This is a genomic window from Acidovorax sp. sif0632, assembly GCF_019218805.1.
Taxonomy (GTDB): domain Bacteria; phylum Pseudomonadota; class Gammaproteobacteria; order Burkholderiales; family Burkholderiaceae_C; genus Acidovorax; species Acidovorax facilis.
Genome location: NZ_JAHUWW010000001.1, coordinates 1 through 115,343, shown reverse-complemented (window position 1 = coordinate 115,343; position 115,343 = coordinate 1). Strand labels below are relative to the sequence as shown.

Annotated in this window: 92 protein-coding genes, 2 tRNA genes and 1 pseudogene (1 of these 95 running past the window's edge); 26 read left to right on the top strand and 69 right to left on the bottom strand. The window is 64.8% G+C overall.

What is annotated here, in order from left to right; translation table 11 throughout:
* Positions 1–222, bottom strand: partial view of a TetR/AcrR family transcriptional regulator gene (locus tag KW832_RS00475; protein WP_218299008.1) — the 5' end (the start) only. Its footprint begins 363 nt before the window's first position; the window shows 222 of its 585 coding nt (coding positions 1–222); the start codon lies at positions 220–222; the stop codon falls past the left edge of the window.
* A 99-nt stretch (positions 223–321) separates the two neighbouring features.
* Here KW832_RS00475 and KW832_RS00470 point away from each other — a divergent pair, with 99 nt between their 5' ends.
* Entirely contained in the window at positions 322–789 is a 468-nt protein-coding gene (locus KW832_RS00470) for a nuclear transport factor 2 family protein (protein WP_218299009.1), read from the top strand.
* 64 nt (positions 790–853) lie between these two features.
* Here KW832_RS00470 and KW832_RS00465 read toward each other — a convergent pair whose 3' ends face one another.
* The 4 genes from KW832_RS00465 to KW832_RS00450 form a co-directional block, all read right to left on the bottom strand.
* Positions 854–2,500 carry a tannase/feruloyl esterase family alpha/beta hydrolase gene (locus tag KW832_RS00465; protein ID WP_218299010.1) on the bottom strand — a complete coding sequence of 549 codons (1,647 nt, stop codon included), beginning with the start codon at positions 2,498–2,500 and terminating at the stop codon, positions 854–856.
* A 172-nt stretch (positions 2,501–2,672) separates the two neighbouring features.
* Positions 2,673–3,698 carry a response regulator transcription factor gene (locus KW832_RS00460; RefSeq protein WP_370633119.1) on the bottom strand — a complete coding sequence of 342 codons (1,026 nt, stop codon included), beginning with the start codon at positions 3,696–3,698 and terminating at the stop codon, positions 2,673–2,675.
* Between the two features lie 219 nt (positions 3,699–3,917).
* A complete protein-coding gene (locus KW832_RS00455) occupies positions 3,918–5,015 on the bottom strand; it encodes a M14 family metallopeptidase (protein WP_218299012.1) in 1,098 nt (365 codons plus the stop codon).
* A gap of 86 nt (positions 5,016–5,101) precedes the next feature.
* Positions 5,102–6,313, bottom strand: coding sequence for a M20 aminoacylase family protein (locus KW832_RS00450; RefSeq protein ID WP_218299013.1), 1,212 nt, complete (start codon positions 6,311–6,313; stop codon positions 5,102–5,104).
* A gap of 77 nt (positions 6,314–6,390) precedes the next feature.
* Between KW832_RS00450 and argE the strand changes: the two genes are divergently transcribed.
* The gene (gene argE, locus KW832_RS00445) at positions 6,391–7,551 is read left to right on the top strand and encodes an acetylornithine deacetylase (protein WP_218299014.1); all 1,161 of its coding nucleotides are present in this window, start codon (positions 6,391–6,393) and stop codon (positions 7,549–7,551) included.
* Between the two features lie 52 nt (positions 7,552–7,603).
* On the opposite strand, the gene KW832_RS00440 is transcribed toward argE, so the two are convergent.
* A complete protein-coding gene (locus KW832_RS00440; protein ID WP_218299015.1) occupies positions 7,604–8,752 on the bottom strand; it encodes an ABC transporter substrate-binding protein in 1,149 nt (382 codons plus the stop codon).
* 130 nt (positions 8,753–8,882) lie between these two features.
* On the opposite strand from KW832_RS00440, the gene KW832_RS00435 reads away from it, so the two are divergent.
* Entirely contained in the window at positions 8,883–10,979 is a 2,097-nt protein-coding gene (locus tag KW832_RS00435; protein ID WP_218299016.1) for a molybdopterin-dependent oxidoreductase, read from the top strand.
* Positions 10,980–11,073: 94 nt separating this feature from the next.
* Here KW832_RS00435 and KW832_RS00430 read toward each other — a convergent pair whose 3' ends face one another.
* From KW832_RS00430 to KW832_RS00410, 5 genes are all read right to left on the bottom strand, one after another.
* The gene (locus tag KW832_RS00430) at positions 11,074–12,735 is read right to left on the bottom strand and encodes an MFS transporter (RefSeq protein ID WP_218299017.1); all 1,662 of its coding nucleotides are present in this window, start codon (positions 12,733–12,735) and stop codon (positions 11,074–11,076) included.
* Entirely contained in the window at positions 12,728–13,141 is a 414-nt protein-coding gene (locus KW832_RS00425; RefSeq protein ID WP_370628616.1) for a DoxX family protein, read from the bottom strand. The genes KW832_RS00430 and KW832_RS00425 overlap by 8 nt, the downstream gene beginning before the upstream one ends.
* Positions 13,138–15,039 (bottom strand): amidohydrolase, encoded by a 1,902-nt coding sequence (locus tag KW832_RS00420; protein ID WP_218299018.1) that lies wholly within the window; start codon positions 15,037–15,039, stop codon positions 13,138–13,140. Before KW832_RS00420 ends, KW832_RS00425 begins: the two co-directional genes overlap by 4 nt.
* 162 nt (positions 15,040–15,201) lie before the next feature.
* Entirely contained in the window at positions 15,202–15,912 is a 711-nt protein-coding gene (locus KW832_RS00415) for a hydrolase (RefSeq protein WP_218299019.1), read from the bottom strand.
* A gap of 129 nt (positions 15,913–16,041) precedes the next feature.
* Positions 16,042–16,770 carry a pirin family protein gene (locus KW832_RS00410; protein ID WP_218299020.1) on the bottom strand — a complete coding sequence of 243 codons (729 nt, stop codon included), beginning with the start codon at positions 16,768–16,770 and terminating at the stop codon, positions 16,042–16,044.
* Between the two features lie 180 nt (positions 16,771–16,950).
* Here KW832_RS00410 and KW832_RS00405 point away from each other — a divergent pair, with 180 nt between their 5' ends.
* Positions 16,951–17,853 (top strand): LysR family transcriptional regulator, encoded by a 903-nt coding sequence (locus KW832_RS00405; protein ID WP_121422074.1) that lies wholly within the window; start codon positions 16,951–16,953, stop codon positions 17,851–17,853.
* Between the two features lie 178 nt (positions 17,854–18,031).
* Here the strand turns inward: KW832_RS00405 and KW832_RS00400 are convergent, their stop codons facing one another.
* The 5 genes from KW832_RS00400 to KW832_RS00380 form a co-directional block, all read right to left on the bottom strand.
* Positions 18,032–18,712 (bottom strand): type 1 glutamine amidotransferase domain-containing protein, encoded by a 681-nt coding sequence (locus KW832_RS00400; protein ID WP_056745749.1) that lies wholly within the window; start codon positions 18,710–18,712, stop codon positions 18,032–18,034.
* Positions 18,713–18,855: 143 nt separating this feature from the next.
* Complete coding sequence (locus tag KW832_RS00395; RefSeq protein WP_370628617.1) at positions 18,856–19,947, bottom strand: alpha/beta hydrolase family protein; 1,092 nt, start codon at positions 19,945–19,947, stop codon at positions 18,856–18,858.
* A gap of 164 nt (positions 19,948–20,111) precedes the next feature.
* Positions 20,112–21,275 carry an iron-containing alcohol dehydrogenase gene (locus tag KW832_RS00390; RefSeq protein ID WP_218299021.1) on the bottom strand — a complete coding sequence of 388 codons (1,164 nt, stop codon included), beginning with the start codon at positions 21,273–21,275 and terminating at the stop codon, positions 20,112–20,114.
* Positions 21,276–21,397: 122 nt separating this feature from the next.
* On the bottom strand, positions 21,398–22,123 hold the full coding sequence (locus KW832_RS00385) for an alpha/beta fold hydrolase (RefSeq protein WP_218299022.1): 726 nt from the start codon (positions 22,121–22,123) through the stop codon (positions 21,398–21,400).
* A gap of 205 nt (positions 22,124–22,328) precedes the next feature.
* The gene (locus tag KW832_RS00380) at positions 22,329–23,231 is read right to left on the bottom strand and encodes a LysR family transcriptional regulator (RefSeq protein ID WP_218299023.1); all 903 of its coding nucleotides are present in this window, start codon (positions 23,229–23,231) and stop codon (positions 22,329–22,331) included.
* 132 nt (positions 23,232–23,363) lie between these two features.
* On the opposite strand from KW832_RS00380, the gene KW832_RS00375 reads away from it, so the two are divergent.
* The 3 genes from KW832_RS00375 (at position 23,364) to KW832_RS00365 (ending at position 26,144) form a co-directional block, all read left to right on the top strand.
* Entirely contained in the window at positions 23,364–24,506 is a 1,143-nt protein-coding gene (locus tag KW832_RS00375; protein ID WP_218299024.1) for an alkene reductase, read from the top strand.
* Positions 24,507–24,564: 58 nt separating this feature from the next.
* A complete protein-coding gene (locus KW832_RS00370; protein WP_218299025.1) occupies positions 24,565–25,587 on the top strand; it encodes a zinc-binding alcohol dehydrogenase family protein in 1,023 nt (340 codons plus the stop codon).
* A gap of 143 nt (positions 25,588–25,730) precedes the next feature.
* The gene (locus KW832_RS00365; protein WP_218299026.1) at positions 25,731–26,144 is read left to right on the top strand and encodes a VOC family protein; all 414 of its coding nucleotides are present in this window, start codon (positions 25,731–25,733) and stop codon (positions 26,142–26,144) included.
* 85 nt (positions 26,145–26,229) lie between these two features.
* Here KW832_RS00365 and KW832_RS00360 read toward each other — a convergent pair whose 3' ends face one another.
* Complete coding sequence (locus tag KW832_RS00360) at positions 26,230–27,210, bottom strand: tripartite tricarboxylate transporter substrate binding protein (protein WP_218299027.1); 981 nt, start codon at positions 27,208–27,210, stop codon at positions 26,230–26,232.
* A gap of 203 nt (positions 27,211–27,413) precedes the next feature.
* Complete coding sequence (locus KW832_RS00355; protein ID WP_218299028.1) at positions 27,414–28,421, bottom strand: fumarylacetoacetate hydrolase family protein; 1,008 nt, start codon at positions 28,419–28,421, stop codon at positions 27,414–27,416.
* Between the two features lie 103 nt (positions 28,422–28,524).
* Here KW832_RS00355 and KW832_RS00350 point away from each other — a divergent pair, with 103 nt between their 5' ends.
* The 3 genes from KW832_RS00350 to KW832_RS00340 all read left to right on the top strand — a co-directional run bounded on the left by KW832_RS00350 (position 28,525) and on the right by KW832_RS00340 (position 30,988).
* On the top strand, positions 28,525–29,307 hold the full coding sequence (locus tag KW832_RS00350) for an IclR family transcriptional regulator (protein WP_055396937.1): 783 nt from the start codon (positions 28,525–28,527) through the stop codon (positions 29,305–29,307).
* 20 nt (positions 29,308–29,327) lie between these two features.
* A complete protein-coding gene (locus KW832_RS00345; RefSeq protein ID WP_218299029.1) occupies positions 29,328–30,494 on the top strand; it encodes a DUF3108 domain-containing protein in 1,167 nt (388 codons plus the stop codon).
* 194 nt (positions 30,495–30,688) lie between these two features.
* Positions 30,689–30,988: a DUF3567 domain-containing protein gene (locus KW832_RS00340; protein ID WP_055392879.1), complete on the top strand. Its 300-nt coding sequence runs from the start codon at positions 30,689–30,691 to the stop codon at positions 30,986–30,988.
* Between the two features lie 92 nt (positions 30,989–31,080).
* Here KW832_RS00340 and KW832_RS00335 read toward each other — a convergent pair whose 3' ends face one another.
* The 21 genes from KW832_RS00335 to KW832_RS00235 all read right to left on the bottom strand — a co-directional run bounded on the left by KW832_RS00335 (position 31,081) and on the right by KW832_RS00235 (position 61,328).
* On the bottom strand, positions 31,081–33,510 hold the full coding sequence (locus KW832_RS00335; protein ID WP_218299030.1) for a tetratricopeptide repeat protein: 2,430 nt from the start codon (positions 33,508–33,510) through the stop codon (positions 31,081–31,083).
* A gap of 102 nt (positions 33,511–33,612) precedes the next feature.
* Positions 33,613–34,680 (bottom strand): AbrB family transcriptional regulator, encoded by a 1,068-nt coding sequence (locus tag KW832_RS00330; RefSeq protein WP_218299031.1) that lies wholly within the window; start codon positions 34,678–34,680, stop codon positions 33,613–33,615.
* Positions 34,681–34,812: 132 nt separating this feature from the next.
* Positions 34,813–35,763 carry a UDP-glucuronic acid decarboxylase family protein gene (locus KW832_RS00325; RefSeq protein WP_218299032.1) on the bottom strand — a complete coding sequence of 317 codons (951 nt, stop codon included), beginning with the start codon at positions 35,761–35,763 and terminating at the stop codon, positions 34,813–34,815.
* Entirely contained in the window at positions 35,760–37,160 is a 1,401-nt protein-coding gene (locus tag KW832_RS00320; protein WP_218299033.1) for a UDP-glucose/GDP-mannose dehydrogenase family protein, read from the bottom strand. The genes KW832_RS00325 and KW832_RS00320 overlap by 4 nt, the downstream gene beginning before the upstream one ends.
* Positions 37,161–37,230: 70 nt before the next feature.
* Entirely contained in the window at positions 37,231–39,579 is a 2,349-nt protein-coding gene (locus KW832_RS00315) for a glycosyltransferase family 41 protein (protein ID WP_255577423.1), read from the bottom strand.
* A gap of 59 nt (positions 39,580–39,638) precedes the next feature.
* A complete protein-coding gene (locus KW832_RS00310; protein ID WP_255577421.1) occupies positions 39,639–40,202 on the bottom strand; it encodes a hemerythrin domain-containing protein in 564 nt (187 codons plus the stop codon).
* A 7-nt stretch (positions 40,203–40,209) separates the two neighbouring features.
* Positions 40,210–40,623, bottom strand: a complete 414-nt coding sequence (locus KW832_RS00305; protein WP_055398435.1) for a hypothetical protein — start codon at positions 40,621–40,623, stop codon at positions 40,210–40,212.
* Between the two features lie 47 nt (positions 40,624–40,670).
* Positions 40,671–41,342 carry a nitroreductase gene (locus KW832_RS00300; protein ID WP_218299034.1) on the bottom strand — a complete coding sequence of 224 codons (672 nt, stop codon included), beginning with the start codon at positions 41,340–41,342 and terminating at the stop codon, positions 40,671–40,673.
* A gap of 24 nt (positions 41,343–41,366) precedes the next feature.
* On the bottom strand, positions 41,367–42,698 hold the full coding sequence (locus KW832_RS00295) for an NnrS family protein (protein ID WP_370628618.1): 1,332 nt from the start codon (positions 42,696–42,698) through the stop codon (positions 41,367–41,369).
* Positions 42,695–46,279 (bottom strand): LAGLIDADG family homing endonuclease, encoded by a 3,585-nt coding sequence (locus tag KW832_RS00290; RefSeq protein ID WP_218299035.1) that lies wholly within the window; start codon positions 46,277–46,279, stop codon positions 42,695–42,697. The genes KW832_RS00295 and KW832_RS00290 overlap by 4 nt, the downstream gene beginning before the upstream one ends.
* A gap of 96 nt (positions 46,280–46,375) precedes the next feature.
* The gene (locus KW832_RS00285) at positions 46,376–47,056 is read right to left on the bottom strand and encodes a carbonic anhydrase (RefSeq protein WP_121422054.1); all 681 of its coding nucleotides are present in this window, start codon (positions 47,054–47,056) and stop codon (positions 46,376–46,378) included.
* Between the two features lie 27 nt (positions 47,057–47,083).
* Entirely contained in the window at positions 47,084–47,890 is an 807-nt protein-coding gene (locus KW832_RS00280; RefSeq protein ID WP_218299112.1) for a peptidylprolyl isomerase, read from the bottom strand.
* Between the two features lie 157 nt (positions 47,891–48,047).
* The gene (narI, locus tag KW832_RS00275) at positions 48,048–48,782 is read right to left on the bottom strand and encodes a respiratory nitrate reductase subunit gamma (protein WP_218299036.1); all 735 of its coding nucleotides are present in this window, start codon (positions 48,780–48,782) and stop codon (positions 48,048–48,050) included.
* Positions 48,779–49,480, bottom strand: a complete 702-nt coding sequence (narJ, locus tag KW832_RS00270) for a nitrate reductase molybdenum cofactor assembly chaperone (protein ID WP_121507780.1) — start codon at positions 49,478–49,480, stop codon at positions 48,779–48,781. Before narJ ends, narI begins: the two co-directional genes overlap by 4 nt.
* 20 nt (positions 49,481–49,500) lie before the next feature.
* Complete coding sequence (gene narH / locus KW832_RS00265) at positions 49,501–51,024, bottom strand: nitrate reductase subunit beta (RefSeq protein WP_121422051.1); 1,524 nt, start codon at positions 51,022–51,024, stop codon at positions 49,501–49,503.
* 23 nt (positions 51,025–51,047) lie between these two features.
* A complete protein-coding gene (locus KW832_RS00260) occupies positions 51,048–54,851 on the bottom strand; it encodes a nitrate reductase subunit alpha (protein ID WP_218299037.1) in 3,804 nt (1,267 codons plus the stop codon).
* A 37-nt stretch (positions 54,852–54,888) separates the two neighbouring features.
* Complete coding sequence (locus KW832_RS00255) at positions 54,889–56,307, bottom strand: MFS transporter (RefSeq protein WP_055398426.1); 1,419 nt, start codon at positions 56,305–56,307, stop codon at positions 54,889–54,891.
* Between the two features lie 24 nt (positions 56,308–56,331).
* On the bottom strand, positions 56,332–57,624 hold the full coding sequence (locus tag KW832_RS00250; protein ID WP_218299038.1) for a nitrate/nitrite transporter: 1,293 nt from the start codon (positions 57,622–57,624) through the stop codon (positions 56,332–56,334).
* A 291-nt stretch (positions 57,625–57,915) separates the two neighbouring features.
* A complete protein-coding gene (locus KW832_RS00245) occupies positions 57,916–58,587 on the bottom strand; it encodes an IPTL-CTERM sorting domain-containing protein (protein ID WP_082437448.1) in 672 nt (223 codons plus the stop codon).
* An 88-nt stretch (positions 58,588–58,675) separates the two neighbouring features.
* Positions 58,676–59,338, bottom strand: coding sequence for a hypothetical protein (locus tag KW832_RS00240; RefSeq protein ID WP_147433780.1), 663 nt, complete (start codon positions 59,336–59,338; stop codon positions 58,676–58,678).
* A 214-nt stretch (positions 59,339–59,552) separates the two neighbouring features.
* Positions 59,553–61,328 carry an IPTL-CTERM sorting domain-containing protein gene (locus KW832_RS00235; RefSeq protein WP_218338448.1) on the bottom strand — a complete coding sequence of 592 codons (1,776 nt, stop codon included), beginning with the start codon at positions 61,326–61,328 and terminating at the stop codon, positions 59,553–59,555.
* Between the two features lie 424 nt (positions 61,329–61,752).
* Between KW832_RS00235 and KW832_RS00230 the strand changes: the two genes are divergently transcribed.
* The gene (locus KW832_RS00230; RefSeq protein WP_218299040.1) at positions 61,753–62,859 is read left to right on the top strand and encodes a helix-turn-helix transcriptional regulator; all 1,107 of its coding nucleotides are present in this window, start codon (positions 61,753–61,755) and stop codon (positions 62,857–62,859) included.
* Positions 62,860–63,150: 291 nt separating this feature from the next.
* Here the strand turns inward: KW832_RS00230 and KW832_RS00225 are convergent, their stop codons facing one another.
* From KW832_RS00225 to KW832_RS00210, 4 genes are all read right to left on the bottom strand, one after another.
* A complete protein-coding gene (locus KW832_RS00225; RefSeq protein WP_218299041.1) occupies positions 63,151–63,522 on the bottom strand; it encodes a hypothetical protein in 372 nt (123 codons plus the stop codon).
* A gap of 130 nt (positions 63,523–63,652) precedes the next feature.
* Positions 63,653–64,066, bottom strand: coding sequence for a globin family protein (locus KW832_RS00220; RefSeq protein ID WP_218299042.1), 414 nt, complete (start codon positions 64,064–64,066; stop codon positions 63,653–63,655).
* 302 nt (positions 64,067–64,368) lie between these two features.
* Positions 64,369–65,139 carry a response regulator gene (locus tag KW832_RS00215; RefSeq protein ID WP_255577416.1) on the bottom strand — a complete coding sequence of 257 codons (771 nt, stop codon included), beginning with the start codon at positions 65,137–65,139 and terminating at the stop codon, positions 64,369–64,371.
* Entirely contained in the window at positions 65,136–67,121 is a 1,986-nt protein-coding gene (locus KW832_RS00210) for a type IV pili methyl-accepting chemotaxis transducer N-terminal domain-containing protein (RefSeq protein WP_218299043.1), read from the bottom strand. The genes KW832_RS00215 and KW832_RS00210 overlap by 4 nt, the downstream gene beginning before the upstream one ends.
* A gap of 73 nt (positions 67,122–67,194) precedes the next feature.
* Here KW832_RS00210 and KW832_RS00205 point away from each other — a divergent pair, with 73 nt between their 5' ends.
* Positions 67,195–68,079 (top strand): ChaN family lipoprotein, encoded by an 885-nt coding sequence (locus tag KW832_RS00205; protein WP_218299044.1) that lies wholly within the window; start codon positions 67,195–67,197, stop codon positions 68,077–68,079.
* 1 nt (position 68,080) lies between these two features.
* Here KW832_RS00205 and KW832_RS00200 read toward each other — a convergent pair whose 3' ends face one another.
* On the bottom strand, positions 68,081–70,393 hold the full coding sequence (locus tag KW832_RS00200) for a bifunctional diguanylate cyclase/phosphodiesterase (protein ID WP_218299045.1): 2,313 nt from the start codon (positions 70,391–70,393) through the stop codon (positions 68,081–68,083).
* A 52-nt stretch (positions 70,394–70,445) separates the two neighbouring features.
* Here KW832_RS00200 and purU point away from each other — a divergent pair, with 52 nt between their 5' ends.
* From purU to KW832_RS00180, 4 genes are all read left to right on the top strand, one after another.
* Entirely contained in the window at positions 70,446–71,294 is an 849-nt protein-coding gene (gene purU / locus KW832_RS00195) for a formyltetrahydrofolate deformylase (RefSeq protein ID WP_121507789.1), read from the top strand.
* A gap of 13 nt (positions 71,295–71,307) precedes the next feature.
* Positions 71,308–72,216, top strand: coding sequence for a LysR substrate-binding domain-containing protein (locus tag KW832_RS00190; protein WP_218299046.1), 909 nt, complete (start codon positions 71,308–71,310; stop codon positions 72,214–72,216).
* A 269-nt stretch (positions 72,217–72,485) separates the two neighbouring features.
* Positions 72,486–73,991, top strand: coding sequence for an FAD-linked oxidase C-terminal domain-containing protein (locus KW832_RS00185; protein ID WP_218299047.1), 1,506 nt, complete (start codon positions 72,486–72,488; stop codon positions 73,989–73,991).
* Between the two features lie 200 nt (positions 73,992–74,191).
* On the top strand, positions 74,192–74,719 hold the full coding sequence (locus KW832_RS00180) for a hypothetical protein (RefSeq protein ID WP_218299048.1): 528 nt from the start codon (positions 74,192–74,194) through the stop codon (positions 74,717–74,719).
* Between the two features lie 508 nt (positions 74,720–75,227).
* Here the strand turns inward: KW832_RS00180 and KW832_RS00175 are convergent.
* Both KW832_RS00175 and KW832_RS00170 read right to left on the bottom strand, forming a co-directional pair.
* Positions 75,228–76,523, bottom strand: coding sequence for a DUF445 domain-containing protein (locus KW832_RS00175; RefSeq protein WP_218299049.1), 1,296 nt, complete (start codon positions 76,521–76,523; stop codon positions 75,228–75,230).
* Between the two features lie 33 nt (positions 76,524–76,556).
* Positions 76,557–77,696 carry an aminotransferase class V-fold PLP-dependent enzyme gene (locus tag KW832_RS00170; RefSeq protein ID WP_116748696.1) on the bottom strand — a complete coding sequence of 380 codons (1,140 nt, stop codon included), beginning with the start codon at positions 77,694–77,696 and terminating at the stop codon, positions 76,557–76,559.
* Positions 77,697–77,786: 90 nt separating this feature from the next.
* Between KW832_RS00170 and KW832_RS00165 the strand changes: the two genes are divergently transcribed.
* Positions 77,787–78,593, top strand: a complete 807-nt coding sequence (locus KW832_RS00165) for an AraC family transcriptional regulator (protein WP_218299050.1) — start codon at positions 77,787–77,789, stop codon at positions 78,591–78,593.
* Positions 78,594–78,676: 83 nt separating this feature from the next.
* A complete protein-coding gene (locus tag KW832_RS00160) occupies positions 78,677–79,303 on the top strand; it encodes a LysE family translocator (RefSeq protein ID WP_370628619.1) in 627 nt (208 codons plus the stop codon).
* A 28-nt stretch (positions 79,304–79,331) separates the two neighbouring features.
* On the opposite strand, the gene KW832_RS00155 is transcribed toward KW832_RS00160, so the two are convergent.
* Positions 79,332–82,604, bottom strand: coding sequence for a carboxyl transferase domain-containing protein (locus tag KW832_RS00155; protein ID WP_218299114.1), 3,273 nt, complete (start codon positions 82,602–82,604; stop codon positions 79,332–79,334).
* 87 nt (positions 82,605–82,691) lie between these two features.
* A complete protein-coding gene (locus tag KW832_RS00150; protein ID WP_218299051.1) occupies positions 82,692–84,302 on the bottom strand; it encodes an AMP-binding protein in 1,611 nt (536 codons plus the stop codon).
* A gap of 155 nt (positions 84,303–84,457) precedes the next feature.
* Here KW832_RS00150 and KW832_RS00145 point away from each other — a divergent pair, with 155 nt between their 5' ends.
* From KW832_RS00145 to ltaE, 3 genes are all read left to right on the top strand, one after another.
* Positions 84,458–85,108 (top strand): TetR/AcrR family transcriptional regulator, encoded by a 651-nt coding sequence (locus tag KW832_RS00145; RefSeq protein ID WP_121941770.1) that lies wholly within the window; start codon positions 84,458–84,460, stop codon positions 85,106–85,108.
* Between the two features lie 53 nt (positions 85,109–85,161).
* Positions 85,162–86,409 carry a branched-chain amino acid ABC transporter substrate-binding protein gene (locus KW832_RS00140; protein ID WP_121422039.1) on the top strand — a complete coding sequence of 416 codons (1,248 nt, stop codon included), beginning with the start codon at positions 85,162–85,164 and terminating at the stop codon, positions 86,407–86,409.
* Positions 86,410–86,518: 109 nt separating this feature from the next.
* A complete protein-coding gene (gene ltaE / locus KW832_RS00135; RefSeq protein WP_218299052.1) occupies positions 86,519–87,589 on the top strand; it encodes a low-specificity L-threonine aldolase in 1,071 nt (356 codons plus the stop codon).
* 6 nt (positions 87,590–87,595) lie between these two features.
* Here ltaE and KW832_RS00130 read toward each other — a convergent pair whose 3' ends face one another.
* Complete coding sequence (locus KW832_RS00130; protein ID WP_218299053.1) at positions 87,596–88,315, bottom strand: YggS family pyridoxal phosphate-dependent enzyme; 720 nt, start codon at positions 88,313–88,315, stop codon at positions 87,596–87,598.
* Between the two features lie 37 nt (positions 88,316–88,352).
* On the opposite strand from KW832_RS00130, the gene KW832_RS00125 reads away from it, so the two are divergent.
* From KW832_RS00125 to KW832_RS00110, 4 genes are all read left to right on the top strand, one after another.
* Positions 88,353–89,396, top strand: coding sequence for a type IV pilus twitching motility protein PilT (locus tag KW832_RS00125; RefSeq protein WP_055398404.1), 1,044 nt, complete (start codon positions 88,353–88,355; stop codon positions 89,394–89,396).
* A gap of 67 nt (positions 89,397–89,463) precedes the next feature.
* Entirely contained in the window at positions 89,464–90,099 is a 636-nt protein-coding gene (locus tag KW832_RS00120; RefSeq protein WP_055398403.1) for a Crp/Fnr family transcriptional regulator, read from the top strand.
* Between the two features lie 61 nt (positions 90,100–90,160).
* On the top strand, positions 90,161–91,297 hold the full coding sequence (locus KW832_RS00115; RefSeq protein WP_218299054.1) for a PilT/PilU family type 4a pilus ATPase: 1,137 nt from the start codon (positions 90,161–90,163) through the stop codon (positions 91,295–91,297).
* A gap of 141 nt (positions 91,298–91,438) precedes the next feature.
* A complete protein-coding gene (locus KW832_RS00110) occupies positions 91,439–92,353 on the top strand; it encodes an NAD(P)-dependent oxidoreductase (protein WP_218299055.1) in 915 nt (304 codons plus the stop codon).
* 225 nt (positions 92,354–92,578) lie between these two features.
* On the opposite strand, the gene KW832_RS00105 is transcribed toward KW832_RS00110, so the two are convergent.
* The 3 genes from KW832_RS00105 to KW832_RS00095 all read right to left on the bottom strand — a co-directional run bounded on the left by KW832_RS00105 (position 92,579) and on the right by KW832_RS00095 (position 94,363).
* Positions 92,579–93,253 (bottom strand): BON domain-containing protein, encoded by a 675-nt coding sequence (locus tag KW832_RS00105; RefSeq protein WP_218299056.1) that lies wholly within the window; start codon positions 93,251–93,253, stop codon positions 92,579–92,581.
* Positions 93,250–93,852 carry an SIS domain-containing protein gene (locus KW832_RS00100; protein WP_121422035.1) on the bottom strand — a complete coding sequence of 201 codons (603 nt, stop codon included), beginning with the start codon at positions 93,850–93,852 and terminating at the stop codon, positions 93,250–93,252. Before KW832_RS00100 ends, KW832_RS00105 begins: the two co-directional genes overlap by 4 nt.
* Before the next feature lie 100 nt (positions 93,853–93,952).
* A complete protein-coding gene (locus tag KW832_RS00095) occupies positions 93,953–94,363 on the bottom strand; it encodes a YraN family protein (RefSeq protein ID WP_218299057.1) in 411 nt (136 codons plus the stop codon).
* Between KW832_RS00095 and rsmI the strand changes: the two genes are divergently transcribed.
* A complete protein-coding gene (gene rsmI, locus KW832_RS00090) occupies positions 94,363–95,322 on the top strand; it encodes a 16S rRNA (cytidine(1402)-2'-O)-methyltransferase (RefSeq protein ID WP_218299058.1) in 960 nt (319 codons plus the stop codon). The genes KW832_RS00095 and rsmI overlap by 1 nt on opposite strands.
* Before the next feature lie 131 nt (positions 95,323–95,453).
* On the opposite strand, the gene KW832_RS00085 is transcribed toward rsmI, so the two are convergent.
* From KW832_RS00085 to KW832_RS00005, 17 genes and pseudogenes are all read right to left on the bottom strand, one after another.
* On the bottom strand, positions 95,454–96,710 hold the full coding sequence (locus KW832_RS00085) for an Hsp70 family protein (protein ID WP_218299059.1): 1,257 nt from the start codon (positions 96,708–96,710) through the stop codon (positions 95,454–95,456).
* A gap of 223 nt (positions 96,711–96,933) precedes the next feature.
* A tRNA-Phe gene (locus KW832_RS00080) sits at positions 96,934–97,009 on the bottom strand.
* 66 nt (positions 97,010–97,075) lie between these two features.
* Positions 97,076–97,759 (bottom strand): response regulator, encoded by a 684-nt coding sequence (locus KW832_RS00075; RefSeq protein WP_121422031.1) that lies wholly within the window; start codon positions 97,757–97,759, stop codon positions 97,076–97,078.
* 39 nt (positions 97,760–97,798) lie between these two features.
* Entirely contained in the window at positions 97,799–99,991 is a 2,193-nt protein-coding gene (locus KW832_RS00070; RefSeq protein WP_255577414.1) for an ATP-binding protein, read from the bottom strand.
* A gap of 101 nt (positions 99,992–100,092) precedes the next feature.
* A complete protein-coding gene (locus tag KW832_RS00065; protein WP_218299115.1) occupies positions 100,093–100,650 on the bottom strand; it encodes a DUF4390 domain-containing protein in 558 nt (185 codons plus the stop codon).
* Between the two features lie 61 nt (positions 100,651–100,711).
* Positions 100,712–102,022: a 16S rRNA (cytosine(967)-C(5))-methyltransferase RsmB gene (rsmB, locus tag KW832_RS00060; RefSeq protein WP_218299060.1), complete on the bottom strand. Its 1,311-nt coding sequence runs from the start codon at positions 102,020–102,022 to the stop codon at positions 100,712–100,714.
* Positions 102,023–102,212: 190 nt separating this feature from the next.
* Complete coding sequence (locus KW832_RS00055; protein WP_218299061.1) at positions 102,213–102,797, bottom strand: LemA family protein; 585 nt, start codon at positions 102,795–102,797, stop codon at positions 102,213–102,215.
* A 156-nt stretch (positions 102,798–102,953) separates the two neighbouring features.
* The gene (gene rpoC, locus KW832_RS00050) at positions 102,954–107,189 is read right to left on the bottom strand and encodes a DNA-directed RNA polymerase subunit beta' (protein WP_055398513.1); all 4,236 of its coding nucleotides are present in this window, start codon (positions 107,187–107,189) and stop codon (positions 102,954–102,956) included.
* Between the two features lie 21 nt (positions 107,190–107,210).
* A complete protein-coding gene (gene rpoB / locus KW832_RS00045) occupies positions 107,211–111,323 on the bottom strand; it encodes a DNA-directed RNA polymerase subunit beta (protein WP_218299062.1) in 4,113 nt (1,370 codons plus the stop codon).
* A gap of 267 nt (positions 111,324–111,590) precedes the next feature.
* Positions 111,591–111,968: a 50S ribosomal protein L7/L12 gene (gene rplL, locus KW832_RS00040; RefSeq protein WP_008907085.1), complete on the bottom strand. Its 378-nt coding sequence runs from the start codon at positions 111,966–111,968 to the stop codon at positions 111,591–111,593.
* Between the two features lie 40 nt (positions 111,969–112,008).
* Positions 112,009–112,533 carry a 50S ribosomal protein L10 gene (rplJ, locus tag KW832_RS00035; protein WP_055398511.1) on the bottom strand — a complete coding sequence of 175 codons (525 nt, stop codon included), beginning with the start codon at positions 112,531–112,533 and terminating at the stop codon, positions 112,009–112,011.
* A gap of 233 nt (positions 112,534–112,766) precedes the next feature.
* Positions 112,767–113,462, bottom strand: a complete 696-nt coding sequence (rplA, locus tag KW832_RS00030; protein WP_055398510.1) for a 50S ribosomal protein L1 — start codon at positions 113,460–113,462, stop codon at positions 112,767–112,769.
* A complete protein-coding gene (gene rplK / locus KW832_RS00025) occupies positions 113,463–113,894 on the bottom strand; it encodes a 50S ribosomal protein L11 (RefSeq protein ID WP_010467238.1) in 432 nt (143 codons plus the stop codon).
* Between the two features lie 163 nt (positions 113,895–114,057).
* On the bottom strand, positions 114,058–114,654 hold the full coding sequence (gene nusG, locus KW832_RS00020) for a transcription termination/antitermination protein NusG (RefSeq protein WP_082437456.1): 597 nt from the start codon (positions 114,652–114,654) through the stop codon (positions 114,058–114,060).
* Complete coding sequence (gene secE, locus KW832_RS00015; protein WP_121422025.1) at positions 114,651–115,037, bottom strand: preprotein translocase subunit SecE; 387 nt, start codon at positions 115,035–115,037, stop codon at positions 114,651–114,653. Before secE ends, nusG begins: the two co-directional genes overlap by 4 nt.
* Positions 115,038–115,128: 91 nt before the next feature.
* A tRNA-Trp gene (locus tag KW832_RS00010) sits at positions 115,129–115,204 on the bottom strand.
* A 14-nt stretch (positions 115,205–115,218) separates the two neighbouring features.
* Positions 115,219–115,343: pseudogene (locus KW832_RS00005) on the bottom strand (elongation factor Tu); the annotation flags it as partial.

Sequence of the window (115,343 nt, the reverse complement as noted above, 5' to 3'; positions counted from 1 at the left end):
TGCGATCCAGCCTGCATGGCGGTATTCAAGATAGGCGCAGATGAGATCGTTTTTGCTGGGGAAATGCCGGTAGAACGTGACCTTGGTGACGCCCGACTCGGCGATCACGCGGTCGATGCCCGTGGCACGGATACCGTCGCGGTAAAACAGCGCGTGCGCGGTCTGCAGCAGGCGGTCGCGGGCAGGCAGGTCTTTCCAGTCAGAAGGCGGCAGGGGAATCATGTGGGCATTGTAGACAAGTCTGTCTACATTTCGCTATGATGCGATGTAGACAGACTTGTCTACCAATTCCTCTTGACCCACAACCCCAAGGTGCTGCCCATGGAAACCCGTCCGCCTCTTCCCCCCTTCTCCCTGCAAACCGCCATCCAGAAAGTGCGCCTGGCCGAAGACGGCTGGAACTCGCGCGACCCGGCGCGTGTGGCCCTGGCTTACACCGAGGACACCCGCTGGCGCAACCGGGCTGAGTTTCCCGTGGGCCGCGAGGCCGCCCGGCAGCTGCTGGAGCGCAAGTGGGCGCGCGAGCTGGACTACCGCCTCATCAAAGAGCTCTGGGCGTTCAGCGGCCACCGCATCGCCGTGCGGTTCGCCTACGAATGGCATGACGATGCGGGCCAGTGGTACCGCAGCTATGGCAACGAGAACTGGGAGTTCAACGATGCGGGTCTGATGGCTGTGCGCCACGCGAGCATCAACGACCGGCCCATCCAGGCCGCAGACCGGCTGTTCTTCTGGCCGCTCGGGCGTCGGCCGGACGACCATGCGGGGCTGAGCGATCTGGGACTGTGAGCCCCAGACCGTGGGCTGCGCGCAGGACACCCGCAGCGCAGCCCGCCATCCGCCCCCTGCACCATCAGGTCACCGAGCAGGTAAAGCTCTCCGCCTTGCTGACGTCACCCGTGCCGTTGTAGCGCGGGAACTTGGGGTACTCGCACACCGGGCGCTGGGCCACTGGTGTGGTGGTGCCGGGTGCGAACTTGGTGGCCACCAGCTTGTCGGGCGCCGTGCCTTTTTCCACCCAGGCGTCCATGGCGGCCAGCAGGTCGATGGAGCGGGGCTCGGTGCCCGCGCCGTCCAGGTCATGCCCGTTGGAGGGCGAGGTGACCATGCGCGCAAAGCTCTGCACCTTGCTGGCGCCCAGGCGCTGCTTCACCGTGTCGAGGTACTCCACCGTGCGGTACATCGACACGCAGGTGTCGCCCGCGCCGTACCAGATCAGCAGCTTGCCGCCGTTGTCGGCAAAGGCAGCAATGTCCGGGTCGGTGCCGTCGATCATCTCGGCCAGGCGGCTGTACTGCGCCTGGTACTGCGTGGGGTCGTGGCTCAGGATGTTGGCGTTGGGGTTGCCCTCCACCAGGCGCGCAGCCGCCGTCACGGCCATATGGTTGAACGAATCGGGGGCATCGAAGCTGGTGCCGAACATGTACGACTGCCAATCGGACGTGGACGCGCCGCCCCGGCCAAAGCGCGGGTAGCCCACTGCGCCGCGCGACAGGGTCACGGGCGTCTTGTGGTCGCTGTAGATGAGGCGGATGGATTCGATCTGACCGGCCGTGAGGCAGCTGTCGCTGTCCGCGCCCTGGCACAGCAGCTCGGTGGGCACGTAGTTGCAGGCCTCGACGTTGCCGATGATGCCGTCCTTCAGACCGTCCAGCCCGTCGCACGCGGCCGTCTCGGCCTTGGCGTAGAGCGCGATCTTGGCGGGGCTCATCCAGTTCTCGCGGCTCTTGAAGATGTGGCGCAGCACCGTGGGGCCCAGGTTGACCTGGTGCGCCTGCTGGGCGATGGCGGGCTCCATGGCCACCACGCCGTCGTAGTCCTTGGGGTACTTCTGCGTGGAGATCAGACCTGAGCGCCCGCCGTTGGAATGGCCCATGTGGTAGCGCCGCACAGGGCGCTTGCCGTAGAACTCGGTGGCGATGGCGGTGCCCACCTCCAGCACAAAATGGTTGGCGTCGAACGCATGGTTGCGCAGCGCCACATCGCTCTTGCCCCAGGCAAAACCCTGGATCTGGTGGCCGGAGTCGGAGCTGATCTTCACATACGGATTTGCCGATGGGCCCACCAGCTGCTGGTACCACGGGTCGTCCGTGGGGATAAACCCGTCGAAGCCGCCACCGCCGATGGTCAGCGTCTTGCTGTTCCATTGCGCCAGCGTGGGCAGTTCCACCGCCCAGTTGATGGTGGAGTCGGGCGAGGACACGATCTGCCCGCGCACGATGCACACGTCGGGCAACGTGCCCTCGGCCTTGCGCAGCTCGGTGCGCGTGAGCTTGGCGCCATGGGGCAAGGTGGTTGACGTGTAGGCAGCGCAAGCTTCTGCCAGGGGCTTGCTGGCCAGGGGCGCAGGGGCATCGCCGCCACCGCCGCAGGCCGTCAGCGCCAGGGTGGCTGCGGCGCCCAGGCCGCTCAGCGCACGCGCGGGCCATCGGCCCAAGGGTGCCGCGAGTGCGGTGCGACGGGGTTGCGCCACGGCGGCGCGGGTGGGGTTCGGGAACATGCGGAAAGTCTCCTGTGGTGTGTTTTTCTCAGGAGCCCAGCTTGCGGCGGCAGCGCCACCGCAAGCTCTGGGACTCCGGTGCGGACGATAGAAAAAGAAGCTGCCGCTGCGGCCTCTGCAAATGCAGAGGGAGCGGGAAACTACCGAGCCCGCACAGCAGCGGGCCACCGCCCTACGCGTTGCGCAGCGCCGCCACCAGTTCCAGCTTGTTGCGCACACCCAGCGCTGCGTAGGCAGTGCGCAGGTAAGTTCGCACCGTGGCGGGCGTGAGGCCCAGCGTGGCCGCAATGTCTTTGTGCGACTGCCCCTGGGCGTAGAGCATGGCCACGCTCAGCTCGCGCGGGGCCAGCGCCTGCTTGTGCTGGCGCGATGCGATGCTGAGCGCCACCAGCGGGCCGCACCGCTCCAGCCGCAGGCGGCAGGCCTTGCCCAGCGCCAGGTTGCAGGGCGCGCCGGGCAGCGCCTGCACCACGGCCGGTGGCAGGCGGGTGCCCGCCCATTCGGGGTAGGCCGCGCGCAAGGCCTGGCTGATGCGCAGGCCCGCAAACAGCAGCTCGCCCGTGGGCTGGGCCAGCGCAAAGCTGTCCCACGGGCGGAGTGGCGAATCGCTTTGCAACCGCTGCAGCCGGTGGTGCCAGTGCTGCAGCAGGTGCAGCACAAACTCGCCAAACAGCACGGTTTCGGCATCGGTGAATTCGCTGCGTGTGGGCGTCCGGTAGACCGAGACAAAAAACAGCAGTCCGCTGTGCGGCAGCTCAGCCGTGAGGGCCATGCAGTGGTACAGGCCGTGCCGCTCTGCGAAGGCCATCACCTGCGGGTCTTCAGGTGGCGCGCCGACCAGGTCGCGCTCGCGGATCACCTCGCCCAGGTGGCGCATGGAATGCTTCGCAAAATCGTCCGCAGCGGACAAGGCGTTCCACTCGTCGGCAAAACCCCGGGCCAGGCCGATGCTGCCGTGCAGCCAGTTGCGCGGCGCGGCCTGCACCTCCTGCGCGCCGCCCCCTGCGCCAGACTCGCCTGCCGACACCTCGCCCCACCACGCCGAATCAAAAGGCACCAGCCCGCGCAGCGTCTGCAGCGCCTGGTGCAGCAGGTCCTGCGGCGGCGCGTGCTGGGCCTGTTCAGCCAGCTGGAGCAGGCTGCGGCTGAGCGCGCGCAGTGGATCGGCTTGCTGCGCTTGCGCTGCCACGTGTGCCACGCTGGGCGGCCTCATGGGCCAGCGTGTTCTGCTGCGTGCGGGATGGGGAGTGTGCGGGGGCGTGGCGCCATGGGGTCTCCTGGTTTTTGGGAACGATGGTAGCCGCCATGCGCCAGCGGCTCCCTCGTAAAAACCAGGCCCCACGGAGCTGAAATACTATATTTCTTATAGCTACTTGCGCTTACTGGATAAGCGCCAGGTGCCTTTTTTACCACGTATTCAAGAAACCAGCCCCTCCACCGCCTGGAACATCGACTGCCGCGCCTGGCTGATGATCTGCCCCTTCCAGGCATCGGTGTCGGTGTAGAAGGCCGCCAGCATTTGTGCCTTGATCTGGGCGGCCTTGTCGGCGGGCGTGTCGGGGTGCAGGTTGAGCCACTGCTCGGCACGGATGGCGTTCATCACGTCGAGCACGGGCACCGTGCCGTACTCCATGGCGATGCCGGTGTACTCGGCATGCGGGCATTCGTCGTAGATCGAGGTCCACATCAGGCCGGTGAGGAAGGCCGAGGTGGACGAGCCATCGTAGATCGACGTGACCGGCGTGGCGCCGCCGCCGTCCCACCAGGCGCGCGCGCGGGCCACGGCCACGTCGTCGTCATTGCCCGCATAGATGCGCTCGCCATGGCCGCTGGGGCCCAGGCCGGTGTGCAGGTCGATCCAGGCAATGTGCGACGCACCTGCACCGTGCTGGCGCAGCACCTGGCGCAGCGTGCGGTTGCTCCAGGTGGGCTCGGTGCCGCCAAAGAAGACCCCTTGCGGAAACTCGTGCTGGCCTTGCGAGATGGCGGCCTGCCATGCCGCCTCGCCCTTGGTGGCGATGTACTGCTCCACGGCGGCCACGTTGTCGGGGCCGGGTGGCCACTGCTCGGGCAGCAGCAGGGGCTGCACCTCGCGGTAGGCAGTGTTCACGGGCAAGGGCCTTGAAAAGTTCTGGAAGTTGCGGTTCAGGTCCACGTTTTCGTGGGTGAAGCGGCGCACGTGCGAAAAGCCATACGGGTTGAGCGCATGGATATAGAGCGTGGCCACACCGGCGTCGCGCGCCTTCGCACGCCACTCGGCGTCGCGCAGTGCAAACACCTGCACACCACTGCCGCAATAGCCCTCGACGCCATGGCAGGCACTGCTCACGATGAGCAGCTTCTTGGCATCGGCCGGGCCGTCGCGCACCACGTCCATGGCCAGGTCTTCACCATCGCGGCCCTTCAGGGGGTGGGCATGTGACTCGATGGGCAGGCCTGCGGTGGCGGCCGCCTCCAGAAACTTTGTGCGCGCCTTTGCGTAACTGGGCGAAAACGCGTCAACGAGACCGATCATGGACAGGGACTTTCAGACGGGGGTGGAAACAAAACACCCCGGCGCGCGCGATGGGCGCCAGGGCGGGCATGACTCGGATCTGTGCGTCAGGCGGCGTCAGCGGGCTGGGCCAGCCATTCCTCGGCCAGCTTGACCCAGTAGGTGGCGCCCAGCGGGATCAGGTCGTCGTTGAAGTCATAGCTCGGGTTGTGCAGCATGCAAGGCCCGCCGCCGTGGCCCATCTCGCGGTGCGCGCCGTCGCCGTTGGCGATGAAGCAGTACGCACCGGGCTTGGCCTGCAGCATGTAGGCGAAGTCTTCGGCGCCCATGGTGGGCTCCTGGGGCAGCACACGCTCCTCCCCCACGATGCCCGCCATCACCTTGCGGGCAAATTCGGCCTCGGCGGGCGAGTTGATGGTGGGCGGGTAGTTGCGCACAAACTCGAACTCGCAGGTGGCGTCGTGTGCGGCGCAGGTGTGCTCGGCAATCTGGCGCATGCGCTTTTCGATCAGGTCCAGCACTTCCACGGTGAAGGTGCGCACCGTGCCCTGCAGTTCGACGCTGTCGGGCACCACATTGGTGGCCTCGCCCGCATGGATCATGGTGACCGAGATCACGCCCGCGTCCACCGGCTTCTTGTTGCGGCTGATGATGGTCTGGAAGGTCTGCACCATGCCGCAGGCGATCGGCACCGGGTCGATGCCTGTGTGCGGCAGGGCCGCATGGCCGCCTTTGCCGCGCAGGGTGATCTTGAATTCGCTGGTCGATGCCATGACCGGGCCGGGGCTTACGGCAAAAGTGCCCACCGGCATGCCGGGCCAGTTGTGCATGCCGTACACGGCCTCCATGGGGAACTGCTCGAACAGGCCGTCTTCGATCATCACGCGGGCGCCGCCGCCGCCTTCTTCGGCGGGCTGGAAGATCAGGTACACAGTGCCGTCAAAGTTGCGGTGCTTGGCAAAGTGCTGGGCCGCCGCCAGCAGCATGGCCACGTGGCCGTCGTGGCCGCAGGCGTGCATCTTGCCCTGGTGTTTGCTGGCGTGGGCGAAGGTGTTGAACTCCTGCATGGGCAGGGCGTCCATGTCGGCGCGCAGGCCAATCGCCCGGCCACTGGCGCCACCGTCGCGCCCCTTGACGATACCCACCACGCCCGTCTTGCCCAGCCCCCGGTGGATGGGAATGCCCCATTCGGTGAGCTTTTGGGCCACCACGTCGGCGGTGCGCACCTCTTCAAAGCACAGCTCGGGGTGGGCGTGAATGTCCCGGCGCACCGCTGCAATACTGGCCGCCTGGGTGACGATGGAGTCAATAACGTTCATGATATGTGTCCTTACGATCTCACAGTCTAGCCCGCTGGCCGTCCCTTGCGCCACTCCGGGATTATTTGCACTGCAACATGACACTCTCCCCCCACGCCCTCGAACTCGCGCAAACCCTGGTGCGCATGAACACCGTCAGCCACCACTCCAACCTGGAGCTGATCCACTTCATCCGCGACCACCTGGCTCGGCTGGGTGTGAAAAGCCGACTGACCTTCAACGACGACAAGACCAAGGCCAACCTGTTCGCCACGCTGGGCGAGGGCAAACCCGCTGGCGTGATCCTCTCGGGCCACACCGACACGGTGCCGTGGGACGGGCAGGACTGGACCATGGACCCACTGAGCGCTCTGGTCAAGGACGGCAATCTGTACGGGCGTGGCAGTGCAGACATGAAGGCCTTCATTGGCATTGCGGTCTCGCACGCCGAGCAATTCCTGAACAGCGACGCGCCCTTCGCCATCCACCTGGCCTTCAGTTATGAGGAAGAGATCGGCTGCTTTGGCGTAAAAGAGCTCATCGCCGACCTGCGCGATGCCAACATCAAGCCCCTGGCCTGCATCGTGGGCGAGCCCACCAGCATGATCCCCGCCATCGCGCACAAGGGCGTGTACCGATACAAGTGCTGCGTGCGCGGCAAGGAGGCGCATTCCTCCCTCACGCCGCATTCGGTCAACGCCATCGAGATGGCCGCCCGCGTGGTGGGCCGGGTGCGCGACATGGCGGAAGACTTTGAAAAGAATGAGCCCCGCTTTGAGGGCTTCGACGTGCCGTTTTCGACCACCAGCGTGGGCCAGTTCCACGGCGGCATTGCCGACAACGTGGTGCCGCGCGACGCCGAGTTCCGTTACGAGTTCCGCGACCTGCCCACGGCCAATGCTGCACAGATGCAGTCCGAGGTGGTGGCCTATGCCAAGTCGCTGGAGCCTGCGATGAAGAAGGTGGCGCCCGCAGCAGGCTTTGAATTCGAGACCATCTGCGAGATTCCGAGTTTTCTGGGCAGCAAGGACGACCCGGTCACGCGCCTGGCGCAGGAGCTGAGCGGCGAAAAGAACACCACGCTGGTGGCCTTTGGCACCGAGGCGGGCCTGTTCAAGAACGCGGGCATCTCCACCGTGGTGTGTGGCCCAGGCAGCATCCAGCAGGCCCACCAGCCCGACGAATACGTGAGCCTGGAGCAGCTGGCGCGCTGCGAGGCCTTCATGCAAGGACTGGTGCGCACACGCACACTGGGCTGATCGCCGCAGATAGATGCCGCAGAGCCCTCCGCCGGGGCCTGCGGCGCTGCAGTCAGGTCCTCACGCGGCCGTCGCCCGTCAGCATGGACATCTCGACAAACTTCGAGGCCGCATGGCTCGTAGCGCTGTAGGTGACCGGAAAGCCCGAAATCACCTGGCTGCCCAGCGACTCAATGCCGGTGATCAGGCTCTCGCGGGTGGGCCTTCCGCTGCCCTGGGCCTGGCGCAGGCCTTCAGTGAAGATGCGGGCGGCCAGAAAACCCTCCATGCTGGAGTAGTTGGCCTGCACCTTGTCGCCACCCTTCTTGATGGCTTCCAGAAACTCGCGGGTAATCTGGCGCGACGGCTGATAGGGCGAAGGTACGACCTGCGACACCACCACACCGGCGCCATCCTTGCCCAGCTCGTCGGCCAGCGCCTGCGTGCCCACGAAAGACACGTTGTAGAACGTGCCGCCAAAGCCCGCCTTGCGCGCTGCGCGCACGAAGGATGCGGCCGAGGCATAGGCAGTGATCTGCACCACGGCATCCGGCTTGGCCGGCACCAGCTTGTCCACAGCCGCTTTCACGTCGGTCGAATTGCGCTCCACCGTGGCAGTGGCCACAGGCGAGAGCTTGAGTTCGGTCAGCGCCTTCGTCACGCCATCGAGCCCGGCCTTGCCGTAGGCGTCGTTCTGGTAGAACACCGCAATCTTCTTGAGGCCCAGGTTGGTAAGCTGGCGCACGATGAGTGCGGTTTCGTCGTAGTACGAGGCGCGCACATGGAAGATCAGCCGGTTGAACGGCTGGCGCAGCGCCTCGGCCCCCGTAAAGGGGCCAAAGAATGGCACTTTTTCCTTGGTGAAGATAGGCATCGCCGCCAGGCTGGTGGGCGTACCGATGTAACCAAACAGGGCGAACACGTCTTCGGCAATGAGCTTGCGGGTGTTCTCGGCGCAGCGGTCGGGCTCGTAGCCATCGTCCATCGTGCGGATTTCCACCGTGCGTTTGCCCACGCCACCCTGCGCATTGAGCTGGTCGAAAAAGAGCTTGGCACCCAGATTGAACTGCACGCCCAGCTGCGCGGCGGGGCCCGTGAAGGCAGCAGACTGGCCCAGCACAATCCGGCCTTCACTTTGCGCGTGTGCCAGCTGGAAGCCCCCCAGCGCTGCAGCGCCCAGGCCCACGGAAAACTGTCTACGACCCAATACCGGTTGGTTCATGGTGAAATCTCTGCTCTTGTGAATCGAGGGCGATCCCTCTGCGCTGCCGGTAGGCAGCCTCCTTGGAAGGGTGGCTAGATATGCACAACCGTTCCAACCCTGATTGCCAGTTTAACGATCAACCTACCAAATGCCCACGTCTTCTGCTGCAAATTCCCCTCTATCTGTACCGACTCAGGTGCGCGGCGCTTGCCCCCACGACTGCCCGGACACCTGCGCCCTGTTGACGACCATAGAGAACGGCGTGGCCACCCGCGTACAGGGCAACCCCGCTCACCCACACACCGACGGCGTGCTGTGCGCCAAGGTGAGCAAGTACACCGAGCGCAGCTACCACCCCGAGCGCGTGCTCACGCCGCTCAAGCGCACGGGCGCCAAGGGGGCCGGCCAGTTCGCGCCCGTGACCTGGGACGAGGCGCTGAGCGACATCGCCCAGCGCCTGCAGGCCATCGCCGCGCGCGCGCCCGAAGCCATCCTGCCCTACAGCTACGCGGGCACCATGGGCATGGTGCAGGGCGAGAGCATGGACCGCCGCTTCTTCCACAAGCTGGGTGCCTCGCAGCTGGACCGCACCATCTGCGCATCGGCCGGCGCCGAGGCCTTGGTGCAGACCCTGGGCGGCAAGGTGGGCATGAAGGTGGAGTTCTTTGCCGAATCGCAGCTCATCCTGATCTGGGGCAGCAACTCCATCGGCAGCAACCTGCACTTCTGGCGCTACGCCCAGCAGGCCAAGCGCAATGGCGCCAAGCTGGTGTGCATTGACCCCCGCAAGAGCGAGACGGCCGACAAATGCCACGAGCACATTGCCCTGCGCCCCGGCACCGACGCGGCGCTGGCACTGGCGCTGATGCACGAGCTGATCGCGAACGACTGGCTGGACCACGACTACATCGCCCGCCACACGCTGGGCTGGGACCAGCTGCGCGAGCGCGCACTGCAGTGGCCGCCCGAACGCGCGGCCGAGGTGTGCGGCATTCCGGTGGAGCAGATCCGCCAGCTGGCCAAGGACTACGGCACGACGAAGCCCGCCGCCATCCGCCTGAACTACGGCATGCAGCGTGTGCGTGGCGGCGGCAATGCGGTGCGCGCCGTGGCCTGCCTGCCTGCGCTCACGGGCGCCTGGCGCCACAGCGCGGGCGGCGTGCTGCTGTCCAGCTCGGGCCAGTTCCCCGCGCAGCGCGCCGTGCTGCAGCGGCCCGACCTGATGCCCGCCCAGACACCGCGCACCATCAACATGTCCACCATTGGCGACGACCTGCTGCGCGGGGCCTCGCCTGCGTTCGGACCGAAGGTGGAGGCCATCGTGGTCTACAACAGCAATCCCGTGGCCGTGGCGCCCGATTCGGGCAAGGTGGTGCAAGGCTTTGCGCGCGAAGACCTGTTCACGGTGGTGCTGGAGCACTTCCGCACCGACACGGCCGACTACGCCGACTACATCCTGCCCGCCACCACGCAGCTGGAGCACTGGGACGTGCATCTGAGCTACGGCCACACCGACGTGCTGCTCAACCGCCCCGCTATTGCGCCGCTGGGCGAGGCCCGTAGCAACGCCCAGATCTTCCGCGACCTGGCGGCGCGCATGGGCTTTGCCGAGCCCTGTTTTGCCGAGAGCGACGAGGCCCTGTGCCGCCAGGCGTTTGGCGACGCAGTGGACTACGCACTGCTCGAAAGCCAAGGCTTTGCCACGCTGGCGCTGCCCGATGCGCCGTTCGCCGAAGGCAACTTCCCATCACCCTCTGGAAAGTGCGAGTTCTACAGCGCCCGCCTGGCCGCCCAGGGCCTGGACGGCCTGCCCGACCACCTGCCCAACTACGAACTGCAGGGCACGGATGCCCGCTACCCGCTGGCCATGATCTCGCCGCCCGCGCGCAACTTCTTGAACTCCACCTTCGTGAACGTGCAGAGCCTGCGCAACATCGAGGGCCGCCCGGTGCTGGAAATGCACCCCGACGACGCCGAAGCACGCGGCATTGCCAACGACGCCGTGGTGCGCGTGTTCAACGACCGGGGCAGCTACCTGTGCCACGCCACCGTGTCGCGCCGCGCACGGCCCGGGGTTGTGAATGGCCTGGGCATCTGGTGGCGCAAGTTGGGGCTGAACGGTACCAACGTGAACGAGGTCACCAGCCAGGCCCTCACGGACTTGGGCCGCGCGCCGACGTTTTATGACTGCCTGGTCGAGGTGGAAGCCAGCACCGTGGAAACGCCGACGTTGGCATCTGTGTGATCGCATTCATCTGCGCAACCGAGTCGATATCAATTTGATAGCATTCAGCGTATATTCCACTGGCGCTACAGGCCAATCCAACTAAAAATCCCCCTCAGTGTGCGTGCGAAGCGTTCGTTGACGGGGCGGCGCCCTCTTCACCCACGCCCCCCGGCGTCAGTGCCAGAAAGTGGTGCACTACCGGCCGCTCCGGTCCGACATGGAAACGCAATGCCTCCGCTTGCAGGTCGGCATCGGCCTTGGACACGCGGTGGTGCTGGCGCAGATGCTCGGCCCACGATTCGACCAGGAACCACTCGATGACCCGGCCCGGCTCGCCCGTGTGTTCGGCCACGCCCCAGGCGTAGGCGCCGTCGCGGCGGCGCTCTTGGGACAGGTGCTGCATGGCCTGCAGGAAGGCGGGCCGGTCGGGCTTGGCGATGCGGTATTCGATCTGCACCATCACCGGGCCCCGGTCGTGCGCCACGGGCTCCGCCAGCAGGGGCTCGGGCCAGTGGTTCGAGGGCTGCAGGTCGGCCTCACCGGTGGGCAGCTTCACGCGGTGAAAGATGAGCGACGCCGCCACCAGACCGACCGCGCCCATCAGCAGCGTAACCGGCAAGCCGGCCTGCCCGGCGATGAGGCCCCAGCCCAGGCTGCCGGCGGCCATCGCGCCGTTGAAGACCATGAGGTAGATGGCCAGGCCCCGGCCGCGCACCCAGTTGGGCAGCACGGCCTGGGCCACGCCGTTGAGGGTGGTCAGCGCGATGATCCATCCCAGGCCCAGCACCAGCATCAGCGCCACGGCGGCCCACTGGGGCGGGGCCACGGTCAGCACGCCCATGACGGCGGCGGTGAGCAACGAGGCCAGCAGCACCAGGCCGTCGGTGTTGAGCCGTTTGCGCAAGCGTGGCAGCAGCACGGCGCCCAGGATGGCGCCCGCGCCCACGGCGCCCAGCATCACACCGTAAAAGCCTGCCGAGCCGCCCAGCATGCGGCGCGCCACCAGCGGCAGCAGCGCCCAGACTGAGCTGGCGAACAGGAAGAACACGGCCGCGCGCAGCAGCACCACATGCAGCTCTCGGCTGGCGCGGGCGTAGCGCACGCCGGCGCGGAAGGCGCCGAAGAACTGCTCGTTCAGGCCTGAGGCCTCGGCCTTGGGGCGCTTCCACCACAGCAGCGCGGCGATCACGAACACATAGCTCAGCACGTCCAGGCCGTAGGCCATGGCCGCGCCGAAGCTGGCCAGCAGCAGGCCGCCCGCCGCCGGGCCGACGGCGCGTGCGATGTTGATGCCCAGCGAGTTGAGCGCCACGGCGCTCCTGAGCTCGCTGCGCGGCACCAGCTCGGGCACGATGGACTGCCAGGTGGGGCCCATGAGCGCGGCACCGATACCGCCCACAAAGGTCAGGGCCACCAGCCACTCCACCGTCAGCGTGTGGGTGTTGGCCAGGATGAGCAGCGTTCCGCTGACGGCCGCCAGCAGCACCTGCACCCCGATCAGGAAGCGGCGGCGGTCCAGGATGTCCGACAGCACGCCCGCAGGGATGGCGAGCAGAAAGACGGGCAGCGTGGCGGCCGTCTGGATCAGCGCGACCGCGGTGGGGCTGGACGAGAGCTCGGTCACCATCCAGGCGCTGGCCACGTCGCGCATGAAGCTGCCGATGTTGCCCAGCACCGTGGCGATCCACAGCACCGCAAAGACGGGAATGGCCAGCGGCGCAAAGCTGCCCGGTGCGGTGGTGGTGTCGGGTTTGGTTGGGCGGTGATCAGACATGGCGGCCTCCGAGGTCGTGCCAGGCGACGAGCAGCATGCCGCCCACCAGGCCCCAGTGTTCAAAAAATGCGTTGGCGCTGCGCTGCCGCTCGGCGGGCGGCGCGGCCCAGAAGCGGTCTGCCAGCAAGGCGGCCAGCGCCGTGAAGCCCGCCAGGGCGAGCGCCCCCAGCCAGCGGTACCAGCCCGACAGGATGAGCGCCGAGGCCGAAAGCTGCAGCACCAGCGTGGCGGCAGCGATGGGCGCGGCGGGGGCCAGGCCGAGCGAGCGCACCTCGGCCACGGCGCCCGCAAAGTTGCGGGCCTTGCCGATGCCGCCCTGCAGGTACGCGGCGCACAGGCACAGCAGCGCCAGCGTCTGCACCCAGGGCGCGGTGGCGGCGTTTTGCAATGCGTGCTGCACCGTCACACCGCCCAGCAGGCGCAGCCGAGCGCACCCCAAAAGCCCTGCAGGTCGGACACGGGGAGCTTGCTGCTCCAGGCCGTGGCATGGGCGTGGCCGTGCAGGTTGCAGTTGCTCGCACAGCCGCAGTTCGCCGCCGCGTTGCGCAGCACGGCCTGCAGCGGCGCGCCGTCCGCCCCTCCCTGGGCACCCCAGGCGCCGTAGCCGCCGAAGGTGCGCACGGGCGACCAGTCGGGCATGGCGGGCGGCGGGGCCGCGTCGTCGAAGCGCGCGAAGTCGCCCACGCCATAGACCACCTTGCCGCCCACCACGGTGAGCAGGGCCGTGGTGTCGGCGATGTCGGACTCGGGGCAGGCAAAGAAGTCGCGGTCGGGCACGACGAGGTCGGCCAGCTGGCCCGCCTCGATGCGGCCCTTCTTGCCCTGCTCGTTGCTGAACCAGGTGACGTTCTCGGTCCACATGCGCAAGGCCTGGTCGCGGGTGAGGCAGTTGCGCTGCGGCGTGAGCGGCAGGCCGCCCACCGTCTTGCCAGTGACGAGCCAGGACAGCGACACCCAGGGGTTGTAGCTGGCCACGCGGGTGGCGTCGGTGCCGGCGGACACATTGACGCCCTTCTCCAGCATGCGCTTGACCGGGGGCGTGGCCTCGGCCGCAGCAGCGCCGTACCGCTCCACGAAGTATTCGCCCTGGTAGGCCATGCGGTGCTGCACGGCCACGCCGCCGCCCAGGGCAGCGATGCGGTCGATGGACTTTTCCGAGATGGTCTCGGCATGGTCGAAGAACCAGTTCAGGCCGGCCAGCGGCGTGTCCTGGTTGACCTTTTCGAACACGTTGAGCGCGCGCTCGATGGTCTCGTCGTAGGTGGCGTGCATGCGCCAGGGCCAGCGGTTCTGCGCGAGGATGCGCACCACCTCTTCCAGCTCGCCTTCCATGCCGGGCGCAAGCTCGGGCTGGGGCTGGCGGAAGTCCTCGAAGTCGGCGGCGGAGAACACCAGCATCTCGCCCGCGCCGTTGTGGCGAAAGTAGTCCGTGCCCTGCTTGTACTGCGAGGTGGCCGTCCAGTTCAGGAAGTCCTCCTTCTCGTGCTGGGGCTTTTGCGTGAACAGGTTGTAGGCCAGGCGAATGGTGAGCTGGTCGGCATCGGCCAGCTCCTGGATCACGTCGTAGTCATCCGGGTAGTTCTGCATGCCGCCGCCCGCGTCGATGGCGCCGGTCACGCCCAGGCGGTTGAGCTCGCGCATGAAGTGGCGCGTGGAGTTGACCTGGTAGTCGTGCGGCAGCTTGGGGCCCCTGGCCAGCGTGGCATACAGGATGGCCGCATTGGGCTTGGCCAGCAGCAGGCCCGTGGGGTTGCCCGCGCTGTCGCGCACGATCTCGCCGCCGGGCGGCGCGGGCGTGTCCTTGCCATAGCCCACGGCGCGCAGCGCGGCTCCGTTGAGCAACGCGCGGTCGTACAGGTGCAGGATGAACACGGGCGTGTCCGGCGCCACGGCGTTCAGCTCGGCCAGCGTGGGCAGGCGCTTTTCCGCAAACTGGTGCTCGGTGAAGCCGCCCACCACGCGCACCCACTGCGGCGCGGGCGTCACCGCTACCTGGGCTTTGAGCATGGCCATGGCGTCGGCCAGGCTCTTCACGCCGTCCCACCGCAGCTCCATGTTGAAGTTGAGGCCGCCGCGGATGATGTGCAGGTGGTTGTCGATGAGCCCCGGCAGCACGCTGCGCCCGCCCAGGTCGATGACCCGCGTACCCGCACCGGCCAGCGCCATCACTTCGCGGTCGTCACCGACCTTGGTAAAGCGCCCTTGCGCAATGGCGACCGCACTGGCCGTGGGATTGGCGCGGTCCAGCGTGGTGAAGCGGCCGTTGCGCAGGATGAGGTCGGGGGTTTGGGCTGGTTGTGTCATGGTCTTCGGACTTCGAAATTTCAGCAATGGCAGAGCGCAAAGAGTGCACCAGATTTCGTAGCGAGCGGGCCGAGGTCGCACCGAGGACCGCAGCCGTACTTGCGTACGGCGAGGACCGCAGGTGCGAGATCGGCCCGCGCAGTAGAAAGATGGTGTGCTCTTTCAGGCTTCTTGGGCGTTGAACATGGTCTTGGCGTAGGTGATGCCCAGGCCATAGCCGCCACCGAACTTCTTGGCGATGCCCGTCGTCATGTCGTACGTCTCGCCCCGCGCCCAGTCGCGCTGCAGCTCCAGCAGGTACTGCAATGCCGTGATGGGCCGCGCGCCGGCCTGCACCATGCGCTCCATGGCGCGGTTGTGCGCTTCCACGGAGATGTCGCCGCTGGCATCGGCGATCACATACACCTCGAAGCCCTGGTCCAACGCCGACAGCGCCGGGCCCACGATGCACACGCTGGTCCACAGGCCGGCCAGCACGATGCGCGGCTTGCCGATGGCGTTGACCCGTGCGATCACGGCCTCGTCCTCCCAAGTGTTCATGGAGGTGCGGTCCAGCAGCGCCTGGCCGGGGAATGGTGCAGTCACTTCCTCGAACATGGGGCCGCTAAAGCTCTTTTCGGCCACGGTGGTGAGGATGGTGTCCACGCCAAACCCGGCGGCCGCGCTGGCCACCAGGCCCGCGTTGGAGCGCAGCGTGATTGCATCGATGGAGTGCGTGGCAAAGGCCATCTGCGACTGGAAGTCGATCATGACCAGGGTGTGGTCGTCGGCGTTGAGCAGCGTGGCGCCGGGCTTGGCGTAGGCGACGGGGCGGGCGGTGGCGTTGGCTGCGGCGGTCGTGTTGGCGTTGGCGTTGGCGTTGGCGTTGGTCATGGTGAACTCCCTGGAAATTGAAGATGAAGGACGTCGAGAAAAACAAAAAATAGACAAGGCAATGCGGCGGGCCGGGGCGCAAGGGATGGGCGGCATCGCCCACCCCGCTCCTCAGAGCGCCCTATCCGCTCAGTGCGGCATCGTGGGCAGCTCGTTGGGCCGCAGGTCGAACACCAGCACCTCGGCGCCTTCGCCGTGGGCAAAACGCAGGGGCCCGGCGTCGCGGATGCGGGCGCCGTCGCCTTCGGACAGCCGCTCGCCGTTCACGTCCAGGCTGCCGCGGGCCACGTGGACATACACGTTGCGGCCCGGGCCCACGTCCAGATCGGCCGACTCCTCGCTGCCGTCGAACAAGCCGGCGTAGACCCGGGCGTCCTGGTGCACGGCCAGCGATCCGTCGGCCCCTTCGGGCGAGATGATCTGGCGCAGGCGGCCGCGCTTGTCGGACTCGCTGAAGTGCACCTGCTGGTAGCGGGGCGCGGCGCCGCGCACACCGGGCACGATCCAGATCTGCAGGAAGTGCACGGGCTCGTCGCTGGAGTGGTTGAACTCGCTGTGGCGCACGCCGGTGCCGGCGCTCATCATCTGCACGTCGCCGGGGCGGATGACCGAGCCCGTGCCCATGGAGTCCTTGTGCTCCAGCGCGCCTTCCAGCACGTACGAGAAGATTTCCATGTCGCGGTGCGGGTGGGTGCCAAAGCCCTTGCCCGGGGCCACGCGGTCGTCGTTGATGACCAGCAGGTCGGAGAAGCCTTGCTGGTTGGCGTCGTGGTAGTGGCCAAAGGAGAAGGTGTGGCGCGAATGGAGCCAGCCGTGGTTGGCGTTGCCGCGGTGTTGGGCTTTGCGGGTGTCGAGCATGGTGCAGATCCTTTCTTCGTCGATGTGATTCACACTGGGAGGTTTTTGCCTCATCGCCCTATTCATCAAGGCTTCAGTGCTGCGGTGAAGAAAGTATCTCGCGCCGTTCCGGGGCGTATGCTGAAAGGTTTTCCAACTCATCATCGATAATTTCGATGATGCAGATCAAGAAATTGGACCATGTTGAAACTCACGCTGGAAGCCATTGAAACCATCGACGCCATTGCCCGCCACGGCTCGTTTGCAGGTGCCTCCGAGCGGCTGCACAAGGTGCCGTCCACCATCTCGTACGCCGTGAGCAAGCTGGAAGACCAGCTGGGCCTGGCCCTGTTCACCCGCAACGGCCCGCGCGTCACGCTCACCCCTGCCGGCCAAGAGATGCTCAAGGAGGGGCGCTGGCTGCTGGCCGCCGCGCAGCAGCTCGAATCGCGGATGCGGCAGATCGCCACGGGCTTCGAGTCCGAGCTGCGGCTGATGCACGACTCGCTCATCCCCACGCACGCGTTCAACCAGGACATCTGCGCGTTTGAAGACCTGCACTGCGGCACCCGACTGCGCATCAGCAGCGAAGCGTTGACAGGCACCTGGGAGGCGCTGCGCGAAGGGCGCGCAGACATCGTCGTGGCCGCAGGCGAAGGCCCAGCGGGGGGTGGCTACAAGGCGGTGGCCGTGGGCAGCCTGGCCTTCGCTTTTTGCGTGACGGCCACACACCCGCTGGCCAAGCTGCAGCGGCCGCTCACGCGCAGCGACTTGCTGGAACACACGGCCGTGGTGGTGGGCGACGGGGCGCGCTCGCTGAACGACCGCACGGTGGGGTTGCTGTCAGGCCAGCGCCGTATCACCGTGCCATCGATGCAGGCCAAGATCGCTTGCCAGGCCGCAGGTCTGGGCCACGGTTTTGTGCCCCGCGCCTGTGTGCGCGTGGAGCTGGAGACCGGCATTCTGGTGGAGTTGCAGGTGGAGGAGCCCCGCCCGGACGAAACCTTCTGGCTGGCCTGGCGACCCGAGCACATGGGCGAGGCACTCAAGTGGTGGCGCCACCGGCTAGACCGCCCGCTGTTGCCAGGCATCCTGCCGTATTGAATGAAGCGAGAGCGCTGCGTGGTCTGGCGACAGGCATCACCACACGATCACTTTCAATTTGATAGCTGCTTGCGCTGATGGATAAAGCGCTGGCAGCCCTTTTTGCTTCCAATGTGGAACACGGATAACCCGGTGCGTCCACCCGGCGCAAATATGGGGCCGAAGCCCCTTTTCCTCATCAACCCAATTGCTTGAGCAAGGCATGGGCGCCCTGCTCTGACGATGCCGGGTTCTGCCCCGTGATCAGCGTGCCATCGGTCAGCACATAGGGTGCCCAGTCAGGGCCTTTGGAATACACACCACCGTTGGCCTTGAGCATGTCTTCCACCAGGAACGGCACGATCTGGGTCAGCTGCACAGCGTCTTCTTCGGTGTTGGTGAAACCCGTGACCTTCTTGCCCTTCACCAGGGGCGACCCGTCGGGCGCCTTGGTGTGGCGCAACACGCCGGGTGCGTGGCACACCAGCGCCAGCGGCTTGCCGGCCGCAAAGGTCTTTTCGATGAGTGCGATGGACTGCGCGTCTTCGGCCAAGTCCCACAGGGGGCCATGGCCGCCGGGGTAGAACACGGCGTCAAAGTCCTCGGCCTTCACGCTGGACAGGGGCACGGTGCTGGCCAGCTGCTGCTTCGCTGAAGCATCGGCCTTGAAGCGGCGCGTGGCATCGGTCTGGGCGTTTTCGTCGTCGCTTTTGGGGTCCAGGGGCGGCTGGCCACCGTGAGGCGATGCGAGCGTGATCTGCACGCCTGCATCCTTGAACACGTAGTACGGTGCCGCAAACTCTTCCAGCCAGAAGCCCGTCTTTTTGCCGGTGTCGCCCAGTTGGTCGTGGGACGTCAGAACCATGAGGATGTGTGCCATGGAGGTCGCTTTCGTTGTGGGGATTGATCGGAAAAAGCAAACCACCACCGTACCAGCCATAGGGCCCGTTGTCCCGCGATGCAGGCAGGTTTGCGGCATTGGCTTACAGGACGGTACTACCGCGCTGTAAGCCCCCCAGCATCTCAGCGCAGCTGCCTGGCCAGGAACTCCGCCACCTCGTTCTCCAGCGTGGCATGGTAAGCCACGCGGTCAAAGCCTTCGGGGTTGGCTGCGGCGTCTCCCGCCTCGGACGCCAGCGGCCAGACAGACTGGGCCATGAAGGCGAAGTGGCCTGCACCTGGCACGGTGCTCGCCTGTGCGGAGGGCAGATTGGCCGCCACATAACCGCCGTGGTAGGGGCCCAGAAGCACGGCATCGCGCTCGGCCACCATCAGCCGCACCGGCACGCCGATGGCCTTCAGGCTGTCGGGTGTGAACACCACCGCCATGGGCGCCATGGCCACCACGGCGCGGATGCGGGGGTCTGCCACCGAGACCAGCGGACCATCGAGCGCGGGGGCGCCGGCCTGTGTGGATACCGCGGTGGCGGCCGCAGGGGCCTCCTTGGTAGTCTGGGCGGTCTGGCCACGGGCGGGCAGCTTGCCCAGGCTACAAAAGCCGGGGTCGTCCGACACGCTGCGGCAGTGCTGCGCCGCACGGGCCGGTTCGGCCTGCGCACCGGCCAGGGCCAGCACGGTGTAGCCGCCTGCCGAATGGCCCACGGCGCCAATGCGCCCGGCCGGAATGCGGGAGCCCCATTCGGGGCTGGCCAGCAGTGCGTCCAGCACGCGGCTTACCTGGCGGGGGCGCTCGCTGAAATAGCGGCCCGAGGTGATCATCGACCGGTCTTCCCAGTTGTCGCCCGGATGGCGCAGCGCTGCCACCAGATAGCCGTCGGCCGCCAGGCGCGTGGCCAGGTTGTGGTGGCCCAGTTCATGGCCGCCCGTGCCGTGCGAGATGAGGATCAGGCCCTTGAGGGGCGCGGTTGCCACCGGGGCGCCCGGCGTGACCACGGGCCGCCACGGGCCCATGGGCAGGGTGCGCGCCACGGCGGGGGTGGGGTAGTACAAGGCCACGGTCACGGGCTCGGCACCCGGGACCACCAGGGTGCGCAGCCCGGCATATTGCGCCGATGCCGGGGTGGCCCAGGCCAGCATCGCTACAAAAGCAGCCAGCAGCGGGGCACGGGCAACCCGCCATGTGGTGCGGAGGGCCAGGAAGAGGATGAGGATCACGGTGCGCCTTTCGTCAATGGCCGCCCGAGGTGGCGGCTTGACGGCACTGTAGGCAGCACCCGCAGCGGGCTCCAGCGCCCTGCGACGAAACGCCGCTGCGCGGCGCGAAATGCACCACGGGAGGCGCGAGCGTCTGCCCGCCCGCCCTCCCGCTCGGCGGCGGCTTACAGCGCGGCTTCGAGGATGCGGCGGCTCACGGCGGGCGTGATCTCGCGCTGCTCGCCCAGGGTCACCATGCCATGCGCTTCCAGCTGCGCCACCACGGCGCCCACGGTGTCGGCGCCCAGGCCGTAGCCCGACAGGCGGGTGGCGATGCCCATGCTTTCAAAGAAGTCGCGCGTGCGCTCGATGGCGGCGGTGATGCGCTCGTCATCCGTGCCGGTGGTGATGCCCCATACGCGCTCGCCGTACTGCAACAGCTTGGCGCGTTTGGCGCCACGCCGCTCGTGCAGCAGCGCGGGCAGCACGATGGCCAGCGTGCGCGCGTGGTCGATGCCGTGCAGCGCGGTCAGCTCGTGGCCGATCATGTGTGTGGCCCAGTCCTGCGGCACGCCCGCGCCGATCAGGCCGTTGAGCGCCATGGTGGCGGCCCACATCAGGTTGGCACGGTCGTCGTACACAGGCTCGGGGGCGGTCAGCAGGCGCGGGCCGATCTCGATCAGCGTCTGCAGGATGCCTTCGGCAAACCGGTCCTGCACGGGTGCGTTGACGGGGTAGGTCAGGTACTGCTCGACCGTGTGCACAAACGCATCCACCACGCCATTGGCCAGTTGCTGGGGTGGCAGGGTGTAGGTCTTGGTGGGGTCGAGCACCGAGAACACCGGGTAGGTGTGCACGCTGCCAAACGACAGCTTGGCGCCCTTGGCGCGGTGGGTGATGACGCCGCCGTTGTTCATCTCCGAGCCCGTGGCGGGCAGCGTGAGCACGGAACCAAACGGCATGGCGCCCTTGACGTTGCGGCCGTGCTTTTCGAGGATGGCCCAGGGGTCATCACCTTCAAAGCGGACAGCGGCCGCGATGAACTTGGTGGCGTCGATCACCGAACCGCCACCCACGGCCAGCAAGAAGTCAAACCCGCCTTCGCGGATCTGCGCCACGGCCTTCATGGAGGTCTCGTAGCTCGGGTTGGGCTCGATGCCGCTGAAGGTGGCGTGCTGGCGCTCGCCCAGCGCGGCGCGCACCTCGGCCAGGGTGCCGGTCTTTTCGGCGCTGGCACCGCCCACCAGGATCAGCACCTTGGCTGCAGCGGGCACGAGCTTGGCCAGGTCGGCAATGCGGCCCTGGCCGAAGGCGATGTGGGTGGGGTTGTGGAAGTCGAAATTCAGCATGGGGGTCTTTCTGGGCGAGGCCGGCGCATGCGCCGTTGGGGGTCGCATTGTGCGGCGCACCCGCGCCCCGGCGGCGTCGCGTGGGCGATAGCCCTGCGGCCGCCGCGCTCATCCCGGGCCCGTCAGCGAAAACCGGCAATCTGGTGCACGGTGTCCGCCAGCCGCTGGGGTTGCGAGAAATACGCAGAGTGGCTCGCCTCGATGGATGACACCGTGGCGCAAGGCGAGGCCGCGATCATCTTGCGCTGCAGCTCGATGGTCACGGCCCGGTCCTGCGTCAGCTCGATGTAGTGCCGGGGCACGCTGCCGTAGCGCGGCGCCGTCAGCGCAAGCCGGGTGAGTGCGGGCAGCGAGGGCTCGGGCGTGAGCAGCGCCTGGGCCAGCGCCACGTCGGCGTCCGAGCAATCGGCGTACAGCGCGGGGCGGTAGGCCTCGGGCGCCAGGTGGTCGGTCAAGGTGCTGCGGCTGACATGGATGTGGCGCGCCACCAGCGAGGCCTTGTCCTGGCGGAAGAAGTCCGTCACCCGCTCGCCATGGCGCAGCATGTAGGCGGCCAGGTAGGTCACACCCACCAGCTTGTGGTGCCGCAACTCGGCCACTGTGGACGCCACAATGCCGCCCCGGCTGTGCGCCACGATGAGCGCCGGGCCGTCCAGCGCATCGAGCACCCGGCACACATGCGCCGCCATGGCCGAGAGCGTGGTGCGCCCCCGCGCCACCCGCCAATGGCGACCGTGAGCGGGCAGGTCAGGCACATGCACCTGGTGCCCCCGGGCCTGCAGCAGCGGGACCACTTTGTGCCAGCACCAGGCGCCGTGCCAGCTGCCGTGCAAAAGAACGATATTCATGAAGATGCCTTTGGGTCTTGGGGAGAAATGCCGGGCGCCAGTTGCGCCGCCAGCCGGGCGAGCGATGGCTTGGCGCCCCACTCCGACCGGAGCGTAAAACCGCTCCGCCCCAGGCACTCGCTGAATCCGGACCACCGATTGGCGGCCGGCGGCCCCCCTCTCCTCCCTCGCCCGCGACACGCAAAGATCAGGAGGCGACCTCTTGCTACTGCAGCGCCTGCAGCCGCGTGGCCATGAAGTCACGCAGCGCACGCACCAGCGGCGTGAGCTGCCTGCGGCTGGGGGCCACCAGAAACAGCGGGACCGACTCCGTGGTCCAGTCGGTGCACAGTGGCACCAGACGACCGGCAGCCAGGTCGTGCGCCACGTCAAAGTACGACTTGTAGGCAATGCCGCGCCCCAGCACGGCCCAGCGGCGCACGGCATCGCCGTCATTGGCCACGTTGTGGCTGCGCACACGCACCTGCGCCTCCTGGCCCGCCGCATCCCAGAACCGCCAGCGGTCATGCACGTCCTCGCCCAGCATGAAGCACAGGCAGTCATGGTCCACCAGCGCATGCGGGGTGGGGGGCGCGCCGTGGGCCGCCAGGTAGGCCGGGGCCGCACACAGCACGCGCCGGTGCTCGGCCGCCAGCGGCAGCGCGACCAGGCCCGAATCCTGGGGCTTGCCATAGCGAAAAGCGGCGTCCACCGGCTCGCTGTACACGTTGGCCATGCGATCTGACAGCTGCAATCGGACGGCGATGCCCGGGTGCTCGACTTGGAACTCGTCGAGCCAGGGCAACAACACATTGCGCCCCAGGTCGGACGGCGCCGCCAGCTGCAGCGTGCCGCTCAGCGCACCCGCCCGGCCGCTGGCCAGCTGCCCCTGCACCTGCTGCAGCGCGGCCAGCGCGGGGCGGCAGTGCTCCAGAAACAACGTGCCCTCGGGCGTGAGCCGCAGGCTGCGCGTGGAGCGCACGAACAGCAGCACGCCCAGCTCGACCTCCAGCCGCTTGAGTGCCGCGCTGGCCGCTGCCGGGGTCAGGTCCAGCGCCCGGGCCGTGGCCGACAGGCTGCCGCTGTCCACAGTGCGCACAAAGATGTCCAGGTCTTGCAGGCTTTTCATGTCTTGGTCGTGGCGTTGAGCTGGCCATCTTCAAATTTTCTTTGAATATTCATTCAATCGACAGGCTATTTAAAAACAAATAAGACAAAGCGAACATACAAGCCTGTCCAGCCCACTCCACAAGCTTTGACCATGACCCGCACTGCCACATCTCCTCTTTTTGCCCCTTTGGCGCTTGGCCCCCTCACCTTGCCCAACCGCATGGTGATGGCGCCCATGACCCGGGCTCGCAGCACCCAGCCCGGTGACGTGCCCAACGCGATGATGGCCACCTACTATGCCCAGCGGGCCAGCGCCGGGCTCATCGTGAGCGAGGCCACCCAGATCTCGCGCCAGGGCCAGGGCTACAGCTTTACGCCGGGCATCTACACCGAAGCCCAGGTGCAAGGCTGGCGCCGGGTGACGGATTCCGTGCACACCGCTGGCGGCCGCATGGTGCTGCAGTTGTGGCACGTGGGCCGCATGTCGCACCCCAGCTTTCACGCCGATGGCCTGCCCGTGGCGCCATCCGCCTTGTCGCCCGAGGCCAAAGTCTGGGTGGTGGGTGACGACGGCGTGGGCCGCATGGTCGATAGCCCGGTGCCGAGGGCATTGGGCACCGCCGAGATCGCGGGTGTGATCGACGACTTTCGGCGCGCTGCTGCCAACGCCATGCGGGCAGGCTTTGACGGGGTGGAAATCCACGGGGCCAACGGTTACCTCATCGACCAGTTCCTGCGCACCACGTCCAACCATCGCACAGATGCCTACGGCGGCACCATGGACAACCGCACCCGCTTCGCCCGCGAAGTGGCCGCCGCCGTGGCCAGCGAGGCGGGCGCCGAGCGCACCGGCATGCGCCTGGCCCCGTTCATCACCCAGCGCAACATGAACTGCCCCGAGATCATTCCGACCATGCTGCACCTTGCGCGCCAACTGGACACGCTGGGCCTGGCCTACATCCACCTGGCTGAGGCTGACTGGGACGACGCCCCCAGCATCCCCGATGACTTCCGCCAGGCCTTGCGCAATGCCTACAGCGGCCGCGTGATCGTGGCGGGCAAATACACGTCCGAGCGCGCGCAGCAGATCCTGTCATCCGGCATGGCAGACCTTGTGGCCTTCGGCCGCGCCTTCATTGCCAACCCCGACCTGCCGGCGCGCTACGCCGCCGGGCTGCCGCTGGCCGCATTTGACCCCGCGACTTTGTTCGGCGGCACCGAGCATGGCTACAGCGACTACAGCGCCGCCCGCACGACTGCAGCACAACAGCCCGCCGCTGAGGCCCTTGCTTGAGCTGACCACACGCAACCCTATCCCCATCACTCCCACTCCACACACCAGGACCTGCACCATGAAAGCCATCGGCTACCAAACCGCCCACCCCATCGACCACCCCGAGTCGCTGCTCGACATCACCCAACCCGACCCCATGGCCACCGGCCACGACCTGCTGGTGGAGGTGCACGCTGTTTCCGTCAACCCCGTGGACACCAAGGTGCGCAAAAGCAGCTCGCGCAGCGGCGACGGCCCCGACTACAAGGTGCTGGGCTGGGACGCCAGCGGCATCGTGCGCGCCGTGGGGCCAGAGGTGACACTGTTCCAGCCCGGCGACCGCGTCTGGTACGCAGGCTCCATCGCGCGCGCCGGCACCAACAGCGAGCTGCATCTGGTGGACGAGCGCATCGTGGGCCACGCACCGAAGTCGCTGGACTTTGCGGAAGCCGCCGCACTGCCGCTGACCACCATCACCGCGTGGGAGCTGCTGTTTGACCGCCTGCGCGTGGCGCCCGGCAAGCAGCCCACCAACAAGACCCTGCTCATCATCGGCGCGAGCGGCGGCGTGGGCTCCATCCTCACGCAGCTGGCGGCTCGGCTCACCAGCCTCACGGTGATCGGCACCGCGTCGCGCCCGGAGACACAGCAGTGGGTGCGTGAACTGGGCGCCCACCACGTCATCGACCACAGCCAGCCCCTGACGCAAGAACTGGCCCGCATCGGCCACCCCACGGTGGACATCATCGTGAGCCTCACGCAGACCGACGCGCACTTCGACCAGATCGTCGAGGCCATCGCGCCCCAAGGCCAGCTCGCGCTGATCGACGACCCGGTAGCGCTCGACGTGACGAAGTTCAAGCGCAAGTCGGTGTCGGTGCATTGGGAGCTGATGTTCACCCGCGCGCTGTTTGGCACGGACGACATGATCGGCCAGCACCGCCTGCTGACCGAGGTGGCGCAGCTGGTAGACGCCGGGCTGATCCGCACCACACTGGACCAGCGCGTTGGCAGCATCAATGCGGCGAATCTGAAACGCGCCCATGCGCTCATCGAGAGCGGCAAGGCGCGGGGCAAGCTGGTGCTGGAGGGGTGGAACTGAAGAGCGCCAGTCCGATGAGTCCCAGGCATGGGCGGGGCGGCCTTTGAGGCCGCGGTGGGTTCTGTATCCAGATGAAAAATACTGTGTTTAATATCAGTATCTCAGGTATAAAACCGCACACAACAACCCTAGGAGCCCCTCCCATGCTGGACCACATGACCTTCCGCGTCACCGACATCGCCCGCACCAAGGCGTTCTACACCGCTGCCCTCGCGCCTTTGGGCTACAACCTGTGTTTTGAAGGCAACTACGGATCCAACATGCTGGGCTATGCCTACCCGGCTCCGTCCGAGCCCGACGGCAAGAAGGCGGATGTGTGGTTCATCGACGGCCCCTCGCCCTACGGCGGCCCGCCCGCGACCACGGGCTGCCACCTGGCGTGGCGCGCCCAGAACCGGGCGCAGGTGGATGCTTTCTACGCCGCCGCCATCGCAGCAGGCGGCAAGGACAACGGCGCCCCGGGCCTCCGGCCCGACTACCACGCGCACTACTACGGCGCTTTTGTGATTGACCCGGAAGGCAACAACATCGAGGCGGTATGCCACCTGCCTGAATAGATGGGCCTGCAAGGCTGACGGGTGGCCAGGCCCGGCAAGGCGAGGCCACCCGGTGCACAGCCCTGTGCACGGAAGTGCTGCGTGATCAGTCCAGCTTCACCCCTGCCGCCTTGATGATCTCGCCCCAGCGCTTGGACTCGGCCCGCGCCATGGTGCGGAACTGCTCGGGCGTGCCGGGCAGGGCTTCCATGCCGAAGTCGTTCATGCGCTTGACCACGGCGGGGTTGAGCAGGGCCTTGTTCAGGTCGCCGTTCAGGCGCGCCGTGATCGCAGCGGGCAGACCGGCGGGCGCCAGGATGCCCTGGAACGCAAATACCTCGGTGTTGGGCACACCGGCTTCGGCCAAGGTGGGCACGTCCGGCAGCGCGGCCACGCGCTTGGCCGAGCCAATGGCCAGCGCGCGCACCTTGCCCGAGGTGATCACGGGCAGGCCGGCGGCGAGGTCCAGAAACATGCACGGCACTTGGCCGCCCATCACGTCCTGCAGCGCAGGCGCCGCGCCGCGGTAGGGGATGTGGGTGAGGAAGGTCTTGGTGCGGTTCTTGAACATCTCCATCGCCAGGTGGTGCGGCGAACCATTGCCGGGCGACGCGTAGTTGAGTTTGCCGGGGTTGGCGCGCGCGTAGGCGAGGAATTCCTTCACCGTCTTGGCTTCAAACGCCGGATGCACCACCAGCGCCAGCGGAAAGCGGCTGATGCCGCCCACGTAGGTGAAGTCCTTTTCGGGGTTGAACGGCAGCTTGGTGAACAGGTGTTCGTTGTAGGCCAGGATGGCGTTGTCGGCCGACATGAAGGTGTAGCCGTCGGGTTTGGCCGTGGCCACGGCCTGGCCGCCGATATTGGTGGAGGCGCCTGGGCGGTTGTCCACGATGATCTGCTGGCCCAGCGTCTGGCGCATGGCTTCGGCCACAGTGCGGGCCAGCACGTCGGTGCCGCCGCCTGCGGGGTAGGGCACCACCCAGCGCAGGGGCTGGTCGGGCCAAGCTGCTTGCTGGGCCAGGGCCCAAGGGGCGGCGGTGGTGGCGCCTGCGGCGGCCAGGGCGGACAAGAGGGTTCTACGCTGCATGGGGTTGTCTCCTATATGGAACTATTAAATTAATAGCTGCTAGCGCTTATCCAATAAGCGCTAGAGCCTGTTTTTCTTGTATTTCTGACTGCACATGCGCGCGCCGCTTGACGCCGGCGCGCGCTAAGGCCAGCACCACCGTGGAACTGGCTTTGCCAGGCCACGGGTGGCGTCCCCCTGAGGGGGAAGACGCCGAAGGCGGCTCAGGGGGCTGCGATGCTCTGGTCAATGGCGCCAAAGAGGCTCGCGCCATCCTTGCCCTTAACCTCGATGCGGATGGTGTCGCCGAACTTCATGAATTCGGTGCTGGGCTTGCCGTCCTGGATGGTCTCGATGCAGCGCTTTTCGGCGATGCAGCTATAGCCCTTCGGCCATTCGGTGCGGCCGTTGGCGTCGGTCACGCCCTTGTTGCTCACGGTGCCGCTGCCGATGATGGAGCCCGTGCGCAGGTTGCGCGTCTTGGCCACGTGGGCGATCAGCTGGCCGAAGTGGAAGGTCATTTCGGGGCCCGCATCGCACATGCCGACCTTGCGGCCGTTCCAGGTGGACTGCACGGTGAGGTTCACGCGGCCGTGGTCCCAGGCATCGCCCAGCTCGTCCAGCGTCACGGCCACGGGGCCGAAGGCGGTGGCGGGCTTGCTCTGGAAGAAACCGAAACCCTTGGCCAGTTCGGCCGGGATCAGGTTGCGCAGGCTTACGTCGTTGGCAATCATCACCAGACGGATGCCGTCCAGCGCCTGGTCGGCGTTGGTGCCCATCTTCACGTCGCCGGTGATGACGGCGATTTCGGCCTCGAAGTCGATGCCCATGGCTTCGCTGGGCACCACGACGTCGTCGCAGGGGCCGATGAAGTCGTCGCTGCCGCCCTGGTACATCAGGGGGTCGGTGTAGAAGCTTTCGGGTACTTCGGAGTTGCGCGCTTTTCGCACCAGTTCGACGTGGTTGATGTAGGCCGAGCCATCCGCCCACTGGTAGGCGCGGGGCAGCGGGGCCATGCACTGCTTGGGGTCAAACGGGAAGGCGTGGCGCGCGCGGCCGCTGTTGAGCTGGTCGTACAGGTCCTGCAGCTGGGGCGAGATGAAGCCCCAGTCGTCCAGCGCCTGCTGGAGCTTGCTGGCGATGCCGGTCGCATAATGGGCTGTGCCCAGGTCGCGGGAGACAACAACCAGTTGGCCGTCGCGCGAGCCGTCTTTGTAGGTAGCGAGTTTCATGGTGGCAGGACCTTTGTCTCAAGGGGTTGAAAGTCTTCACCCAACACGAATTACGCTTGGGTAAATTGATTTAACTAAACAAAACTCGCAAATTTTAGTGCACATGGACAAAGAACGTGCAGGAATTCAATCGGTCGAGGTGGGTTTTGCCCTGCTGGAGGGGCTGACACGCTCGCGCGGACCGCTCATGCTCAAGGATGTGGCGGCCTCGGCGGGCATGAGCGCGGCCAAGGCGCACCGGTATCTGGTGAGCTTTCAGCGCCTGGGCCTGGTCACACAAGACCCGCGCAACGCCCGCTACGACCTGGGCCCCGCCGCCCTCAAGCTGGGGCTGGCGTCGCTGGCCCGGCTCGATGCCGTGCGCCTAGCGCGCGAGCGCATGCCGGAGCTCATGGAAGCCATCGGTCACACGCTGGCGCTGGCCGTGTGGGGCAACCACGGCCCCACCATCGTGCACTGGGAGGAGTCGCCCCAGGCTGTCACTGCCAACCTGCGGTTGGGCGACGTAATGCCGCTGTTGTCGTCGGCCACCGGCCGCTGCTTTGCGGCGCACATGGCGCCTGATGTGGTGGCGCCGCTGCTCAAGGAGGAGCTGGCCCGCGCCGTGAAGATGCGCCGCACCGACCTGCCCTCGACCATGACCGAGGTCAATACCCTGCTCGCCGAGGTACGCGAACGCGGTGCCGCGCGGGTGGTCGATACCTTGCTGCCCGGCATCGTGGCGTTCTGCGCACCCGTGTTTGACGCGGACGGCCACCTGGAGTTGGGCATCACCACGCTGGGCTCCATTGCCACCTTCGACCCCGAGTGGGGCGGCGCCATCGACGCGCCGCTGCGCGCGGCTGCGGCCCAGCTCTCCAGTGATCTGGGCGCGGGCAGCGCCTGACGGCCCCGGCACGCAGGTAGATGCCACGGCGCGCGCTCTTTCTCATCACAGTCCTGGTGCTGGCCCTGCACTGGCTGGTGCTGAGCGGCGTGCCGCTGGCTTGGGACAGCCCCCGGTCGCCTGTCGGCAAAGTGTTCAGCACGCGCAGCATTGCGGCCCCCCCGCCACCCGCTGCCGCTGTGGCAGCTGTGGCAGCCGTTGCCCCCATTGCGGCGAAACCTGCGGTCGCGCCCAAGCCGCCCGCGCGCCCCAAACCACAGGCACGGGCAACACCCCAGCCCCCGGCCGCACAGGCGCCACCCCCTGCATCCCCCTCCACCGAGGCCACGGCCCCCAGCACCGAGGCGGGTGCAGACGTCGCGCTGGCCGCCCCCGCCGAAGCTGTCTCGACCGTTGTGGAGGAAACGCTCCCCACAACGGCAGCCTCCCCTGCATCGGCACCAGCCCAGGCATCATCAGCGCCTCTCCCCTCTGAAGCCACAACAGGCGTGGACATCGCCCCGCCCGGGGCTGGCACGGACCACACGCCCAACACGGCACCACCGCCTGTGCGCCTGCCCCCGCCTACACGGCTGGCGTTTGACGTGAGTGGGCAGGCCAAGAAATTTGCCTACAGTGCCCGCGCCGAGCTGCTGTGGCAGCACGATGGCAGCCGCTACGAGGCGCGGCAGGAGATCAGCGCGTTTTTGGTCGGCACCCGGGCGCAGCGCAGTGTGGGTGCGATCACGGCCCAGGGGCTGTTGCCCGAGAAATTTTCAGACAAGTCCCGCAGCGAGCAGGCAGCGCACTTCGACTACACCAAGGGCCGGGTCACCTTCAGCGCCAACACGCCGGACGCCACCGTGGGCCCGGGGGTGCAGGACCGGCTGAGTGTGTTCATCCAACTCGGTGCCCTGCTCGCCGCCGATCCTGCCCGGTTTGTGACCGGCACCCAGATCACGCTCACCACGGTGAGCGCGCGCAGCGCCGACCGCTGGACCTTCACCATCGAGGGTGCAGAAACACTGGACCTGCCCGCAGGCGCCACGCCCACCCTCAAGTTACAGCGCCTGCCCCGCAAGGACTACGACCAGAAGGCCGAACTGTGGGTGGCCCCCGCACTGGGTTATCTGCCAGTACGCATCAAGCTGACCCAAGCCAACGGCGACTTCGCCGACCTGCAATTGAGCCGCAGCGGCCCGCCTTGATGGTCTGGAGGGGTCTTGTTAAAAAGTGTTGCGCAGGAGCGCCATCCCACCAAAATAGACCCGCGAAACCGGAAGCACCGGGTTTTCATGAAATACTGCATCGGCAAGGAAACAAAAGCCACGGGCTTTGCCTGTGCCACTTGAACTCTGCGCACCCGCTGTCATCTGACATCTATATCGACAAGGGGAACACGATGCACATGCTCTACGACTCAGAATCCTTCGTGGTGGTCCACATGCTGCCCGATGCCGTGGAGAAAAAGAGCGCCCAGGTGCTCAACGACACCGCCCCCGCCGTTCCCCAGCTCGCGCGCCACGGCTTTGAAATCGTGGACAAGCGCTCCGGCAAAGAGGTGTACCTGGACGGCTCCTGGGCCGAGATGTTCCAGGAGCAGATCCTGGCCTGGCAGCGCGACACCCCCACACAGGAAGAAGTGGAAGACGCGCTGGACCGCTATGCGGGCCTGGCACAGAACCCGGTCGTGGTGCACTGACCGCATCCTCCACAGCAGCCATCCCTGGATGGCCGAGGAGGCCCAGATCGGTCTCCTACATTCTCGGCAGACTGGGGCAGCGCCCCCAGTTGTCACACCTCAATCACCTCGGGCGGCAGCCCCTGCAGGTGCCGTTCATGCATCGCCAGATAGGCAGCCTCGATATCGCGCGCAAACTGGTGGGTGTTGAACAAGGGGGACTGGGCTTTTTCCGCTTGGAGTTTGTCGCGCAGCGCCTTCAGGCGCGCCGGGTCCTGGGCGAGCGAGATCGCCAGGGCTTCATATTCGGCGGCGCTGTGGGTCACAAGCTCCGGCAGGCCCACAGCATGTAGCAGGCTGGCCGCCACTCGCGCCGCAAACGATTCTCCCAACCGCGTGAGCACCGGCAGACCCGCCCACAAGGCATCGCTGGCCGTGGTGTGAGCGTTGTAGGGCAAGGTATCCAGAAACAGGTCGGCCAACCGGTGGCGCGCCAGATGCTCGCTCAGAGGCAGGCGCTGTGCAAACACCAGCCTCTCGGCCGCCACGCCGCGCGCCTGCGCCTCGCGCCGCAGGTTGGTCGCGACGGCGGGGTTGTCCTCAAACAACCACAGCACGCTGCCAGGCACCGCTGCCAGGATGCGCATCCAGCTGCCAAACACGGGCGGGAGAATCTTGTGGTTGTTGTTGAAGCAGCAAAACACTACGCTGAAGGCAGGCAGTCCCAATTCTTCACGGGTGAACACTCGATCACTGATCGCACGCTGCGAGTCATTCACCTGGTAGCTGTGCGGCATGTAGACGGGCTTTTCGGTGAAATGGATCTGTGCCTCGGGCGGAATCACCACCCTGTCAGCAATCACATAGTCCATGTAGGCCGCTCCGGTCGTTCCGGGGTAGCCCATGTAGCTGACCTGAACAGGGGCGCAACGATGGGCAAAGATGTCGAAGCGGGTATCCAGCGTGAAACCCATCAAATCCACAGCAATGTCAATGCCCAACTCACGCGACCTCCGTGCAATCTCCGCCGCGCTCAGCTCTCGCACGTCGATGAAATGGTCAAAACTTTGGCGCAGCCGACGCCGCATCGCATCCTCTAGAGGAGGTCCATAGGAAAAGGCAAACCATTCAAAGCGATCACGGTCATGCACCTCGAACAGCTCCGCCATCAGATAGGCAAGGGCATGACCATGCAAGTTCGCGGAGTAGTAGCCAACTCGAATCTTGCCCCCAGTAGAGCGTGCCGGCATCAGGCCCAAGGTCGTCGACTCGGGATACTCAGACTTCACGGCAGTTTGGGCTGCCTGCTTTTGAAGCTCGGGCAAATCGAACAACGCCAAAGTGATAAACGGCTGCACACTCAGCTCGCCCGCCCGAATACTCTTCTCACACCGCTCAAGATCATCTGCCAGATGTTGCCAGTCGCAGGTTTTGACACGGCTGTTCGCTAAGTCTCCGAGTAAGTACTTGATATCAGGGTTGATGCTGTAGGCCTTCAGATAGTCTGCACTAGCAGATTCATACCGTTTGAACCGAATGTGCAGGTTGGCTCGGTTGTAGTGCAGGTCCACCTTATCGGGCGCCATGCGAATCACTTTGTTGTACAGGGCCAGGGACTCGGCATAACGCCCCGCATCCAGCAAGGAAAGCGCCCAGAGCGACTGGATTTCAACGTCCTGGGGGCTTAACTGGGCAGCCTTCTGGAAAGCATCTGCCGCTTGGGCGAACTGGAAGAGACAAACCCGTGCCGAGCCCAGGTTCTTGTGCGCCTGAATCAACGTGCCATCTGCCTGTATGGCGGCTTCAAAATGCTTGATCGCTTCGGTCCATTGTTCCCGCTGCGCCAGGATAGTGCCTTTGCCGTTGTGCGCCTCGGCATGCTGAGGCCTCCGGGCAATGACCCGGTCAAAGCACTGCAACGCCTCGTCAGATCGACCGGCATCAGCGTGCAGCATCCCCAGGTTCTGACAGGCATCCACATCCTGGTCATTCAGGGCAAACGCCTTCTCGTAGCATTTCAGCGCTTCATCCAGCCGCTCCAACTGGCGCAGGGCATTACCTTTATTGTTGTAGGCTGCCGCCAGGCTGGGTTGGAGAGCGATGGCCTGGTCGTAGCTCGCAATAGCGTCTGCGGGCCGAGACAGCTCCTTGAGCGTGATCCCCTGGTTGACATAGGCCTCCGCAAACTCCGGGCGCAGGATGATGGCTTGCTCAAAGTGCGCAAGCGCTTCGTCATGGCGCTTCAAGGCACCCAATGCCAGTCCACGATTGACATAGGGCGCGGCGTCCTCCGGGGCCTGCTTGATCGCCTGGCCAATCAGATCAACCGCCATCTGCAAATGGCCCGCCTGGTAGGCCAGCACCCCTTGCATATGCAAAGCGCCGAAGTTCTTCGGGTCATTCTTCAAAATGGTGTTGTAGAGCTGATTGGCCTGTGCAAGGCTTCCCTGCTGGTGCGCTCGCATGGCCTGGTCCAGCCACTTGGCCAACTGGGCCTTGGTTGCTTGGGGGGGACGTATGCCAAAGTTGTAATGAATGCTCATGGTCAGGGGTGTGCTTCGAAGGGGAACACGTGAAAGAGGGTGGCCAGTGCCATCCCCCAACACCAACAAGGTTCGGATTGTGCCGCGAGGGATGCCCCATGGTCAGGACACAGGGGCAAGATAGAGGAGCCGATAGAGCGGAGCGACCACCGTCAGTACGGCGATCAATCGGCACACCTGAAACGCAGTGACCAACGGGACGCCTAGCTGCAGCACTTTCGCCGTGATGGCCATCTCCGTAATACCGCCTGGTGAGGTGCCAAGCAGCAAAGTAACCCAGGGCAGCCCCGTCGCCCAGGCGAGCAGGCTTGCGAACAGCGCGCATGCAATCATCAGCACCAGTGTGCCCAACGCCACGGACACGAGCCAGCGCGGCGCTGTATGCAGGAAATCCGCACGAAAACGCACCCCCAAACTGACGCCGATCACCAGCTGCGCAGCATTCACCATGGCCTGCGGTACCGCCGACAGGCTGACACCGGCCATGGTGAGTCCCATGGACACCAGCAGAGCCCCCATAAACCAAGGGTTGGCGCGGTCGAGCCGGTCCATGAAAACCGCACCCGCCCCGGTCAACAGGGCCATCAGCGCCAACCCTGGCAGGCTTACCGCCCTGGCGGTCGCAGGCTGGACGTCCAGCCCGTGCATACCCGTCCACTGCAAGGCAAACGGTATCGTCACGGTGACGATCAGCAGGCGCAGGCTGTGGCTCGCTGCAACCAAGTCGGTGCGTGCGTTCTCGCGCTCGGACAGCAAGGTCATCTCGGACGCAGCACCAATTGCACCGGCGAAGTAACTGGTGGCGCGCAGCATGGGTGCAGGCACACCGTGCATGCGCGGTGCATGCAGCCTGTACAGCCAGGCACCAAACAGCCAGCCGAGAAAAAGCGCCCACACGATGCCCAGCACGATGGCCCACCACAGCCCGCTGATCAGCGCCGCCACCTGGGGTGTGAAATAAAGGCCCAGCGCTGCGCCAATGGTCCACTGCCCGGCATTGCGCAGTGGCCCCCAGCTCTGCGTAGGGCCGCCAGCGATCGACACGACGGAAGTCGCCAGCAACGGGCCGATCATCCAGGGCAAGGGCGTGTGCAGAGCCACGCAGCCGACTGCGGCGGCAAGGGCCAGAACCAGCGTTTCAAGAACGCGAAAAAAAGAATTCACAGGCATGGTGAAAGTGAGACGGCATCAGTCGATGACCAGTACACCCTGCAGCCACCATACCGACACTTTCGACCTGGCGACCAGTCCAAATGGGAAAGGGAGACAACGTGAAAAGCCGCATCCCTTTGCCTTTCAGGTTCAGGGGGCACCAGCGCCTCTGAAGTAAGCAATGGTCTGGCGCAATCCAGCATCAAGATCCATACGGGGCTCCCAGCCGCCCAGCAGTTGGTGCGCCAGCGCGATGTCGGGCTGCCGCTGCCGGGGGTCATCTCCCGGCAGGGGGTGGTGGGTGATCCGGGCGGCGGCCCCCGTGTGAGCAAGGACCTTCTGGGCGAGTTCCAGGATAGTGAATTCCCCAGGATTCCCCAAGTTGACAGGCCCCGCGACTTCGTCCGGCGTTGCCATCATGCGCACCAGTGCTTCCACCATGTCGTCCACGTAGCAGAAGCTGCGGGTCTGGTCACCTGAGCCGTATACGGTCAGGTCAGCGCCGCGCAACGCCTGCACGATGAAGTTGGAGACCACCCTGCCATCGTCCGGGCGCATGCGGGGGCCATAGGTATTGAACAGCCGCACCACCTTCGTGCGCACGCCATGCTGGCGCCGGTAATCGAAAAACAGGGTCTCCGCACAGCGCTTTCCCTCGTCATAGCAGGCCCGCACGCCAATGGGATTGACGTTGCCCCAGTAGGACTCCGGCTGTGGGTGCACGCTGGGGTCGCCATACACCTCGCTGGTGGAAGCCTGAAGAATGACGGCCCTGCACTGGCGGGCCAGCTCCAGCAGGTTCAGCGCCCCCATCACGCTGGTACGCAGGGTCCGCACGGGGTCGGCCTGGTAGTGCACTGGCGATGCGGGGCAGGCGAGGTTGTAGATTTCGTCCACCTCAGCGGCCAGCGGCTGGGTGACATCGTGCCGAAGCCAACGAAAACGCGGCGAAGCCTGGAGGTGGGCAATGTTCTTTTCGGAGCCCGTGGAAAAGTCATCCACGCACAGCACCCCATGACCATCTTGCAACAAACGCTCGCACAAATGAGAGCCGAGGAAGCCCGCGCCCCCGGTCACCAGGATTGACTTAGCCTTCTTCATGGTGTGGTGGCCCCAGGTGCATCCACCGCATTCCGCCCCACCGTCAGATAGTCGAACCCCAAAGCACGCATGGACCGAGGCTCGTAGAGGTTGCGCCCATCCACGACCAGCGGCTGCCGCAGGACCGCCCGCAGGGCATCGAAGTCGGGACTGCGAAACACCTGCCATTCGGTCACGATCAACAATGCGTCGGCATCGCGCGCCGCATCCATAGGACTTTGGGCATAACGGATACGCTCCAACAGGTCGGGCCGATCCTGCAAATCGTCTTGCAGGCATCGGCGAGCCTCCTGCATGGCCACCGGGTCAAACACCTGCAGCACCGCACCACGCTCCAGCAGTTCGCGCACCAGCACCCTGCTGGGAGCCTCGCGCATGTCGTCGGTATTGGGTTTGAAGGCCAGCCCCCACAACGCAAACCGTTGGCCCGAAAAATCCGGGCCGAGCCGCTGCACCAGCCTATCCACCAGCTGCCGCTTCTGTCCTTCATTGACCTGCGCCACCGCCGCCAACAACCGCAGCGGGAGCCCGACGTCATCGCCCATGCGCTGCAACGCTGTCACGTCCTTGGGAAAACAACTGCCACCGTAACCAACGCCAGGATAAAGAAAGCTGTCACCAATGCGCGGATCAGCGCCAATACCCACCCGCACAGGTTCGATATCCACCCCCAGACGATCTGCCAGATTGGCCATTTCATTCATGAAACTGATGCGCGTGGCGAGCATGGCGTTGGCGGCGTACTTTGTGAACTCTGCGCTGCGGCGGTCCATGCAGATAACGCGATCATGGCCATGCCCGAACGGGCGGTACAACGCACGCATGAGATCACCAGCGCGCTGCTCTTCAGGCGACTCACCCAATCCAACGATGATCCGGTCAGGCCGCATGAAGTCGTTGATCGCACTGCCCTCTTTGAGGAACTCCGGGTTCGAGACCACCGCAAAGCCAGGTGCTGGATGGGCACCGGGCCAGCGCTGGGCAAGCACAGTAGCGACGGCCTTGTGCACCGCTTCGCCCGCGCCCACAGGCACGGTAGATTTGTTGACGATCACCTTGAAGGTGGTCATGTGGGTCGCGATGGCACCCGCCACCTCGAACACATGACTCAGGTCCGCACTGCCATCGTCCGCAGAGGGCGTGCCCACCGCGATGAACTGCACGTCACCGTGGGCAACACCGCGCGCCATGTCGGTGGAAAACGCCAGCCTGCCGGCGCGGACATTGCCGACGATCAACTCCTGCAGCCCTGGCTCGTAGATTGGAATCTCTGCGCGCTGCAGTGTGGCAATTTTTTCGGCATCCGTGTCGATGCACAGGACATCATTGCCCAGCTCCGCAAGGCATACGCCGGTAACGAGCCCCACATAACCGGTTCCGAACAAGGTGAGATTCATGGAGGGGGCAAAAAAAACTGAAAAATACAAGACATGGGGCTCGCGCCCACGCGAAGGGCGCCGTGAAGTTTCACACCTCAATCACATCGGGAGGCAGCCCCTGGTGCGCGCGTTCGACCATTGTGGTGTATGCCGACTCGATATGCCGCGCAAAGAGCCGGGCATTGAACAAGGGCGACTGGGGCCCCTGTTCCTCCAGCTTGTCCCGAATGCTCTTGAGTTGCGCCACATCGCGGGCAAGCTCTATGGCTCGGGCCTCAAATGCAGACTGCGTCTGGGTGACAAGCTCGGGCAACCCCACGGCATGCAACAGGCTCGCCGCCACTCGGCTCGCAAACGATTGTCCTGAACACGTCAGAACCGGCAGCCCTACCCACAAGGCATCGCTCGCGGTGGTGTGCGCGTTGTAGGGCAGCGTATCAAGGAAGAGGTCGGCCATCCGCTGGCGGGCGAGATGCAGGTCCATGGGCACGCGGCTGGCAAACACGAGGCGGTCTGCAGAAATCCCCCGGGCCTGCGCCTCTCGGCACAGATTCCGCGCCGCAATCGGGTTGTCTTCCAGCAGCCACAAGACGCTGCCTTCAACGGCATGGAGGATGCGCATCCAGCCGTCAAACGTGGGTGGGAGGATCTTGAAGTTGTTGTTGAAGCAGCAAAACACAAAACCAGTGGCGGGCAAACCCAGTTCGTCGCGGGAAAATGTCCGGTCAGCTACTTTCCGCTGGGAGTCGTTGACCTGGTAGCTGTGCGGCAGATAGACCACTTTTTCAGTGAAGTCGGCCTGGGCATGGGGAGGAATCACCACCTTGTCGGCGATCACATAGTCCATGTAACTGGCGCCGATGGTGCCAGGGTACGCCAGGTAGCTGACCTGAACGGGTGCACACCGGTAGGAAAAACATCTCAAACGCGTCGCTTGCGTAAAGCCCATCAGATCCACAGCGATGTCGATACCAAGCTCTCGTGAAAGCTGTGCAATATCAAGATCGGTACGCTCACGCACATCCAGAAAATGGTCAAAGGCCACCACCAGTCGCTCGCGCATGCTGTCGTGCACCTGGGGACTGACCGAAAACGCGAACAATTCAAATCGCTCGCGGTCATGCACTTCAATCAGCTCTGCAATCAAGTACGCCGAGGGGTGATTGCGAAAATCTGCAGAGTAGTAACCGATGCGAATCTTCTCGCCCCTCGCACGAACAGGAATCGCGCCCAACGCTGCAGAGCCAGGCATATCGCGTTCTACAAGACGGCTTGCAATCTCTTTGTGAAGGGCAGGCTGGTCGAACACGGACAGGGCAGAGAATGGCTCAAGGACAGGCTGCCTAGCCCGGATGTCCTGCTGGAGCTGAAGCAGTTCTTCCTCCAGGTTTTGCCAAATACAGCCATGGACCTTGGCGGTAACGATCTCGCTTTGCAGCATCGCCAAAGGAGCGGGCAGCCGCTGGGCCAGATAGAACTGCTGCAAAGCCTCGTCGTACCGCTTCATCTCCCGCAAAAGCCGACCCATGAGGAATCTGGACTCCCCCTGCTGGGGCCGAAGCTCGATCGCGCGGCTCACGTCCGCCAGTGCGCTTTCCAGATTTCTCAGTTGCAGTTGCGCCTCGCCACGGTTGTTGTACGCCTCGGCGGACTGCGGGTTGATCTCCAGCGCCCGGCTGAAGGCAGCAACCGCTTCTGCATACCGGCCCAGCCTCAGCAAAGCCGTGCCCCGGTTGTTGTGCGGCTCCGGTATCTCGGGTGCGCGTTCGATCACCTGGTCCATGCACTCCAGGGTTTCATCAAACTGCTTCATCTGCAGGTGAATGCAGCCCAGATTGAAACGCGCCTGCACATTCGCAGGATCTATCGCCAGCACCTTGCGGTAGCTTTCCATGGCCTCCGGCAACCGATCCAAGGTTTGCAGGACCGTTCCCCGGTTGTAATGTGCGAGCCCCAACCCAGGCGAGAGTGCAATGGCCTGATCGAACGAAGCCAGCGCGTCCTGATTGCGCTGCAGGCGTAGCAGCGCGTTGCCACGATTGAAGTAGGGGTCAACGTAGGCGGGCTTGAGAGCGATGGCTCGGTCGTAGGCGCGAATAGCGTCTGCGGGCCGGTTGGCCATCATCCATTCATTGCCCCGGGTGTTGCACGCCGTCGCATCATCGGGGAGGGGCGACTCCACAGATCTAACGCCCGCAACCAAGCCCGTTCCATAGTTGATTCCGAATTTAAAACTGGGCTGGCTGGCTGGTATTGCACCAGGCTTGAAGGACTGCCCGAAATGGGGTTTCTTTGTGTCGGTCAAGGTGCTTCCCGATACAGATGAGAGATTGACATCCCGCCATGGTAAACACCTGCGCGGCACCGAACCGCCATCCAGCGCCAGCCGGGCGGCTCCAGGGACAACAGCCAAGTCCACCGCAAAGCAAACCGCCATGGAAAGCGGGTACTGTGGCCTCCTCTTTCTGGGCGCGCAGAGCGCACTGGCGGAGCTTTTCAGCGCTCAGGCGCGCCCCGCCGGTGTGCCATTTCTTGTCCCATCCTGCCCAGCACAGCGGGCTCCAAAAGATGCAGCGCCGCCGGGTAAGCCTGGCGCTCCTCGTGGTGGATATGGCTCGCATAGCGCGCCACAAATCGATCAAAAAGCGCCTCTGCCGATTCCGAGAAGCCTTCGATTTCCCCCTGCGCCAGCGCTTGTAGCGGAACTCGCGCCGCCGCCCAGTCAGCCACCATGTCGACATGGTCCTGTTGCAGCCGCTGCACCAGAGTCCTCATCTCCGGTGCAGCCTGGGCCAGCAACAGCGGGAAGACATGGAGCTCCTCATCCTCATGGTGCAATGGCGCAGCGACATCAAAGTAGCGCAACACATCGCGCGCGGCCTGGCGCGCGCTCTCATCGGCACCTTGCTGGCAGACATGTTCACGCAGGCGGTCCAGCAGTGTCAGCGTGCGCTGCACGCGCTCGTGGCAGGCCTCCAGCATGGCGAAGGGCTCTTCGAACCCGACTGCAGGTGCGCTGAAGCCAGGAACGTTGCGAGCAGGTGCAGAAGTGGACGCCATCCTCGCCTCACCCAAAGCGCACGGGCTGGCCCTGGCGGTCGAAGGGGATGTAGGCACCATGCGCACCGCCCTTGATCGCATCCACCATGCGCTGCAAAGGCGCCTCGGCATCGGCGCTGGTGGGCGCCTTGTTCAGGGTGCCCGACATGGCGGCTGCGAACACCATGGCCCAGTCGTGGCCAGGGGCCGTGAACTGGCTGGCCTCACCGACCAGCGCGTCGAACGAAGGCAGCTCCTGTGGCGTCTTGTCCACGCACATCAGTGGCACCAGCGCGCCGCCCTGCCCGGCTTCAAACCGGGCCCGCTGCGCGGGGGTGGCATCGTCGGGCAATTCAACGGCAGCAAACACGAACAGGAGCCGCTGGGGTTCAGGCTGCATGCGTGCCGCCTCAAGTAGATCGTCGAAGCTGGAAATGTTCATAAAAAATTTCGATGAATTAAAAATGCTGCGAGGGAGGCTTGGTCTTCTCAGAAGCCTGGCACCACGCCCTTTTGCGGGTCTAGCGTGCTCACATAGCTGTCTGCTACCGGTCGAGCACGCGCCGCCTTGCGCGATTGCACGGTGCCGATGCTGACAAAACACAGCGCCTGCTCCCAGGCGTCCAGCTGGAACAAGCCGCGCAATCCGGGGGACTTGAGGGCCTTGCCGCTGGTGAGGGCCGATCCGAAGCCCTGTGCAGTGGCCATGAGCAACATGTTCTGCACTGCGCAGCCAGCGGACACCAAGCGCTCTGACAGGTCGATGGCGGGGTCGCCGCACTGGCTATCTACCACCACCAGCATGAGTACCGGGGCACGGTAGGCCTTTTCGCGGGCCTGCTCGGCCTGCTCGGGCGTGGCGGCAGGATCTCGTTCGCACAGAGCCTGCGCAAACACGTCGGCCAACGCTGGCCGCGCGGCGGCGGGCACCAGCACAAAACGCCAGGGCGTCAATTGGCCGTGGTCCGGCGCGTGGGCCGCAGCGCTGAGAATCTGGGCCAGCTCCCCCGCGCTGGGTCCGGGAGCAGCCAGGCGTTTAGGCAGGATGGTCTGGCGCGAGTGGATCAGCGCGGCAGCCATGGCGGCGGTATCGTCTGGCGGGAGCGCAGCAGTTGGCACCTGCCGGGGGGCATGGTGCAAAGGCCAGGGAATGACAGCCATCACAGGTCCTTGAAAGAAGCTTCTTCAGCCCGGCCGGCCGTCGGCCCGCAGGCAACCGTACCACCGGCCCAGCCGCACACCCCATACGCCCATGGTGGCGGCCCACAGGAAAGCCGCCACCGGCAGCACCCACACCCACGCTATGCCAAAAACGCCCGGCACTTCTGCCGCAATGCGCAACACGGTAGCCACCTGCAGCAGCCAGAACAATGTCCACGCAGTGTGGTCAGCAACCAGCGCACGGCCACTGTGCCCACACGACACCCGCGTCACCATGGCCAGCATCAGCGATGCCAGGCAGCCCATGGTCAGCGCATGCAGCGCTCCCAGGCCCAGGGCTCCCATGCCATAGCCCCACGCCAGCCACCGCGAAAGCCCTCCGAGCAGAAAGGCAAGGCCGAGCCACAGGAAACCGATATGCAGCATGGCCAGCAACCTGTTCTTGAGGCTTTGTACCAGCCCCCAGACACAGGCCAGCCAGACCAGCACGCCCCCGATCACCAACTGCAGCGTGCCGTGTACCCACCCCCAGGCCCGCCCCGCAGCGCTGGCAGGCAACCCGAGCCAATCCAGCCACACCGCCAGCACCTGCAGCACGGCGGCGGCCAGCATCAGCCACAGCACCCAGAAAGGCCGCCAGGCCTGCACCATGGGCATGGCACTGGAGGTGAAAAATGGAATCATGCGGTGCGCCACCGTGACATACACCACCACTACAAACCCCCACAGGCCGGTGAAGACCCAGGCACGTGCGAGCGCATGGGTGCCCACGACCAGCCCCAGCCACAGCCCAACAAGGCTGATGCATCCCAGCGTACAAGCCCAAGCGATGGTGCGAGCATGCAACTGGTCCTCGGCCTGGCTGCGCCGCACACGCCCCCAGAACTGCGCGGTCATCCAGACGAGGCCCGCCGTCGCCACCGCCAACCCGACCAGCGCCACGCCCACCCACAGGTGCGCGCCCGCCAGCCACAACAGCCACCCCACCGCCTGCGCCACCAGCGGTGCGCGAATCGCCTCCACTGGCAAAGGCTCCACCCCGAGCCATTTAGGGCCTGCTGTGAACAGGAAGCCGGAAAAGAACAGTGGAATGAATCCGAACGCCATCACGGCCGAGTGCACCAGTGTGGGAGACACCGCGTAATAAAGCCCCCACCCACCGCTGGACCGCGCCACCTGCACCAACGCCCACCACCCCCCTGACACCACCAGCACCACCATGGCCAGGAAAAACCCCAACCGGTGCGGTGCCAGCATCAGATAGCGCCAGCGCCATTGCCTGTCCAGCGACGCCAGCATCTCCGGCGACGGTTTTCCCAACGCGGTGCGCAGGGGGATGACGGGGCGAGAGGTCACCCGCAGGTCCCCAGATGCCCGCACTGCGTGCAGTAGTCACAACCATCCTTGCGGATCACGGCATGGGCGCCACATTCGGTGCATTTCTTGCCCGCCATGGCCTGGGGCACAGCCACCGGGGGCGGTGCAGGCTCATCCAGCGGCAGCTGCTGCTGTACCGGGTCGGCCACGCGGCGCGCCAGGATGTTCTGGATGGCATAGGCCATGGCCGCCACCTCGGAGTCGTGCCACATGGGCACCAGCGTCCCATCGTCCTTGCGATGGGTGCCCAGGCGCACAGGGCCGCGGTCCCAGGCGACCTTGCGCATGTCCGACAGCGCCCGCTCCAAAAAGCCGCCACGCGCTGCGAGCGACAGCATGCGCATGCTGGACGTGATCCACTGCTGCGACTCGCCGCTCTGGCCCACCGGCATGAAGAACTCGATGGCGCGGTCCACCGTACCGTTGCCCACGCCCGTGGGCACGGGCAGGAAGGACACGATGAGGTACAGGGTCTTGTGACCTTCCTGCGTCCAGTATTCAAGCTTCTCAGCCACCGCCGAAAGGCCCCCTTGCGGACGGCTTTCGATCACGGTGCGCATGGGGTCCACCGGCGGTGTGGGTGGAGCCACAGGCGCGGCAGCGGCCGCGGGCGCAGGTTCCGCATGGGTTTCGAGCACGGAACCCAGAATGCTGTTGGGCCGGTAGGTGGCCAGGCCCTTGAGCTTGGCGCGCCAGGCCTGGAGGTACAGGTCCTTGAACCCTTCGTAGGGGTAGTCGGCAGGGATGTTGACAGTCTTGGAGATGGCCGTGTCCACAAAGGGCTGCACGGCCTCCATCATGGCGATGTGGCCTTCGGCGGGCATGGCGAGGGCCGAGACGAAGTAGTCTGGCAACGCCTCCACATCCCCGCCCAGCTCGCGGTACAGGCGCCAGGCATGGTCTTCCACCGCGTATTCGGTCGTGCTGCCGTCGGACTCGCGCTTCTTGCGCTTGTACATCCACGAAAACGGCGGCTCGATGCCGTTGGAAGCGTTGTCGGCAAAGGCCAGGCTCACGGTGCCCGTGGGTGCGATGGAGAGCAGATGGCTATTGCGGATGCCATGCTGGCGGATGGCAGCCTGGAGCGACTCCGGCAGGCGGCTGGCAAACGTGCCTTCGGCCAGATAGCCGTTGGCATCGAACTTCGGAAACACTCCTTTCTCACGCGCCATGTCCACCGATGCGGCATACGCTGCGTCGCGCATGTACTCGGCAATCCGCGCAGCCATGGTGCGGCCCTCGGGCAGGTCGTAGCGCAGGCACAGCATGGCCAGTGTGTTGCCCATGCCGGTAAAGCCCACACCAATGCGGCGCTTGGCCATGGCCTCGTCGCGCTGCTGCGGCAGCGGCCAGTAGGTCACATCGAGCACGTTGTCGAGCGCACGCACCTGCAGCGCCACGGCTTTGGTAAACGCATCGAAATCAAACGCAGCAACCCCGCCAAAACCGAAGGGGTGGCGTACAAAGCGGGTCAAGATGATGGGTCCCAAATCACAGCAGCCATACGACGGCAGCGGCTGTTCGCCACAGTTGTGCACCACGATACCGTTGGCGTCGAAGGCATGCACATCGGCCACAGTGACGTCGTAAACATCTTCCACCCCTGCATCCACCAAAGCCTGCACGGTGGCGGTGAACCGTTCGCGATTGAGTGCACGCCGGTACTGCGCCAGCCCTTCCTGCAAACGCGCCGCTTTGTCTGTGTCACAAAAGCCCACCCGCTCGGCAAATACCGCGAGGTTGTCCCCACTAATAACCAGTTCGTGCTGCGCACGCGTAGCGTAGGACTGCATCCCCCCTTTGCCATTGGGCAGGTTGCGCTCAGCCGCCGGGCGACGATTGCGGTACAGCGTGGAAGCGATACCCATGCGCAACAACATGCGCTGCACAGTTTGCAGCAAGGCCTCGTCGCTTTGCGACAAGCGCACGCTCAAGCCTTTGTCCTGCGCACCTTGTACCGATCCATCGGCGTCGAACAGCCCAGACAGCAGCCCCTGCGCAAAGGCAGACGATTGCCGCTCCATGGCAACCGTGATGGTCTTGTGGCCGGGCGCCATTCCCAGTTCATGCGCGAGTTTCAAGAGCGCCGCACTGGCCAGCCGTGTCTCACCGCGTCCTGTCACAGGGCGCTGAAAGCCTTTGAAATCTGCACGGTGCGGCAACGTAGCTGCCGCAGCCATGGCGGCCCGCATGATGCCGTCCGCCCCGGTGGCCGCGAAAGCTACCGTGCCCTGCCCCACGGCTTTCAGCTCAGGCGCCCATACCGAAATCACGGCCTTGTCGGCCTTAAGGGTTCCGTCACCAATCAACAAACCCAGCAGGTAACCTTCTGCCTGCGTGCCTGCACCGCCCCAGCCCGCAAAGGCCCGGTGGTCGTGCAGCACAACCTCATCGCCCAGCTGCAGCTGCGCCGCCTCCGTCCATTCCACCTCCAGGCAGTAACGGGTCTTGCGCGCCACGCGGCGCACACGATGGTCTGCGGTAAGGCGCAGTACATGCCCCTCTTCGGTTTGCAACTGCAGCACGGGTTTGGTGCCGGTCTTGAAGAAGCCATGACTCTCGACCCGGTAAGCGCTCCCATCCACCACCGCTACAAACGGGCGCCCTACCAGGTCAGCCACTTGCGCAGGCCCTTCAGTGGTCATGACCCAGGTGTCTTCTGTCACACAGGGATTGGTCGCCGCGATGTCTTCGCAATAGTGCAGGTTGTTGTCTTCGTTGATGCGCCCCAGGAACAGGATACCGGGCTCGGCAAAGTCGTAGGCCGACTTCATGATGGTGTCCCACAGCTCGCGTGCGGGCACGGTGGCATACACCCACTGGCCGTCTGCACGCTGGCGGGCGCCCTGGGCGAGCAACGCAGCGCCGGGGCGAGCCTTGTGCACCAGCTCCCACTGTGCGTTGTTCTGCACGGCTGCAATGAACTCGTCCGACACGCCCACCGACACATTGAAGTTATTCCAGCGCCCTGGCGTGCGCTTGGCCGTGATGAACTCGTGCACATCGGGATGGTCGATGCGCAGCACGCCCATCTGCGCCCCCCGCCGCGCACCCGCGCTCTCCACGGTGGAGCAGGACTGGTCGAACACGTTCATGTAGCTGCACGGCCCGGATGCCATGGAGGCGGTGGCCTTTACCTGTGCGCCCTTGGGACGGATGCGGGAGAAGTCATAGCCCACGCCTCCGCCACGGCGCATGGTCTCGGCCGCCTCACGCAACGCTTCGTAGATGCCCGGAAAGCCTTCGTCATCCACGCCCTGGATGCAGTCACCCACGGGCTGCACAAAGCAGTTGATAAGGGTGGCCTGCATGTCGGTGCCTGCCGCGCTCATGATGCGGCCCGCACCGATGGCGCCTGCCTTCAGGTTGGCGAGGAACAAGGCTTCGTACTTATCGCGCAGCTCCGGTTTTTCGACCGAGGCCAGAGCCCGCGCCACACGCTGGTACAGCTCGTCGGCGGTGGTTTCGCCAGGTTTGAGGTATTTCTCGCGCAGCACATCCAGGCTGATGGGCTGCAGGGACGAGGTGGGCTTGAGGGGGGGCTGAGGTTCGCGTTTCATGGGGGCCGATGATTTGGGTTTCACGCCAGTGAGGTCTTGCGTTCCATCAAGAGGGCCTCATTCCTCACGGATCTGCCGCGAGAATGCCGGACAAGGTCAAAGCTCGTCCAGAAGAACTTGTCCATCATGCTCCACGTAAGGGTGGTAGGGGCCGGTGCCGCTGTTGTCCGCCAGCGAGGCCGGCACAAAACCGCCCGTCTTGACATCAAACACATGGACTTCTCCTTCCTCGATCACGTAGTGCCAGCCGTGCAGGCTGATCTGCCCTGACTGCACACGGCTGCGCACCATCGGGTACTCCATGAGGCGTTCGAGCTGCAGCACCACGGCGCGCTGCTCAGTGCGGCGGAGCACCTCGGGGCCCGCCTGCATGGGCAGCAGGGCCTCGCGCCCCAGGTCCAGCCAGCGGTTCAGGTTGGGCGCTTCGGGCGAAACCTCACCATACATCGCCTTGATAGCCCCACAGTGACTGTGGCCGCACACCACGATGCGGCGCACCTGCAGGTTGAGCACTGCAAACTCAATGGCAGCCGTCGTGCCATGGTGGCCGTGAGATCCGTCATACGGCGGGATGAACGCACCCACGTTGCGCACCAGGAAAAGCTCCCCCGGGCCCGCGCCGGTCAACAGGTAGGGCACCAGGCGCGAGTCGGAACAGCCGATGAACAACGTGGTGGGGTGCTGCCCCTCGTCCACCAGCGTCTGGAACTGTTCGCGGTACTGGGGAAAGGCGTCGTCGTGAAAACGACGCAGGCGATCAAGCAGCTCGTCGGGCATGGTGCGATCAGATGGCGTGCAATGCACCTACTGTACAAGCGGAGAATCGGCCGCGTCCAGTGCCACGCCCTCCACCACGGCAGCGCCCGCCAGCAATTGCAGGTACTGCCTCAATGCGTTCACCCAGGCCTGCTGGCGCAGCGTGAGGGCGATGGCCTGGCGCACCTCTTCGAACGAAGGCTGCTGCCCCGGATCGCGCGCCACCACCTCCACCACATGCAGGCCAAACCGGCTGTGCACCAAGCGTGCCAGCACACCGATCTCGGCGCTGCCAAACACCTCGCGGGCGAACTCGGGGGCACAGTCGGCGCGGGTCAGCCAGCCCAGGTCGCCGCCTTGCTGGCCGCTGGGGCAGTTGGACCACTGCGCAGCCGCCTCGGCAAACTTGGCACCACCATCGTCCGCACAGCGCAAGTCAATCAACATGGCCTCGGCACGCAGGCGCAGCTGCTTCACATCCACGCCCGGCGTCACGGCAAACAGCACGTGGCGCAGCTGGGCGCGCTCGCCCTGAGCGTGTGCCGCAGGGTGGGCGTCGTGGTAGCGACGGCAGGCTTCTTCCGATGGGTCGGGGATGGGTAGCTCACGCTCCAGCAGCTGCTCGATGGCGTTGGAGGCCTCAGTGCTGATGGCTCCCCCGACGCCGGGCACATCGTCTGCTGAGAGCAAACCCGCCTGCTGGGCCGCTTGGCGCAGCAGTTCGGTGCAGGCACGCTGGCGCAAGGCTTCGTCATCCAGCCAGTCGGCCGTTGAGTTCAACGCCACGCCGTTAATGCGCGCCACCGGGGCCAGCCCCGTGGGCTGAGGGGCCGCCATGGCGGGCGTGTCTGCCATGACAGTCGCCCCTACCGTGGCAGACAGCGCCTCGTAAGCGGCCGTTTGCTCGGGGGAAAGCACGCTTTGGGGGGCGCTCTGACTGGTTGCACTGGTGCTGCAACCGCAGCTACCGGTTCCACATCCGCTCATGGTGTGCTCCTTATGCGGTACGAACTCAAACACCACGGCGGTCTTGCGACTGCGTGTGGCCGGGTGGCAGGTTCAGGCGGCGCGCACGCACCACCTGGTAGGGGCGCAGCACATAGGCCAGCGCGCCAAAGCCGCTCCACACATGCACCAGGCGGGTGAACGGGAAGACCAGGAAGATCGTCATGCCCAGGAACATGTGGGCCTTGAAGATCCAACCCGCTTCGGCCAGCAGCTCGACGCCGCCGCTGCGGAAGGTCACCACGCGCTGACCCCACTCGGCCAGCTTCATCATCATGGAGCCATCCAGATGCTGCGCCGACAGCGGAATGGTGGCCAAGCCCAGCGCCAGTTGCAGCCACAGCAGCACCAGGATCAGGATGTCGCTGGTCTTGGACGTGGCGCGGATGCGGTCATCCGACAGGCGCCGGTGCAGCAGGATGGACAGGCCAATGAAGCCCAGCACGCCCGCGATACCGCCCGTCACCATCGCCATGATCTGCTTGGCACCTGCAGTGATAAAGCCTTCGTACAGGAAGTGCGGCGTGAGCATGCCCACGGTATGGCCAAAGAACAGGAACAGCACACCGATATGGAACAGGTTGCTGCCCCAGCGCAGGCTGCCGGTGCGCAGCAGCTGCGACGAATCGCTTTTCCAGGTGTACTGGTCGCGGTCGAACCGCGCCCAGCTGCCAATGAAAAAGACAGCGAGGCAAATATACGGATAGATGCCAAACAAGAGGGTGTCAAGCCAGGCGGTCATACGGAGACTCCTTCTGGTGCCCGCTCGGTGCGGGGGGTACGAACAAAATGCAGAGGCTGCGGCTGGTCAGGCTTGGCCTGGCCCTGGGTGCTGCAACCGCCAAACGCTTCGGGCTCGGCCCAGACCTCGTCCATGGGCGGCTCGGGAGTGAGCGCCACCGACTGCACGCGCTGGCCCGACACTTCGAGCACCGCAGCAATCACGCTGGCATAGGGGCTGCTTCTTGCCACCAGCGCACTGAACAGCGCGTTCAGGATGTGGGCCATTTCGCCCAGGAACTCCTTGGCCACTTCGGGCGGCTGGGTGGAGGCGAACTCCAGCACCACCGGCAGGTGATCGGGCAGCTCTTCGGCTTCAAACTTCAGGCCTGCTTTGTCGTAGGTCTGCAGCAGATCGATGAGCGCAGGCCCCCGGTCGCGCGAGTCGCCGTGCACATGCTCGAACAGGTGCAGCGAGGTCTGGCGGCCCCGGTCGAAGTTGTCCACGTAGCGGGCTTCGGCTTCCAGCGGGTCGAGTGCAGCCAGGTGCTCGCACACTGCCTTCAGCTCATCCATGCGATCAGCCGTCAGGGCTTGCTCGGCCTGCAGCGCGTCGATCAGCTGCGGCATCACGCTGCGCAACTGCGCATCGGGGTAGCTCAGCAGGTAGCCCAGAGCGCGCAAGGTCAGGCGCACGGAGGTCGGGTTCTTCTTGAACATGGTGATTCCTTCCGTTGCACTCAAACAGTGGCTTTGATGGGGATCGTGCGGGGCTTCTTGCCGCCGAACATGCTGGTCTCGGTGGCGCCGTCGGAGCACCCGTTGCCAAACGAGAAGCCGCAGCCGCCCCGGATGTCGAACGCGTTTTCGGCGTATTCGCGGTGGGCCGACGGGATGACGAAGCGGTCCTCGTAATTGGCAATTGCCATCACGTGGTACATCTCCTCGACCTCGGCCATCGACAGGCCGGCCTGCTTGAGCACGGCCAGGTTCTGGCGCTGCTCCACGTGCTTGTCGCGCTGGTAGGTGCGCATGGCCAGCATGCGCTCCAGCGCCCGCACCACAGGGCCGGTATCGCCAGCGGTGAGCAGGTTGGCCAGGTACTGCACGGGGATGCGCAGCTGCGACACATCGGGGATATCGCCATTCACGCCCACATGGCCCGCGTTGGCAGCGGCCGTGATGGGCGAGAGCGGTGGCACATACCAGACCATGGGCAGCGTGCGGTACTCGGGGTGCAGTGGCAGGGCCACCTTCCACTGCACGGCCATCTTGTAGACGGGGCTGTTGCGCGCGGCGTCCATCCAGCTGTCCGGGATGCCGTCGATGCGGGCTTGCTTGATCACGTCCGGGTCGTTCGGGTCCAGGAAGATGTCGAGCTGCGCCTGGTACAGGTCGCGGTCGCGTTCCACGCTGGCAGCTTCCTGGATGCGGTCTGCGTCATACAGCAGCACGCCCAGGTACCGGATGCGGCCCACGCAGGTCTCGGAGCACACGGTGGGCTGGCCCGCTTCGATGCGGGGGTAGCAGAAGATGCACTTCTCAGCCTTGCCCGATTGCCAGTTGTAATAAATCTTCTTGTAGGGGCAGCCCGAGACGCACATGCGCCAGCCACGGCACTTGTCCTGGTCGATCAGCACGATGCCGTCTTCCTCGCGCTTGTAGATCGAGCCCGAGGGGCACGATGCCACGCACGCCGGGTTCAGGCAGTGCTCGCACAGGCGCGGCAGATACATCATGAAGGTGTTTTCGAACTGGCCGTAGATGTCCTTTTGCACATCGTCGAAGTTCTTGTCCTTGCTGCGCTTGCTGAACTCGCCGCCCAGGATTTCTTCCCAGTTCGGGCCCCACTCGATCTTCTCCATGCGCTTGCCGGTGATCAGGCTGCGCGGGCGGGCCGTGGGTGCGGCCTTCGTTTCAGGCGCCGACTGCAGGTGGTCGTAGTCGAACGTGAAGGGCTCGTAGTAGTCGTCGATCTGGGGCAGGTTGGGGTTGGCGAAGATGCGCATGAGCAGCTTCCACTTGCCGCCCTGACGGGGGGCGATGGAGCCGTCAGGGTTGCGCACCCAGCCGCCGTTCCACTTGTCCTGGTTTTCCCATTCCTTGGGGTAGCCGATGCCAGGCTTGGTTTCGACGTTGTTGAACCAGGCGTATTCCACCCCGGGACGGCTCGTCCAGACGTTCTTGCAGGTGACGGAACAGGTGTGGCAACCAATGCACTTGTCCAGGTTCAGCACCATGCCGATTTGTGCGCGAATTTTCATCGTGTTTCTCCTTGTCTTCGGCTTCAGGCGTGGGCTGCCGTGCTGGACACGGGCTCATCGTCGAGCCAGTCCACGCGGTCCATCTTGCGCACCAGCACGAACTCGTCGCGGTTGGTACCAATGGTTCCGTAGTAATTGAAGCCGTAGCTCAACTGCGCATAGCCGCCAATCATGTGGGTGGGCTTGAGCACAATGCGCGTGACCGAGTTGTGGATGCCGCCGCGCGTTCCGGTGATCTCGGAGCCGGGCGTGTTGATGATCTTCTCTTGCGAGTGGTACATCATCACCATGCCGGGGTTTACACGCTGGCTCACCACCGCACGGGCTGCAATGGCACCGTTGGCGTTGAAGAGTTCGACCCAGTCGTTGTCCACGATGCCAGCGACCTTCGCGTCGTCCTCGCTCAGCCACACCACGGAGCCGCCCCGGTTCAGCGTCAGCATCATCAGGTTGTCGCTGTACGTGCTGTGGATGCCCCACTTCTGGTGCGGCGTGATGAAATTGAGCGCGATCTCGCGGTTGCCGTTGGGCTTCTTGCCTTCCACTTCTTCCAGCGTCTTGAGGTGCACGGGTGGGCGGTAGCTCACGAAGCCTTCGCCAAAGTCACGCATCCACGGGTGATCTTGGTAGAACTGCTGGCGGCCCGTGAGGGTGCGCCATGGGATGTACTCGTGCACGTTGGTGTAGCCGGCGTTGTAGCTGACCTTTTCGCTTTCCAGGCCAGACCAGGTGGGCGAGCTGATGATCTTGCGCGGCTGCGCCTGGATATCGCGGAAGCGGATCTTCTCGTCTTCGCGGTGCAGCGCGAGGTGCACGTGGTCGCGCCCAGTCTGCTTGCCCAGGGCCTCCCAGGCCTTGCAGGCCACGTGGCCGTTGGTTTCGGGGGCCAGCATCATCACCACTTCGGTGGCGTCGATGTCGGACACGATGCGGGGCATGCCCTGCGTCACGCCCTCTTCCTTCACCCGGCCGTTCAGGTCGCCCAATTGGCCGACTTCGGTCTGCGTGTTCCAGCCGATACCCTTGCCGCCGTTGCCTGCCTTGTCCATCAAGGGGCCCAGGGCGGTGAAGCGCTTGTAGAGGTTGGGGTAGTCGCGCTCGACCACGGTGACCTGCGGCGCCGTCTTGCCGGGGATGAGTTCGCACTCGCCCCGCTTCCAGTCGCGCACGCCGTAGGGCTGGGCCATTTCGCCTGCCGTGTCGTGCATGATGGGCGTGAGTACCACGTCCTTTTCCACGCCCAGGTGGCCCACGCTGACCTCGCTCACGGCCTTGGCGAAGCCCTTGTAGATCTCCCAGTCGCTCTTGGCCTGCCAGGCAGGGTCCACTGCGGTGGACAGCGGGTGGATGAAGGGGTGCATGTCGCTGGTGTTGAGGTCGTTCTTCTCATACCAGGTGGCCGTGGGCAGCACGATGTCGGAGTACAGGCAGGTCGTGCTCATGCGGAAGTCGAGCGTGACCAGCAGGTCCAGCTTGCCTTCGGGTGCGTTGGTGTGCCACTGCACTTCCTCGGGCTTGGCTTCGTCTTTGCCCAGGTCCTTGCCCTGCACGCCGTGGGTGGTGCCCAGCAGGTGCTTGAGGAAGTATTCATGCCCCTTGCCCGACGAGCCCAGGATGTTGGAGCGCCACACGAACATGTTGCGCGGCCAGTTGGACGGATGGTCCGGGTCCTCGCAGCTCATCGTGAGCGTGCCGTCCTTCAGAGACTTGACGACGTAATCCTTCGCGTCCATACCCGCTGCAGCGGCATCCTTGGCCACCTGCATGGGGTTGGTCTTGAGCTGGGGCGCTGATGGCAGCCAGCCCATGCGCTCGGCGCGCACGTTGTAGTCAATCTGCGCGCCGTGGTAGGCCTTCTTGTCAGCCAAGGGCGAGAGGATTTCCTCCATGCCCAGCTTCTCGTAGCGCCACTGGTCGGTGTGGGCGTAGAAGAAGCTGGTGCTGTTCATCTGGCGCGGTGGGCGGATCCAGTCCAGCGCAAAGGCCAGCGCAGTCCAGCCCGTTTGGGGCCGTAGCTTTTCCTGGCCCACATAGTGCGCCCAGCCGCCACCGCTTTGGCCAATACAGCCGCACAGCATCAGCATGTTGATGATGCCCCGGTAGTTCATGTCACTGTGGTACCAGTGGTTCATGGCCGCGCCGATGATCACCATGGACTTGCCATGCGTCTTGTCGGCGTTGTCGGCAAACTGGCGCGCCACGGTGATGATCTGCTCACGCGGCACGCCGGTGATGGCCTCTTGCCAGGCAGGGGTGTAGGGGCGGTCGGCGTCGTAACCGCCACCGGGCTCTTCGCCCGGTAGGCCTCGGTCAATGCCGTAGTTGCCCGCCAGCAGGTCGAACACGGTGGCCACCATCACGCGGCCCTGGGCTTCGTGACCGGCCAGCTCCAGGTGGGACACCGGCACGCGGCGCACCATCACGTCGCCACCTTGTTCGTTGGCCGTGAAGTTGGGCGTTGCCACGCCGCCAAAGTACGGGAAGGCGACATCGGCAATGTCGTGGGCCTGCTCGCCATCTTCGATTACCGACAGCTTGAGCTTGACGGTGTTGCCGGTGCGTGCTTCCTTGTTCTCCAGGTTCCACAGGCCCTGGTCGGGGCGGCCGTCCGCCCCCCAGCGAAAGCCGATGGAACCATTGGGCAGCGTGACCTGGCCCAGTTCGTCGTAGCCCACAGTCTTCCAGTCGGGGTTGTTGGACTGGTCAAGCTGGCCTGGGAAATCGCTGGCGCGCACATAACGGTCGGGCACCATCACCGTGCGGCCATCGGGCAGCGTTTTTTCCTTGAGCACCACCAGCAGCGGCAGGTCGGTGTAGCGGCGCGCGTAGTCGTCAAAGTACGCACTGCGGCCCTTGCCACCTTCCTTGAAGTAGAACTCGTTGAGGATCACATGACCCATGGCCATGGCTACGGCGGCGTCGGTGCCCTGCTTGGGGTGCATCCACAGATCGCCCAGCTTGGCGACTTCGGAGTAGTCGGGCGTTATGGACACCACCTTGGTGCCCTTGTAGCGCACCTCGGTCAAAAAGTGCGCATCGGGCGTGCGCGTCTGGGGCACATTGGAGCCCCAGGCAATGATGTACGAGCTGTTGTACCAGTCGGCCGACTCGGGCACGTCGGTCTGCTCGCCCCAGGTCTGCGGGCTGCTGGGAGGCAGGTCGCAGTACCAGTCGTAAAAACTCATGCACACGCCGCCGATCAGGCTCAGGTAGCGGCTGCCAGCGGCGTACGAAATCATCGACATCGCCGGGATGGGCGAGAAGCCGATGATGCGGTCAGGACCGTGCTTCTTGATCGTGTAGACATTGGCCGCAGCGATCATCTGGTTGACTTCATCCCAGGTGCTGCGCACAAAGCCGCCCAGGCCGCGCTGCTTTTGCCATTCGCGCTTGGAGGCATCGTTCTCGACGATGCTGGCCCAGGCGTCCACCGGGCTCTTGGCCAGGGCGATGGCGGCGCGCCAGTGCTTGAGCAGGCGGCCACGCACCATGGGGTACTTCACGCGGTTGGCGCTGTACAGGTACCAGCTGTAGCTGGCGCCGCGTGCGCAGCCACGGGGCTCATGGTTGGGCAGATCAGGGCGGGTGCGGGGGTAGTCGGTTTGCTGGGTTTCCCAGGTCACGATGCCGCCCTTGACGTAGATCTTCCACGAACAGGAGCCCGTGCAGTTCACGCCGTGGGTGCTGCGCACGATCTTGTCGTGCGCCCAGCGGTCGCGGTAGGCGTCTTCCCAGGTGCGGTCTTCACCGTTGGTTTCGCCATGGCCTTGGGCAAAGGTCTCGCGGGGCTGCGAGAAGTACGAAAGGCGATCGAGGAAATGGCTCATCGAAGGGCTCCTTTTCTGATTTCTGTTCTGGGGTTGACTAGCAAGGCATCTCGGCGTGCTTGCGTGCGTAGGTCCACCAGGTGATCACGATGCAAACGAGATAGAAGGCGAAGAACGTCCACAGTGCAGCGTGGGGGCTGCCGGTCAGCGCGATGGAGCTGCCATAGCTCTTGGGGATAAAGAACCCGCCGTAGGCGGCCATGGCGGCGGTGAAGCCCAGCGTAGCCGCGCCCAGGGTGTTGCCCTCCTTATTGGCGCTGGCCACAGCGGCGGCGTTGTGCTTGTCCACGCCGCGCATGGCTTCGGTCAGGAAGATCACGGGGATCATGCGGAAGGTCGAGCCGTTGCCGATGCCGGTGGTGAGGAACAGCACCAGGAAGCACACGAAGAAACCTGCAAACTGGCCTTCGTTGCCGCCAGGGCCACCGGAGGGCAGGAAGAACGTCACACCCATCACGGCCACGGCCATGACGATGAAATTCCACAGCGTGACGCGCGCACCACCGAGCTTGTCGGCCAGCCAGCCACCGAAGGGGCGGATCACGGCGCCCACCAGCGGGCCCAGCCAGGCGTAGGCCAGCGGGTTGATGCCAGGGAACTGGCTCTTGATGAGCAGCGGAAAGCCCGCTGCATAGCCGATGAACGAGCCGAAGGTGCCGAGGTACAACACGCACATCAGCCAGTTGTGCTTGCGCTTGAAGATGGCGGCCTGCGCGGCAAAGGAGGCCTTGGCATCGGCAATGTCGTTCATGCCGAACCAGGCGGCCAGCGCCGTCAGCGCAATCCATGGCACCCAGATGAATGCGGCGTTCTGCGTCCACACCTGCACGGTCTGGCCGTTCTTGACGATGGTCTGGCCTTCGCCACCAAAGATGCCGAAGATGCCTGCCGTGACGACCAGCGGGCTCAGAAACTGCACCACCGAAACGCCCAAGTTACCCAGGCCTGCATTCACGCCCAACGCTGAGCCCTTGCGCTCCTTCGGAAAGAAGAAACTGATGTTGGCCATGCTGGAGCTGAAGTTGCCGCCGCCCAGGCCGCACAGCAGCGCCAGGATGAGCATGGTGGGATAGGTCGTGGTGTTGTCTTGCACCGCAAAGCCGATGCCAATCGCAGGGATCAGCAAGCTGGCGGTGGAGATCGCCGTCCAGCGGCGCCCACCCACCAGCGGCACCATGAACGAATAGAAGATACGCAGCGTGGCGCCGCTGAGCGCGGGCGCTGCGGCCAGCCAGAACAGCTGGTTGGTCGAATACTTGAAGCCCAGGCCCGGCAGGCTCACGGCAACCACGCTCCAGACCTGCCAGATGGCAAAGGCCAGGAACAGCGCGGGCACTGAGATCCACAGGTTGAGCTTGGCGATGGCTTCGCCTTCGCGCTCCCAGAACGATTTGTCCTCAGGAGCCCAGAGGGTGAGCAGACGCCCCTGGCGCCTGCTGGCGGGTGTGGCAGACATGGTGTTTCCTTGGAAAGTGAAAGTTCAGCGGCCAGCCGCAGCAGCCGGTGCTGCCTGCGTGGCCATCAGATCGGTGCGGCGCACTTCGGTGAAGTACATCCAGATGAGCGAGACCCACACCACGCCGTACATCAGCATGAAAGCGCTGGAGCGGATGCCGGTGAGGTCCATCAGCGCGCCGAACAGGATGGGCAGGATGAAGCCGCCCATGCCACCGGCCAGGCCCACGATGCCGCTGATGGCACCGATGTTCTGGGGGTAGTCGTCGCTGATGTACTTGAAGACACTGGCCTTGCCAAAGGCCCAGGCAATGCCCAGCAGAAACATGAGGCCCGTGAACAGGTAGACATTCAGGCCGATGTGAAAGGTCTTGGGACCGTTGACGGTGAGGATGGTGAAGTCGGTCTGCGGGTAGCTCAGCAAAAACAGGCAGATCCAGCTCACCCACATCACCCACCAGGTCACGCTGTGGGCGCCGTACTTGTCAGACAGCATGCCGCCGATGGCGCGCAGCACACCGCCGGGCAGCGAGAAGCACGCGGCCAGCAGTGCCGCCACGCGGATGTCCAGGCCAAATTCGCCCACGTAGTACTGCACCATCCACAGCGACAGCGCCACATAGCCGCCAAACACAATGCTGTAGTACTGGCAGTACTTGAGCACCTTGGGGTCCTTGAGCGCCTTGAGCTGGTCGGTGAACTTGACGTTGCTGGGCACCAGGTGGGCCGGGTCGCTGTAGCTGAACAACCAGAACAGCACCAGCGTGCCGAGCATGATGGCCGCATACACCTGCGGCACCATGGTCCAGCCAAACGCCACCAGCAACACCGGGGCCACGAACTTGTTCACCGCCGCGCCCGAGTTGCCAGCGCCATACACACCCATGGCCGTACCCTGGCGGTGCTTGGGGAACCAGCGCGCCACATAGGGCGTGCCCACCGAGAACGAGCCCCCCGCCAAGCCCACAAACAGGCCGATGGTGAGGAAGTGCCAGTACTCCGTGGCGTAGCCCATCATCCAGATGGCGGGCACGGTGGTGGCCATCACGGCGGCCATCACAATGCGGCCGCCGAACTTGTCGGTCCAGATACCGAGCGGCACCCGCACCAGCGAGCCCGTGAGCACAGGCATGGACATGAGCAGCCCGAACTGCGTGGAGTTCAGGTTGAGCATCTTCTTGATGGGAATGCCGATAACGCCGAACATCATCCACACCATGAAACAGACCGTGAAAGCGAAGGTGCTGACGATCAGCACCGACCAGGCCTGGCGGGTGCGCTGTGGGCTGTCGCCCGGGGGCAAGGGGGTATGTGCCATTGCGCGGTTCCTCTCTTTTTGCATGAGAGGAATGGTCGCGTTTGTAGCGGCCTTTGCACATCCTTCGCTCGACCAGCACGGTGTGCGGCAGAAGGACTAGTGCGCGGCTTGGGGCCATCGTTCGAAAGAACTATGCCACCCGGGCAGACCCTGCAGCCCCGGGATGGCGCTGGGATGCCCACCCCATCTGACCAGGCTGCGCTTGCCCGCCACGGAGCGGCCCCAGGGCCGACGATCCGTAGGAAATCTGAGAAAGGCGCTGACTCCGCCCAGCGCCTAATAACGTTGCACTCACATGCGGCGGTGGCCCATCGTCATCCAGCCCACGCTGATCATCAACAAGGCCAACAGCAGCAGACCCCATTCGCCCAGAGTGGGAACTGCGTTGGTGGCCACGGGCGGAAGGCCGGTGACGGTCCAGGAGCCGACAGTAGAACTCGCATCTGTCCAACTGGAAAACACCCCTCCCGCATTGGAGGTGCCACATGAGTCGCCCTGTGGATTCACCTGAATATTGCCGCACACCGCGTTATGCTGGCCGCTTTCAGTCACCAAAACTTGGTCAAGATGATCTCCGATCACGTGCGGAGCGGGCGTTTGCCAGCGCACCAAGTGCACGGAGAAATCAAGCACCCCTCCTGTGGTTGTAGCCGACACGCTCACAAGCGTCACCTGGGGGTCACCACTGGAATAAGTGGTCAATCCGTCGGAAAAGGAATACGAGGTGAGTTGCGCCGTGATGTCCTGACTGTTGAGGTTGGAGGGCAAAGGGGCGGCCGTAGTGAAAGAGCCCGTCTGCGCCATTGCGGTTGTATAGGCACCGCAATTGCCCGTGCCCGGCGGGCAAGACGTGAAATTGTGCAGATCTGGAGCGCTATAGGCTGGTCCGGTATAGGTGTAAGTGGCAGCCCAGGCGCCCGCCTGCAGAAGGGCCGCAGCCAGGAATACAAGATATTTTTTCATGGTGATTTGTCGCCCACTGCGCAAAGTGGAAGGGTTGAGGGGCGGATCAAAAACTTGCCTTCAGCGTTTATCCGCAAAGCGGAAATAGCTATTTTTTTAGGAGCAATTTCTGCCGACCACGCAAGGCCAGACCCAGCAAGCCGACGGCTGTCAGCACCAGGGCAAACGGGTTGTCCACGGATACGGACTGCGCCCCACCCGGCCCCACCACGGGGACGTCGCTCGTCCAGCCACCGCTGCCATGGGCAAAGCCGTGGCTGGTGGCGCCGTCGTCAGCGTAGCTATGGCAGATGTCGGGGCTGCTCAGGGAAACGCAGGGGCGGTTGAAGTAGCTGGCAAAGTTGACCGACATGTAGCTCAATCGGTCGCCCACGCCATGGCTGCCGGTTTGCCACCACAGAAAAACCATGTCGTTATCAACAATCTCGCCTGCTGCGTTGGTAGAAACATGGGCTTTGACCAACCGAGTGTTGAGGCCGTTCATGCTGTAGCTGGTCACTCCATCGTTGAAGTCGTACCAGGTGATGAGGGGTGCAATGTCGAGACTGACCTGGTTGGCGGGCAGCGGCTGGTTGGTGGTGAAGTGGCCTGTTTGCCGCATGACCGTGCTGAAGTTGACGCAGGTACCGGCGGCGCAGGGTGCTGTGTAGTCCAGCAGGTTGACGTAGGTGGGGCCGGTAAAAGTGTAAGTGGCCGCCCAGGCGCTGGTTTGGAGAAAGGCCGCAGCCAGGAGTGCAAGGTATTTCTTCATGGTGTTGGCAGCAACGTAGACGGAGTGGGTGCGGCGGCGCACTCAAAATTTCAATAAAAAGAGGCTCTAGCGCTTACTCAGCAAGCGCATATAGCTATGTTTTGTATAGCAATTCGCAAATACTGCGCGGCGGCAGAGCGGTAACGCACCTGGCACCACCGATGCAGCAGAGGCCTGGCAGGCGCGCGCCCCCGCTGCAAAAGTGTTTGCACGCTCATGGCGCGGGCCAGCGCGATGTGCTGCGGCGCCGCACCTGCCACCAGCCCGTGCCTCCCACCAGGCAGGCCATTAGCAGCAGGCCCCATTCGCCCAGCGTGGGCACTGCCGTCACGCTGCCAACAGGGGCGAGCGCAATGTCCATGGTGAATGCCTGCGCACCGTTGGGCAGAATTCCGTTGGCGGCCGCGAGGGTGACGTTGTAGCTGCCAGCTGCAGACGGCGTGCCGGTGATGGCGCCTGTGCTGGGATTGATGGTCAGCCCGGGCGGTAGCGTGCCAGCGTCGGAGAAAGTGAATGCCGTCGTGCCCGTGGCGGTGACGATGAAGTTGTAGGGTGCGCCTGCCGTGCCGCCGGGCGGTGGGGCGCTGGTGATGACCGGGGCGATAAGGGACTGCCCAGCGTTGATGCCGATGCCCGAAACGCTAAAGGTGTAACTGACACCATTGACCTGAATCGCGGCACCGTCGGTTTGCAACCCTGTCGCAATGGGACTGAAGGAAAAGTTGCGCAGCGTGCAAGTCGATCCCGCCGCCAAGCTCGCGCCACAGTCGCCCTGAAAAGTGTTGAACGGCGCAGCGCCTGTACCGCCTCCGCTTAGGTTCAGTGAAATAGCCGCACCCGTAGGGTTGGTCACGGTTATGGCTCGCGGCGGGCTGACCGCGCCGACCAGAACCGGGCCGAAATCCAGATTGGCAGGACCTACCGTAACGCCAGATACGCCACGACCCGAAACGCCAAAGGTGTAACTGACACCATTGACCTGAATCGCGGCACCGTCGGTTTGCGACCCTGTCGCAATGGGACTGAAGGAGAAGTTGCGCAGCGTGCAAGTCGATCCCGCCGCCAAGCTCGCGCCACAGTCGCCCTGAAAAGTGTTGAACGGCGCAGCGCCTGTACCGCCTCCGCTCAGGTTCAGTGCAATAGCCGCGCCAGTGGGGTTGGTGACGGTGACGGCTTGCGGCACGCTAGTGGACCCGATAGGAACATCACCAAAATCAAATGCCGAAGGAGTGACCAGCAGTGACCCCGGGGGGATAGATGCAACCCCCGTGCCTTGAAGGGAGATCGGCGTTGCTTGGCCATTGACGACAAATTCGGTTCCCGCAGGGGTAGCTCTTGCTCCAAGGGTCGCAGGGAGAAAGGTGTAGGTGTAGGTACAACTGGCGCCCGAGGCCAGGGTGATGCCAGGGCAGTTGCCGCTGTAGGCAAAAGGCGCCATTGCCCCAGCGCTGCTGCTTGCAATAGTGACGGGGGCAGAGGTGATGTTGGTCACCGTCAACACTTGGCCGGGACTGGTCGTGTTCACAATCACGTCACCAAAATTAAAGCTGGTGGGGGTGACCCGCAAACCCTGCACACCAGTGCCGACGAAGCTCATTGGCACCTTCACGCCATTGATCGTGATGCCCTCTCCGGAGCTCACCTGTGGACCGAGCGCCGTCGGCGTAAACGTGTACGTGCTGGAGCAACTCGTACCGGCCGCGAGCGTGACGCCACTGCAACCTGTACCGGAACCCCAAGGAGCACTAACTCCACTGCCCACACTCAGCGGCCCGATCGGCGCGGAGGTAGTGTTGGTTACCGTGACCTGCTGACTGGCGCTGGTGGCGCCCAGCGCAACACTTCCAAAGTTCAGCGACGTGGGCGACACCAGCAGCCCCCCCGCCATGTCCGCACACGCCGCCCCTGACAGCAGCAACGCAGCAACCGCTGTGGCCACCTGGGGCCAAAACGAACGTGGGGGGTGCCCAAAGCGGGTTATTGACGGCATAGATTTCCTCGGGTGCAGACGGGCAAGAGACAAGACACTGGTCAGTGAAATTTGCATAAAAAGTGGCTCCAGCGCTTATCTAACAAGCGCCAGCAGCTATCTTTTGATGAGCAAATGGGGCCCGCCGCGCCAGGTGGTGCATGGCCACCCCCACGCAACCCGCAGCACAGATCGGGTGGTAGGCCGGGGCGGGGAAAACATCGGTTCTTTTCATGGCATGGTCTGGGCGGATTGGCTTTTCAGGCGCGCTATCTCATCGAGAGCATGAAAGCCTCAATGGAAGGGGGTTGGGCTGAAAAGAAGTTTATGGAGCCCCCCTGCGCTGCGCCCCACCCCCAGGGGTTGGGCAACGACACATTCGATGTGCTACGTTGCAGCACGCGCATTGCGTTGATGCGCCGCAGCAAACCTTTCAGCCCCTTCCATGCCCCTCACCCGCATCCAGCAGCGGGCCATTGCGCGCCTGCAGCAGATGGCTTGCCTTGATTTCAACGGGCCTCAGCTCATCGAGCCCGTGTTGCACGAGTTGCACCAAGTCATCGGGTTTGACTCGGGCGCCTACTTCTATCCAGGCGGCCAGGGGGGGATGGATGCGTATCTGGAGCCATCCGTCGGAAGCGCCACGATCCACACATACTTCGAGCCAGAAGTGATGGCCAGCGAGCGCCAAGTAATGCGCCGCAGCGGCCACCAATTTGCGGAGGCTGTGCGCTTTGACCATGGACCACAAGTGCTGGAGCAACTTTTGGCCGTGCCCGTCAGCGAGCTTCTGCGCAGCGATTTCTACAACCTGACGCTTCTGCCTGCGGAAGTGTTTGATTGCTTGAGCCTGGTGCTGCGCACGCCGCAGGGCGAGGGCCTGGGCACGATCAAGCTGTACCGCAGCATGGCTGCGTCGCGCTTTGGGGTGCGGGACCTGGCCACGCTGGGGCGGCTGGAGCCGTGGCTGGCGCGGATTCTGCAGCCGGGGGAGCTGGACACGCAGGACAGCGTGGTGCACGACAGTGCCATGCTGGTGACCACGCCCCAGGGACGGTTGCTGTGGACGTCACAAAAATCCAATCAGCTGCTGGCGCACGCCTTTGGTCCCAGTTGGCACCGCCGCTCTGAGCTGCCCCCCGCGCTGCAGGCTCTGCTGCAGCGCCTGCATTTTGCGGGGCGGCATGGTGACAGCCGCAATGGCCCTGCGGCGGCGTTGCCCCAGCTGGACCTGCACAACGCCAGCGGCTGGTTCAGCCTGCGCGCCACGCAGATGGCCGCCGCAGCGGGCGAAGGCCAGGCGGTGGGCATTCAGATCACCCACCGGGTGCCGCGCGTGGCGCACCTGCTGCCCGCACTGCGCGCGTTGAGGCTGCCGCAGCGCCAGCACGAGCTGGCCTATTGGCTGGCGCGGGGCCTGCCCGAAGCGCAGATTGCCGAACGCATGGGGATCAGTGCCAACACCGCCACCTACCACCGCCGCCAGATTTACACGCGGCTGGGGGTGCAAAACCGGCTGGAGCTGCAAGCCCGTCTGCTGGCGCCCCGTTGAGGAGCCTCCGGTGGGGCGAGGGTAAGAGCCCGGTCAAAAGGGGCTTCATGAAGAAACACCCGGGCTTCGCTCCCATCGGCTTTTCAGCCCGATCAGGGCAGGTCCAGCTAGGAGTGTGGGCAGCAGAAGGCATCGAAGCGAAACGTGCGAAAACAGAGGATCGCGTGGTGCTGCCGACAAGCCCAGGGCGGGCTCCTAGGTGCAGGAGGCAGTACCGCGCGAGACCGGTTTGTCGCGCGTTGCAGCCGGGGCTCCTTCTGCTGCCCACACTCCTAGGCCAGGCCAGCGCCACTACGGCAATGGCACAACCCGCACCGCTGGTGTGTAGGGCTCCACGCGCAGGCTGTCGTGCGCCAGCACGCTGATCTTGGCCCGGGGGGCCATTTCCAGTGCGCCGTCGGCTGCCTTGCGTGTCGCGTATTGCCAGAAGGTGAGCGCGCCTTTGGCGGCCAGGGCCTGGCCAATGGCGGCGGCCTCGGGACGCGGGGCACCGGCCTCGTCCGGCGGCACGGCAACGATGACATCGTCCTTGACCGTAACGATCTTGAACAGCAGCGGCTTGGTGGTGTCGGCCACGGCAGTGACAGAGGCGAAGACGGTAGCAAGGGAGACTGCTGCCAGGGTTACGGCTGCGCCGAAGCGGCGCAAGGAGGTGGTTTTCATGCGTTGTTGCTCCTGTATCGATGGGGGCCAGCGCCCCGGCACCGGGTGCTGACAAAAGCATCATGCCCCGGGGCGTGCAACCAGACAAGGATCGGTCACCAGGGCAAACAAACCGCCCGCCGCTGCAACGCTACGCCCCTGCGGCCCCCGCACGCATGGTGGTGCCCACGTGGGCATACAAGGCGCCCCATGCCTCGCGCGTGTCGGGGTTGAAGGCGCCGCCAAGTGCTTCGTCCAGTGTGTCGAGCAGCGCCGCACCCACCGTGTCGTAGTGCGCGGCCTCTACGCCATAGCCCGCGTGCCGTTTGCCAAGTGCGCGCAGTGCGGCGTCCAGCTGCTCGGGTTGGCCCAGCATGCGCACGGCGCTGCCGATCATGTCCAGCAGCTTGCGCGCCTGTTCGTTCATGTCGGACGAGGCGAACAGCCCGCTGATGGCGGGATCGCGCGCGAACAGTTTGGCGTAGAACAGCGCACTCGCCTTCGCGGCGACAGGAGCAACCTGCGCAAAGCTCTGGCGAACCAGATGGATTTGTTCGGGGGACATCAAAGGCTTCCTCAGCAATGCGGCCGTTGGCCAGTGGCAGGTAGAACACTGGAAAGAAGTCTATGAAGTTCCCCCGCGCTGCGCCCCACCCCCAGGGGTTGCATGACGACAGGCCCTATGCGCTATGGGCGACGCGCTATGTGCGATTGGCGATGTAGCGGGCGTGACGGCTTCATGCGCCGGGCCTCGCGCAGGGCGCGCTTGTGCAGGTGCACCGGCTCGCGCGCAGGGTGGTCAGCGACAAATCCCTGGCCGACCACGGCGGTTGCACTGCCGCGCTACTCCTAGTGTGGTGTTGCACACTAGCGCTGGCGGTCCGATGCGTAGACCGCCGCCTGCACGCGCGAACTCAGGCCCAGCTTGCGCAGGATGTGCTGCACATGGATCTTGACCGTGGTCTCGGCGATGTCGAGTGTGCGCGCGATTTCCTTGTTGCTGGCACCGCGCGCGATCTCGCGCAGCACGTCTTCCTCACGAGGGGACAGGGGCGCAGCGCCGTTGTTGGCAGCCTCGGGCGGCTGCGTGGACGCACCCGCCCCGGCAGGCCCAGCTGGGGCGATGAGCGCTGCCGCTTCAGCCACCCCTTGCGACTGGAACGCGGCCACCAGTTTGCCCATGAGTTCGGGGCTCACCACGGGCTCGCCCCGGGCCGCGCGGCGGATGGCCTGGGCCAAAAGATCGCCGTCGATGGTCTTGAGCAGGTAGCCCTGCGCGCCGTTGCGCAGTGCGGCGGCCAGGTCCTGCCCGTCTTCGCTGACGGTAAGCATGAGCACGCGCGAGGCGGGCGAGACTTCGCGCAGGCCCCGGATGGCGTCCACGCCCATCACGCCGGGCAGGTGGTTGTCCAGCAGGATCACCTGGGGCAACAGCTGCGGCGCCAGGCGCAGGGCCTCGGCGGCATCGCCCGCCTCGCCCACCACCAGCAGGCCCGCGTCCTGCCCCAACAGTGCAATCAGCCCCCGGCGGAAGAGCGTGTGGTCGTCCACCACCAGCAGCGTCACAGGCGGCTCTGCGGGGGGTTGGGGGCCCGCACCGGCGGGGGGGCCCAAGGGGATGGCGGTGGTAGGGGTCATGCGGTGGTGGCCACCCGGCCTGCGGCCACGGCGGGTGTGAGTTCTTCGCCAGAAGCCGCGCCTTGGGGGGCTATGGCCGCTGCGGACGGAGGTGCAGACTGGGAGGGCATGGTGGTGGCAGCAGTCACCGTGGGCAGCTCGATGCACACGCGGGTGCCCTGGCCCGGGGTGGATTCAACCTGCAGCACGGCACCCACGCGGTGGGCACGCTCGCGCATGATGCCCAGGCCCACATGCAGCGAATCGGGCGGCACGGTGGCCACGTCGAAGCCCTTGCCGTTGTCCTGCACCTCAAAGCGCCAGCGCGGATGCCGGTGCACGAGCAGGTCCACCCGCGTGGCGCCCGAATGCTTGCGCACGTTCGACAACGCTTCCTGCACCATGTGCAGCACCTGGATCTGCAAATCGGGCGCCAGCGGCAGGCCATGGCCCACCATGCCCAGCGTGGTGGCCATGCCGGTCTGGTGCTCGAACTTGGACAACGTGGCGCGCAGGGCCGATTCAATATCCTCGTCGTTGGTGCGGGTGCGAAAGTGCACAAGCAGCTCGCGCACGTCGGAATAACACTCGCGCACGCCGACATCCAGCTCGCTGATGCTGCGGTCGCGTTTGGCCTCGTCGCCACGGTTCACGGCGTCGCGCAGCAGCTGCGTCTGGATCTTGAGGAAGGCCAGCGACTGGGCGATGGAGTCGTGCAGCTCGCGCGCCAGCATGCTGCGCTCTTCGGCCACGGCGGCTTCGCGCTCCAGGGCGGTGGCGCGCAGGCCTTCCATGGCGCTGGCCAGGTGGCGCGTCATGGCTTCTAGCAAATCGCGCAGTTCGTCGGTCAGCTCAATGGGCGAGCGGAAGAACAGGTCCACCTCACCCAGCAAGCGCTGCTGCATCTGCACCGGGATGGTCACCATGGTTTCAAAACCCGCCTCGCGGCAATGGGGCAAGGCGACGGTAGTTGATGGCGTGATGGGAATCACCCGCGTGCGCGCCTGGGCCTGGGGCTGGCCGCACAGGCAGGTGCCGGTGTGCAGGCAGTGCTCGCCCTCGGCCATGGTGCGGGGCAGGCCGTCACCAGCCAGCAGCACATACCGCTCGTTGGCCTCGTTGGACCAGCGCACCGCCGCCGCATCGGCCCCGGCCACACGGCGGATCTGCTGCACAAAGCCCTGGGCCAGCAGCTCCAGGCTGCTGGCGGTGGAAGCCAGCGCGCTCACCTCATACAACGCGGCGAGGCGCTGGTTCTGCACGGCGATGCTGGCGGTTTTCTCCACCACCTTGTGTTCCAGGTCGTCGTGCGATGCCTGCAATGCGTGCGCCATGAGGTTGAAGCCCGCCGACAGCTGGCCGAACTCGTCATCCGTATCCACCGGCAGGCGGGTGCCGAGCTCGCCCTGGCGCAGCCGGGCCTGGGCCTGCTGCAGGCGCGCCACGGGGTTGATGACCAGCAGATAGCTTGCGGCCATGAAGGTCACGGCGGCAACAATGGCCAGCGCCATCATGAACAGCTGGAACAGGTGCAGCGCCGCCGTCCAGCCCGCAATCTGGATCTCGATGGCATCCACAAAACCATCGACCTGCTGCACAAACGCATCGGCTTGCGCCAAGGTCTGCGCGCGATCGGGGGGCAACGTGGTCACCCAGCCGCTGCGCGCCTGGGCCCACTGGGTGCGTATGGCCTCGAAGCGCGAGCGGGTCTCGTCGCTCCAGGGCACAAACAGCGGGCGTGAGGGGTCGCCCGTGCGCAGCAGGTCCAGGCTGGCATCGAACAGGCGGGCACGCTCTTGCACCGCCTCGGCGGGCTCGGTCTGCAGCACCAGCACCATGCGCAGCATGTTCATGCGCAGGCGGCCGGCCTCGTTGACTGCGGCGGCGCCGCCTTCGAGCTTCCAGGTCACCCACAGCGTGAGGCTGATGGAGGCCAGCGCCACCAGCAAAAAACCCGCGCCCATGGCCAGGAGCTTGGTGGACAGGGTGGGCTTGGTGCGCATGCAGGGCAGTGTAGGCACCGAGCTTGCGCCGACTCTTGACCTGGGTCAAGTCTCACCCGCGTAGCATGGCGCCATGCAACGACCACCCGACACCCACCTCTGTGCCCGCCTGCTGCTGGCCGGAGCCCTGATAGCCACGGGAGCACTGGCAGGCTGTGCCAGCACGGGCACCACGCCCCCCAGCACCCCACTCGCTGCGTGGCCCGACCGCCTGCAGGCCCTGCTCCCCACCGATGTGCTGTTGCTCGGCGAACAGCACGATGCGCCCGACCACCAGCGCCTGCAGCGCGAGACCGTGTTGTGGCTGGCCGCAAAAGGCCAGTTGGCGGCCGTGGTGATGGAGATGGCCGAGAGCGGCCACAGCACGCAGGCCCTGCCGCGCGACGCCACCGACGCCCAGGCCCAGGCTGCACTGCAATGGAACGACGCCGCCTGGCCGTGGAAAGCCTATGGCCCCGTGGTGATGGCCGCCGTGGCTGCTGGCGTGCCGGTGCTGGGTGGCAACCTGCCGCGCGCCCAGATGCGCGCCGCGATGGGCGAGGCCCGCTGGGACCAGCACCTGCCCGCCCCCGCACTGGCACAGCAACACCAGGCGCTGCGCGAGGGCCACTGCGGCCTGCTGCCGGAATCGCAAATTGCCCCCATGGCCCGCATCCAGATCGCCCGCGACGCGAGCATGGCGCGCACCGCCCAGCAGGCCCTGCGCCCCGGGCAGACGGTGCTGCTGGTGGCCGGGGGCGGCCATGCGCTGCGCAGCCTGGGAGTGCCCACCCACTGGCCAGCCGGTTTGGTGTCAAAAGTGGCCCTGGCGCAATCTGGGCAATCGCAAACAGCTATCAAAAATGGAGCAAACAAACCAGGCGACGCGGAAGCGGTGATTGAAACCCCTGCCCTGCCACCCCGCGATGCCTGTGCAGAACTGCGTGAGAAGTGGCGCCCGGCGCGCCCAGCACCGTGACCTACGGTGCCACAGTCACGGGCTGTGCCCGCAGCAGCGCTGCGAAGTCATCGGCAGGCACGGGCCGGCTGCACAGATAGCCCTGGTACGCATCACAGCCCCGCTCTCGCAAGAAGGCCAACTGGCCGTCGGTCTCCACCCCTTCGGCCAGCACCGACAGCCCCATGCTGTGCCCCATGGCAATAATGGCGGCGCTGATGGCCATGTCGTCCTCGCTTTGCGGAATGTCGCGGATGAAGCCCTGGTCGATCTTGAGCACATCAATCGGAAAGCGCTTGAGCTGCGCGAGCGACGAATACCCTGTGCCAAAGTCATCCACCGCAATGCGCAGGCCCAGCGCGCGCAGGCGCATAAGCACCTGGCGCGCCTCTTCGGTGCGCTCGGCCAGGGCGGTTTCGGTGATCTCCAGCTCCAGCAGCTCGGGCGGGAAGCCCGAATCGGCCAGCGCGCTCGATGCGCAACCGGCCAGGTCCGTCAGGTGGAACTGGCGCGGCGACACGTTCACGGCGAGCGTGAGGTCGGGCAAGCCCGCCTGGCGCCAGGCCTGGCCCTGGCGGCAAACCTCGCGCAGCACCCATTCGCCCAGCGGGCCAATGACGCCCGAGGTTTCGGCCACGGGGATAAAGCGCGCGGGCGAGATCAGGCCCTCCACCGGGTCGTTCCAGCGCACCAGCGCCTCGGCGCCCTGGATGCGGCCGGTGGCAATGTCCACCTGCGGCTGGTAATACATCTGCAGGTGGCCCTGCGCCAGCGCCAGGCGCAGGCGCGACTCCAGCGCCAGCCGCTCGCGCGCAGCCTGGGTCATCGCCTCGTGGAAGAAACACCACGCCCCCCGGCCGCGCGCCTTGGCGCCATAGACCGCCGCATGGGCGCCCTGCAGCAGAAGCTCGGTGGTGTTCGCGTGCTCAGGGAACATGCAGATGCCCACGCTCACACCCGCCACCACTTCAAAGCCATCGGGCGAACGCCAGGGCTCGGCCACGGCTGTGATCAGGTGCCGCGCCACGGCAGCGGCGCCGTCGGCATGGCGCAGGTGGCGCGCCACCACGGCCAGCTCGTCGCCCGCCAGCCGCCCCATCACGTCGCCCGGCCGCAGGGCCGACTGCACCTGCCGCGCGATGTGCTTGAGCACCTCGTCACCGGTGGCATGGCCGTAGCTGTCGTTCACGTCCTTGAAACGGTCGAGGTTGAGCAGCAACACAGCAATGTGCTCGCCACTGGCTCGCGCCTCCAACACGGCCTGCTCCAGCTGGTGGCCGAACCACGCGCGGTTGGAAAGCCCCGTGAGCGCATCGTTGTGCGCCAGGAACTCCAGCCGCTGCTGCTGCACCTTTTCTTCAGAAATGTCGGTGAACATGCACACGTAGTGCGTGATCTGACCCGCAGGGTCGCGCACGGCCGACAGGGACATGTGCTCTGGAAACACCTCGCCGTTCTTGCGGCGGTTCCAGATCTCGCCCTGCCAGTGGCCCGTCTGGCGCAATGTGCCCCACATGGCCTCGTAAAACGCCTTGTCATGCCGCCCCGACTTGAAGACGCGCGGCGTCTGGCCCAGCAGTTCCTCCTCGGTATAGCCCAGCAGGCGGGTGACGGCGGCGTTGGCCGACAGGATGCGGCTTTGCGCATCGGTCACCACCACGCCCTCCATGGTGTTGTCCACCACCGTGGCGGCCAGCCGCTGGCGGGCCTCGCTGTTCTTGAGCGCGGCGCGGGCGGCCTTGATCTCGTCCAGGTCCTGCAGAACGCAGACCATATGGGCGGGCTCGGCATCCGCCTCGGGGACCAGCGCTACCGTGCACAGCACGGCCACCTTGCGCCCATCGCCCGGACGCAGGCATTCGTGCTCACCCACATAGTGGTCGATCTCGCCCGCCAGCAGGCGCGACAACTGGGCAGCCACCCGGTCACGGTCGGGCGCCATCAGCACATCGCGAACATTCAGGCTGCAGACCCGCTCCAGCGGCGCGCCGAGCAGATCACACAGGCGGGTGTTGGCCCACAGGAACCGCCCGTCTGGCGCCGCGCGCGCGATACCTGCCGGCACGTGGCGCACGATCTGCGACAGCTCCCTGGCCATGGCCAGGCGCACCTTTTCGGCGTGGCGCATGCTGCGCAGCAGGCACCAGGCCAGCCCACTGGTCAGCAGCACGTAGCCCCAGCCCTTCCAGGTCTGAAAGCGCGTGAGCAGCACCGGGTCGCTCACCCACCGGGCCAGCAGCGCGTCGCCCACGAACACCCAGGCCACCCCCAGCACCAGGTACAGCAGCATTCCCCGCCAGGGGACAATACGCGACGCATCGCCCGGATTGGTCATTGATTTCCCTGTTCGACAAGCGCTCAGGCCATGCTGCGACAATCGCACCGCTATGACCAACGCCTACATCCTTACCCTGTCCTGCCCCGACCGCCTGGGGCTGGTGCATGCCGTTTCGGGCTTTTTGCTGGAGCACAGCGGCAACATCGAAGAAGCCGCGCAGTACAACGACCACGCCACCGGCCTGTTCTTCATGCGCGTTCAGTTTGCCTGCGACCAGCACGATCACGCAACGCTCAAGGCCCGTCTGGCCACGTTTGCAGAACCCTACAACATGCATTGGCGCCTGCACGCAACAGCTGCGCCCATGAAAACCGTGCTCATGGTCAGCAAGGAGGGCCACTGCCTCAACGACCTGCTGTTCCGCTGGAAGAGTGGCCTGCTGCCCATCGACATCCGCGCCATCATCAGCAACCACCGCGACTTCTACCAGCTGGCGGCCAGCTACAACGTGCCGTTCCACCATATCCCGCTGACGGGCAGCACCAAAGCCCAGGCCGAAGCCAAGCAGCTTGAGATTATCGAGGGCGAAGGTGCCGAGTTGGTGGTATTGGCACGTTACATGCAGATACTTTCTCTTGACCTATGTCAAAAGTTGGCCGGACGGGCGATCAACATCCACCACAGCTTCCTGCCCAGCTTCAAGGGCGCCAAGCCCTATTACCAGGCGCATGACCGGGGCGTGAAGCTGATTGGCGCCACCGCCCACTATGTGACGGCCGACCTGGACGAAGGCCCGATCATCGAACAGGACGTGGCCCGCGCCGACCACACCGACACCGTGGAAGACCTCACGGCCCGGGGCCGCGACACCGAAAGCCAGGTGCTGGCCCGCGCCGTGAAGTGGCACAGCGAGCACCGCGTGCTGCTCAACGGCCACAAGACCGTCGTCTTCCGCTAACCCGTTCTGCCCCATGGCCACGGCAGCCCCGTCCTCCTCCTTCCTCAGCAGCGCAGCCCGGCGCATCCCGCCCATCCAGTGCCTGCTGACGTTTGAGGCCCTGGCCCGCCTGCGCAGCGTGACGCAGACGGCTGACGAGCTTTGCGTGACGCCCAGCGCCGTGAGCCACCGCGTCAAGCAGCTGGAGCAGATCCTGGGCGTGCGGCTGTTTGGCCGGGCCGATTTTTCGCTGACCACCGAGGGCAGCGCCTACCTGGCCCATGTGCGCGAGGGGCTGGGTGCGCTGCAGCGCTTTCCGGGCCAGGCGGCCGCGCCCGGGCGGCGGCGGCTCAAGCTGGCTGTGACGCCCACGTTTGCGCGCACCATCCTGATCCCGCGCCTGCGCCAGTTCACCGAGGCCTACCCCGAGATCGACCTGGCCCTGCAAGTCTCCATCCCGCTGCTGGACGTGGTGGCCGAGGACGCCGACCTGATGGTGCGCTTTGGCCCCGGCCACTATGCCGACGTGGAGCATGTGGAATTGGCCCGCGACGTGGTCACGCCCCTGGCCTCGCCCGCGTTCGTGCGCGAGCACGGGCCCTTTGACCGCCCCGAAGACCTGGAGGGCGTGCCCCTGCTGCGCAGCCCGCTGGAGCCCTGGCGCACCTGGTTTGCTGCCACGGGCCTCGACTGGGCCGAGCCCAGCGAGGGCTCGCAGTTCAACGACATCGGCCTGATGTGCGACGGCGCCGCAGCCGGCATGGGCGTGGCCCTGGTGCGCCTGAAGCTGGGCGCACCGTGGCTGGAGAACGGCACGCTGGTGCGCCTGTTTGAGACCGACACTGCCAGCCCCCACGCCCACTACCTGTGCTGGCGCACCGGCACCATGGACCGGTGGGAGTGTGCGGCGTTTGCCGAGTGGCTGCGCAAAACCATGGCGTAGTCGAGGCATCCCCCAGAGTCGCCTTTGGCGCCTTCCCCTTTCTCTCGGCTGCGCCGGGAAGGGGGACGCAGCCCTCGCTGCAGGGAGGCCCTTGCTCGGCTGCCCTAGCCCGACCCGCGCCCTCCTCCACCAAGTTCAGGCAAAAATCAGCCCCAGCGCTTGTCCATCAAGCGCTAAAAGCTATCAATTTGTGAGCATTTCGGTGTTTTTCACAAACACCTGCAGAAAACCTCACACCCCGCCCGTCCCCATCCCCTACAGTGGCGGCCATGATCACCGCCACTTCTTCCGCCCCGCTCCCGACACCCGCCGAACGCGCCGCGCGCCAGGCCGAGGTTGTCCAGGCCCTGGGCCGCGTGCTGCCCGCCCACGCACTGCTCTGGCACACCGAAGACACCACGCCCTACGAATGCGACGGCCTCACCGCCTACCGCCAGCGCCCGCTGGTGGTGTGCCTGCCCGAAACGTATGACGAGGTGCAGGCCGTGCTGCAGGCGTGCCACCGGCTGCAGGTGCCGGTGGTGGCGCGCGGTGCGGGCACGGGCTTGTCGGGCGGGGCCATGCCCCACGCCCAGGGCGTGACGATGTCGCTGGCCAAGTTCAACCGCATCCTCGACATCAACCCCGAAAGCCGCACGGCCGTGGTGCAGTGTGGCGTGCGCAACCTGGCGATCAGCGAAGCGGCGGCACCCTACAACCTCTACTACGCCCCCGACCCCAGCAGCCAGATCGCCTGCACCATCGGCGGCAACGTGGCCGAGAACTCGGGCGGCGTGCACTGCCTCAAATACGGCCTCACCGTGCACAACGTGCTCAAGGTGAAAGGCTTCACGGTGGAAGGCGAACCGGTGGAGTTCGGCAGCGAGGCACTCGACGCCCCCGGCTACGACCTGCTGGCCGCCGTGATCGGCAGCGAAGGCATGCTGGCCGTGACCACCGAAGTGACGGTCAAGCTCATCCCCAAGCCCCAGCTGGCGCGCTGCATCATGGCCAGCTTTGACGACGTGCGCAAAGCGGGCGACGCGGTGGCCGCGGTCATCGCGGCTGGCATCATCCCCGCCGGCCTGGAGATGATGGACAAGCCCATGACCGCCGCCGTCGAAGACTTTGTGCACGCGGGCTACGACCTGACAGCCGAAGCCATCCTGCTGTGCGAAAGCGATGGCACGCCCGAAGAAGTAGAGGAAGAAATCGGCCGCATGAGCGAAGTGCTGCGCGCTGCCGGCGCCACCGCCATTTCGGTCAGCAACGACGAAGCCGAGCGCCTGCGCTTCTGGAGCGGCCGCAAGAACGCATTCCCCGCCAGCGGCCGCATCAGCCCCGACTACATGTGCATGGACTCGACCATCCCGCGCAAGCGCCTGGCCGACATCCTGCTGGCCATCCAGGAGATGGAAAAGAAATACCAGCTGCGCTGTGCCAACGTGTTCCACGCGGGCGACGGCAACCTGCATCCACTGATCCTGTTCGATGCGAACGACGCCGACCAGCTGCACCGCTGCGAACTGTTTGGCGCGGAGATCCTGGAAACCAGCGTGGCCATGGGCGGCACCGTGACGGGCGAGCATGGCGTGGGTGTGGAGAAGCTCAACAGCATGTGTGTGCAGTTTTCTGCGGAGGAGAACGTGCAGATGTTCGGGCTCAAGCATGCGTTTGACCCGGCGGGGTTGCTGAACCCGGGGAAGGTGATTCCGACGCTGAACCGGTGTGCGGAGTACGGGAAGATGCTGGTGCGCGGAGGGGCGATCAAGCATCCGGATTTGCCGAGGTTTTGAAGGGTGGCCGCCTTTGGCTCTGAGAAAGTGCAAAACGGGCGTGTGGGGCTTGCTGTAAATTTGTGCCAGTGTCTTTGCAAATTTTTGAGGCACTAGCTCAGGCTCAAGCTACGTTCAAGAGAAGGCATGCGAAGAGCATCTCGCAACACCGTAGGACGCATTGCGCTAAGCCTTATTCATCTCACGACCAACTTCCTCGTATGACCAATCCACAAGTTCAAAACGTGCCACCAGAAGTGCTGCGCTATCTTCAAGGCCCGGCACCCGAAGCAAAGGAGTTTGATTTCCTCATTGGCCATTGGAATGTCGAGGCGACGCGATACAAGGAGGATGGAACTCCTGCGCTCAACTACTCGGCCTTGTGGAATGCCGTTCATCTGAATGAGGGCAGGATGATCATGGACGATTTCAAGGCGCTTGGTCCGACTGGCGCGCCAGTCTCATCATTCGTCACCCTGCGAACATATTCTGAAACTACAAAGCGTTGGGAGATCGTCGGACTACAGGCACTTCAACCAGCAGTACCTACTGAGTGGCATGGGATATGGAGGGACGGCGAAATGCTCCTTGATGCCATCGCCACCCTACCTAACGGGCACCGTGTGCTCACAAAAATCCGCTTCTTCGAGATCACTCCAGACTCCTTCTCCTGGGAAAGCTCCATGAGTCTTGATCAGGGTGACACCTGGCGCAAAACGGCGTCTCTCAAAGCAAAGCGCAAGAGCTGAGATTCAGATCGATCACTGGAGGTGCCCTGGTAAGGGGTTCCTCCACGTAGTGGTTGCTTTTCTCAATTGCGCCAGCTGCCCTTGGTCGGTAGCAGTCAGAACAAACACGGGCGCTTCGCGCCGCGACCGCGAGGCCGAGCGAAGCAATGGCCAGTGTGGCTGTTCGCCCCCTGCTGGCTGCGCCTGCGGCGGGGCGGTTGCGGGGTGGGCGTGCGCGTCGGAGCGCGCATGCCTCGTGAACTGACTCGCCGTGGTTGTCCGAGCGGCGCTGCGCAGCAGCAAAGCGAGTTCCACGGCGCACCCCGCAGCCGCCCCGACGCAGGTTTGCCCCTTCGCACAGCGAAGGGGTCGCAGACTGGGGGTCGCCTTTCTTTTGGGTACTTTTCTTTGGCGAAGCAAAGAACAAGTACCTCGCCCGCCGGGGCGAGTCCCGGCTTCCGCACTCAACACAAGCATGCTTTTCTAACCAGCACGCCCTGGCTTCGACAGGCTCAGCCCGAACGAGTGGTCAGCTGCCCACCACCGCCCTCCAAATCTCCCCCGCGTGCGACACCACAAACAGCACCAGCCCGATCAACCCACCCACCACGGTCCCGTTGATGCGGATGTACTGCAAATCCTTCCCAATGTTCAGCTCGACCAGCTGCGTCATCTCTTCGGTATCCCATCGCCGCACGGTGTCCTCAATGTGCTGCGCAATGAACGCCGACACATCCGGCGCCAGCCCCTCCACCCACCGCTCCAGCCGGTCATTGAACGACTGCCGCAGCGCCGCATCCCCCGCCAGCGACTCGCCCAGCCATAGCCCCAGCTTGCCCACCTGCCGCGCCACCACCGAATCGGCATCGGCCAAATCACGCTGCAGCGCTCCGCGCAGATCCAGCCACAACGCCTGCACATAGCCGCCCACGGTGGCATCGGTCTGCAGCCAGGTACGGACTTCTTCGCCCTTGCGCGACCATTCCGGGTCGCTGCGCAGGCGCTCGATAAAGCGCTGCACCGCCGCATCAAACTGCGCACGCAGTGCGTGCTGCGGGTTGGCTGCCACATCGGCCATCAGGCTCTCGAGCGCGCGGGCCAGCAGGGCCGAGCCCTTGTCGCCCAGCCAGTCGCTGGGCAGCAACTTCTCGGTGCGCGGGTGGTCCTTCTTGAGCCAGGCCACGATGGACTGCGCGACCCAAGTGCGGGTTTGCTCGTTCTGCAGCAGTTCGATGAGCTTGGCCAGCACGTCGTCCAGCAGTGCCTGGTGGCGGCCGTTGTGCGTGAGGGTGTCGAGCACTGCCGCCAGGGCACGCGACATATCCACCTGCCCGATCAAGGCACGCACGGCCTTGTGGATGAAGCGCTCCACCTGCGCGTCTTGCACCGTCTCCAGCGCAGCCGATGCCAGGCGCGTGGCCTGGTGCCCCAGCAGCGCGGCGTTGCCGGGGGCAGTCAGCCACTGCGCCAGACGCTCGGCCGGGTCGTGCCGGCGGATCAGCGACACGAGCGAAGGCACATCCAGGAACTTGTCGCGCACAAAGGTGGCCAGGTTGCGACCGATGCGCGCCTGGTTGCGCGCGATGACTGCGGTGTGCGGAATGGGCAGGCCCAGCGGGCGCCGGAACAGCGCCACCACCGCAAACCAGTCCGCCAGCGCACCCACCATGGCGGCCTCGGCCATGGCCTTCACACCGTTGAGCCACAGTCCGCGTTCGACCACGCTGGTGGCGATGAACACCGCCGTCACCAGCAGCAACAGTCCCAGCGCCTGCCGTTTGGCACGCCGCAGGGCTACGGTTGCGCTGTCAGTCTCTGGCTTCATCCGGGCCAGCCCGCCGACCTCGACCCCAATGCGTCAGGCAGCCGCCGCAATCTGGTCCAGCGCCTTCGACAAGTGGCCCACCGTGCGGTCCACGTTGTGCCACTTCTCCAGGCCAAACAGGCCAATGCGGAAGGTCTTGAAGTCCGGCCCCTCATCGCACTGCAGCGGCACACCCGCAGCCGTCTGCAGGCCCACTTCCATGAACTTCTTGCCGTTCTGGATGCCGGGGTCGGTGGTGTAGCTCACCACCACGCCGGGCGCCTTGAAGCCGTCGGCCGCCACGCTCGGGAAGCCTCGTGATTCGAGCAGCGCGCGCACCTTGGCGCCCAATTCGATCTGCTCGTCACGCACCTTGGAAAATCCATATTCACGCGTCTCGGCCATCACCTCGCGCAGGCGTACCAGCGCATCCGTGGGCATGGTGGTGTGGTACGCGTGCTGGCCCTTTTCGTAGCCCTCGGCAATCTGCATCCACTTCTTGAGGTCGCACGAGAAGCTGCTGCTCGTGGTGCCCTCGATGGCTTCGCGCGCACGCTCGGACAGCATCACCATGGCGCAGCAAGGCGATCCGCTCCAGCCCTTTTGCGGCGCGCTGATGAGCACATCCACGCCCGTGGCCTGCATGTCCACCCACATCGCGCCCGACGCCACGCAGTCCAGCACAAACAGCGCGCCCACCTCATGCGCAGCTGCCGTCAGCGTGCGGATGTAGTCGTCCGAAAGGATGATGCCGCTGGCCGTTTCCACATGGGGCGCAAACACCACCTTGGGCTTTTCTGCGCGGATGGTGGCGGCGACTTCTTCAGCGGGGCATGGTGCCCAGGGCGCCTGCGGGCCACTGCCCTGCTGGCGCGCCTTGCACACCACGGAGCCACCCCCCAGGCCCTTGTCGGCATCAAAGATCTGCGTCCAGCGGTAGCTGAACCAACCGTTACGCACGATGAGCACCTTTTCCTTGTTGGCAAACTGGCGCGCCACGGCCTCCATGCCGAAGGTGCCACTGCCGGGCACCAGCACGGCGGTGTGGGCGTGGTAGACCTCTTTGAGCGTGCCCAGGATGTCCTGCACCACGCCGGTGAAGCGCTTGGACATGTGGTTGAGCGCGCGGTCGGTGTAGACCACCGAAAATTCGAGCAAACCATCGGGGTCGATATCGGGCAAAAGGCCAGGCATAGAGGAGTCTCCGCGTGTGAAACTGAGGGAGGAAAAAGGGACGATCAGGTCAGCTTATCATGGCCCCGCGCCACCCCAAGGCCGCGCGCCATGCAGCAAAAACCCTTCCGATTCCTGCCCACCGCACTGCCCGGCATCGAAGCGATGCAGGCCGACTCCCGCCTCGTCTTCGGCAGGCACATGCACTTGCAGTTCGGCCTCGGCGTGATCGAGCGGGGTGCGCAGAAATCGGCCAGCGGCCGGGGGATTGTGGAATCGGGCCCAGGCGACACCATCACGGTCAACCCCGGCGAAGTCCACGATGGCATGCCGCTGGACGAGCGTGGACGCGCCTGGCGCATGCTCTACCTGGAGCCCGCCCTGGTGGCGCCATTGGCGGCAGAGGTGCATCCGGGCCCGCTCGGCTCCGCCTTCGAATTCCATGCTCCGACGATGCGCGATGCGCGGCTGGCGGCCCAGGTACTGGCACTGTTCGACGCGGCCACCCACCGCCCCAACCACTCGGCCGCAGCGCTGCATGTGGAGGAATGCCTGTTGCGGGTGCTGAGCGGCCTGCTGCGACCGAAGGGCCACCAACAATCCGCCGCGTCCATCACCAGGGCTCGCACCATGATGGACGACGATCCCACCGCACCCTGGAGCCTCGCGCAACTGGCCGATGCAGCAAGTTTGAGCCGCTACCAGCTCGTGCGCCAATTTGCCCAGGCCACGGGCCTCACGCCACACGCCTACCTGCTGCAGCGCCGACTGCAGCTTGCGCGCCATCTGATGGGTGAGGGCACGCCCCTGGCCGATGTCGCCGCAGCCAGTGGCTTTGCCGACCAAAGCCACCTGACGCGCCTCTTCACGCGCAGTTTTGGCATCACACCCGGCGCCTACGTTCGCGCACGCGGCTGACAGCCCGGTCCCTGCAATTTCGTTCAAGACCGTTGTGCGGGGGTTGGCGGATGCTGCGGGCATCGCCACTTCACACCGCCGCCGTGCGGCCTCTCGCCATGGGCATCGAATTTCTCATCACCTCTCTCATCGTGGTCGTCTCGCCGGGGCCAGGAACCCTGCTGACCGTGGCGGCCGGGCTCTCGGGCGGTGCGCGGGCCGCCGCCGTGACGGCGCTGGGCTGCACGCTCGGCATCGTGCCGCACCTGCTGGCGGCGATCACCGGGCTGGCCGCGCTCCTCAACGCCAGCGCCACGGCATTTGAAGTCCTGCGCTACGCGGGGGTCGCCTACCTGGTCTACATGGGCTGGGCCACGTGGCGCTCGCCCGCCACGCTGGAGGTTCGCACTGACGCACCCGCACGCGCAGCCGGTGGGCGTATCGCGGAAGCCATGCTGATCAACCTGCTCAACCCCAAGCTGTCGCTGTTCTTCCTCACCTTTCTGCCGCAGTTCATCGCACCGGGTGAAGCGCAGCCCGCGTGGCGCATGGTCCAGCTCTCGCTAGTCTTCATGGCCATGACCTTTGTGGTGTTCTTGGGCTATGGCGTCTTTGCCGCCCGGTTTCGTGACCAGGTGCTGCAGCGCCCCGGCGCGCTGGCGTGGCTGCGCCGCGGCTTTGCGGCCGCGTTTGTCGGGCTCGGCGCAAAGCTCGCCCTGATGCACCGATAGGCACCACCGTGTCAGGTGCCGTGCTGCTTCACCAGGTATCGATGCAACGTGGACCCAGCGGCGCCACCTGCGCCGATGCCAACCCCCGCGCCAGCCAGGCCCGCGTGTCGGCCGGGTCTATCACAGCGTCGATCTCCAGCGTGGCGGCCATGTGCATCGCCTCGCCGTTGGCGTACGACTTGGCCAGCAGCTTGGCAAACAGCGCGTCGCGCTCGGCGCCCTCGGGCAGCGCCTCCAGCTCCTTGCGAAAGCCCAGGCGCACGGCGCCTTCGAGCCCCATGGCGCCGAACTCGCCCGTGGGCCAGGCGACAGTGAAAACGGGCGCATGGAAGCCCCCGGCCGTCATGCCCATGGCGCCCAGGCCGTAACCCTTGCGCAGCACCACGCTGAAGGTGGGTACGCGCAGACTGGCGGCGGTGACGAAAAGGCGGCTCACGTGGCGCACCTGGGCCGTGGCTTCGACCTCGGGGCCGACCATGAAGCCGGGCGTGTCCACCAGGCTCACGATGGGCAGGCCATGCGCGTTGCACAGCTGCATGAAGCGCGCGCCCTTGTCGGCCGCATCGGCGTCGATGGCGCCGCCCAGGTGTTGCGGGTTGTTGGCCAGCAGGCCCACGGGGCGGCCTTCGATGCGCGCCAATGCGGTGTGGATGCCCGCGCCAAAGCCGGTGCGCAGCAGCAGCAGGCTGCCGTCGTCCACCAGGCCCGCCATCGCCGTGCGGGTGTCGTACACGCGCAGGCGGTTTTCGGGCACCACGGCGCGCAGCAGGCGCTGGTCGGGCGCGGACCATTGCGATGTGCGGCCCTGGAAGAACGCCAGGTAGTGGCGCGCGGCCTGCACCGCCCCGGCCTGGTCATCGACCAGCACGTCAATCACGCCGTTGGCATGCTGCACGCGGCTCGGTCCGATCTGCTCGGGCTTGAAGACGCCCAGCCCACCGCCTTCGATCATGGCCGGGCCGCCCATGCCGATGTTGCTGGCGCGCGTGGCAATGATCACGTCGCTGCAACCCAGCAGCGCCGCGTTGCCCGCAAAGCAGCGCCCGGCCGCGATGCCGATGACCGGCACCTGGCCCGACAGCGCCGCGTAGCTGGCGAAGGTGTGCACATGCAGCCCCGCCACCACGGGCATGTCGGTGTCGCCCGGGCGCCCGCCGCCGCCCTCGGCGAACAGCACCACCGGCAGCTTCTGCGCCAGCGCGATGCCGAGCATGCGGTCGGTCTTGGCGTGGTTGCGTGCGCCCTGGGTGCCCGCGAGCACGGTGGCGTCGTACGACATGACGACGGCGCGGGACTTCTCGTCGCCAAACAGTGCGCCATTGATGCCGCCAATGCCCGTGACCATGCCGTCGGCGGGCGTGTTGGCAATCAGGTCTTCCTTGCTGCGGCGGCGCGCCTGCGCGGCGATGGCGAGGGCACCATATTCGATGAAGCTGCCGTCGTCGCACAGGTCGGCAATGTTCTCGCGCGCGGAGCGGCCACCTTGCGCGTGGCGCTTGGCCATGGCGTCGGGGCGCGCCGCGTCGAGCGTGAAGGCGTGGCGGTCGATCACGCGTTGCAGGTCGGCGCGGATGTGGTCCGGGTCATGTACCGTACCGCCCTGCACTTCGACATCGGCCCCCTCATCCACCGCGTCCAGCACCAGCAGCGGCTGCCCCTGCGCGACGTAGCCACCGGCCACGGCCAGCAGCGCGCCCACGCGGCCCGCGTGTGGGGCCAGCAGCGCATGCTCCATCTTCATGGCTTCAAGCACGGCCAGCTCGGCGCCGGCGGCGACCACGTCGCCCTCGGCCACGCTCAGCTGCACCAGGCGGGCGGGCATGGGGGCCAGCACGGCTCCTTCAGGGGCTTCAGAGGCGATATGCGGGTCTTTTTGCCCTGTAGTGCTAGTCGAATATGCCTCGATAGCTATATTTTTGATATCAATCAGAAGATCTGGCAGCACTGACTCCAGCCAGCGCGTGTGCACCTGCTGGCTCTCCATTTCGGGCCGCGTTGCCAGCGCCTGCAGCAGCGCGAGGTTGGTGGCTACACCGTCGATGCGGCACTCGGCCAGCGCGCGCTGCGAGCGGCGCAGCGCATCGGCAAAACGCGGGCTGCGCGTGTGCACGATGAGCTTGGCCAGCAGCGTGTCGTAGTGCGGCGACGGCGTGGCGCCCGCTGCGCCGTGCGTGTCCACGCGCACTCCAGGGCCTGCGGGCAGGTCAAAACGGCGGAGCGTGCCGCTGCCGGGCGTGGCGTTGCCCTGCGCGTCCAGGGTTTCGGCGTTGATGCGCCACTGCACGGCAAAGCCCAACACGGCAGGCGGTGCGGCGGGGTTGAGGCCAATGTTCTGCAGCGTGCGGCCTGCGGCCAGCGCGATCTGCGCCTGCACCAGGTCCACGCCGGTGACCTCTTCGGTGATGGTGTGCTCCACCTGCAGGCGCGGGTTGCATTCGATGAATACAAACGGCAGGTCGTTCGAGGCCAGGTCCACCAGAAACTCGAACGTGCCCAGGCCCTCGTAGGCCACGGCGCGCGCCATGGACAGTGCGGCGGTGGTGATCCGCTCGCGCAGCACTGCGGGCAGCGAAGGGCTGGGCGCGATCTCCACCACCTTCTGAAAGCGCCGCTGCAGCGTGCACTCGCGCTCGCCCAGCGCGATCACCTCGCGCCCGTCGCCCAGCACCTGCACCTCGATGTGGCGGGCGTTGCCCATCAGGCGCTCCACGTACACGCCGTCCACACCAAAGGCGGCCTGCGCCTCGCTGCGACAGCGCGCGTAGGCAGCGGGCAAGTCATCGGCCGACGCCACCGCGCGCATGCCGCGCCCGCCGCCGCCACCGATGGCCTTGATGACGATGCCAGCATGGGCGTGCTGCGCGAAGAAGGCCTGCGCCTCCAGCAGCGTCACCGCCGCCTGCGTACCGGGCATGAGCGGCACGCCCTGCTGCTGCGCCAGCGCACGGGCCTGCGCCTTGTCGCCGAACAGCGCGAGCTGCGCAGGCGTGGGGCCGATGAAGCGCAGCCCAGCGTCGGCACAGGCGCGGGCGAAGTCGGCGCGCTCGCTCAAGAAGCCATAGCCCGGGTGCACGGCATCGCAGCCCTGCGCCTGGGCAATCGCGATGAGGCGCGCACCGTCCAGGTACGCCGCCGGGCCGGTGGCGCCCAGTGCCACGGCCGCAATGGCTGCGTGCACATGGGGGCTGGCGGCGTCATCGTCGGCATACACGGCCACGCTGGCAATGCCCAGGTCGTGCAGGGCGCGCACGGTGCGCAGTGCGATTTCGCCCCGATTGGCAACCAGCACTTTGGTGAACAGAACAGAAGATGGCATGGGGCAGTCGCTCTATTTTTTATAGCTGCCAGCGCATATTCAACTGGCGCCAGCAGCCAATTTTTCACTCATTCAAGCAATATCACGCAGCAGGCGGCGCAGCACTTTGCCAGCGCCCGTGGCGGGCAGTGCGTCGATGAAACGCACCTCGCGCGGGGCTTTGTAGGGCGCCATGTTCTCGCGGCACCAGGCCACCAGGCCGGCGGCGTCCACCTCCTGGCCGGACTTCTTGACGATGAAGGCGCGCACCACCTCGCCCTTTTCTGCATCGGGCACGCCAATAACCGCGGCCTGTGCCACGGCAGGGTGTTTGATGAGCAGGGTCTCGACCTCTTCGGGGAACACGCTGTAGCCCGACACCTTGATCATTTCCTTGAAACGGCCGATGAAGGTGACATAGCCGTCCGCATCGATCTTGCCCATGTCGCCGGTGTAGACCCAGCCATCCCGCAGCGTCTTGGCCGTGGCCTCGGGCTTGTTCCAGTAGCCCTTGAAGTTGCCGGGGCCGTGGATGGTGATCTCGCCCACCTCGCCAACGGACAGCGGCGCACCGGTGTCGGGGTCGACGATGCGCAGGGTGTTGCCCGGCACGGGCTTGCCCTGGGTGCCCCAGCGGATCGCGTCCACCGGCATGGCGGTGTCCACGGTGTGGGTTTCCGACAGGCCATAGGCCGCCTCGTGCGCAATGCAGTTCGGCGCGAACTGCTGCCACTGCAGGGCCAGCGCCTCGGTGAAGGTGATGCCGAAGCTGGTGACTGGGTTGCGGCGCAGCGCGCTCCAGTCCATCTCGCGTGCGCCGGGCACCTGCATGAGCGCGCCGTTCATGGGCGCGATGCTGTACCACCAGGTCACGCGGTGGCGCTCCAGCGCCTGGGCCACGCCCAATGGATCAAAACGGTACAGCAGCACGGCGGTGGCGCCGGTGTAGACCGGCAGGTTCACGCCCATCACCATGCCGGCGATGTGGTACAGCGGCGCCACTGCCAGCAGCGTTTCGTGCGGTGTCATGCCATTGCAGTCCGCCGATGCAGCGGTCTTGAACGTGGCGTTGCCGTAGCTCAGCATCGCGCCCTTCGGTAACCCGGTGGTGCCCGAGGTGTAGGTCATGAGCGAGATGTCATCCATCGACAGCGCCACGGGCGCAGGCCGCGCACCGGTGCGGGTGGCGGCCAGGAAGTCTTCGCAGCCCGCAGGCACCGGCGCCATGGCGGCGCGCATGGCCAGCAGCTCGGCGGGTACGTCGATGCTGGGCGCGCCCTCGGGCAGCAGCTCGGCATAGCGCACCACAAACACCTGCTGCAGCGCGGTCTTGGCGCGCACCTTGTCCACCACGGGCAGCAGCACATCGGCCGCGACGATCACGCGCGCCTGCAGGTCGGTGAGCTGGTATTCCAGCTCATGCTCCTTGTTCAGCGGCCCGCAAGGACAGACGATGGCGCCGATCTTCTGGATGCCGTAGTGCGCCATCACGTACTGCGGGCAGTTGTTCATGAACAGCGCCACGGGCTCGCCCTTGGCCACACCCAGCGCCTGCAGGCGCGCGGCAAATGCATCACTGGCCGCATCAAGCTGCGCCCACGTGAGGGGCTGGCCGTACCAGAGGTAGGCGATGCGGTCGGGCGTTTCGCGCGCGTGGCGGCGCAGGTGTTCGTGCAGCGGCAGCTGCGGTGCGGCAGAAGGCATGGCGTTGTCTCCGAGGTGTCTGGAATCGCTGGTTCTTGGCGGCCACTCAGGGTTTTCTCTGAGCGCCCTCACCCGCCAGCGTCTTGCCAATATATACCGCTCGGTAGAACAATGCTACCCATGGGTATAACTCCAACGTCGCGCAAAGGACACCGATGAACCAGCAGCCCCCCGTGCAGGCCAGCGGCCGCCAGAAGGCCGCCACGGCCGGGTCGGACGAAAAGCGCGAACGCATCCTGCGCGCAGCCGAGGCGCTGTTCGATGCGCAGGGCTACGCCAACACCACCATCGAGCAGATCGTGCAGCAGCTGGGCGTGACCAAGCCCTTTGTGTACTACTACTTTCGCAACAAGCAGGAGATCTTCGAGACGCTGTCGTGGGCGCCTGCCGTGGCGTGTTTCACTGCGATGGACTTTGCGGCGGACGATGACCGGCCTGCCCATGTGAAGGTGACGGAAGGCATCGAGCGGCTGATCCGCGCCACGCTGGAGCACCACCCCTCGGCCTTCTTCCCGTACCGCGAGCCGCAGGTGTACCGGCCCGAGTACCTGGCGGCGCAGAAGGATCTGGCGAACCACTTCTACGACCGGCTGTGCGCGCTGCTCGAACAGGGCCGCCAGGACGGCATGTTCGAGTTCAACGACACCAAGATCACCGCCCTGGCCGCCTGCAGCCTGCCCGGCTTTCTCTACAACTGGTACCGCCCTGACGGCCGCCTGTCGCAAGACGAGGTGGCGCAGGAGCTGGCGCAGCTGGCCTGGCGTGTGCTGGGGCTGCGGCGAACCCGCAAGCGCAACCCAGCCTGACGCGCACCGCAGCCCCCCTACACCAAGCACAACAACCACCGGAGACAAAACCCATGAAAACCGTGTTCCTCACCCCCCTGGCCGCTGCGGCGGCCCTGCTGATCGGTACAGCCGCCAGCGCGCAGGAGACCTTCAAGGTCGCCTACATCGATCCGCTGTCGGGCCCGTTCGCCAATGTGGGCGAGCTGATGCTCACCCACACGCAGTACGCCATCGAGGACATCAACGCCAAGGGCGGCGTGCTCAAGGGCACCAAGCTGCAGCTGCTGCAGTTCGACAGCAAGCTTTCGGCGCAGGAAAGCCAGAGTGCGCTGCAGGCCGCCATCGACCAGGGGGCCAAGGCCATCGTGACGGGCGGCTCGGGTTCGTCTGTGGTCACGGCACTGGTGCAGGCGGCAGCGCGCCACAACCAGCGCAACCCGGGCAAGGAGATCCTGGTGCTGAACCACTCCTCCATCGACCCCGAGCTGACGGGCAAGGCGTGCAACTTCTGGCACTTCCAGTTCGAGGCCAACACGGCCATGAAGATGAAGGCCATTGCCAACTACATCAAGAAGCAGCCGGACATCAAGAAGGTGTACCTGCTGAACCAGGACTACGCGCATGGCAAGCAGTGGGCGCACTATGGCCGCGAGATGGTGGGCCTGGCGCGGCCCGACATCCAGTTTGTGGGCGAGGCGCTGCACCCCATCGGCCGCGTGAAGGACTTTGCGCCCTACCTCGCCAAGGTCAAGAGCACGGAGGCCGACTCGGTCATCACCGGCAACTGGGGGCAGGACATGACGCTGCTGCTCAAGGCGGCGGGTGACGCGGGCTACAACCTGCGCTACTTCAACCACAGCGCGGGCTCCATCCCCGGCACGGTGCTGGCGGTGTCGCAGGCCAAGCAGGGCCAGCTGACCTGGGTGGCCGAATGGCACCCCGGCCAAGCCGACACCCCCAAGGTGGACGCGCTGGCCAAGACCTACAAGGCCAAGACGGGCAAGGACTTTCTCGCGCCGCGCATTGAGATGACGCCGCGCTTCCTCGCCGCCGCCATCAACAAGGCCCAGTCCACCGACCCGGTGAAGGTGGCCCGCGCGCTGGAAGACCTGACCATCGATTCGGTGGTGGGCCCGGTGCGCATGCGCGGGGAAGACCACCAGCTGCTGCTGCCCCAGGTGGTCAACACCATCGCGCCGGTGGACGGCAAGGCCGTGAAGGTGGGCTGGGAAGGCACGAACTATGGCTTTCGCACCGATGCCGCCTACACCGGCAATGAAATAGCCCAAGGCACCGAGTGCAAGATGACGCGGCCTTGATGCCACGGCGCCGAAGGGCGCCGAAATCCCCACAGCGGCAACCGCCACAGGCCGCCGCTACCATGGCCGGTCATTGCATTCATTGACCCGACCCACAAGGACCGCGCCCATGCCCGACTTTCGCAGCGACACCGTCACCCAGCCCACGCCCGCCATGCGCGAGGCCATGTTCAAGGCCCCGCTGGGCGACGATGTGTTTGCCGACGACCCTTCAGTGAACGCACTGCAGGAACATGCCGCCGAGCTGCTGGGTTTCGAGGCTGCGCTGTTCGCCCCCTCGGGCACGCAGACCAACCTGATCGCACTGTGGGGCCACTGCCAGCGCGGCGACGAGGCCATCGTGGGCCAGAGCTGGCACACCTACCGCTGGGAGGCGGGTGGCATGGCGGTGCTGGGCTCCATCCAGCCCCAGCCCGTGGAAACGCAGCCTGACGGCACCCTGCGTCTGGCCGACATCGCCGCCGCGATCAAGCCCGACGACCCGCACTTTGCCCGCACCCGCCTGGTGGTGCTGGAGAACACGACCGGCGGCCAGGTGTTGCCCCCCGCCTACATCGCCGAGGTGGCACAGCTGGCGCGCAGCCGGGGGCTGGCAATGCACCTGGACGGCGCACGCATGTTCAACGCTGCCACGGCCAATGCCGCGCGCAACGGCACCGATGTGTATGCGGAAGCGCGCGCGCTGTGCAGCCACTTTGATTCCACATCGCTGTGCCTGAGCAAGGGCCTGGGCGCGCCCGTGGGCTCGCTGGTGCTGGGCTCGCGCGACTTCATCCGGCAGGCGCGCCGCACCCGCAAGATTTTGGGCGGCGGCATGCGGCAGGCGGGTGTGCTGGCGGCTGCCGGCCACTACGCGCTGCAGCACCATGTGCGGCGCCTGGCGGAAGACCACGCCCGCCTGGACCGGCTGGCCCAAGGGCTGTCCGAAGCCAACCGCAGCCACCCCGTGCTGCAGGGCAAGCTCACCGTGCTGCCGTGGCAAACCAACATCCTCTTCACCGACCTGCACGCAGAGGTGGCCCCAGCCTTCACCGCCTGGCTGGCGCAGCACGGCGTGCGCGTCACCAGCAGCCTGTATGGCGGCGCCACCCGGCTGCGCTGGGTGACGCACCTGGATGTGAGTGAGGCGGATGTGACAGCGGCGCTGGACTGCGTGGCGCGCTTCACGCTGCCGGGCTGAGCCCGCTCAGGCGGCGGGGTAGGTCCGTCCACCAAACACGCCGGTGCCCACGCGCACCAGCGTGCTGCCTGCCTGAATGGCGGCCTCCAGGTCGGCCGTCATGCCCAGGGACAGGGTGTCGAACTTCCCCAGGCCCGGTCCGCCCAAGGCAGATATTTGGTCAAAAAGCCTCTTGGCGCTGGTGTGGATTGCCAGTTGCGCTTCAAATTCAGGAGCATGGTCCGGAATGCTCATGAGCCCCCGCACCACCAGCCGTGGCAGTTTTGCGACAGCCCGCACCAACTCCAGCGTTTCAGCAGGAGCCACACCTGACTTGGTGGGGCCTCCATCGATATTGACCTGGATACATATCTGCAGCGGCGGCAGGTGATCGGGCCGCTGGGCCGACAGGCGCTCGGCGATCTTGAGCCGGTCCACCGTATGCACCCAGCCAAAGTGCTCGGCCACCAGGCGGGTCTTGTTGCTCTGAATGGGGCCTATGCAGTGCCACTGCAGCGCCACATCGGGCAAGGCGGCGCGCACAGCCGCAATCTTGTCCACGCCTTCCTGGATGTAGTTTTCGCCGAAGTCGCGCTGGCCGGCGGCCACGGCCTCCAGCACCGCATCGGCGCCAAAGGTCTTGGAAACGGCCAGCAAGGAAACGCTGGCCGGATCGCGCCCGGCGGCTTTGCACGCCTGCGCCATCCTGCCCAGAACCTGTTGGAGGTTGTTAGCAATCGTGGTCATAATGTTTGGCAAGCGTACCAAACGATAGAGGGATTCCGTGGACATTACCCAACTGCTCGCGTTCAGCGTCAAGAACAAGGCCTCCGACCTGCACCTCTCCGCAGGCCTGCCGCCCATGATCCGGGTCCACGGCGATGTGCGGCGCATCAACGTCGATGCGCTGGACCACAAGACGGTGCATGCCATGGTGTACGACATCATGAGCGACGCGCAGCGCAAGACGTATGAAGAGTTTCTGGAAGTCGACTTCTCTTTTGAAATCGAAGGCCTGGCACGTTTTCGCGTCAACGCCTTCAACCAGAACCGGGGCGCCGCCGCCGTGTTCCGGACGATTCCAAGCAAGATCCTGACGCTGGAGCAGCTCAACGCACCCAAGATCTTCGGCGACCTGGCCCTCAAGCCGCGCGGCCTGGTGCTGGTGACCGGGCCTACGGGCTCGGGCAAATCCACCACGCTCGCGGCCATGGTGAACTACCTCAACGAAACCGAATACGGCCACATCCTCACGGTGGAAGACCCGATCGAGTTCGTGCACGAATCCAAGAAGTGCCTGATCAACCAGCGCGAAGTGGGGCCGATGACGCTGTCGTTTGCCGCCGCGCTGAAGTCCGCACTGCGCGAAGACCCGGACGCCATTCTGGTGGGTGAAATGCGCGACCTCGAAACCATCCGCCTGGCCATGACGGCGGCGGAAACGGGCCACTTGGTGTTTGGCACACTGCACACCTCCAGCGCTGCCAAGACGATTGACCGGATCATCGACGTGTTCCCGGCCGAAGAAAAGGAAATGGTGCGTGCGATGTTGTCCGAATCGCTGCAGGCCGTGATCTCGCAGACACTGTGCAAGACCAAGGATGGCTCGGGCCGCGTGGCCGCGCACGAGATCATGCTGGGCACCAGCGCCATCCGCAACCTGATTCGCGAGGCCAAGGTGGCGCAGATGTACTCCACCATCCAGACCAGCAACAGCGTGGGCATGCAGACGCTGGACCAGAACCTCACCGACCTCGTGCGCCGCAACATCATCAGCCCGGCCGAGGCCCGCAGCAAGGCCAAGATCCCCGAGAACTTCCCTGGCTGAGCCCCCCGCAGCACACACCCATGAACGACTTTGCGGCCCCCGCAGGCGCCGCATACCGGAGCCCGATATGAAAGGCATTCTGAGCCTTCTGAAAATGAAAACCCGGGGCGGCAAGCCTGCGGAAGACCACACGGATTCCGTGCTGTTCTCCACGGCCTTTGCAGGCCAGGGCGTAGACGATTCGATGCTGGTGCCCTGGGAGGCACGTGCCGTGGAAGTAGGCGCCAAACGCCTGCCCACCAGCCGAGGCGGCAAGCTGCTGCAAGGTCTGTGGGCCAAAGACAAATACATGGCGCACCTGGACAAGGACGCCGTGGAGCGCATGGAGCGCTTCTTCGAATTTGCGGCCATCCCGTCCAACCGCGATGTGATCCGTCAGGACGAGTACGGCAATTTCATGGTGGTGCTGCTCACGGGCACCATCGCCGTGGACCGTGTGCAGCCCTGGGGCGAGCAATTGCGCCTGGCCGAGACGCGGCCCGGTGACATCCTGGGCGAGATGTCGCTGCTCGACAGCGGCATCCGCTTTTCGGCCTGCACCACGCTCACTGACTGCGAGATCGCCGTGCTGAGCGCCGAAGCCATGGACGACATGATGACCAAGGACCCGCAGCTTGCAGCCAGCCTGATTGCACTGCTGGCCCGCAAGCTGTCGCTGCGCCTGCGCGTGGTGAGTGCGCGCCTGAGCGACAACCACAAGTAATGATGCGCCACGACAAGATCAATGATCGTCCAGCCGACGAACAGCCCCGGGAGAACTTCTGATGGAACGCGATCAGGCCAGTAAATTCATCAATGACCTGCTCAAGTTGATGGTGGGCCGCAACGGCAGCGACTTGTTCATCACCGCAGACTTTCCACCCGCCATCAAGGTAGATGGCAAGGTGACCAAGGTGTCGCCCCAGCCGCTCTCCCCCAACCACACGCTCACGCTGGCGCGCGCCATCATGAGCGACAAGCAGGTGGCCGACTTCGAGCGCACCAAGGAGTGCAACTTCGCCATCTCGCCCGCCGGCATCGGCCGCTTTCGCGTCAACGCCTTCATCCAGCAAGGACACGTGGGCATGGTGATGCGGACGATTCCGCTCACGCTGCCCACCATCGACGGCCTGGGCGTGCCGCAGGTGCTCAAGGAAGTGACGATGACCAAGCGCGGCCTGTGCATCCTGGTGGGTGCCACGGGCTCGGGCAAATCGACCACGCTGGCCGCCATGGTGGACTGGCGCAACGAGAACTCGTTCGGCCACATCATCACGGTGGAAGACCCGGTGGAATTCGTGCACCCGCACAAGAACTGCGTGGTCACGCAGCGCGAAGTGGGGCTGGATACCGACAGTTGGGAAGCGGCCCTCAAGAACACGCTGCGCCAGGCGCCCGACGTGATCCTGATGGGCGAAATCCGCGACCGCGAGACCATGGAACATGCCGTGGCCTTTGCCGAAACCGGCCACCTGTGCCTGGCCACGCTGCACGCCAACAGCGCCAACCAGGCGCTGGACCGTATCATCAACTTCTTCCCTGAAGAGCGCCGCGCGCAGCTGCTGATGGATTTGTCGCTGAACCTGCGCGCCATGGTCTCGCAGCGCCTGATCCCCAAGCAGGACGGCAAGGGCCGTGCGGCTGCGGTGGAGATCATGCTGAACACGCCGCTGATCTCCGACCTGATCTTCAAGGGCGATGTCTCCGAGATCAAGGAGATCATGAAAAAGAGCCGCAACCTGGGCATGCAGACCTTTGACCAGGCGCTGTTCGACCTGTACGAGGCCAACGTGATCAGCTACGAAGACGCGCTGCGCAACGCCGACTCGCTCAATGACCTGCGCCTGCAGATCAAGCTCAACAGCCAGCGCGCCAAGTCGCCAGACCTGGCTTCGGGTACCGAGCATTTCGCCATAGTCTGAAAGCCCCCCCTGAGTCGCCTGCGGCGCCTTCCCCCCAGGGGGGGACGCCACCGGTGGCCGGGCAAAGCCCGCTCCACGGTGGCACTGGCAAGTGCGCGCCCATCGCGGGCTTTTCTTTTTGATCCAAATCCTTTTATCTCCATGCCAAGCACCAACCCCCGCAACTACGACGCCACCCCTTCCCGCAAGGTCGCCTTTCTGGGCTTGGGTGTGATGGGCTACCCGATGGCCGGACACCTTGCACTGGCCGGGCATGAGGTGACGGTTTACAACCGGACCGCTACCAAATCAATAGCTTGGTGCGCAGAATATGCAAGCGCCAAGGCGCCAAAACATGCGGCAACGCCGCGCGAAGCCGCTGCGGGCGCGGACATCGTGTTCTGCTGCGTGGGCAACGACGATGACCTGCGCTCTGTCACGCTGGGCGCGGACGGCGCCTTTGCGGGCATGAAGCCGGGTGCGATTTTTGTGGACCACACCACGGCATCGGCCGAGGTGGCGCGCGAGCTGTACGCAGCCGCCCAGGCGTTGGGCCTGCAGTTTGTGGATGCCCCTGTGTCGGGCGGCCAGGCCGGCGCGCAGAACGGCCTGCTCACCGTGATGTGCGGCGGCGATGCCGCAGCCTTCGAGGCAGCCCAACCCGTAGCCATGGCGTTCTCGCGTGCCTTCACGCTGCTGGGTGCCAGTGGCTCGGGACAGCTGGCCAAGATGGTCAACCAGATCTGTATTGCCGGGCTGGTGCAGGCCCTGTCCGAGGCCGTGGCCTTTGGCCAGAACGCGGGGCTGGACATGAAACAGGTCCTCGACGTGATCGGCAAAGGCGCCGCCCAAAGCTGGCAGATGGACAACCGTGGCAAGACCATGGTGGACGGCAAGTTCGACTTTGGCTTTGCCGTGGACTGGATGCGCAAGGACCTGGGCCTGGTGCTCGATGAGGCCAAGCGCAACGGTTCACGCGTGCCGGTGACGGCCCTGGTGGACCAGTTCTATGCCGATGTGCAGAGAATGGGTGGCAACCGCTGGGATACATCGTCCCTCATCCAGCGGTTGAAATAAAGCACCCCGTGGGCGCTTCGCGCCCTCCCCCAGCGCCCGCAAGTGCAACGCTGCATTCGCAGCTTGGCGGCCCTTGCGCGGGGGTGCCGGCCTCGGCCACGCCAGTTTCACGCAGCCGCGCGCGGTGCGGAGTCCCCAAGAAAAAATCCCGGGTTGCGTGGTGCGAGCCGGGATTTTTTTTGATCTACCAGTTGTGCAGGCTGTCGAGCCGGCTGAAAACGATCTTCAGCCCCCAGAGGGCTTGGTGTCATCCGTGGTGACGGGTGCAGGTTGCGGAGCGATGCGGCGCAGTTCTTCTTCCGAGACGATCTCGAACACACGCACCACCTTGCTCACGCCGCTCACCCCGCGCGCAATCTCGGTGGCGCGGTTCGCTTCGCGCTGCGACACGCGGCCCATCAGATAGACAACGTTGCGCTCGGTCACCACCTTGAAGGAATTGGCCGAGATGTCCTGCGCGTCCACCAGGCTGGCGCGGACCTTGCCGGTGATGAAGGTGTCGTTGGAACGCTGGCTCAGGGTGCTGGAGAAGGTGGTGATGGTCAGGTCGTTCACCACCGAGCGCACGTTCTCCACCTGCGACACCAATTGCTCGACGGCCTGGCGCTCCTGCGCATTGGGGACTTCGCCCGTCAGCAGGGCCTGGCGGTTGTAGCTCGTCACGTTCACGTGCACGCGGTCGCCAAACGTCTCGCGGATACGGTTGGCCGCGCGCAGTTCGATGCCTTCATCCTCGATCTGGGTGCCCGCCGTGCGGCGGTCCACGGCCATCACGCCACCCACCACAGCGCCCCCGACGATCAGCGGCGCGCAGGCCGACAGGCCTGCAGCGAGGGCGGCTGCGGCCAGCACGGTGCACACCGTGCGCTGGGTACGGTTCATGGTTGTTTGTTGCTTCATAGCGGATTCTCCTGTTCACCAAGTAACTGGGCGTCCACACCATCGCTCAGGCAATGCAGCACCAGGGCATGGACTTCGCGCACGCGCGCTGCGCGGTCGTGGGGCACGCTGATCAACACGTCGGTTTCGCGCAGCATGGCGGCCAGCTTGCCGCCGGTGCGGCCGGTCAGCACCACCACGGTCATGTCGCGCTCGTGGGCGGCTTCGGCAGCGGCCAGCAGGTTGGCGTCGTTGCCGGACACCGACAGAGCCAGCAGCACGTCACCGGCCTGGCCCAACGCACGCACCTGGCGGGCAAACTGCTGGGCGGCGTCGTGACTGCCTCCTGTGGCGGCCGTCAGCAGCGTGCTGTCGGAGGTCAGGGCCAGCGCTGCCAGCTCGGGGCGTTCGCGCTCGAAACCCGCCACGCAAAACGCAGCGAACTGCTGCGCCTCGGCGGCCGAGGGGCCGTTGCCACAGGCCAGCACCTTGCCGCCGCTGGTCACACAGGCCAGGACGGCCTGCACGGCGGCGGCGATGGGATGGCTCAAAACCTGCGCCGCCTGGTACTTCAGGTCGGCGCTGTCGATGAAATGCTGTTGGATGCGTTGCTCAAGCATGAGGGCTCGATGATACCCGCCGCGTGTTACAGCTTTTGTAGCAAACCGTAGTCACTGGCATTGCTTTGGAGCCCGAATGGGGGACAGGGAACGGATGGGGTCACTGCGCATCAAAGGCCGCCTTGAGCCACTGCACAGAAGCCTCGACCAGCACCACATCAAAACGGCAGGGCGGCGGCGATGGCAGGCGCAGCAGGTAGTGCCGGGCCGCAAAAATGATGCGCTGCTGCTTGGTGGCACCGATGCTGGCCCCCGCGCCGCCGAACGCACTGCCCGCCCGGCTGCGCACTTCGACAAACACCAGCGTGCCGTCGCGCTCGCGCATGACCAGATCAATCTCGCCACCGCCGCGTCCGGGCGTCCGATAATTGCGCACCACCAGTTGCAGGCCAGCCGCCTGCAGATGGGCCAGGGCCTGGTCCTCCGCCACATTGCCGCGTTCGCGCGTGGTGGCGGCGGGGGCAGCCGGGCCAGAGCCCCCCGCCGGTATTCTCTTTCCAAGGAATTTCATTGAGCGCATCTTTCGCTTCAGCCCAGGGCGCCGCGCGCGAAGCGGCGGCTGCGCAGCATTATCCCGAGGGCGCCTTGTACGTGGTGGCCACGCCCATCGGCAACCTGGCCGACATCACCCTGCGCGCGCTGCACGTGCTGCAAATGGCCGACACCGTGGCCTGCGAAGACACGCGCCACACGCAGTCCATGCTGCGCGCCTACGGCATCGACAAGGGCGCCGCACAGCTGCTGGCGGTGCACCAGCACAACGAGGCCGAGGCCGCGCAGAACGTGGTGCAGCGGCTGCAGCTGGGCCAGCGCGTGGTCTACGTGAGTGACGCCGGCACGCCCGGCGTGAGTGACCCTGGCGCCCGGCTCGTGGCCGCCGTGCAGGCGGCGGGCCTGCGGGCCGTGCCCCTACCCGGCGCCAGCAGCATCACCACAGCGCTGAGCGTGGCAGGCGCAGTGGCCCACAGCACTGAACATGGCGGTTTTGTGTTCGCAGGGTTTCTACCCGTGAAGAACGCCGAACGCGCCACGGTGATTGCGCAGCAGCTGGCCCTGGAGCCGCGCTGCGTGGTGCTGCTTGAAGCCCCCCACCGCATCAACGAGCTGGCCCAGGCCCTGGCGGTGCTGGGTGATCGTCCGGTAACGCTGGCACGGGAGCTGACCAAGCAGTTCGAGGAAGTGACCACGCGGCCCGCCCGGGAGCTGACAGCTTGGCTGGACGGCGCACCCCAGCGCTCGCGCGGCGAGTTTGTGGTGCTGCTGCACCCGGTGGCGGTGGCCAGCGACGATGGCGCCAGCCTGCGGGTGTTGCGCCTGCTGGTGCAGGAGCTGCCGCTGAAAACCGCCGTGCGCCTGGCTGCCGAGATCACGGGTGCATCGCGCAATGTGCTGTACGACACGGCCCTGGCGTGGAAGCGCAGCGGCGCGAGCGGGGAAGATGAGGACGAAGCAGGCGACGCCGGGAGCTGATAACACCTCGGATTTCAGGCCAAATTAACACCTAGCGCTTGATGGACAAGCGCTGATAGCTATATTTTTAATAGCACTTCTCCGCCACAGCAAATCCACCACCGGCCCTGGTGCCGCAGCCCCCTCCGGATCTATCGCCCTGACACCGCCAACCCGGCCGCCACCCCGCCAAACAAATCGCCTTCCACCTGGGGAGTGTCGGGAAACGCCGCTTTGAGCGCCTGCCGCAGCGGCCGCAGGGCCGACGAGCCCCCGGTGAGATAGATCGCATCCAGCCCCTGCACACCCAAGCCCGCCAGCTGCACACATTCCTGCGCGCAGGCGACCACCTGTTCGAGGGGTTGCAACAGGGACTGCGCCAGTCCCTCCGGTGTCACGGCGGCACCGAGCCCGGCCTCGATCCAGTCCAGCGGCATGGGCGCTTCGGCATCGGCCAACGAGGCCGCAATCTTGGCCTGCTCCACCGTGTTGGCCATGCGGTGCCCCAGGCGCTCGTGCAGCACCCGCATGAGCCGCGCGTGCAGCCGTGCATCGGAATAATCGGTGCGCAGGTTCTGCGCATCGCGCAGCGCGCGCGGCGAGTACAGCCACTGAATCAGATGCCAGGTGGACAGGTCAAAAAACACCCGGCTGGGCACCTCGCGCCCCGTGGGCCCAGTGTGCCGAAACCCGAGCAAGGGCATCAACAGGTCCAGGCTCAGCCGCCGGTCAAAGTCGGTGCCACCCACGTGCACGCCGGTGGTGGCCAGCACATCGCTGCCGCGCTCGGCACGCGCCATGCGCTCCGGCCCCAACCGCACCACTGTGAAGTCCGAGGTACCTCCCCCAATGTCCACCACCAGCACCAGCGACTCGTGCGCGATACGCTGCTCGTAGTCCAGCGCTGCGGCAATCGGCTCCAGCTGGAACGACACCTCGGCAAACCCCGCATCCAGCGCAGCCTGGCGCAACGCATCTTCCGCCTGCTGATCGCGGTCGGCATCCCCATCCACAAAATGCACCGGCCGCCCCATCACCACACGGGCAGGCATGCCGCCCAGCTCATCGCGCGCCCTTTGCACCAGCATGCGCAAGAACAGGCTGATGATGTCCTGGTAGCTCACCATCTTGTTGTGCACCGCCGTCTTGTCCTGCAGCAGCGCACTACCGAGCAGGCTCTTGAGCGACCGCATCAGGCGCCCCTCGGTGCCCGCCAGATACTGGCCCACGGCATCGCGACCAAAGTGCGTGCGGTGATCCTCTGCGTTGAAGAACAGTGCGGTGGGCAGTGTGTGCGCACTCCCTTCCAGCGCAATCATCCGCGCCAACCCCGCCCCCTGGCGCACGGCCATCGCGGAGTTGGAAGTGCCAAAGTCGATACCGAGGGTGGTGTCCTTCAGGAGGGGCATGGGTGAAGTGTCGAAGCGATGAGGAAGTGTTCAACGCACACCGGCCACAGCCTCGGTGAACGCAAACATCGGATGCGGTGCTGCCGCGAGAAGAACGCTCTGGGCAGCTTGGTGGCGCGACAGGAGACCCGTCCAAAGCCCCTCCGAGGCACGACCCAGCGCCGTGGACACCGCATGCAGAATGGAAAAAGCCCTTGATTAGCAAAAATCAAGGGCTTTTATTTGGTGGCCTGGGGCGGAATCGAACCACCGACACAAGGATTTTCAATCCTCTGCTCTACCGACTGAGCTACCGGGCCTGAGCCTCAAATTATAACCAGAAAAAAAGGCCGTTTAGGCGAAACCGCCAATAATTTCTTGCAAGCCTACCCGCGTTTGCCCCGGCCGAGATCGACCCCTAGCTGGCGCAGCTTGCGATAAAGGTGCGTGCGCTCAAGGCCCGTCTTTTCGGCCACGCGCGTCATGGAACCGCCTTCGCGGGCCAAGTGGAATTCGAAATAGGCTTTTTCAAAACCATCGCGCGCTTCGCGCAGGGGGCGGTCCAGGTCAAACCCTTGGTGCGCGTGCGGGCCAGCCTCGACGCCAGCCATGATGGCCGACACAGCAGGCAGTTGCGAAAACGTGGGGTCGGCCGGGGTATGGACGGGCGCTGGGGCCGCAGCCACCGGGGCGGACTGGTGGGCAGCGTTGCGTGCCAGGCCCTGCTCCACCGCCTTGAGCAGCTTTTGCAGGGTGATGGGTTTTTCAAGAAACGAGAAGGCGCCGATCCGGGTGGCCTCTACGGCGGTGTCGATGGTGGCGTGGCCACTCATCATGATCACGGGCATCGTCAGCACGCCCGCTGTGGCCCATTCCTTGAGCAACGAAACCCCGTCGGTGTCCGGCATCCAGATGTCGAGCAGCACGAGGTCGTAGGTGTTGCCTGCCCGGGCCGTGCGCGCCTGGGTGGCGTTTTCTGCGAGGTCTACGCTGTGACCTTCGTCGTTCAGGATTTCCGACAGCAGATCACGAATGCCGAGCTCATCGTCGACCACCAGAATGTTTGCCATGTGTGTTGAAGCGCCTTGGGGTACTGCGGGGCGGTGTTGTTATGACGCCACCGCTGGTTCAGGGGCGAATGATAACGACACTTGGGCCCCCCGCACTACGCCATCTTCGGTCCGATTCGACAAGTCAATGCGCGCACCGTGCTCATCGGCAATCTTTTTGACCACGGCCAGACCCAGGCCGGTGCCCCGGGGCTTGGTGGTGACGTAGGGCTCGAAGGCACGCTGCAGGATGTGCGCAGGAAAGCCCCCACCACTGTCGGATACCGTGAGCCGCACGCGGCGCGAGGACTCACTCCAGCGCGTGCTGATGCGTACCGGGGGCACGGGCTCCGAGGTTCCAGCGCGCGCCTGCTCGGTGGCGTCTTGCGCGTTTTGCAGCAGGTTGTGCACAACCTGCCGCAGCTGCTGCGCATCGCCTGCGATAGAGGGGCAGCGCGGGTCCAGCTCGGCTTCTACGCGCACGGCGGCGTTCTCTTCGCCGTAGAGATGGAGCACGTCGGCCACCAGGGCATTGAGGTCCAGTGCATGGAGTTCTGCAGCAGGCAAGCGTGCGTAATCGCGGAATTCGTTGACCAGCCGCTTCATCGCATCGACCTGGTCCACGATGGTCTTGACGGACTTGGCGAGGATGGCCTGTTCAGGGCCGGGCAGCTTGCCAGAGAGCTTCATTTCCAGCCGCTCCGCAGACAGCTGGATGGGCGTGAGCGGGTTCTTGATTTCGTGCGCCAGGCGCCGCGCCACCTCACCCCAAGCCTGCGCGCGCTGGGCGGAAACAATTTCCGAAATGTCGTCAAAAACCAACAGTCTGGCCGAATCGGGCAGTTCCGCCCCCCGCGCGACGAGGCTGGTAGCGTGTTGCCCGACGCCGCCAGAAGACGCATGCAGCTCAAAAGGCTGCTGCCAGTGGTCCAGTCCATGGCGTTCGTGGTCGCCCAGGAAAGCGTCGAAGTGCCCTTGCACCGACGCCGCAAACTCGGCGAGCCCTGGCACTTCCGACAGGGGTCGCCCCTCATAGGCCGCCATCGGTGCCCGCAGGATGCGGGTGGCCCCCGGATTGGACGATCGGATCAAACCTTGGGCATCCAGCACGATCACCCCCGCCGTGAGGTTGTCCAGGATGGTCTGTAGGTTGGCGCGTGCGGCATCGACCTCGCCCATGCTCTGCTCCACGGCATGGCGGGCGTCGGACAACTGCTGGGTCATCAGTGCAAAAGAGCGTGTGAGTCCACCCAGCTCATCCTTGCCCTGCAATGCAGCCTTGGGGCTGAGATTGCCAGCCGCCACCTCGCGCACCCCCTCGGCCAGCACCAGCAGCGGGCGGGCCAGCTGGTTGCCCAGCAGCACCGCCAGCAAAACGGCGCCAAAGACAGCCAGGAACAGGCTCAGCGTAAGCGTGCCCACATACATGCGCCGCAACCCCCCACGGGCCAGGGCTCGCTCCTGGTATTCGCGGTTGGCCTCCTGCACGGCAATGGCGTTGGCCACCAGGGCAGGCGGCAGGGGCAACGTGGCCTGCAGGTATCGGGGCTCCACCAGCAAGCCGACGCTGGGGCTGCTGACCAGCGCCAGCACTTTCACGCGCGCATTCTGTGCCGCGGCAGGGTCCGAAATATCGTCCAGGCCCTCGATCTGCGCGGTGGCGCGCTGCTGCCGCACGGTGCGCAGCAACGCCACGCCGGGCCGGTCGGGGTTCAGGCTAAAGCGCGATTGGCCTGCACTGGCTACCGCCTGGCCCGCAGCATTCCAGAGCACGACATCGGTGGCTCCCAGCTGGTCGCGGATGCGCTCCAGCACCAGACCAGCCGCGGCATCAGGCACCTGCGCCACTTGGGCACTGGCATTGCGCGCTTTTGAGGCCATGTCGGCGGCCAGCGAATCCAGCGACACACGGGCCAGGTTCACCCCCGCTGAAAGAGCGCCCTCCACTTTCACATCGAACCAGCTCTCAATGGACCGCGTGACAAACTGGTAGGACACCACATAGATCAGCAGCCCCGGCATCAGCCCCACCAGCGCAAAGATGGCCGCAAGCTTGACCAGCAGTCGACTGCCAAAGCGCCCTTTGCGCAAGCGCATGCCCAGGCGCACCGCCACCCACACAAGCACGGCCAGCAGCAGCACGGCCACCAAAACGTTCACGCCAAAAAGCCAGGCGTAGTTGCGCTCGTACAGCGCGCGGTTGTTGGTGGCCAGGGTGAGCAGGAACAACAGCACCATGCCGATAGCCGACATGATGGCGGCCCCAACCCCCACAGCCCAGCGCACGGCGCGCGACTGGCGTGCGGCGGCATGGGCCGACGCGGAAGCTCCCGTCTGAGAAGACTCTGGAGGGCTCACTTGGCGACGGTCTCTGCAGCCAGGCGTTGGCTGCGGGATACCAGGAGATTCCAGCCGGAGCGCCCCACGGCACCGATCTGGAAGGGTCGGGGCAACTGCGACATATCAAGCCGGAACCGGAAATTGACCGTATGGACGGCATCTGACTCAATGACATCGCGTTCAGCGATCTTCCATCGCGAAATGCGCTGAATGGCTGACAACGCATCGACATAACTGTCAAAATTCTGCCCCAAAACCACACCTAGGCCACTGTTGGTGAAAGGTACCGGGGAGATGTTCAGACGCCAACGTCGCGTCAACGGCTGGTAACTTAGCCGCAGATAGCGGGTGGTTTCAGCCACTTGGCGGTCAGACCAGTACCAGCGGTCTCGCAAAACCTGGGCCTCGGCCACGAAGAACATAGGAATGCCCTTGTACAGCGCATCCTCGGCAAGCTCCGGCAGCACAAATTGCAGTGTGGCGCTGAGGTAGAGGCCATCCTCGGCACGGTCCAGCCGAAGTTCGCCCACCTCGGGGTCCACCGGCTGGCCAGCGATGGCCGACTGCACCATTGCGGCCCATGCCACCAAGAGAAAGAGCGCACAGATCGCCACCCAATGAGCCCCACGGAACTCATTGCGGCGATTTTTGCAACAGTGCGTAAAAAAATCCATCGTGGTCACCCGACTGATTGTCCGGGACAGCTCCGGGCTTGTCCCCGTTGGCGGGAATTAAATGACCCGGCGACGGCAGCAATTGCGCATCGGTGTTGTGTGCAAGAAACGTTTGCACCTGGTCGTCGCCTTCGGCACGGAACACGGAACACGTGCAATACAGCAGCCGTCCGCCAGGGCGCAATAGCGGCCACAGGGTCTTGAGCAACCGGGCCTGCAGGCCTGCAAGCTGCGCAATATCGCTCTCGCGGCGCAGCCAGCGCACATCCGGATGGCGGCGCACGATGCCCGAGGCCGTACAGGGCGCATCCAGCAAGATGGCATCGAACTGCGCACCATCGCAATGCTGCTGCCACCAGTCTTGCGGACGCGCCGCATCGGCCACCACCACCTGGGCGCGCAGCCCCAGGCGCTGCAAGGTCTCACCAATGCGCGCGCTGCGGGTGGCATCGATCTCCAGCGCAGTGACCTGTATCGGCGCACCAGCGCCCGCCCACTCCAGAAGGTGGGCGGTTTTACCCCCGGGCGCCGCACAGGCGTCAAGCACCCGCACAGGCCGGGTGAGGTCCAGACCTTCAAGCAACAGGGGCGCAGCCATCTGGGCTGCAGCATCCTGCACCGAGACCCAGCCCTCTTCAAACCCCGGCAGCGATTGCACGGGCACGGGGTGCTGCAATACCAGCCCTACACTCCCAGACGGAATTGCCTCCAAATTGATAGCTTCCAGCGCTTTCTGGTAAAGCGCTAGAGTGCTTTTTTGTGCATTGACTCGCAGCGTCATCGGTGCGTGGGCATTGTTGGCCTGCAGAATCTGCTCCCAGTGCTGGGGATGGTCCTTGCGCAGGCGCTCGACCCACCACACCGGATGGTTCCAACGGGCCAGCGGATCGCCATCGGTGCGGGCAACCAGCGCTTCGCGTTCGCGCAGAAAGCGGCGCAAGCAACCGTTAAGGAATGAAGCCTGCGCACGCGTGGACGCGCTGCGTTTGGCCGCTTCCACCACCTGGTTCACCAAGGTGAACGGCTCGTACGGCGACTCCTCAGGGTTCCAGCACAGCGCCAGCGCCGTACACAACAGCGCATCCGCAGCCGGTGGAGGCGTGCGTGCAACCATCTGGCGGCGCAACGCCTCGGCCCGTCCGGCCTGGCGCAGCACCTGGAACAGGAGAGACTGCACCCCAGGGCGCAGAGCTGTGTCTACCGCCGCCAGTGCTGCGGTGCCCGACTGCCCTGTGCGAATGGCCTGCAAGGCACTGGCCACAGCCTCCAACTGTTGCCATAGCGCTACGGGCTGACCGCCCGCCCCCGGGCGACTGGCACCGCCCGGGCCGGAAAGCGTCCGGTCACGGGCTGGCGCGTTGTTGGCTCTGTCGGCTCGCTTGTTAGGCCCGGGGCGGGACGCAGGGCGTGGGGGTTGTTGTCGTGGTGCGGGTGGGTTCATTGTGGTCCTGGCAACCTTTCTACAGCCCGCGGGCGGCCTTGAATCCGAACACCCAGGCCAGCAGGTTGGCTGGAAACTGGGCAATGGCAGCGTTGTAGTGCAACACCGCTTCGTTGAAAACACGCATCGCCTGGTCGTTCTGCAGAACATGCTCGTCCCACCGAACCTGCCACAGCGACGGAGACACGGGCGGCGCGTCCGCAGCGGCGGTAGCCACAGACGTCTGCGCCCAGGTCGCTTGCCCACTGTTGTGTGTGGCCTTCTGCCAGGACGCATGGAGCACCTCGCGCGCTGCCGCCAAGGCGGCCACCGCGTCTGGCTGCAAGGGACGCGCCCGCGCCATGGCCAAGGATGCGCTCAACTGGGTGGTGGCGCCTTGCAGTGCCGCCATCTCTGGCTCCGTGCCACCTGCCGAGGGGACCTGCTGTACGGCTTGCGCCGCACCATACTCACCCATCAAAGACAGCTGGCGCACCATGTGAGCGTCAAAGCTGCCAAACGCCTGCACAACGGCCGAGCGCAGCCGCATCAGGCGGTTGTAGGCGCCCAGCGCCCAAAAAGCGGCAATGGCAAAAACAATCCAGAAAAGGGGCGATGACCACATGCACAGTTGCCGTCCTCGCGTGCACCACGCGTTACGGCCCGATAAGGAAATGAGGGAGAAAGGCGAAGACTACGAAAGATCGAAGTGCGGGTTCCAGAAAAAAGCTCCCGGCCTGCCAGGGACAGGACGGGAGCTTTTCAGAGGCGGCCCGAAGGCTTAGTCAGCGGCTGCGTCGGTCGCGGTGGAGGTGCTGCCCTCGACTTCCGTTGCTTCACCCTGGGCTTCCATCTCGGCGGCTTCGGCTTCGGCAATGGCACGGCGCTCAGCGTCGTCCATGGCGTCCTTGGCCTTGCGTGCCTGGTGGTAGGCCATGCCGGTACCGGCCGGGATCAGGCGACCCACGATCACGTTTTCCTTCAGGCCACGCAGCTCGTCGCGCTTGCCCATGATGGCAGCCTCGGTGAGCACGCGGGTCGTTTCCTGGAAGGAAGCGGCCGAGATGAACGAGTCGGTCGACAGCGAAGCCTTGGTGATACCCAGCAGCAGGTTGCTGTAGGTCGCGGGGATCTTGCCTTCGGCCTGCAACGCATCGTTGGTGTTGAGGATCTCGGAACGCTCGATCTGTTCACCGGCGATGTAGTTGGACTCGCCAACGTTCTCGACCACGACGCGGCGCAGCATCTGGCGAACGATCACCTCGATGTGCTTGTCGTTGATCTTCACACCCTGCAAGCGGTACACATCCTGCACTTCATCAACGATGTAGCGCGACAGCTCTTCGATACCCAGCAAACGCAAGATGTCTTGTGGGTCGGCCGGGCCGTCCACAATCGATTCGCCCTTGTTCACCACCTGGCCTTCGTGAACCAGGATGTTCTTTTCCTTGGGCACGAGTTCTTCGAACACATGGCCTTCAGGGTCGGTGATCTGCAGGCGGACCTTGCCCTTGGTTTCCTTGCCGAACGACACGGTACCGGTCATCTCGGCCAGCGTTCCCTTGTCCTTCGGCGTACGGGCTTCAAACAGCTCGGCCACACGGGGCAGACCGCCGGTAATGTCGCGGGTCTTCTGACCTTCGACCGGGATACGGGCCAGCACTTCACCGGGGCCCACATCCTGGCCGTCGCGCACCTGGATCAGAGCGCCGACCTGGAAGCCGATGGTCACCGAGTGGTCGGTGCCAGGGATCTTCACTTCATTGCCCTGGGCGTCGATCAGCTTCACCTGCGGACGCACGACCTTGGCAGCGCCACGGCGCTTCGGATCGATCACCACCAGCGTGGACAGGCCGGTCACTTCGTCGACCTGCTTGGCCACCGTGAGACCTTCTTCGACGTTCTCGAACTTGGTCTGACCGGCGAACTCGGTGATGATGGGGCGCGTCAGCGGATCCCAGTTGGCGAGGATGGTGCCAGCCTTGATGGTCTGGTCGGCCTTGACCGTCAGCGTTGCACCGTAAGGCACCTTGTGGCGTTCGCGCTCGCGGCCATGCTCGTCGTGGATGATGATTTCACCCGAACGTGCAATGACGACCAGCTCACCCTTGGTGTTGCTCACGTAGCGCATCGTGGCGTTGAAGCCGATCACGCCGTTGGACTTGGCTTCCACGCTCGATGCGATGGCAGCGCGCGATGCGGCACCACCGATGTGGAACGTGCGCATGGTCAGCTGCGTGCCGGGTTCACCGATAGACTGGGCAGCAATCACACCCACGGCTTCGCCGAGGTTGATCAGGCCGCCACGGCCCAAGTCGCGGCCATAGCACTTGGCGCACAGGCCGTAGCGGGTTTCGCAGGTCAGTGCCGTGCGAACCTTCACTTCGTCCACGCCAGCCGCTTCGAGTTCTTCGATGAGGTCTTCGTCGAGCATGACACCCGCTGAGACCAGCACCGAGCGGTTCTCGGGGTGCAGCACGTCTTCAGCCGCCGTGCGGCCCAGGATACGGTCGCGCAGCGATTCGATCACTTCACCGCCTTCGACGATGGCGCGCATCAGCGAACCATTGGAAGTGCCGCAATCTTCTTCGGTCACCACAAGATCCTGCGTCACGTCCACCAGACGGCGGGTCAGGTAACCCGAGTTGGCGGTCTTCAGCGCCGTGTCGGCCAGACCCTTACGGGCACCGTGGGTGGAGATGAAGTACTCCAGCACGTTCAGACCTTCGCGGAAGTTCGCGGTGATAGGCGTTTCGATGATCGAGCCGTCTGGCTTGGCCATCAGACCCCGCATACCGGCCACCTGGCGGATCTGGGCTGCAGAGCCGCGGGCCCCGGAGTCAGCCATCATGTAGATGGAGTTGAAGGACTCCTGGTCCACTTCCTTGCCGTGGCGGTCCATGACCTTCTGCTTGGACAGCTGGGCCATCATCACCTTGGACACTTCGTCGCCGGCCTTGCCCCAGATGTCCACCACCTTGTTGTAGCGCTCGCCAGAGGTGACCAGACCGGACACATACTGCTGTTCGATCTCCTTCACTTCCTTCTCGGAGCGCTCGATGATGCCGGCCTTTTGTGGCGGCACCAGCATGTCATCAATGGCGATCGAGATGCCGGCGCGCGTGGCCAGACGGAAGCCGTTCTGCAGCAGCTTGTCGGCGAACACGACCGTTTCCTTCAGACCGCACTTGCGGAACGAGACGTTGATCAGGCGCGAGATTTCCTTCTTCTTGAGCGCCTTGTTCATGTTGGAGAACGGCAGGCCCTTGGGAAGAATCTCGGACAGCAGGGCACGGCCGGCAGTGGTTTCCACGAGCGAGGTGGACGGAACGAATTCGCCCGTTTCCTTGTTCTTGGTCCACTCGGTCATGCGCACCGTGATCTTGGCGGCCAGTTCGACCTCGCCGGCGTCCAGAGCACGTTGCACTTCACCGGTATCGGCAAACACCAAGCCTTCGCCCTTGCCGTTGATGCGATCGCGGGTGGCGTAGTACAGGCCCAGCACCACGTCCTGCGAAGGAACGATGGAGGGTTCGCCCGATGCGGGGAACAGCACGTTGTTGGAGGCCAGCATCAGCGTGCGGGCTTCCATCTGCGCTTCCACCGACAGCGGGACGTGGACAGCCATCTGGTCACCGTCGAAGTCGGCGTTGAAAGCCGCGCAAACGAGGGGGTGCAGCTGGATGGCCTTGCCTTCGATCAGGATGGGCTCAAAGGCCTGGATACCCAAACGGTGCAGCGTAGGTGCACGGTTCAGCATCACAGGGTGCTCTTTGATCACCTCTTCCAGGATGTCCCACACCACGGGGGTGCCGGATTCGACTTCCTTCTTGGCGGCCTTGATCGTCGTCGCGATGCCCATGGCTTCGAGGCGCGAGAAGATGAAAGGCTTGAACAGTTCCAGCGCCATCAGCTTGGGCAGGCCGCACTGGTGCAGCTTGAGCGTTGGGCCCACGGTAATCACGGAACGACCGGAGTAGTCCACGCGCTTGCCCAGCAAGTTCTGGCGGAAACGACCCGACTTGCCCTTGATCATGTCGGCCAGCGACTTCAGAGCACGCTTGTTGGCGCCCGTCATGGCCTTGCCACGGCGGCCGTTGTCCAGCAGCGAGTCAACAGCTTCCTGCAGCATCCGCTTTTCGTTGCGGGCGATGATTTCAGGGGCCTTCAGCTCCAGCAGGCGGCGCAGACGCGAGTTGCGGTTGATAACGCGGCGGTACAGGTCGTTCAGGTCGGAGGTCGCAAAGCGGCCGCCGTCCAGCGGCACCAGCGGACGCAGGTCCGGTGGCAGCACGGGCAGCACTTCGAGCACCATCCACTCGGGCTTGATGCCCGACTTCTTGAACGCTTCCAGCACCTTCAGGCGCTTGGCGTTCTTCTTGACCTTGACTTCAGAGCCGGTGAGGTCGCCACGCAGGCGCTCAATCGACATGTCGATGTCGATGGATTCCAGCAAGTCCTTGATACCCTCAGCGCCCATCTTGGCGATGAATTCGTCGCCGTATTCCTTGCGCTTGGCGTCGTAGTCGTCCTCGGACATGATGCTGAACTTCTTCAGCGGCGTCATGCCAGGGTCGGTCACCACATAGGCTTCAAAGTACAGCACGCGCTCAATGTCGCGCAGCGTCATGTCCAGCACCAGGCCCAGACGCGATGGCAGCGACTTCAGGAACCAGATGTGGGCGCAGGGCGCGGCCAGGTCGATGTGACCCATGCGCTCGCGGCGCACCTTGGTCTGCGTGACTTCAACGCCGCACTTCTCGCAGATCACACCACGGTGCTTGAGGCGCTTGTACTTGCCGCACAGGCATTCGTAGTCCTTGATGGGACCAAAAATCTTGGCGCAAAACAGGCCGTCGCGCTCGGGCTTGAACGTGCGGTAGTTGATGGTTTCTGGCTTCTTCACTTCGCCGAAAGACCACGAGCGGATCTTTTCGGGCGAAGCCATGCCGATGCGGATGGCATCGAAATGCTCGTCCGGCGTGAATTGCTTGAACAGGTCGAGTAGCGATTTCATAGTGACTCTTTCCTTTTCTGCTTAGGAGCGTTCCAGCTCGATGTCCAGGCCCAGCGAACGGATTTCCTTGACCAGCACGTTGAACGATTCCGGCATGCCGGCTTCGATGGCGTGTTCGCCCTTGACAATGGATTCGTACACCTTGGTACGGCCCACCACGTCGTCGGACTTCACGGTCAGCATTTCCTGCAGGACGTAGGCGGCGCCGTAAGCTTCCAGCGCCCACACTTCCATTTCCCCGAAACGCTGGCCACCAAACTGCGCCTTACCACCCAGCGGCTGCTGCGTGACGAGCGAGTAAGGACCGGTCGAGCGCGCGTGCATCTTGTCGTCCACCAAATGGTGCAGCTTCAGGTAGTGCATGTAACCAATGGTGGTCGGACGCTCGAAGCGCTCGCCCGTACGGCCATCGAACAAGTACGCCTGCGTGCGGGTGGGCGTGAGGCCCTTGCGCTCTGCAATGTCGTCTGGGTAGGCGATCTTGAGCATGTCCTTGATTTCTTCTTCCGAAGCACCATCGAACACGGGCGTCGCATAAGGCACACCGTTGGTCAGGTTGGCAGCCATGGCCATCACGTCGTCATCGCTGAGCAGCGACAAGTCTTCCGTGCGGCCGCGCGAGTTGTACACCTCTTCGAGGAACTTGCGCATGTCGGCGGCTTTGGCCTGCTCCTGCAGCATGTTGCCGATACGTTGGCCAATGCCCTTGCCAGCCCAGCCCAAGTGGACTTCCAGCACCTGTCCGATGTTCATCCGCGAAGGCACGCCCAGCGGGTTCAGAACGATGTCGGCAGGCGTGCCGTCGGCCATGTAAGGCATGTCTTCGACCGGAACGATCTTGGAGACCACACCCTTGTTACCGTGGCGGCCAGCCATCTTGTCACCAGGCTGCAGGCGGCGCTTGACGGCAAGGTACACCTTGACCATCTTCAGCACACCAGCGGGCAGCTCGTCGCCTTGCGTGAGCTTCTTGCGCTTTTCTTCAAAGGCCAAGTCGAAGCTGTGGCGCGTTTGCTCCAGAGCGTTCTTGATGGATTCGAGCTGGGTGGCCACTTCGTCTTCAGCAGGACGGATATCGAACCAGTGGAATTTCTCCACCGAAGACAGGTATGCCTTGTCGAGCTTGGTGCCCTTGGCCAGCTTTTGTGGGCCGCCGTTGGCCACACGGCCCGTCAGCAGCTTTTCGATACGGTCGAACGCGTCGGCCTCCACGATGCGCAGCTGGTCGTTCAGGTCCAGGCGGAAGCGCTTGAGTTCATCGTCGATGATCTGCTGGGCGCGCTTGTCGCGCTGGATGCCTTCGCGGGTGAAAACCTGCACGTCGATCACGGTGCCCGACGAGCCTTGGTCGACGCGCAGCGAGGTATCCTTCACGTCGGAAGCCTTCTCGCCGAAGATGGCGCGCAGCAGCTTCTCTTCAGGCGTGAGCGTCGTTTCGCCCTTGGGCGTGACCTTGCCGACCAGCGTATCGCCGGGTTGCACTTCGGCGCCCACGTAGATGATGCCGGACTCGTCCAGGCGGTTCAGTTGCTGCTCCGACAGGTTCGGAATGTCGCGCGTGATTTCTTCGGCGCCCAGCTTCGTGTCGCGCGCCATGACCACGAGTTCCTCGATGTGGATCGAGGTATAGCGGTCTTCGGCCACCACGCGTTCGGAGATCAGGATCGAGTCTTCGAAGTTGTAGCCGTTCCAAGGCATGAACGCGATCAGCATGTTCTGGCCAATGGCGATTTCGCCGAAGTCCGTCGATGCGCCGTCGGCGATCACGTCACCCTTGACCAGCATGTCGCCCTTCTTAACGATGGGGCGCTGGTGGATATTGGTGTTCTGGTTGGAACGCTGGTACTTGATGAGGTTGTAGATGTCCACACCCACCTCGCCGGCCACGGCTTCGGCATCGTTGACGCGGATCACGATACGGGTCGCATCCACATAGTCCACCACACCGCCACGGGTCGCCGTCACGACGGTGCCCGAGTCCACGGCAGCCACGCGCTCGATGCCCGTGCCCACAAGCGGCTTTTCAGGACGCAGCACTGGCACGGCCTGGCGCGACATGTTGGCGCCCATCAGCGCGCGGTTCGCATCATCGTGTTCCAGGAAGGGCACCAGCGAAGCCGCGACCGACACGATCTGCGCGGGCGACACGTCCATGTACTGCACGCGGTCTGCACCACACAGAATGGATTCACCCTTCTCACGGGCAGACACCAGATCACCCGTCAAACGGCCATCCTTGTCGAGCACGGCGTTGGCCTGCGCGATCACGTACTTGCCTTCTTCGATGGCCGAGAGGTAGTCGATCTCGTTCGTGACCTTGCCATCCACCACGCGACGGTAAGGGGTTTCGATGAAACCGTACTCGTTCAGCCGAGCGTACAGAGCCAGCGAGTTGATCAGGCCGATGTTAGGGCCTTCAGGCGTTTCGATAGGGCAGACGCGGCCGTAATGGGTTACGTGCACGTCGCGCACTTCGAAGCCTGCGCGTTCGCGGGTCAGACCACCCGGGCCCAGGGCGGAAACACGGCGCTTGTGCGTGATTTCGGCCAGCGGGTTGGTCTGGTCCATGAACTGCGACAGCTGCGACGCACCGAAGAATTCCTTCAGGGCGGCCGAAATCGGCTTGCTGTTGATCAGGTCGTGGGGCATCAGCGGCTCTTGCTCGGCCTGGCCCAGACGCTCCTTCACGGCCTTTTCGATACGTGCCAGGCCCGTGCGGTACTGGTTTTCGGCCAGTTCGCCCACGCAGCGCACGCGCCGGTTGCCCAGGTGATCGATGTCATCGACTTCGCCGTTGCCGTTGCGCAGGTCGACCAGGATCTTGACCACGGCCAGGATGTCCTCGTTGGACAGCACCATGGGGCCGGTGGATTCGTCGCGGCCGATCTTGGCGTTGAACTTCATCCGGCCCACGCGCGACAGATCGTACGTGTCGGGGTTGTAGAACAGACGCTGGAACAGGGCCTGCACGGCGTCTTCCGTTGGCGGCTCGCCGGGACGCATCATGCGGTAGATGGCCACGCGTGCAGCAAATTCGTCCACCGTTTCGTCGATGCGCAGGGTCTGCGACATGTACGCCCCCTGGTCGAGTTCATTGGTGTAGATGCACTGTACGTCTTGCACGCCAGCGCTGCGCAGCTTCTTGAGCAGCGCTTCGGTCAGCTCGTCATTGGCCTTGGCGATGATCTCACCAGTGTCCGCATCCACAATGTTGCGGGCCACGACACGACCGATCAGGAAGTCTTCGGGCACGCTAATGTGCGTCGTGCCAGACTGTTCCAGTTCGCGGGTGTGGCGAGCCGTGACACGCTTGTCCTTGGCCACAACAACCTTGCCAGACTTGTCGGTGATGTCAAAACGGGCCACTTCACCACGCAGACGCTCGGACACAAATTCCATTTGTGCACCGCTGTCCATCAGACGGAAGTTATCGTTGACGAAGAAGTTCGCCAGGATAGATTCCGGATTCAGGCCGATGGCCTTGAGCAGGATCGTGACCGGCATCTTACGGCGACGGTCCACGCGGAAGTACAGGATGTCCTTGGGGTCGAACTCGAAGTCGAGCCACGAACCACGGTAAGGAATGATGCGTGCAGAGAACAGCAGCTTGCCCGAGCTGTGGGTCTTGCCCTTGTCATGCTCGAAAAATACACCCGGCGAACGGTGCAGCTGCGACACGATCACACGCTCGGTGCCGTTGATGATGAACGAGCCCTTGTCGGTCATCAGGGGCACTTCACCCATGTAGACCTCTTGCTCCTTCACTTCCTTGACCACCTTGGACTGCGAGGTCGAGGACTCGCGGTCATAAATGATCAGTTGCACCTTGGCGCGCACAGCCGAGGCGAAAGTCAGACCACGGGTCTGGCACTCGCGCACATCAAAAGCCGGCTTGGCCAGGTTGTATTCAATGAACTTCATCTCCACAAAACCGTTGTGGGAGACGATAGGAAAGGCAGCGTCGAATGCAGCCTGAAGGCCTTCGATGGTTCTTTTCTGGGGTGCTTTATCAGCCTGCAAGAAAGCGGTGTAGGCGTCCTTCTGCATCTGCAGCAGATAAGGAACTTCGAGCACGCTATCGCGGGTGCCGAAACTTTTGCGAATTCGCTTGCGTTCGGTGTAGGAATAGGCCATGAGATCTCCGGGCAAAGACATGAGTCCTGGGTCTTCGACGACTGACCCGCAAGGAGCGCTGTCCTTACGGGCTTGGCGGTTGGCCACTACCAACCATGGCGGACGGTGATGCGTTGCACATCACCCGAACCAAGGCGTCTTCTGCTGTCGGGGTTGTCAGAAGACACTCGAAAACCAGCGTTTGCACGGCGGCTTTCGGGTGCGCTCTGAAAGCACCAAAGGCTGGAGGCCCTTTGAGGAGCACTCCAGCCCTTGAGCAAGACCGAATTACTTGAGTTCGGCCTTGGCGCCGGCTTCCACCAGCTTCTTGACGGCTGCTTCGGCGTCGGCCTTGGCAATGCCTTCCTTGACGTTCTTGGGAGCGCCGTCCACCAGGTCCTTGGCTTCCTTGAGGCCCAGGCCGGTGATTTCGCGCACTGCCTTGATGACGGACACCTTGTTGGCGCCAGCTTCGGTCAGCACCACGTTGAATTCCGTCTTTTCTTCAGCAGCAGCAGCGCCAGCGCCACCACCAGCGGCAGCAGGAGCAGCCATGGCTGCAGCGCTCACGCCAAACTTCTCTTCAATGGCCTTCACCAGGTCATTGAGTTCCAGAACCGTCATGCTGTCCAGCGCGGTCAAAAATGCGTCTTTATCGAATGCCATTTTGATTTCCTAACAATTGTGTTGGTTGTCTGCCGGGCTATCAAGCCGCAACAGGTTCGGCGGCCGGTGCGGCTGCGCCTTCGCCTTTTTTCGCCGCCAGTGCGCCCAGCACAACGGCCGTACGCGACATGGGGGACATAAGCAAGCCACAAATCTGAGCCAGCAGAACTTCCTTGGAAGGAATGTTGGCCAGTTGCTTAACGCCGTTCACGTCCAGGGCCTTACCACCGAAAGCGCCACCGCGAATCACCAGCTTGTCGTTGGTTTTCGCAAAGTCAGCCACCACTTTCGCGGCAGCCACGGCGTCTTCGGAGAAGCCATAGATCAGAGGACCGGTCATCTGGTCAGCCACCACGTCAAACGCGCTGCCAGCCACAGCACGGCGGGCCAAAGTGTTCTTCAGAACACTCAGGTTCACGCCCTTGCTGCGAGCTTCCACACGCAGTTTGGTCATGTCGGCGACCGTGATGCCACGGTATTCCGCGATCACAAGCGTTTGAGCTTTAGCGGCGAGGCTGGTCACTTCACTGATGACCGCTTCTTTCTCACTGCGATTAAGACTCAAGGTCTACTCCTTAAATTGTGCATTCAGGCTTGCGCCCTCGTACACGCTCTTGTTGCAGCGACCAACTGTTTCGGAATGAATTCCATCTGCAGCGGGATCGCCATCTGCGTTGGCCCCGGAGGGATTAAGTGCAAGGCTGCACACCAACGGTCTTGGATGGCCTGGAGATGGTTGTTGCACCACCCCAGCCCACCACATCAGGCCCTTGCAGGCCCGAAGATTTTTTACCGCAATTACGCTGCGATGGATTGTGTGTCCACGCGGACGCCAACGCCCATCGTGGAGGACACAGCGACCTTGCGCAGGTACAGACCCTTGCTCGAAGCAGGCTTGGCCTTGTTCAGAGCGTCGATCAGTGCAGCCAGGTTACCTTGCAGCTTTTCATTGTCGAACGAGCGGCGGCCAATAGTGCTGTGCACGATACCGGCCTTGTCCACACGGAACTGCACCTGACCAGCCTTGGCGTTCTTCACAGCCGTAGCCACGTCGGGAGTAACCGTGCCCACCTTGGGGTTTGGCATCAGGCCACGTGGGCCAAGGATCTGACCCAGGGTACCCACAACGCGCATGGCGTCAGGAGCAGCGATCACCACGTCGAAGGGCATGTCACCAGCCTTCACCATGGCAGCCAGGTCATCCATGCCAACGATGTCAGCGCCAGCAGCCTTGGCTTCTTCCGCCTTGGCACCTTGCGCAAAGACGGCCACACGGGTCGTCTTGCCAGTACCGTTGGGCAGCACGACAGCGCCACGCACCACCTGGTCGGACTTCTTGGCATCAATGCCCAGCTGAACAGCCACGTCGATGGATTCATCGAACTTAGCAGTAGCAGCTTCCTTCACCAGAACCACGGCATCTGCAAAGGCGTACAGCTTGGTGCTGTCAACCTTGCCCTGCAGGGCCTTTTGCTTTTTTGTCAACTTGGCCATTTACAAACCCTCCACCGTCACGCCCATCGAGCGAGCGGAACCAGCCAGCGTACGGACAGCAGCGTCAACATTCGCAGCATTCATGTCCTTCATCTTGGTCTTGGCGATTTCTTCGAGCTGTTCGCGCGTGATCTTGCCAACCTTGGTCTTCAGCGGATTGGAAGAACCTTTTTCGAGCTTGATAGCCTTCTTGATCAGAGTCGTCGCAGGCGGCGTCTTGATGATGAAGGTAAAGCTCTTGTCCGCGAACGCCGTGATGACCACTGGCAGTGGCAGACCTGGCTCCACACCTTGGGTCTGCGCATTGAATGCCTTGCAGAACTCCATGATGTTGAGACCACGTTGACCCAGTGCTGGGCCGATGGGTGGGGATGGGTTGGCCTTACCAGCTGGAACTTGCAGCTTGATAAAACCGACGATTTTTTTCGCCATGTTTTACTCCTTACGGGTCATAACGCTGTTGTCGCACCACGCAACAACTGGCTCCCCGGGGTTAACGACTCGCTATCACGATGTTCGCACCGAGTCGAAAAGTGCGGCATCCAACTGCTTACCCCGGCCTCGCCAGGGAGAACTTAGGTGTTATCCGAAAGACCTATGTCTTTTCGACCTGCCCAAACTCCAATTCGACCGGCGTGGAGCGGCCAAAAATCATCACGGAGACCCGCACGCGGCTCTTTTCGTAATTGACCTCTTCAACCGAACCATTGAAGTCGGTGAAGGGACCTTCTTTGACACGTACAAGTTCGCCGACCATGAATTCGATCTTGTGGCGAGGCTTGTCTGTGCCTTCCTGCATCTGACTGACGATTTTCTGGACTTCCTCTTCAGAAATCGGCGCAGGGCGATTCTTCGCCCCCCCTACAAACCCCGTCACCTTGTTGGTGTGCTTCACCAGATGCCAAGTGTCATCGTCCATCACCATCTCGACGAACACATAGCCAGGAAACAAGCGACGCTCTGTCGTCTTGCGCTGGCCGTTCTTCATTTCGACCACTTCCTCGGTCGGCACCAGAATGCGACCAAACTTGTCCTGCATACCCGAGCGACCAATCCGCTCCTGAATATTGCGCTCCACAGCCTTTTCCATGCCCGAGTAGGCATGGACAATGTACCAACGCAGATCGGGATTTGCCGAAGCAGAAGCGCCTGCAGGAGCTTCTGCTCCAGTGATTTCCGCAGCGGTTGTCATGACTTTCTCCAGCCCAAAATCAAGTCGTACAAGACCCATTCCAGCGTCTTGTCAGTGAACCACAGGAAAAGGGCCATGATCACCACAAAGGCGAATACGTAGGCCGTCATCTGCAGGGTTTCCTTGCGGGTGGGCCAAACGACCTTCTTCACCTCGCGCCAAGCGTCTTTGGCAAAGGCAACGAACTGGCGACCGGACTCCGACACCAAGAACACGCCAGCAGCAGCAGCCAGCCCAACGATCAGCGCAGCCCACTGCACCACAGCGCCTTGTTTTCCCAACAAATAGAAGCCTGCAACCGAAGCGATGACCAGGGCCACCACCGCAGCGAGCTTGGCCTTGTCTGCGCCTGTATTGACTGTTTCAACCTGTGAAGTGGCCATCTTTGAGTATTTCCTGCTTCCGATGCACGGCATCACTTAAGACACCGAAGCCCGCCAGGGTCTGGCGGGCTTGTTTTGGGCCACATTCAAGTGGCAGGGGCAGTAGGAATCGAACCTACAACCTTCGGTTTTGGAGACCGACGCTCTGCCAATTGAGCTATACCCCTGTATACCTTGCTAATTAAGCAATGATCTTGGCCACGACGCCAGCGCCCACGGTACGGCCGCCTTCGCGGATAGCGAAGCGCAGACCTTCTTCCATGGCGATGGGGTTGATCAGCTTCACAGTGATCGACACGTTGTCAC

Bases quoted from the DNA above. Each gene is read 5' to 3' on its own strand.
- KW832_RS00220 (WP_218299042.1), bottom strand. From the start codon at position 64,066: ATGTCCCCCGAACAAATCCATCTGGTTCGCCAGAGCTTTGCGCAGGTT.
- KW832_RS00180 (WP_218299048.1), top strand. From the start codon at position 74,192: ATGACCAATCCACAAGTTCAAAACGTGCCACCAGAAGTGCTGCGCTAT.
- purU (WP_121507789.1), top strand. From the start codon at position 70,446: ATGACCAACGCCTACATCCTTACCCTGTCCTGCCCCGACCGCCTGGGG.
- KW832_RS00340 (WP_055392879.1), top strand. From the start codon at position 30,689: ATGCACATGCTCTACGACTCAGAATCCTTCGTGGTGGTCCACATGCTG.
- KW832_RS00250 (WP_218299038.1), bottom strand. From the start codon at position 57,624: ATGGCACATACCCCCTTGCCCCCGGGCGACAGCCCACAGCGCACCCGC.
- KW832_RS00170 (WP_116748696.1), bottom strand. From the start codon at position 77,696: ATGCCTGGCCTTTTGCCCGATATCGACCCCGATGGTTTGCTCGAATTT.
- KW832_RS00335 (WP_218299030.1), bottom strand. From the start codon at position 33,510: ATGAGCATTCATTACAACTTTGGCATACGTCCCCCCCAAGCAACCAAG.
- KW832_RS00205 (WP_218299044.1), top strand. From the start codon at position 67,195: ATGCAACGACCACCCGACACCCACCTCTGTGCCCGCCTGCTGCTGGCC.
- KW832_RS00110 (WP_218299055.1), top strand. From the start codon at position 91,439: ATGCCAAGCACCAACCCCCGCAACTACGACGCCACCCCTTCCCGCAAG.
- narH (WP_121422051.1), bottom strand. From the start codon at position 51,024: ATGAAAATTCGCGCACAAATCGGCATGGTGCTGAACCTGGACAAGTGC.
- KW832_RS00085 (WP_218299059.1), bottom strand. From the start codon at position 96,710: ATGCCCCTCCTGAAGGACACCACCCTCGGTATCGACTTTGGCACTTCC.
- KW832_RS00350 (WP_055396937.1), top strand. From the start codon at position 28,525: ATGGACAAAGAACGTGCAGGAATTCAATCGGTCGAGGTGGGTTTTGCC.
- KW832_RS00230 (WP_218299040.1), top strand. From the start codon at position 61,753: ATGCCCCTCACCCGCATCCAGCAGCGGGCCATTGCGCGCCTGCAGCAG.
- rpoC (WP_055398513.1), bottom strand. From the start codon at position 107,189: ATGAAATCGCTACTCGACCTGTTCAAGCAATTCACGCCGGACGAGCAT.
- KW832_RS00235 (WP_218338448.1), bottom strand. From the start codon at position 61,328: ATGCCGTCAATAACCCGCTTTGGGCACCCCCCACGTTCGTTTTGGCCC.
- argE (WP_218299014.1), top strand. From the start codon at position 6,391: ATGACACTCTCCCCCCACGCCCTCGAACTCGCGCAAACCCTGGTGCGC.
- KW832_RS00210 (WP_218299043.1), bottom strand. From the start codon at position 67,121: ATGCGCACCAAGCCCACCCTGTCCACCAAGCTCCTGGCCATGGGCGCG.
- KW832_RS00440 (WP_218299015.1), bottom strand. From the start codon at position 8,752: ATGAACCAACCGGTATTGGGTCGTAGACAGTTTTCCGTGGGCCTGGGC.
- KW832_RS00455 (WP_218299012.1), bottom strand. From the start codon at position 5,015: ATGATCGGTCTCGTTGACGCGTTTTCGCCCAGTTACGCAAAGGCGCGC.
- KW832_RS00165 (WP_218299050.1), top strand. From the start codon at position 77,787: ATGCAGCAAAAACCCTTCCGATTCCTGCCCACCGCACTGCCCGGCATC.
- KW832_RS00120 (WP_055398403.1), top strand. From the start codon at position 89,464: ATGAAAGGCATTCTGAGCCTTCTGAAAATGAAAACCCGGGGCGGCAAG.
- narJ (WP_121507780.1), bottom strand. From the start codon at position 49,480: ATGTTCAAGAAGAACCCGACCTCCGTGCGCCTGACCTTGCGCGCTCTG.
- KW832_RS00200 (WP_218299045.1), bottom strand. From the start codon at position 70,393: ATGACCAATCCGGGCGATGCGTCGCGTATTGTCCCCTGGCGGGGAATG.
- KW832_RS00470 (WP_218299009.1), top strand. From the start codon at position 322: ATGGAAACCCGTCCGCCTCTTCCCCCCTTCTCCCTGCAAACCGCCATC.
- KW832_RS00325 (WP_218299032.1), bottom strand. From the start codon at position 35,763: ATGAAGAAGGCTAAGTCAATCCTGGTGACCGGGGGCGCGGGCTTCCTC.
- KW832_RS00225 (WP_218299041.1), bottom strand. From the start codon at position 63,522: ATGAAAACCACCTCCTTGCGCCGCTTCGGCGCAGCCGTAACCCTGGCA.
- KW832_RS00255 (WP_055398426.1), bottom strand. From the start codon at position 56,307: ATGTCTGCCACACCCGCCAGCAGGCGCCAGGGGCGTCTGCTCACCCTC.
- KW832_RS00280 (WP_218299112.1), bottom strand. From the start codon at position 47,890: ATGGCAGACACGCCCGCCATGGCGGCCCCTCAGCCCACGGGGCTGGCC.
- rplL (WP_008907085.1), bottom strand. From the start codon at position 111,968: ATGGCATTCGATAAAGACGCATTTTTGACCGCGCTGGACAGCATGACG.
- KW832_RS00330 (WP_218299031.1), bottom strand. From the start codon at position 34,680: ATGCCTGTGAATTCTTTTTTTCGCGTTCTTGAAACGCTGGTTCTGGCC.
- nusG (WP_082437456.1), bottom strand. From the start codon at position 114,654: ATGACAACCGCTGCGGAAATCACTGGAGCAGAAGCTCCTGCAGGCGCT.
- KW832_RS00400 (WP_056745749.1), bottom strand. From the start codon at position 18,712: ATGGCACACATCCTCATGGTTCTGACGTCCCACGACCAACTGGGCGAC.
- KW832_RS00300 (WP_218299034.1), bottom strand. From the start codon at position 41,342: ATGGCTGTCATTCCCTGGCCTTTGCACCATGCCCCCCGGCAGGTGCCA.
- KW832_RS00315 (WP_255577423.1), bottom strand. From the start codon at position 39,579: ATGGCGGTTTGCTTTGCGGTGGACTTGGCTGTTGTCCCTGGAGCCGCC.
- narI (WP_218299036.1), bottom strand. From the start codon at position 48,782: ATGACCGCCTGGCTTGACACCCTCTTGTTTGGCATCTATCCGTATATT.
- KW832_RS00215 (WP_255577416.1), bottom strand. From the start codon at position 65,139: ATGACCCCTACCACCGCCATCCCCTTGGGCCCCCCCGCCGGTGCGGGC.
- KW832_RS00100 (WP_121422035.1), bottom strand. From the start codon at position 93,852: ATGCTTGAGCAACGCATCCAACAGCATTTCATCGACAGCGCCGACCTG.
- KW832_RS00320 (WP_218299033.1), bottom strand. From the start codon at position 37,160: ATGAATCTCACCTTGTTCGGAACCGGTTATGTGGGGCTCGTTACCGGC.
- KW832_RS00130 (WP_218299053.1), bottom strand. From the start codon at position 88,315: ATGACCACGATTGCTAACAACCTCCAACAGGTTCTGGGCAGGATGGCG.
- KW832_RS00070 (WP_255577414.1), bottom strand. From the start codon at position 99,991: ATGTCGGCTATCGGCATGGTGCTGTTGTTCCTGCTCACCCTGGCCACC.
- KW832_RS00075 (WP_121422031.1), bottom strand. From the start codon at position 97,759: ATGGCAAACATTCTGGTGGTCGACGATGAGCTCGGCATTCGTGATCTG.
- KW832_RS00375 (WP_218299024.1), top strand. From the start codon at position 23,364: ATGACCCGCACTGCCACATCTCCTCTTTTTGCCCCTTTGGCGCTTGGC.
- KW832_RS00260 (WP_218299037.1), bottom strand. From the start codon at position 54,851: ATGAGCCATTTCCTCGATCGCCTTTCGTACTTCTCGCAGCCCCGCGAG.
- KW832_RS00370 (WP_218299025.1), top strand. From the start codon at position 24,565: ATGAAAGCCATCGGCTACCAAACCGCCCACCCCATCGACCACCCCGAG.
- KW832_RS00065 (WP_218299115.1), bottom strand. From the start codon at position 100,650: ATGGTGCAGTCGGCCATCGCTGGCCAGCCGGTGGACCCCGAGGTGGGC.
- KW832_RS00360 (WP_218299027.1), bottom strand. From the start codon at position 27,210: ATGCAGCGTAGAACCCTCTTGTCCGCCCTGGCCGCCGCAGGCGCCACC.
- KW832_RS00420 (WP_218299018.1), bottom strand. From the start codon at position 15,039: ATGACACAACCAGCCCAAACCCCCGACCTCATCCTGCGCAACGGCCGC.
- KW832_RS00175 (WP_218299049.1), bottom strand. From the start codon at position 76,523: ATGAAGCCAGAGACTGACAGCGCAACCGTAGCCCTGCGGCGTGCCAAA.
- secE (WP_121422025.1), bottom strand. From the start codon at position 115,037: ATGGCCACTTCACAGGTTGAAACAGTCAATACAGGCGCAGACAAGGCC.
- KW832_RS00380 (WP_218299023.1), bottom strand. From the start codon at position 23,231: ATGAAAAGCCTGCAAGACCTGGACATCTTTGTGCGCACTGTGGACAGC.
- KW832_RS00365 (WP_218299026.1), top strand. From the start codon at position 25,731: ATGCTGGACCACATGACCTTCCGCGTCACCGACATCGCCCGCACCAAG.
- rplK (WP_010467238.1), bottom strand. From the start codon at position 113,894: ATGGCGAAAAAAATCGTCGGTTTTATCAAGCTGCAAGTTCCAGCTGGT.
- KW832_RS00390 (WP_218299021.1), bottom strand. From the start codon at position 21,275: ATGCTGAATTTCGACTTCCACAACCCCACCCACATCGCCTTCGGCCAG.
- KW832_RS00465 (WP_218299010.1), bottom strand. From the start codon at position 2,500: ATGTTCCCGAACCCCACCCGCGCCGCCGTGGCGCAACCCCGTCGCACC.
- KW832_RS00450 (WP_218299013.1), bottom strand. From the start codon at position 6,313: ATGAACGTTATTGACTCCATCGTCACCCAGGCGGCCAGTATTGCAGCG.
- KW832_RS00410 (WP_218299020.1), bottom strand. From the start codon at position 16,770: ATGCTCGACACCCGCAAAGCCCAACACCGCGGCAACGCCAACCACGGC.
- KW832_RS00405 (WP_121422074.1), top strand. From the start codon at position 16,951: ATGTTGAAACTCACGCTGGAAGCCATTGAAACCATCGACGCCATTGCC.
- KW832_RS00245 (WP_082437448.1), bottom strand. From the start codon at position 58,587: ATGAAAAAATATCTTGTATTCCTGGCTGCGGCCCTTCTGCAGGCGGGC.
- rplA (WP_055398510.1), bottom strand. From the start codon at position 113,462: ATGGCCAAGTTGACAAAAAAGCAAAAGGCCCTGCAGGGCAAGGTTGAC.
- KW832_RS00430 (WP_218299017.1), bottom strand. From the start codon at position 12,735: ATGTCTGATCACCGCCCAACCAAACCCGACACCACCACCGCACCGGGC.
- KW832_RS00305 (WP_055398435.1), bottom strand. From the start codon at position 40,623: ATGAACATTTCCAGCTTCGACGATCTACTTGAGGCGGCACGCATGCAG.
- ltaE (WP_218299052.1), top strand. From the start codon at position 86,519: ATGCCCGACTTTCGCAGCGACACCGTCACCCAGCCCACGCCCGCCATG.
- KW832_RS00355 (WP_218299028.1), bottom strand. From the start codon at position 28,421: ATGAAACTCGCTACCTACAAAGACGGCTCGCGCGACGGCCAACTGGTT.
- KW832_RS00190 (WP_218299046.1), top strand. From the start codon at position 71,308: ATGGCCACGGCAGCCCCGTCCTCCTCCTTCCTCAGCAGCGCAGCCCGG.
- KW832_RS00140 (WP_121422039.1), top strand. From the start codon at position 85,162: ATGAAAACCGTGTTCCTCACCCCCCTGGCCGCTGCGGCGGCCCTGCTG.
- rpoB (WP_218299062.1), bottom strand. From the start codon at position 111,323: ATGGCCTATTCCTACACCGAACGCAAGCGAATTCGCAAAAGTTTCGGC.
- KW832_RS00055 (WP_218299061.1), bottom strand. From the start codon at position 102,797: ATGTGGTCATCGCCCCTTTTCTGGATTGTTTTTGCCATTGCCGCTTTT.
- KW832_RS00095 (WP_218299057.1), bottom strand. From the start codon at position 94,363: ATGAAATTCCTTGGAAAGAGAATACCGGCGGGGGGCTCTGGCCCGGCT.
- KW832_RS00150 (WP_218299051.1), bottom strand. From the start codon at position 84,302: ATGCCTTCTGCCGCACCGCAGCTGCCGCTGCACGAACACCTGCGCCGC.
- KW832_RS00435 (WP_218299016.1), top strand. From the start codon at position 8,883: ATGCCCACGTCTTCTGCTGCAAATTCCCCTCTATCTGTACCGACTCAG.
- KW832_RS00105 (WP_218299056.1), bottom strand. From the start codon at position 93,253: ATGAAGCAACAAACAACCATGAACCGTACCCAGCGCACGGTGTGCACC.
- KW832_RS00185 (WP_218299047.1), top strand. From the start codon at position 72,486: ATGATCACCGCCACTTCTTCCGCCCCGCTCCCGACACCCGCCGAACGC.
- KW832_RS00290 (WP_218299035.1), bottom strand. From the start codon at position 46,279: ATGAAACGCGAACCTCAGCCCCCCCTCAAGCCCACCTCGTCCCTGCAG.
- KW832_RS00115 (WP_218299054.1), top strand. From the start codon at position 90,161: ATGGAACGCGATCAGGCCAGTAAATTCATCAATGACCTGCTCAAGTTG.
- KW832_RS00145 (WP_121941770.1), top strand. From the start codon at position 84,458: ATGAACCAGCAGCCCCCCGTGCAGGCCAGCGGCCGCCAGAAGGCCGCC.
- KW832_RS00385 (WP_218299022.1), bottom strand. From the start codon at position 22,123: ATGAATATCGTTCTTTTGCACGGCAGCTGGCACGGCGCCTGGTGCTGG.
- KW832_RS00345 (WP_218299029.1), top strand. From the start codon at position 29,328: ATGCCACGGCGCGCGCTCTTTCTCATCACAGTCCTGGTGCTGGCCCTG.
- KW832_RS00310 (WP_255577421.1), bottom strand. From the start codon at position 40,202: ATGGCGTCCACTTCTGCACCTGCTCGCAACGTTCCTGGCTTCAGCGCA.
- KW832_RS00285 (WP_121422054.1), bottom strand. From the start codon at position 47,056: ATGCCCGACGAGCTGCTTGATCGCCTGCGTCGTTTTCACGACGACGCC.
- KW832_RS00415 (WP_218299019.1), bottom strand. From the start codon at position 15,912: ATGACCAACGCCAACGCCAACGCCAACGCCAACACGACCGCCGCAGCC.
- KW832_RS00240 (WP_147433780.1), bottom strand. From the start codon at position 59,338: ATGAAGAAATACCTTGCACTCCTGGCTGCGGCCTTTCTCCAAACCAGC.